The organism is Streptomyces sp. NBC_00637 (assembly GCF_045161545.1).
Classification (GTDB): Bacteria; Actinomycetota; Actinomycetes; order Streptomycetales; family Streptomycetaceae; genus Streptomyces.
In genome coordinates this window covers 1,085,753-1,201,095 of the sequence record NZ_CP109046.1, presented here as the reverse complement: position 1 = coordinate 1,201,095, position 115,343 = coordinate 1,085,753, and the positions used below count along the sequence as shown (strand labels likewise).

Genomic DNA, 115,343 nt, shown 5'->3' with positions numbered 1-115,343 from the left:
TCACCTCGGCGCTCACCGCGAGCATGCTCGCCTACCAGCTGAGCATGAACGTGTGGGTCGGCGTGATCGTCGCCCTGGCGGTGTCCCTGGGGATCGGGTTCCTCAACGGCTGGATGGTCGTGAAGACCGGGCTGCCGAGCTTCCTGATCACGCTGGGCACGTTCCTGATCCTCCAGGGCGTGAACCTCGCGGTGACCAAGCTGGTCACCACCAACGTGGCCACGGACGACATCAGTGACATGGACGGCTTCGGCCAGGCGAAGAAGATCTTCGCCTCGTCGTTCGACGTCGGCGGCGTCCAGGTGAAGATCACCATCGTGTACTGGCTGGTCTTCGCGGCCATCGCCACCTGGGTCCTGCTGCGTACCCGCTACGGCAACTGGATCTTCGCGGTCGGCGGGAACAAGGAGAGCGCGCGGGCGGTCGGCGTGCCCGTGACCTTCACGAAGATCTCGCTGTTCATGCTGGTCGGCTTCGGCGCATGGTTCGTCGGGATGCACCAGCTGTTCACCTTCAACACCGTGCAGTCCGGCGAGGGCGTCGGCCAGGAGCTGATCTACATCTCCGCGGCCGTCATCGGCGGCTGCCTGCTGACCGGCGGCGCCGGATCGGCGATCGGCCCGGTCTTCGGGGCGTTCATGTTCGGGATGGTGCAGCAGGGCATCGTCTACGCGGGCTGGAACCCCGACTGGTTCAAGGCCTTCCTCGGCGTCATGCTCCTGGGCGCCGTCCTGATCAATCTGTGGGTCCAGCGCACGGCCACCCGGAGGTGACCCGAATGACCACCAACGGAACCGGCACGCACGGCGCCGTCCTCGCGGACACCGTCCCCGAGAGCGGTGACAGTCCACTCGTCGAACTGCGCAATGCCGGCAAGTCCTACGGCAACATCCGTGCCCTGCACGGTGTCGACCTCGTCGTACGGCCCGGCCAGGTGACCTGTGTCCTGGGCGACAACGGCGCCGGCAAGTCGACGCTCATCAAGATCGTCTCGGGGCTGCACCAGCACACCGAGGGCGAGTTCCTCGTCGACGGCGCCCCGGTGCGCTTCTCCACCCCGCGCGAGGCCCTCGACAAGGGGATCGCCACCGTCTACCAGGACCTCGCCACCGTGCCCCTGATGCCGGTGTGGCGGAACTTCTTCCTCGGCTCCGAACTCACCAAGGGCCCCTGGCCCGTACGCCGTCTCGACATCGAGAAGATGAAGAAGACCGCCGACGAGGAACTGCGCAACATGGGCATCGTCCTCGACGACCTCGAACAGCCCATCGGCACCCTGTCGGGCGGCCAGCGCCAGTGCGTCGCCATCGCCCGCGCCGTCCACTTCGGTGCCCGCGTGCTCATCCTCGACGAGCCCACCGCCGCCCTCGGCGTCAAGCAGTCCGGCGTGGTGCTGAAGTACATCGCCGCCGCCCGTGACCGCGGCCTCGGCGTCATCTTCATCACCCACAACCCCCACCACGCCTACATGGTCGGCGACCACTTCAGCGTGCTGCGCCTGGGCACCATGGAACTCTCCGCGTCCCGCGACCAGGTCAGCCTCGAAGAGCTCACCAATCACATGGCCGGCGGCACCGAACTCGCGGCTCTCAAGCACGAGTTGGCCCAGGTGCGGGGTGTCGACGTCGAGGAGCTCCCGGAGGAGAAGGACCTCACCGCGCCCGTGGCGAGCCCCGGGGACAGGACGCCCTGACATGGTCGGCGCCCTCGACCGCATTCGGATCGGTTCGGCCCCCGACTCCTGGGGCGTCCGGTTCCCGGACGACCCCCGGCAAGTGCCCTGGGAACGGTTCCTGGACGAGGTCGCCGAGGCCGGCTACTCCTGGATCGAACTCGGCCCCTACGGGTATCTGCCGACCGACCCGGCCCGGCTCACCGACGAGGTGAGCCGGCGGGGGCTGCGGGTCTCGGCCGGGACGGTCTTCACCGGCATGCACCGCGGGCCGTCCGTCTGGGAGTCCACCTGGGCGCACGTGAGCCGGGTGGCCGCCCTCACCCAGGCGATGGGCGCGAGACACCTCGTTTCCCGTCCTTCTGGCGGGACGACAGGACGGCCGAGATCCTGGAGCCGCCGGAGCTGACGGGGGAACAGTGGGCGCACCTCACCAAGGGCATGGAGCGGCTGGGCCACGAGGTGAAGGAGGCGTACGGCCTGGACCTCGTCGTCCATCCGCACGCCGACACGCACATCGACACCGAGGACCACGTCGAGCGCTTCCTGGACTCCACCGACGTCGAACTGGTCAACCTGTGCCTGGACACCGGTCACTACGCCTACTGCGGTGGTGACAGCGTCGAGCTGATCGAGAACTACGGCGAACGCATCGGCTACCTCCACCTCAAGCAGGTCGACCCGGCGGTCCTGGCCGACGCGGTCAGGGCCGAGGTGGCGTCCGGCCCGGCCGTACAGCGCGGGGTGATGTGGGAACCGCCCTCCGGCGTACCGGAGTTGGAACCCGTTATGATCGCGGCGCAACGGCTCGGCGTCGAGCTGTTCGCGATCGTGGAGCAGGACATGTACCCGTGCGAGCCGGACCGGCCGCTGCCCATCGCGGTGCGCACCCGCAAGTTCCTGCGCTCCTGCGGGGCCTGACCCCGCGGGCCGGGTCACGAGGTGCCCCGCGCCTTCGCCGACAGGCGGCGGCGCGCCCTCGCTCGTATGGTGGTGGTGATGGGCCGCATGCGGCCCGTGCCCCCTGGTGCGGCTGTGGCCTGCGGCGGAACCTCCTCGATCGGGAGCGAGCCCATGACACGACCGTGTATCCGACTGCGCAGGGCAATCGTCGTCGCCGCCACGGTGGGGGCGCTGGTGGTGCCGACCGCGGGCGGGGTGGCGACCGCGATGCCGTCCTCGGCCGTCACCGGCACCGAACCACCTTCGCCGTCCTCGTCCGGGGACGGCGTCGTCGACCTCACCCCGGCCGTACAGCAGCAGGTCGACGCCGCCGTGCAGCGGGTCATGAAGCAGGCCGGCATCCCCGGCGTGTCCGTCGGCATCTGGACGCCCGGGGGCGAGTACGTGAAGTCCTTCGGCGTCGCCGACAAGAGCACCGGCAAGAAGATGGACCCCGGTCTCTACATGCGCATCGGCAGCGAGACCAAGACGTTCACCGTCACCGCGCTCCTCCAGCTGGTCGACGAGGGCAAGGTCGGCCTCGACGACACCATCGGCCAGTACATCGACGGCGTACCGAACGGCGACAAGATCACCCTGCGTCAGCTGGCCGGCATGCGCAGCGGGCTGTTCAACTACTCGGCCGACGAGGACTTCTTCAAGGCGCTGACCTCGAACCCGCAACGGCCCTTCACCCCGCAGCAGTTGCTCGACTACTCGTTCAAGCATCCCGTGCTGTTCCCGCCGGGTGAGAAGTTCTACTACTGCAACACCAACCTCATCCTGCTCGGTCTGGTCGTCGAGCAGCTGAGCGGTCGGCATCTCAACGACTACATCCAGGACCACATCCTGGACCCGGCAGGACTGGACCACACCCTGTTCCCGACCGGCAACGAGTTCCCGACCCCGCATGCGCAGGGCTACACGGACCAGACCGCGACCGGCAAGGTCGAGGACTCCGCCGACTGGGATCCGTCGTGGGGCTGGGCGGCCGGCGCGATGATCTCCCGGCTGGAGGACCTGCGGGTCTGGGCGCGTACCGTGGCCACGGGCGTGCTGCCCGACGGCGGGCGGATGGTCAGCGCCGCCACCCAGAAGCAGCGCCTGATCACCCCGCCGACCCCCATTCCGGGCACCGGCTACGGTCTCGGCATCTTCGACGTGCAGGGCTGGATCGGCCACAACGGCTCGCTGCCCGGCTACGAGTCCCTGACCATCTATCTGCCGTCGGCGCGGGCGACCCTCGTGGTCGTGCTGAACACCGACATCAACTACAAGAACCAGGAACCCAGCACCCTGTTCGGCGACGCGATCACCACGATCATCTCCCCGGACCACGTCTTCAACCTGCCGGCGGAACCAGCGGCGAGGTGAGGACGTTCAGACAGGTACCAGGTGGGTGACGTCGTGGACGGGGAGGGTGAGATGCAGGAGGAAGAGCAGGCCGGCACCGCGGAGGTGGAGCGCAGGGCCCGGTTCGGCGCGCTGCCCGAGCGAGTGCTCCCGCAGGACATGGTCGAGGAGCGCCCGGCCACCCCAAGGGACCCGGCCCGGGACGCCTACGACCCGGACGAGTTCGCGGTCCGCTACGGCCTGTGAGCCGGCAAACCGGCGTATCCGTGGGCCGGTGACCTCGTGGGCCGGTCGAGCCCGTGAGGGCGGCCGGGGAGTGCCTCCCCCCGGCCGCCCTCACTCGTCGGCTCACCGGCCGCGGCCGGCCTCACCGGTTCAGGAGGCGCGGACCTCCGCGATCGTCACCGGCCGGTGCTCGTGCAGGGACAGCGTGCACGCCTCCGCGATCCAGCCCGCCTCCAGGGCGTCCTCGATCGTGCAGGGCGAGGTGCGGGTGCCGGCCACGACCTCGGTGAACGCGGTGAGTTCGGCGCGGTAGGCGGCGGTGAAGCGGTCCATGAAGAAGTCGTGCGGGGTGCCGGCCGGGAAGCTCACCCCGGGCTCCACCGACCGCAGCGGCAGCTTGTCCTCCAGGCCGACGGCGATGGAGTCCTTGAAGCCGTGGATCTCCATCCGGACGTCGTAACCCCGGGCGTTGTGACGGGAGTTGGAGACCACGGCGATCGTGCCGTCGTCGAGGGTGAGGATCGCGCCGGTGGTGTCGGCGTCGCCCGCCTCCCTGATGTAGTCGGCGCCCCGGTTGCCGCCGACCGCGTACACCTCCGTCACCTCGCGGCCCGTGACCCACCGGATGATGTCGAAGTCGTGCACGGAACAGTCCCGGAAGATGCCCCCGGACGCGGCGACGTACGCGGCCGGCGGCGGGGCCGGGTCCAGCGTGGTCGAGCGGACGGTGTGCAGCGTGCCCAGCTCGCCCGCCGTCACGGCCGCGCGCGCGGCGACGAAGCCCGCGTCGAAGCGGCGGTTGTAGCCGATCTGGATGGGGACGGCACTGTCCTGTACGGCCTCGAGGACTTCGACGCCCTCGCTCATCGTCCTGGCGACGGGCTTCTCGCAGAAGACCGGGATGCCCGCCTGGACCGCGGCCAGGATCAGGCCCGGATGGGCGTCGGTCGCCGCGGCGATCACGACCCCGTCCACCCCGGCGGCCAGCACGGCCTCGGGGGAGTCCGCCACCTCGGCGCCGAACCGCTCGGCGGCCTTCTTGGCGGCCTCCGCGAACGGGTCGGCCACGACGAGCGACCCGACGGCGTCGAGTGCGGAAAGGGTCTCGGCGTGGAAGGCGCCGATGCGGCCGAGGCCGAGGATTCCGATGCGCATGTGCTCCGCTGCTTTCCTGGTGTGTTGTGGTTGCTGTCTGTCGCCGGGGCGTCGCCCCGGACCCGCCGCCCTGCGGGCTCGTCCCCGATCGCCGGGCCGGCTCGATGCGCTGGTGCTCAGTCCAGGCCGCCCAGGACGTTCTGGTCCCAGTCGATCACCGATCCGGTGACCACGCCCGACCGCTCGGACAGCAGGAACACCACGAAGTCGGCGATCTCGTCCGGCCGGCCCAGCCTGCCCATCGGAAGGCGTGCGGCGGCCTGCTCGCGCCAGTCGTCCCCGGCGCCGTGGAAGGCCCTCTGGGTCGCGTCCTCGCCCTCGGTGGCCGTCCAGCCGATGTTGAGGCCGTTGATCCGGACCCGGTCGAAGCGGTGCGCGTGGGCCGCGTTGCGGGTCAGGCCGATCAGCCCGGCCTTCGCGGCGACGTACGGCGCGAGAAACGGCTGACCGCCGTGGGCCGAAGAGGTGATGATGTTGACCACCGTGCCGGAGGCGCCGCGAGCCAGCATGTCCGCGACGGCCGCCTGCATGGCGAAGAACGGCGCCCTGAGGTTGATCGCGATGTGCTGGTCGAACAGTTCGGGCGTGGTGTCGAGCAGGGTGCCCCGGGAGGTCAGCCCCGCCGAGTTCACCAGGCAGTCGACGCGGCCGTACGAGGCGACCGTCTCGGCCACCACCCCCTTCGCCTGCGCGGCGTCGGAGAGGTCCGCCCGGACGAAGAGCGCCTTGCCGCCCGCGGCGGTCAGCTCCGCCACCAGCGCCTCGCCCGGTTCCGGCCGCCGCCCGCTGACGGCCACCAGGGCGCCCTCGCGGACCGCGGCCCGGGCGACGGCCGCGCCGACGCCCTGGCTGCCGCCGTTGACGAGGACGACCTTGTCTTCGAGAAGTCCCATGGTCGGACAGGTCCTTTCAGCTCGTGCGGCGCGCGGCGCCGGCCCGTAGTTCGTCCCGGAGCGTCCGCGGGGTCCACTCCTCGCGCAACGCCCGCCGCAGGACGTCCGCCTGCGAGGGCGGGGCGAGGCCGTCGACGGGCGGGTCGCGGTCGAGGTTGGTGGGGAAGGGGTAGCCCTCGGCGCTCGCGGCGACGACCCGCTCCAGCCACTCCTCGCCCACGCCCCGGGCCCGGCGCTCCAGCAGCACGGGGTAGACCGCGTTCGCGACCGACTCCCGGTCCACGGTCTCCATCGCGCGCCCGAAGGCCGAGGACACCTGGAGCAGGTTGGCCGTCCGGCGCACGCCGGTGGTGCGGTTGGTGCCGGCGGCGTGGAAGACGGCCGGATTGAAGAACGCCGCGTCGCCCTTCGACAGCGGCAGCTGGACGTGATGCTTCCCGAAGTACTCCTGGAACTCGGGCCGCCGCCACGCCAGGTAGCCCGGCTCGTACGTCTGCGAGTACGGCAGGTACAGCGTGGGCCCGGACTCGACGGGCATGTCGCAGTGCGCGACCGCGCCCTGCAGCGTGAGCACGGGGGAGAGCAGGTGGACGTGCGCCGGATAGGCCGCGGCCCGCTCGTCGGAGAGGAATCCGAGGTGGTAGTCGCGGTGCGCGCTCTGCGCCGCGCCGCCCGGGTTGACCACGTTGACCTGGGACGTCATCTGGTAGGCCGGGCCGAGCCAGGCCCGCGAGACCAGCGCGAGGATGTCGTTGGCGTAGTAGTCGGCGAACACCTCCGGGTCCCGCAGGGCCACCTTCTCCAGGGCGTTCCAGACGCGGTCGTTGGCGCCGGGCCGGGCGAAGTGGTCACCGGCGGTCGCCCCCGAGGCGCGCTGCTCGGCGATGAGAGCGTCGAAGACGGCGGTGGCCCGGTCGACGACCGCCGGGTCGGGGAAGGCGTCCCGGAAGACGACGACCCCGGGCCCGTCGCTCAGGGCCCGCACCAGCTCGGCGCGGACCGCGCGGTCCGTTCCGGGGGCGCGCAGACGCTCACTGTCGTAGACGAGGACATTGCCCTGCACCGCCGAGGCGTGCGGGAAGTCGGCCAGGTCGGTGGTGCGCTCGACGAGCGGGCGGAAGGTGTCGAGGTCGCAGTCCTGCTCGGACAGCCAGGCGTGGCCCCGCACGGGGGTGAAGGACATCGTCGTCCCTTCCATGGCAATGGCGGCTCAGTGCTGCCATTCTTGTCATGACAAACCCGTCGAACAACCAGCAGGGGGCCATCAAAAACCCCTCAAGCGGATCCCTGGGAGCATTGCGTGGGCCACCCCTTCCCCATCCGGGAGATCGCACGTCAGGCGGGTCTGAGCGAGGCCACAGTGGACCGGGTGCTCAACGGCAGGGGAGGGGTGCGGGAGTCCACCGTGCGGGAGGTGCGGCGTGCCATCGCCGACCTGGACCGGCAGCGCACCCAGGTCAGGCTCGTCGGGCGCACCTTCATGGTCGACATCGTGATGCAGGCGCCGGAACGGTTCACCACCGCCGTGCGGGCCGCCCTGGAGGCCGAGCTGCCGTCCCTGCACCCGGCGGTGCTGCGCTCCCGCTTCCACTTCCGGGAGACCGGACCGGTCCAGGAACAGGTCGCCACCCTCGACCGGATAGCCCGGCGCGGCTCGCAGGGGGTCATCCTCAAGGCGCCGGACGTCCCCGAGACCAACGCCGCCGTCGGCCGGCTGGTCGCCGCCGGGATCCCGGTCGTCACCCTGGTCACGGATCTGCCGGTCAGCGCCCGCCTCGCCTACGTCGGTATCGACGACCGGGCCGCCGGTGCCACCGCCGCCTACCTCATGGCTCAGTGGCTCGGTGACCGCCCCGGCAATGTGCTCACCAGCCTGAGCAGCGGGTTCTTCCGCAACGAGGAGGAACGCGAGATGGGTTTCCGCAGTGTGATGCGGGCCCGGCATCCCGAACGCACGCTGGTGGAGATCGCCGAGGGGCAGGGGCTGGACGCCACGCAGTACGAGCTCGTCCGGGCCGCGCTGGAACGCGACCCGGACATCCACGCCGTCTACTCCATCGGCGGCGGCAACGACGCCACCCTGCGGGCCTTCGCCGACCTCGGCCGCGAGTGCGCCGTGTTCGTCGCGCACGACCTCGACCACGACAACACCCGGCTGCTGCGCGGGCACAGGCTGTCCGCCGTCCTCCACCACGATCTGCGCCAGGACGTGCGCGAGGCCTGCCACACCGTGATGCGGGCGCACGGCGCGCTGCCGCCCGCCGGTCCCACGCTGCCGTCGGCGATCCAGGTGGTCACCCCGTACAACATGCCGCCCGGGCCGGCGGCCGGCTGACACCGGCGGCCGGCCCGGGCCAAGGCCCGGTCTCAGTGCCGCACCGCCGGTGTCCCGCCCGCCGCCGGGACGAGGCGCGCCGCGCTGCGGTACGTGGACACGCCCAGGGCGAGCAGCCAGTAACTGAGGAGGGCCCCCATCAGGGCGGTCGTGCCCCAGCCGTTCGCCGCGTAGAAGAACGCGGGGTCGTTGCCGAAGAACAGGGACGGCACGAAGGCCAGGTTGAGCCCGGCCAGGACGTACGCCGAGCGGCCGGTCCAGCGCGGCAGCAGACGGCTGCGGGTGACGGCGTGACCGAGCGCGGTCAGGAAGAGCGCCAGCAGCAGACGGGAGATCGACCCGTAGAGGATGTAGGTGCCACTGACGTCGATGGTCGGGTCGATCGGGTGGTCGACGGCGATGACCGCGCCGGCCTCCAGCCCCATCGAGACCAGGGTGACCGTGGCGTAGACGAGGCCCGTGGCGAAGGCGATCGAGCCGACCCACCCGCTGTCCGGGTCGACCCGTCCGACCAGCTCCCGGAACGCCGTGACGAACACGACCAGGGCGGCGAGCGCGACGATCCCGACGAGCAGCCGGGACAGCACGTTGGCGTCCGGCGGCGGCCCGTCGTAGAGGAAGTACAGCGGTACCTGGACGATGAGGGCGACCGCGGCGACGAGGGCGGCGAGGCCGGTCAGCCGGCGGGCGATGACTTCGGACATGAGGGTCCCCCGAGTTCTCGGTGTGGCGGATTCGGTGCCGGCGTCCGCGGGTTCCGCCCGCGTTCACCGACCCCTGAAGCCTGCCGTTCCCGGGGCTCGTGGTCCCTGGGCCTGAGAGCCGGATCGGGGGTGGCCCTACCGCCACCTCTACGGGTGTACGTCCACCCAGGAGCCGCTCCGCGCGGACCGTGCCATCGCCTCCAGCACGGTCGCGCTGTGCACCGCGTCCGCGAGCGTCGCCCCGTGGGGGGCGTTCTCGGCGACCGAGCGCAGGAAGCGGTAGGCCTCCACCACCTTCAGGTCGTCGTAGCCCATGGCGTTGGCCGCACCCGGCTGGAAGGCGCCGAACTCGCCGTCGCCCGGGCCGACGTACACCGTGCTGACGGGCTGGTCCTGATAGGTGCCGCCCCGGCTGACGCCGAGCTCGTTCATCCGCCGGAAGTCCCAGAACACGGCGCCCTCGGTGCCGTGCACCTCGAAGCCGTAGTTGTTCTGCTCGCCGACCGAGACCCGGCAGGCCTCCAGCACGCCCCGGGCGCCGGAGGCGAAGCGCAGCAGGCAGTTGACGTAGTCCTCGTTCTCCACCGGGCCCAGCTCGCCGCCGACGGCGAGGCTGTGGCCCGCCGTCGCGCCCGTCGGGCGGGCCCGCTCGGGGACGAACACCGCGCTGTCGGCCGTCAGGGAGGTGATGTCGCCGAGCAGGAAACGGGCCAGATCGGCGCCGTGCGAGGCCAGGTCGCCCAGCACTCCGCTGCCGCCCCGCTCCCGCTCGTACCGCCAGGTCAGGGCGCCGTCGGGGTGGGCCGCGTAGTCGCTGAAGAGACGGATGCGGACGTGGGTGACGGTGCCGAGGTCACCGGCGGCGATCAGGTCGCGGGCGGTCTCCACGGCGGGCGCGTTGCGGTAGTTGAAGCCGACCGCGCCCTGCACGCCCGCCGCGGCCACCGCGTCCGCCACCGCGCGGGCGTCCGACGGGGTGAGACCCACCGGCTTCTCGATCCAGAGGTGCTTGCCGGCCTCGGCCATGGCGACACCGATCTCGCGGTGCAGGAAGTTCGGCGCGGTGATGCTGACGGCCGCCACGCGCGGGTCGGCGGCCACCTCGCGCCAGTCCCGCGTGGCGGAGGCGAAGCCGAACTGCCGCGCGGCCTCGTCGGCCCGGCCGGGCACCTCCTCCGCGACGGTCACCAGTTCGGGCCGCAGGGCCAGCCTCGGGTAGTGGTGCCGTACGCGCGCGTACGCCTGGGTGTGCACCCGGCCCATCCAGCCGAACCCGACGACGGCCACTCCCAGCGCGTCCACCATGACAGTCACCACAGCCCTTTCCTGGACCGTTCCAGCCGCTCTTCCCGCTCCGACCAGGCCACCCTGCGGGCCGATTCCTCAAGTTGTCAAGACATTCGGACACCTTGGGCGACCTGTGCCGCGCCGGGATCGGTCCTCTCGGGAGAGCCCGGCCATCCGTGACGCCGCCGGCCGGGCCGGCCGCATCCGGCCCCACCGGTTCCGGAGGCACGGGGGACGACGCCGCGCCCGCCCGCGGTCACAGTGTGATCGCGTAGGCCTTCCGCAGCGTCTCGTGGACCGTCCAGGTCGTCCGGTCGCCCTCGCGCAGCACCGCCATGTCGCCGGGGCCGACCGTCAGCGTGGGGCCGCCCTCGACCTCGATCGTCGCCGACCCGCTGATCACCACGAACAGCTCGTCCGCCTCGGTGTCGGTTACCGTTCCCGGGGTGATCTGCCAGATTCCCCTGACCTGCCGGCCGTCCGCCGACTCCCACACCACCTTGCCCGTCACCTCGGGGGACCCGGCGACGATCTGGTGCGGATCGAGCGGCTCGGGCTCGAGGTCGGCGTCGGGGATGTGGACGACGAAGCTGTGGGGCGGAGGGCCACCGGGGTTACCGCCGGGACTGCTGTCGGTGCTCATGCGGCGACCCTAGCGAGGCCGTACGTCCGCCGGGCGTGGACACTGTGTGGGCTGTCGGACCAGGTGGGAGGACACTTCGTCACGACTGGCGGCCCGTGCGGCCCGGGGTGATCGTGGAGCCCATGGCGGACGACACGGCGGCGGCGCGCGAGCCGCACCGGCACGACACGCGCGAAGCCCTGCTCTTCGGTGGTGTCTACGGCGCGGTCCTCGCCAGCTCGATGGTCGCCGCGCTCAGCCAGCACGGGCACACCTCCCAGGACAGCCGCCGCTACGACGCCGCCTGGCTGCTGGTGACCGCGTTCGCCTCGGCGCTCGCGCACGGCTACGCCCACTACATCGCCGAACGGGGCGCGCACCGCCGGGGGGACGCGCTGCGCACCCTCGTCGAGGAGTGGCCCCTGGTCGCGGCCGTGCTGCCCACCGTCGTCATCCTCGCGGGCGCCGGCTGGGGCTGGTGGCCGGCGGGCGGGGTGGAGTACGCCGCGTTCGCTCTGAACATCGCCCTGCTGTTCGTCCTCGGCCTGGTCACGGCCCGTCAGGCGCGCCGTCCGTGGGCGGTCGCGGTGCTCATCGGGGCGGTGGACGCGCTGCTCGGCGTGATCGTGGTCGTGGCGAACGCGTTGATCAAGTAGTACGCACCCCTCCTGACCCTGCCCGTCCAGTGGGACCATGGCGCGGCGGCAGTACGCGCGCAATACGGCGGACAAAATTGTTGACAATCTTGTTTCGCTAGATTTAGGTTCGACAGGCACTCACTCAGGGAGGGCAACCATGCCGAAAGAAGCCCGTCCGAGCACCGGAGAGCAGGCCAAGCAGCATGCGCTCGCGCAGCTGCGGCAGGCGATCCTGCACGGCGAGATGGCACCGGCCCAGCGGCTGGTGGAGAACGAGCTCGCCGAGCAGTTCGGTGTGACGCGGGCCAGCATCCGCGCGGCACTCATCGATCTGGAGTCCCAGGGACTCGTCGAACGGATCCGCAACCGCGGTTCGCGGGTGCGGGTGGTGACCGTGGACGAAGCGGTCGCCATCACCGAGTGCCGCATGGTCCTCGAAGGACTGTGCGCGGCGAAGGCGGCCGTCGCGGCCAGCGACGACCAGCTGATCGAGCTGACCGATCTCGGCACGGCCATGACCAAGGCCGTCGCCGACGGCGAGCCGGTCACCTACTCCGACCTGAACCACGAACTGCACGGCCGCATCCGGGAGTTCTCCGACCAGCGGACCGCGCAGGAGCTGCTGGAGCGGCTCAACGCCCAACTGGTGCGTCACCGCTTCCAGTTGGCGCTGAGGCCGGGGAGGCCGCAGCAATCCCTGAACGAGCACCTGACCATGATCGAAGCGATCCGGGCCAGGGACCCCCAGGCGGCCGAGACGGCCGTCCGCGCCCACCTCACCAGCGTGATCGAGGCGCTGCGCGACTGATCACGGCTGCGCGGGGCGGGCGCCCACCTGTCACCAAGGAGATCTGAGAATGACCCAGGCCAACGCGCCCGCCAGCCCACCACGATCGACCCTCGTCGTCACCGCACACGCCGGCGACTTCGTGTGGCGGGCAGGCGGCGCAATCGCCCTGGCCGCCTCCCGCGGGGAGAAGGTCACCATCGCGTGCCTGACCTTCGGCGAGCGCGGCGAGTCCGCCAAGGCGTGGCGCGAGGGCAGGAAGCTCGACGAGATCAAGGCGATACGCCGGGACGAGGCCGAGCGCGCCGCCGCCACCCTGGGCGCCGAGGTCCGTTTCTTCGACGCCGGCGACTACCCGCTCGTGGCCACCGCCGAGCTGACCGACCGGCTCGTCGCCGTCTACCGGGACACCCAGCCGGATGTGGTGCTGACCCACCCCACCGAGGACCCGTACAACGGCGACCACCCGGCCGCCAACCGCATGGCGCTGGAGGCCAGGGTCCTCGCCCAGGCCATCGGCTACCCGGGCGAGGGCGAGATCATCGGCGCGCCGCCGGTCTTCTACTTCGAGCCGCACCAGCCGGAGATGAGCGGCTTCAAGCCCGAGGTTCTGCTCGACATCACCGAGGTGTGGGAGACCAAGCGCCGGGCCATGGAGTGCCTCGGTGCCCAGCAGCATCTGTGGGACTACTACACCGACCTCGCGGTGCGCCGGGGCGTCCAGCTCAAGCGCAACGCCGGCCCGAACCTGGGCCTGGCGCACAAGACCATGGCCGAGGCGTTCATGCGTCCCTACCCGCAGATCGCGAAGGAGCTGGCGTGAGCGGCGTGATCGTCACCGACCCGCCGAAGGCGGAGCTGAAGGACGTCGACGCGCTGGCCGGCTTCGGCGTGGCCACGGTCGGCGAGGCGATGGGCCGCACCGGACTGCTGGGCCCGGACATCCGCCCGATCCAGCAGGGCGTACGGGTCGCCGGGACCGCCGTGACCGTGCTCAGCTGGCCCGGCGACAACCTCATGATCCACGCGGCGGTCGAGCAGTGCGGCGAGGGCGACATCCTGGTCGTCACCACCACCTCCCCGTCCACCGACGGCATGTTCGGCGAGCTCTTCGCGACCGCGCTCCAGCGGCGCGGAGTGCGGGGTGTGATCACCAACGCCGGCATCCGCGACACCCAGGAACTGCGGGACATGGGCTTCGCCGCCTGGTCGCGGGCCGTCTCCTCGCAGGGCACCGTGAAGGCCACCGGCGGCTCCGTCAACGTGCCGATCGCGATCGACGGCCAGGTGATCCGGCCGGGCGACGTGGTCCTCGCCGACGACGACGGTGTCGTGGTCGTCCCGCGCGAGCGTGCCCGCGCCACCGCGGAGGCGTCCGAGGCCCGCGAGGCCAAGGAGGCCCTCTCCCGTGCCGCCTTCCTCGAGGGTGAACTGGGCCTGGACCGCTATGGGTTGAGGGAGACCCTGAAGCGGCTCGGTGTCGAGTACAAGACGTACGACGCGTACGCGGGGGAGTCGTCGTGACCTCCGTGCCCGAGGAGCTGCCCTGCCTGCTGATGCGGGGCGGCACCTCCAAGGGCGCGTACTTCCTCGCCGACGACCTTCCGGCCGAACCGGCCCTGCGCGACGAGCTGTTGCTGCGGGTCATGGGTACTCCGGACGTCCGGCAGATCGACGGGCTGGGCGGCGCGCACCCGCTCACCAGCAAGGTGGCCGTGGTGTCGCCGTCGGCCGACCCGCACGCCGACGTCGACTATCTCTTCCTCCAAGTTGCCGTGGACCGGCCGGAGGTGAGTGACCGTCAGAACTGCGGCAACATCCTGGCCGGCGTCGGTCCGTTCGCCGTCGAGCGCGGGCTGGTCGCCGCGGGGGAGGAGGAGACCGCCGTCCGTATCCGCATGGTCAACTCCGACGACTACGCGACGGCGACCTTCCCGACGCCCGGCGGCCGGGTGGACTACACCGGTGCCGCCGAGATCTCCGGAGTGCCGGGGACGGCCGCGCCCGTGGTGATCGAGTTCCCGCCGGGCGCCGGCGCGCTGCTGCCCACGGGCAACGCCCGGGACGAGATCGACGGTGTGGCGGTGACCTGCGTGGACAACGGCATGCCCACGGTGCTCATCGCGGCCACCTCGCTCAAGGTGACCGGCTACGAACTGCCCAGGGACCTGGAGGAGGACGTCGCGCTCGCCGACCGCCTGCGCAGGATCCGCCTGGCGGCGGGCCGTCTGATGGGTCTCGGCGACGTCTCGGACACCACCGTGCCCAAGCTCACGCTGCTCGCCGCGCCCCGCGGCGACGGCGCGGTCGCCACCCGCACCTTCATTCCTGTGCGCTGCCACCCGTCGATCGGGGTACTCGGCGCGGCCAGTGTCGCGGCGGGCCTGCGGATCGAAGGCAGCGTGGGGGCGGAGCTGGCGCGGATCGACGCCGGAAGTGACCGGATTCGCATAGAACATCCCACGGGATTCCTCGATATCGAAAGTAGCCTCGGGTCGACCCCCGACGGTCTGCCCTCCGCCCGCCGCACCGCCGTGGTCCGCACGGCCCGCAAGATCTTCGACGGCACCGTCTTCCCCAGGTCCGCCGAGACGGCCCCCCTGCCCGCACGCTCCTTTGGAGGTCAACGATGACTCCGCCGCTCGGCGACATCGCCCACATCGGCCACGCCCAGCTCTTCACCCCGGACCTGGACGCCAGTGTCGGCTTCTTCACGGACTACCTGGGGCTCACCGTCAGCGGGCAGGACGGGGACACGGTCTACCTGCGGACCTTCGACGACTACGAGCACCACAGTCTGGTGCTCACCGCCCGCGAGCAGCCCGGTCTCGGCCGGCTGGCCCTGCGCACCTCCAGCGAGGAGGCCCTGCGGCGCCGGGTCGCGGCGGTCGAGGCGGCGGGCGGCACCGGCCACTGGGCCGAGGACGAACCCGGCCTCGGCAAGCTGTACGTCACCACCGACCCGGACGGTCACGAGCACGCCCTGTACTGGGAGAGCGAGTACTACCGGGCCCCCGACGAGCTGAAGCCGGCCCTGAAGAACCAGCCGCAGGCCAAGCCCAACCGGGGCGTGGGCGTACGGCGCCTGGACCACATCAACTTCCTCGCCGCCGACGTGCTCGCCAACTCCGAGTTCCAGCAGGACCTGCTGGGCGCCCGCCCCACCGAGCAGATCCGTCTCGACACGGGGAGGATCGCGGCGCGCTGGCTGACGTACACGAACAAGTCGTACGACGTCGTCTACACCTCGGACTGGACCGGCAGTTCCGGGCGGCTGCACCACATCGCGTTCGCGACGGACACCCGTGAGGACATCCTGCGCGCCGCCGATCTCGCGATCGACTCGGGCGTGTTCATCGAGACGGGCCCGCACAAGCACGCCATCCAGCAGACGTTCTTCCTGTACGTCTACGAGCCCGGCGGCAACCGGATCGAGCTGTGCAACCCGCTCACGCGCCTCGTCCTGGCCCCCGACTGGCCGCTCGTCACCTGGACCGAGGCGGAGCGCAAGAAGGGGCAGGCCTGGGGCCTGCAGACCATCGAGTCGTTCCACACGCACGGCACCCCGCCTGTGGGCTGAGCTCTGTTTTTCGGGTGCGCAGGGCGCCGGACCAGCGGATTCCTGGATTGTCGATGAGATTGTTGACAAAAGTGTTGACTCTCTCGGGACGGATCCTTAGCGTCTTGCGCACACCGGGTCAGCCGCACGAGCCGCGCCGGCCCTCTTCACTCGTCCCCTCCAGGGATCGCCTCCTGGACGAGAGGAAAACAACGATGTCCTCCTCCCCCGCTCTGTCCGCCCGCGGCAGCAGACTGGCCCTCCTGGTCGTCGGTCTGTGCTGGCTGGCCGTGCTCTTCGACGGCCTCGACATGTTCATCTACGGCTCGGTGCTGCCGCACCTGCTGGAGACGAAGACCTTCGGCCTCACCCCGGACAAGGCCGGCGACCTCGGCAGCTACGCCACCTTCGGCATGCTGATCGGCGCCCTCACGGCGGGCACCGTCGCCGACCGGGTCGGGCGCAAGAAGCTGATGGTCGGCTGCGTGATCCTCTTCTCGCTGGCCTCCGGCCTCTGCGCGATGGCGGGCAGCATCGAGGTCTTCGGCCTCGGCCGGACCCTGGCGGGCGTCGGCCTCGGCGGCCTGCTGCCGACCGCGATCAGCATGGTCAGCGACTACGCCCCGCGCGGCCGCGGCGCCATCGTCATCGGCCTGCTGATGACCGCCCACCACGCCGGCGGCATCCTCTCCGCCTACGTCGCCAAGTGGCTCATCGACCCGGTCGGCTGGCGTGCCGCGTTCTGGGTGTGCGTGCTCCCGCTGCTCTTCGCCCCGGTGCTCGCCAAGCTGCTGCCCGAGTCGCTGAGCTTCCTCGTCGCCAAGGGCCGCGCCGACGAGGCCCGCGAGCTGGCCACCCGCTACGACGTCGAACTGCCCGCCGCCAAGTCCGGCAAGCAGGGCGCGGCCGACCGCTGGAACGCGCTGCAGAACCTCTTCCGCGGCGGTGAGTGGACCCAGACGCTGCTCTACTGGCTGGCCTCCTTCGGCGGTCTCCTCCTCGTCTACGGCGTCGCCACCTGGCTGCCGACCCTGATGCGTGCCGAGGGCTACGAGCTGGGCTCGGCCCTGTCCTTCGTGGTCGTCTTCAACCTCGGCGGCATCGTGGGCATGCTGCTCGCCGGGCGCGCCGCCGACCGGTTCGGGGCCCCGCGCATCTCCGCGATCTGGTTCGCGCTGACCGCCGCCGGCGTGTTCCTGCTCAGCGTCCACATGCCGATGAGCGTGACGATGATCGTCGTCTTCTTCACCGGCGTCTTCCTCAACAGCGCCCAGACGATGATCTACGCGACGGTGTCCATCCGCTCCCACGCGGACAACCGGGCCACGGCCGTCGGCTGGACCTCGGGCATGGGCCGCTTCGGCGCCGTCTTCGGCCCGTGGCTGGGAGGCCAGCTGCTGGCCTCGAACCACGGCGACTGGGGCTTCACCTCGTTCGCGATCGCCGGCCTGTCGTCCATGGTCTTCATCGGCATCGCCGCGCTGCGCAGCTCGAAGGAGACCCCGCGCGGCGCCGACCAGGAGCTGGTGGGCGCCCACTGAGCGAGCGCGCGGGCGCACGGCAGACACCGGGGGCATGACGGACGCCGGCCACCGCACGAGGTGCGGGGGCCGGCGTCCGGCCGCACGCTCGACGTATGGGCGAGCGGTGGGAGATCCGCCGGGCGGGCGCGTCGGACGCCCCGCACCGAGTGCTGCTGATCCCGGGCGGACTGTGCACGACCGAGTTCTACGCGGACGTGATGGCGGAGCCGGCGGTCGCGGGGCTGGGCCTGGTCGCGGCGACCCAGCCGGGCTTCGGCCGCACCGAGGCGCCCGAGGACGTGTCGATGGAGCACTACGCCCGGCTGATGGCCGGCCTCGCCGCCGACGAGGGGTGCGACGTGGTCGTCGGGCACAGTCTCGGCGCGAACGTGGCACTGGAGATGGCCGCACAAGGCCTGTTCAAGGGCCCGCTGGTGCTGCTGTCGCCGACCTTCTCGCGGGGCGACGAGGCGACGTTCCTGACGGTGCTGAACGCCCTGGGCCGGGTGCCCGGGCTCGGCGCCGCCGCCTGGGCGGCCATGATCGCGCTGCTGCCGCGGTCCGTGAAACGCGAAATGCCGCCGCACCGCGCCGAAGCGCTGGCGGCGGTCATGGGCGGCAACGATCCCGCGTTCTGTCGCCGGATCGTCCGGGACTACTACGTCTACCTGGACCGCTATCCCTCGCTGGTACCGAGGCTCTGCGCGTCCGGTGTACCCGCCTGGGTGGTGCGCGGCGACCGCGACGCGATCGGGCTGACGGCACACGAGCGGCAGAGCCTGTCGGCCTGCCCGCGTGTGCGCGTGGTCACCGTGCCCGACGCGGGGCACCTGCTCCTCGTCGAGCAGCCGGCCGCGGTCGCCGAGGTCATCGCGCAGGCGGCCACGGCGTCGGTGCGCTGACGGCCGTCGGCGGCCGTCCCGCGTCGCCGTCGGCGGCCGTCACCGGCCGTCCTCAGTCGTCGGAGCCCATCCGGTCCTCCGCCGACAGGTGCTCCACCGTGCGGCCGGTCTCGGTGAACGTGCGTGTCACATGGCCCGAGGAGTACACCCACAGGATCCGCAGCGGACGGTCGCCGATGTTGCGGAACAGATGCGGGATCGGGGACGGCACGTACGTGGTGTCGAACTGCTCCAGCTTCGTCACCTCGCCGTCCACCCACACCTCCGCCTCGCCCTCGAGGACCGTCACGTGCTCGTCGCAGTTGTGCGAGTGCAGCGGGGCTCCGGAACCGACGGGATAGACGCTCATCCCGCTCGTGATCCGGTTCTCCCCGTGCGCGGACGCGGTGGTGACGAGCGGTGTTGTCACGACAGCCCCGCCCCGGTCGAGCGGGGGGACGGACGCGACTTTGATGATGGTGGTCATGTCGGACGACGTTAGGTCGCCGTCCGGCGAATGGGGGGCCTCCGGCGTGCAGGTTTACGTTGCAATCCGAGGTGGGTGAGCTTGTCGGACACGGCTGTACCTTCACCTGGCACCGCACGGATTCACGACCCGTGCCCGTAATGCGCCGGAAAGAAAAGGCAGGTATCGGCCGGATGAGGCTCCCCGTTCTCGACGAAGAGGAAATGGATGCGCGGCAGCAGGAGCTGGCCGCGCGGATCGCCGGACGCCGTGGCGCGGTGCGCGGTCCCTTCCGGGTCTGGCTGCACAGCCCGGAGATGTGCGAACGGGCCGAGTCGCTCGGGGCGTTCGCCCGCTTCGACTGCTCGCTGCCCAAGCACCTGCGCGAGCTGACCCTGCTGATGGCCGCGCGCAACTGGGACGCGCAGTACTCCTGGAACGCCCATGTGCACCAGGCCATCGAGGCCGGCGTCCCGGAGGCCGCCGTGAAGGCGATCGCCGAGAAGCGCGAGGCGGTCTTCGACAACGAGGTGGACCAGGCCTTCTACCGGTTCTGCCGGGAGATCCTCGACGACCACTTCGTCACCGACGCCACCTTCGCGGCGGCCCTGGAGCACTTCGGCTCCAAGGGCCTGGTGGACACCATCGGCGCGCTCGGCAACTTCACCATGCTCGGCATGTGCCTGAACACCTTCCAGGTGGACCTCCAGGCCGACAAGGAGCCCCCCTTCCCCGACATCCGCGGCTACGGACGTGTGGCCCCCGAGGGCGACCGGCCATGACCGCCGTACTGCGCGCCCGGGGCGTCACCAAGAGCTTCGGCGGGGCGGCCGCGCTGAAAGGCGTCGACCTCGACCTGTACCCCGGCGAGGTGCACGCCCTGATGGGCATGAACGGCGCCGGCAAGTCGACCCTCGTGCAGGTGCTGTCCGGCGTCCACCAGCCCGACGCCGGCACGATCGAGGTCGACGGGCAGGAGCAGCACGGGCTGAGCGTGCGCAGGGCGCGCAGGCTGGGCATCTCCTCGGTGCCGCAGCGCCGCGAGCTGGCGATGGGTCTGAGCGTGGCCGAGAACATCCTGCTCGGCGACCTGCCCACCCGGGGGCGCGCCGTGCGCTGGAAGACCGTCAGGGCGGAGGCCCGCGCGGCCCTCGCAGCCCTGGGGATCGCCATCGACGTGGAGCGCGCCGCCGGTTCGCTCACCGTCGCCGAGCAGACCATGGTCGAGGTGGCCCGCGAGGTCAGGCGTGGCGGCCGGGTGCTCATCCTGGACGAGCCGACCGCGTGTCTGAGCGCCAAGGACGCCCACCGGATCCGCGCCCTGGTGCGCACCCTGCGCGACGAGGGCGTGGCCGTCGTCTACATCTCGCACTACATCGACGAGGTCATGGCCGTCGCAGACCGCCTCACCGTGCTGCGGGACGGCGCGGTCGTGACGAGCGCGCCCGCCGCCGAACTGGACGACGCGGGACTGGTGCGCGCCATGGTCGGCCGGGACGTCGTCTCCACCCGCCCCGAACGTCCCATGCCCAAGGACGAAGTCGGCCTCTCGGTACGGGGGTTGAGCCAGGGCCGGGCCATCCGGGACTTCACCGTCGAGGTGCGCAGGGGCGAGATCGTCGCCGTCCTGGGGCCCGCCGGGGACGCCCAGTCCCGGTTGTTCGACCTGCTGTCCGGACGGCAGCGCCCGGAGAGCGGCGATCTGCACGTCGACGGCCGGCCGGTGCCGTTGGGGCGGGTCCCGGCCTCGCTCGCCAGCGGACTGCGCTGCGTCACCGGCGACCGCCGCGCCCTGGGACTGGTCCCGGGCATGTCGCTGGACGAGAACCTGATGCTCGCCGACGACCGGTTCGCGCGCCGCCGGCTGCACCGCCGCGGCCAACTGGCGCGGCGGGCTGCCCCGTTGCGCCACAGCTACGGAGTCAGGGCGCTGGCCGGGAACCCGCCGGTGAGCGCGTTGTCGGGCGGCAACCAGCAGAAGGTGCTGCTGGGCAAGTGGCTGGAGACCTCACCGGCCGCGTGCTTCCTGGAGGACCCCACCAACGGCGTGGACATCGCGGCCATGGCCGACATCCACACCCTCCTCGACGACCTCGCCTCCCGGGGAGTGGCCGTCCTGCTCGCCTCCTCCTCCGCCGAGGAGGTCATGCGGCTGGCCGACCGGGTCGTCGTCGTGAGCGCCGGCCGCACCGTCGCCGAACACGACATCACCGCCATCACCCGCGACGAACTCGTCGCCACGGCCCTCGGAGGACAAGCGCAGTGAGCGTCAAGACACTTTCCGATGCCCCCGGCGTGTCCGACCCGCCCGAGGCACCCACGTCCCGTTTCTCCCTGGGCAGGGTGCGCGATCTGCCGCACGCCGGCCTGATCGCCGTGCTCGTCCTCGTCGTGGTGTTCACCGCCGTGCAGAGCGAGACGTTCGCCACCGACCGCAACATCGTCAACATCCTCGGCCAGGTGAGTGTCAACGCCGTACTCGCCGCGGGGCTCACCCTGTTGATGACCGCGGGCGGCATGGACTTCTCCATGGGCAGCAACGTCGCCGTCACGGCGGCCGTCTCGGCGAAACTGCTCGCCGACGGCCAGTCCACCGGCTACGCCGTCGTCGTCGCGCTGCTGCTCGGCACCGCCATCGGTCTCGTCAACGGGCTGGTGGTGACCTTCACCAACGTGGCCCCGTTCGTCGCGACGCTGGCCTCGGCGACCCTGCTCGACGGCGTCGCGCTCCTGGTCCACGACGGCTCCACCATCTCCATCGGCACCCGGATGTTCGCCCTCGGCAACGACAAGGTGCTCGGAGTGCCGTATCTGCTGATCGTCGCCGTCCTGGTGCTGATCGTGACGGCGCTCGTCATGCGGTTCACGGTGTTCGGCCGGGACGCCTTCGCCATCGGCGGCAACGAGCACGTGGCCCGCCTCAGCGGCATCAACGTCACCGCCCGCAAGCTCACCCTGTACGGCCTCACCGGCACCCTCTCCGGACTCGCCGGCCTGATGCTGCTGTCGCGGCTCGGCTCCTCCAGCCCCGGCGGCACCGCCGGCCTCTCGCTCCAACTGGCCGTGGTCGCCGCGGTGGTCATCGGCGGCACCTCGCTGGCCGGCGGGCACGGCACCGTCATCGGCACCGCCCTCGGCCTGGTGCTGCTCGGTGTGGTGGCCAACGCCCTGAACCTCCTCGACTTCTCCAGCAACTACCAGCCGGTCTCCGTCGGCGCCGTGCTGCTCGTGGCGGCGATCGCCAACGAGATGCACAAGGCCCGCTCGGGCTCGGCACGCCACTGACCTCCCCTCTCGTCCATGCCTCCTGAAAGGCGTTTCACCATGAGACTCTCCGTCCGTTCGCGCAGGGCCCTGTTCGCCACCGTCGCCGGTTCCTCCCTGGTGCTGACCGGCTGCGGCAACGGCGACAGCGGGAGCGGGAGCGCCGACAGCGTCTCCCTCGGCTTCGTCAACGGTGGCGACACCAACTTCCACAGCTGTCTGCAGAAAGCCGTCGAGGGCCAGGCGAAGACCTCGGGTGCGAAGGTCTACACGGCCAACTCCCATCAGAACGCCGGGACCGAGCTGTCCAACATCGAGGACATGATCTCCCGCAACGTGAGCGCGCTGATCGTGCAGACGGTCAACGTCGACGCGCTCAAGGGCGACATCGCCAAGGCGAAGGCCTCGGGCATACCGATCTACCTGACCTCCGTGTCCACCAGCGACGCCGCCGACATCCTCGGCGCGGCGGTCGTCGACCTCAAGAAGGCCGGCAGCCTGGACGCGCAGTGGATCGCCCAGGACGCGGGCACCGAGCAGGTCCAGGTCGGCATCGTGGCCGGGGCCCCGGGCGCGGCCTCCGATTTGCTGGTGGGCGGCTTCAAGGGCGCCCTCCCGGCCACCGCCGAGGTCGTCGCCAACCAGCCGGGCATGTTCAACCCGGCGAAGGCCCAGGACGTCGCGGAGAACATGATCCAGGCCAACCCCGACCTCGACTACGCGTTCGTCGCCAACGAGGAGATGGGCTTCGCCGTGCGCAAGGCGTTCGACGCCGCCGGCGCGAAGGACGTCAAGATCGTCACCATGAACGGGACGGACGAGGGGCTCGCCGCCGTCAAGAGCGGGGTGTTCTCCGCCACGGTCGCGAACTCGGCGAAGACGATCGGCGAGACCGCCGTCAAGAACGCCGTCGGCCTCCTGGGCAAGGAAAAGGTTGACAAGATTGCCGACATTCCTCTTCTGTTGGTCACCAAGGACAACGTGGGCGAGGCGCCCCAGTACTGCCCCAAGTGAGGGCCCCACCGGGAAGCGGTGCCTGCCGACGCCCCGCTGTCCCGGGCCGCATGAATGCTCCCGTTCTCGACGCCGCGGGCGGGAGCCGCAATCGGAGGAAACATGGACCGCCTGCTGCTGATGCACAGCTTCGTCACTGTCGCTCAGGCCGGAAGCTTCAACGGAGCCGCCAAGAAACTGGGCTCCTCCGGGTCACTGGTGTCACGGCACGTGGCCGAACTGGAACGCCAGGTGGGGGTCCGCCTCGTCAACCGCACCGCCCGCTCGGTGAGCCTCACCGAGCCGGGGCTGAGGTACGCGGAATTCGCCTCCCGCATCCTCGACGAGATCGACGCCCAGGACGCGGCGCTCGCCGACTCGCACGACCGCGCCGAGGGCACCCTCAGCATCATCTGCCCGAAATGGATAGGCAGCCTGGACCTGGGCGACGCGATCGCCGCCTTTTCCGCGGCCCACCCGAAAATTCAGGTCCGTTTCGAACTCGGCGGTATGTCCGACCGCACCTACGATTTCCTGGACAGCGGATTCGACGTCGCTTTCCACACACGGGATCTGCGCGATTCCAGCGTCCGCCTGAAGAAGATCTCCTCCCTGCCGTTCGTGCTGTGCGGCTCGGCGGACTACATCAAGCGCCAGGGCGGCCTGGAGCATCCCAACGACATCGCCGGCCACGACTGCCTGGTGCACGTCAACGACCCGGTCTGGCGCATCGGCCACGGCCACGCGAGCACCCTGCACAAGATCCGCAACATCGCCTTCTCGTCCAACTCCTACCTGGCCCTCCAGAAGGCGGCCGTGCACGGACGGGGTATCGCCCTGCTCCCGCAGCGCCCGGCCTACGACGACCTCGTCTCCGGCGCCCTGCAGGTGCTGCTGCCCGACCTCGCCGTACCCGACCGTCCGCTGTACGCCATCTACGGCCCCGGACAGGACACCCCGCGCAAGATCAGCGTGTTCCTGGACTTTCTCTCCGAATGGTTCTCGCAGAACCCCATTCCCGCGATCCGGTAGCCCCGACGGCAGGCGCAACCAAGAGTTGCGCATCCGGTGGAGCCGGGGCCATTGAGGCCCCGGCCACCCTCTACCTACGCTCACCAGGCGACACGGAAACGAGGAGTCCATGGGAATCCAGAGAATCGAATCGGTCACCTACGGCATCGACGACCTCGACGAATGCGTCCGGTTCTTCGAGGACTTCGGTCTGTTCCTGGTGGAGCGGACCGGGGAACACGCCGTGTTCGAGACCCTCACCGGGCAGACCCTCCACCTCGACACCGACCCCGGTGCCCTTCTGCCCCCGCCGGTGGAGGACGGCCCCACCCTGCGCGAGGTCGTCTGGGGCGTCGACACCCCACAGGAGCTGACCCGCCTGGCCGAGGCCGCCGGCCGGCGGCGCGCGGTGCGCGAGAGCGCCGACGGCGTCTTCCACACCGCCGACCTCAGCGGCTTCGGTGTGGGCCTCACCCTCGCCCGGCCGAAGCCGGTCGTCGTCGCGTCCCGCCCGGCCAACGCGACGGGCGGCGTCAACCGCTGGAACACCGCCCTGGAACCGCTCACGCGCGCGTACCCGCTGCGCATGTGCCATGTGGCGCTGAACATCGCCAAGGCGGGCAAGGACGAGGCCGTCGCCTTCTACACCGACGTCCTCGGCTTCCGGCCGACCGACATCGTGGAGCCGATGGGCGTCTTCATGCAGGCCCCGGGCGACGACGACCAGCACACCATGCTGCTGTGCCACCGCCCGGACCGGGTGGGCGTCAACCACATCGCCTACGAGGTGCCCGGCTTCGACGACGTCATCGAGGGCGGCAACCACATGATCGAGAAGGGCTGGCGGGAGGCCCGCCGGCTCGGCCGCCACACCGTCGGCTCGAACGTCTTCCGCTTCCTGCACGCCCCGTGCGGGGGCCGGGTCGAGTACGCCGCCGACATGGACCGCGTCGACGACACCTACGAGACCCGCGTCCACGAGACCACCCCGCCGCACCACATCTGGGCGCTGCGCACCAACCGCGACCAGGACGCCCCCACCGCCTCCTGAGCCGACCCGGCCTCACCGACTCCTCAGCCTGAGAGGGCACCCACCCATGACCACCGACCACGGCTACCCCGCCGTCCGCCTCCACATCGCGGGCGAGTGGTGCCAGGGCGGCACCGGACGTACCGCCCCGATCGTGAACCCGGCCACCGAGGAGGTGCTCGGGGAAGTCCCCCTGGCCGCCCCCGCCGACCTGGACCGCGCGCTCGAAGGCGCCGCGGCGGGCTTCAGGACGTGGCGCGCGACGCCCGTCGCCGAGCGCACCGACATCCTGCACGCCGCCGCCGACCTGCTGACCGAGCGCGCCGCCGCCATCGGGCGGATCATGACCCTGGAGCAGGGCAAGCCGCTCGCCGAGGCGACCGGCGAGGCCCGCCGGGTGGCCGGCACCCTGCGCTGGCACGCCGACGACGCCCGCCGCGCCTACGGCCGGATCATCCCGGCCGAGCCCGGCACGGTACTGACCGTGCGCCGTGAGCCGATCGGACCGGTCGCCGCCTTCGTCCCGTGGAACTTCCCGGCGGGCGGCCCGATGCGCAAGATCTCCACCGCGCTCGCCGCCGGCTGCTCGATCGTCATCAAGGCCTCCGAGGAGACCCCGGCGACCGCCATGGAACTGGTGCGCTGCTTCATCGACGCGGGGCTCCCGGCGGGAGTGCTCAACCTCGTCTTCGGTGAGCCCGCCGAGGTCTCCGCCCAGCTGATCGCCTCCCCGGTGATCCGCCTGGTCGCCTTCACCGGCTCGGTGCCGGTCGGCAAGCTGCTGGCCGCGCAGGCGGGCCAGGTCATGAAGCCGTCGCTGATGGAACTCGGCGGCCACGCCCCGGTGATCGTCTGCGCGGACGCCGACCCGGTGAAGGCCGCCCGCAAGGCGGCCCGGGCGAAGTTCGTCAACGCCGGCCAGGTCTGCACCTCGCCGAGCCGCTTCCTCGTCCACGAGAGCCTCGTGGACGAGTTCACCGCCGCGTTCGTGAAGGCCGCCGAGACCGTGGTCGTAGGCGACGGCCTGGAGCCGGGCACCACCATGGGCCCGCTGGCCAACGAGCGCCGGCTGAAGTCCCTGGAGCGGCTCACCGCCGACGCCGTCGCGCGCGGCGCCAAGATCCTCACCGGCGGCGAGCGGCCGGACCGGCCCGGATACTTCTTCGCGCCGACCGTACTGACCGATGTCCCCGAGGACGCCGAGCTGCTGCACGAGGAGCCGTTCGGGCCGATCGCACCGATCGTGCCGTTCAGCGACCTCGACGAGGCACTCGCGACGGCGAACGCGCTGCCCTACGGCCTCGCCGCCTACGGTTTCACCGACTCCGCCGCGACCGCCGAGAAGCTGTCCGCCGAGCTGGAGGCCGGGATCCTCTCCCTCAACCACTGCGGCGGCTCCGTCCACGAGGCGCCCTCCGGCGGCGTCAAGGACAGCGGCTACGGCCGCGAGGGCGGGCCCGAGGCGCTGGACGCCTACCTGGTCACCAAGCGCGTCTCCCACCAGCTGGCGCCGTGAGGTACGCGCGACTCTCGGTCGACGGACGGGCCCGGTGGGGCCGGGTGGGGGAGAGGGACGTCGAGCTGCTGTCCGGCTCCCCGCTGGAGGGTGACCCCGAGGTCGTCGGGACCGTCCGGCGCGACACGGCCGACTGGCTGCCGCCCGTCATCCCGCCCGTGTTCTACGCGGTGGGCCTGAACTACCCACGGCACATCGAGCACGCGGCCCGGCTCGGTAATCCCGCCGCCGTCCTGCCGGACCGACCCGAGGTCGGCTACCGCGCCAACAACGCGCTCACCGGCCACCGTTCACCGATCGTGAAGCCGGCCGAGGTCGAGGGGCGGTTCGAGGCCGAGCCCGAACTCGTCGCCGTCATCGGCCGGACGATCCGGCACGCCTCCTACGCCGAGGCCCGCACGTCGGTCTTCGGCTGGACCATCGGCAACGACGTCAGCGCCCGCGCCTGGCAGCACCAGGACCGCACCTTCTGGCGCAGCAAGAACAGCGACACCTTCAAGCCGATGGGGCCGTGGATCGAGACCGACGTCGACGCCCTGGCCCAGACGACCACCCTGCGGGTCAACGGCGCCGAACAGGCCTCGTTCCCCACCGGCGACATGGTCTTCGACCCGTTCGACTTCATCGTCGAGATCACCAAGCACATCACCCTGCGGCCCGGCGACGTGCTGTGGATGGGCGCCGAGTCGACCTGCCGGATCGAGCCCGGGGACACCGTCGAGATCGAGATCAGCGGCATCGGTGTGCTGTCCAACCCCGTTCACCTCGAAGGGAACCACCAGTCATGAGCGCGGAACCCCGCTACATCCACCACGTCAACTTCCCCACCACCGACTCCGACCGCACCGCCGAGTGGTACACGAAGGTCTTCGGCATGAAGCGGATCATGCCCAAGTCCAACACCCGGGTCGTCCTCATGACCCGCGGCAACTTCGACCTGCACTTCACCCCGGTCGAGGAGATGGAGCGCATGGCGCCCTATCACTTCGCCGTCGAGGTCGACGACTGGGACGACTTCATGGCGCACCTCGACGAGCTGGGCATCCGGCACACGCGGACCATCGAACGCCCCGAGAACCAGTCGAAGTTCTGCTACATCCACGACCCCGACCACACCATGATCGAGCTCGTCCACCACGCCAAGCGCCGCGACTGAGCTTCCCCGCTGAGGAGTTACTCCCATGCCTTTCGCCGACTCCGACGGCACCTCCCTCTACTACGAGCGCCATGGCAGCGGTCCGGCGATCCTGTTCGTGCACGGCAGCGGCGGCCATCACGCCGCCTGGTGGCAGCAGGTCGCCGCGCTGCGCGACGAGTTCACCGTGGTCACCGTCGACCTGCGCGGCTTCGGCAAGTCCGACTCGTCGATGGCGCAGTTCGACGGCCAGGACTTCCCCGGTGACGTCGTCGCCGTCCTCGACCAGGAGGACCTGACCGACGTCATGCTGGTCGGCCAGTCCATCGGCTCGGTCGCCGCCCTGCGCGCCGGCCTGCTGCGCCCCGAACGCGTCTCCTGCGTGGTCCTCGGCCACTCGCTGGGCGGCATCAGCCATCCCGAGCTCAAGGAGCTGGCCGCGGCCGACCGCGCGGAGGCCGTCAAACTCCCGGTCGTCGACCGCCTGCTGACCAAGCCCTTCCAGCGGGAGCGCGCCGACCTCACCTTCCTGTTCCAGCAGATGGGCACCTTCAACGTGGCCAGGATGCAGGACCTGCGCAACCTCGACACCGACGGCCCCTCCCTGGAGGAGATCGAGGCCTCGGGCGTCAGGGTCGCGTTCCTCGCGGGCGAGAAGGACGCCGTACTGAGCGTCAAGACGGTGACCCGCGCCCACGAACTGCTGGCCGGCTCCCATCTGGAGATCGTCCCGGGCGCCCCGCACTCCATGTACTGGGAGACCCCCCAGGCCTACAACGAGGCCGTCGCCCGTCTGCGCCGCACCCTCACCGCACCGAAGGAAGCAGCATGAGCAGCCTGACCCTGGCCGCCGCCGAGGAGATCATCGAGGCCGCCACCGAGCGGGCCCGGGCCGTGGGCAAGGCGGTGAGCGTCGCCGTCGTGGACGCCGGCGGCTTCCCCATCGCCATCCGCCGCCCGGACGGGGCCCGCCCCCTCACCCCGGACATCGCCCGCGCCAAGGCGTACACCGCGGCCGTCATGCAGCGGCCCGGCAAGATGCTGAAGAAGTGGCAGGAGAGCCAGCCCGTCTTCTTCGCACAGCTCTCCCAGCTCCCGGGCGCGGCCATGCCGATCATGGCGACCGAGGGCAGCGTCACCATCAAGAAGGACGGCGAGATCATCGGCGGCCTCGGCATCGCCGGCGGCACCGCGGACGAGGACCAGATCATCGCCGACGAGGTGCTGGCCGCCCTCGGCTACGAGCTGGAGTTCGCCGCCTGGGGCGTCGCCGGCGGCCCGGCCGGGCCCGGAAAGGAGGCGTGACCCATGGCGGACACGTTCAACTACCGCATCGACCACCACGGCAGCCTGGTGCGTCCCGGTGAGCTGGTCGCCGCCCGCGCGGCCGGTGAACCGGAGGCACGGGCGGCCGCCGAACGCAAGGCCGTCGAGGAAGCGGTCGTCTTCCAGCGCAGGCTCCGCTCGACCGTCGTCACCGACGGCGACTTCCCCCGTGAGGACTTCCGCAGCGCCGTCCTCGACGCCGTGACGGGTTTCCGCCGTACCGACGAGGTCGGCGCGGACGGCCTGGCCGGCTGGGTCGCCGAGTCCCTGCCCAAGGCGAACGGTCCGCTGGTCGCCGACTGGGCCGCCCGGCTCACCGAACTCACGGTGATCGCGCCGAAGGTCTCGCTGCCCTCCCCGGCGTACCTCGCCGCGACGACCTACCGGCCCGGCCTCGGCGTGTCCTCGGCGCGGGAACTGGGCGAGGCCCTCGCGGAGATCATCCAGGCGGAGATCGAGCTGCTGGTGTCGAAGGGCGTACGCCTGATCCAGCTCAACAACCCGCTGCTGCTGGGCCAGTTGGCGACCGACCCGGCCGACCCGGGCGCCCTGTCCTTCGAGGACGCCCTCGCCGTCGAGGCGCTCGCCGTACGGCTGGACACGCGTCCCGAGGGCGTACGGATCGGGGTCGCCCCCGGTGGGGCCGCCCCGGAGGACGTGGACCGGGCACGCGCCGAACGGCTGTACGGCGCGGTACCGGCCGACCGGTGGATCCTGCCCTTCGACCAGGGCACCGACGCCGAGCTGGACCTGGTCAGGGCGCTGCCGGAGGACCGGGACGTCTGCCTGGGCGTGGTCGACGCGAGCGTGGCCGCGCTCGAGGACATCGACACGGTGATGACCCGCATCGACGCCGTCGGCGCGTTCAAGGACCTTGAGGACGCGGCCGTTTCGCCGTCCCGCGGCTTCGCCGACGTGGCGAGCCGGCCGCTGCTGACCACGGAGGAGCAGCGCAGGAAGATCGAGCTGGTGGAGACGGTAGCCCGGTACGTGTGGGGCAACGAGTTCTGACAGCAGCGGACAAGGGCCGGGCGACTCGCGAGAGTCGCCCGGCCCACGCCGTACGGCCACGACGTACAGCCCACGCGCCAAGCACCACGCCCTACGGCTCCTTGCCGCTCGGCGTCCGCCCTACGGCACCTTGCCCCTGAGCAGTGCTCCGCCCTACAGCGTCTCGGCGAAGGTGACCGTCCGGTCCGTCAGCAGCGGCCACACGGTCGCCACGATCAGCTTCTGGAAGTGCTCGGCCGCCTTGTGCGCCTCGAACCCGGCCCGGTCGGTGTACCGCTCGTACAGCAGGAAGCCGCCGGGCCGGTCCTCGACCGCGTGCACCTCGTACTCCTCGTTCGCCGGTTCGGCACGGGTGTGTTCGCGCGCCTGGACCAGCGCGGCGCGGACGGCGCTCTCGTCGGCGGGGGCGCAGCGGTACTGGGCGACGACGGCGTAGGACATGTCCGGTTCTCCTCGGCGGGTCGGCGGAGACCGCGGTCAGGCCTCCGGCCTGCCGATTCCAGCATGGATCAGACCCGCGCCCACCCGCGCGCGGCGCAATCAATGCCTGCTGCCGCAGAGCTGGCGGCACCGCCCTGACGTGGTGTGTTGTCACAGTCCGCACCCTTGCCGACAAAGGAAGTGACCCGAGATGCGTAACTTGGAAACCCTCGTGGGCGGGGAGTGGGTGGCGAGCGCCGAGTGGATCGACGTCCTCGACCCCGCCGACGTCCGCACCCCCGTCGCCCGCGTCCCGGCTCTCACGGCCAAGGACGTCACGCGTGCCTTCGACCACGCGGAGCGGGGGTTCGCCGTCTGGAAGCGCACCAGCCCCTTCGAGCGGGCCCGGGTCTTCACCGACGCGGCCCGGCTGATCCGCGAACGGGTCGAGGAGATCGCCGCCGACGTGACGGCGGAGAACGGCAAGACGCTGACCGAGGCGACCGGGGAGACCCTCAAGGCCGCCGACTTCCTGGAGTACTACGCCGGTCTCGCCCGGCAGGGCTACGGCACCCTCCTGCACGACGTACGGCCCCACCACCGCACCCACACCCAGCGCGAGCCGATCGGCGTGATCCTGGTGATCAGCCCGTGGAACGACCCACTGATCACGCCCGCCCGCAAACTCGCCCCGCTGCTCGCGACCGGCAACGCGGCCGTGTTCAAGCCGGCCACCGAGACCCCGGTCTCCGGTCTGCACTTCGCCCGCGCCCTGCACGACGCCGGACTGCCCGCCGGGGCGCTCAACGTGGTGACCGGCCGGACCGCCGAGATAGAGGAGGCCCTCCTCGACGACCCGCGGATCGTCGGCATCACCTTCACCGGCTCCAACGCCGTCGGCAACCGCATCCGTCGCCGTCTCGCCGACCGCAACGTGCGTTTCCAGGGCGAGCTGGGCGGCAAGAACGCCTCGGTGGTGCTGAAGGACGCCGATCTGCCGGCCGCCGCGAAGGCTGTCGTGGCGGCGTCGTTCGGGCAGGCGGGCCAGCGCTGCACCGCCACCAGCCGCGTCGTCGTCGAGCAACCGGTGTACGGGGAGTTCACCCGGCTGCTGGTCGCCGAGGTCGAGCGGCTGAAGGTCGGCCCGGGCGGCGACCCGGCCACCACGCTGTGCCCGCTGTCCAGCGCCAGGCAGCGCGACAGCGTCCTCGCCGACCTGGCCGGCGCCCTCGACCAGGGCGCCACGGTCCTGACCGGCGGCCACGCCGACACGGAGGGCGAGCGCGTCCACGGCTGCTACGTCCAGCCGACCGTGCTCGGCGATGTCACCCCCGAGATGGCCATCTGGCGCGAGGAGGTCTTCGGGCCGGTCCTCGTCCTGCGCGCGGTCGACGGCTTCGACGCGGCCGTCGCGGCGGTCAACGACTCCGGCTTCGGCCTCGCCGCCGCCGTCTTCACCCGCGACCTGGCCTACGCCCACCGCTTCACCGACGAGGCCGAGTGCGGACAGGTCGCGGTCAATTCCACCACCACCGGCTGGGACGTCCACCTGCCCTTCGGCGGGTTCCACGACTCCGGCACGGCCTACAAGGAGCAGGGCGAGGAAGTCCTGCGCTTCTCCACGCGCGTCAAGACGGTCGCCGTGCACTTCGGCGGCTGACGATCGGGAGCAGCGACACAAGAGAGAGGAGGCGTTCGATGGCTGACGAGACGGTCGGCATCGTCGGCGCCGGCATCGTGGGGCTGGCCACGGCCCGCGAGATCGCCCTGAGCAGGCCCGGTACCCGGGTTGTGGTCTTCGAGAAGGAGCGGGAGGTCTCGCTCCACCAGACCGGCCACAACTCGGGCGTCGTGCACGCCGGCATCTATTACACGCCCGGCAGCCTCAAGGCCGAGCTGACGGTACGGGGTGTGGCCCTGCTGCGCGCGTACTGCGAGCAGCGCGAGCTGCCGTATCGGGAGATCGGCAAACTGGTCGTGGCGGTCCGCGAGGACGAGCTCGGCCGGATGAACGCCCTCTACGACCGGGCCAGGAACAACCACGTGCCCGATCTGCGGAAGGTCTCCCGCGAGGAGATCCGGGAGATCGAGCCGAACGCGGGCGGGATCGCGGCCCTGTACTCCCCGCGCACCGCGATCACCGACTATCCGGCGATCGCCCGCGCCTTCGCCGACGACGTCGTCGCCTCCGGCGGAGAGGTGCGGACGGGGTTCCCGGTCACCGGCATCACCGAGGTGCCCGGCGGCATCGAGGTGGCCTCCGGTGCGGAACGGGTGCGGGTGGACCGGCTGATCCTGTGCGCGGGCCTGCACTCCGACTCCGTGGCCGGCCTCGCGCGGGACCGGTCCGCGCCTCGGATCGTGCCGTTCCGGGGCGAGTACATGCTGCTCAGGCCGGAGAAGACGGACCTGGTGCGGGGCCTGGTCTACCCGGTGCCCGACCCCCGTTACCCGTTCCTCGGCGTCCACTTCACCCCCCGCGTCGACGGTTCGGTGGAGGTCGGCCCCAACGCGGTCCTGGCCCTGGCCAGGGAGGGGTACACCCGTACCCGGATCTCCCCCGGGGACCTGCTCGGCCTCGCCGCCTATCCCGGCGTCTGGAAGATGGCCGCCCAGCACTGGCGAACGGGCATCAGGGAGTACCGCGGGTCGTTCTCGGCGAAGGCCTTCATGAAGGACGCGGCGCTGTACGTCCCCGCGGTCGGCGTCCAGGACGTCGTACGCGGCGGGGCGGGCGTGCGTGCCCAGGCCCTGGATCCGGACGGCACCCTCGTGGACGACTTCCGTATCCACCGGGTGGGCCGGGTCACCGCCGTCCGCAACGCGCCCTCGCCGGCCGCCACGGCCTCCATGGCGATCGCCGAGCACATCGTCGAAGCCGCTTTCGAGCGCGTTTCCGGCAGCGGCTGAGAAACACGTGGCGAAACAGCTTGCGCAAGCAAGCTCGGAAACCGCTTTCGACGACCGCGTGCGCAACCTGAAAGTGCCCTGCGAACAGCGCACTTTCACGCAACAACAGCTTGCGCTCCCAGGGGCTCCGCAAGGCCTTCGCGGCCCCCTAGCGTTCCCTCCGCAACGCCTCACCACGTGCCCTACCGAGAGAAAGAAGTACGGGACATGTTCGTCGTCGACACGCAGATCCACATCTGGCTGGAAGAGACCCCGGACCGCCCCTGGGTCCCGGGCGCCCGGGAGCGGATCCGCCTCAACGGCCACCGCGAGGAGGCGTTCTCCTACGAGGAGGCCCTCGAGCTGATGGACGAGGCCGGCGTGAACCGCGCGCTGATCCTGCCGCCGTCCTGGGAGGGCGACCGCATCGACTACGCCCTGGAGGCCTGCGAGGCGCACCCGGACCGCTTCGGCATCATGGCGCGCATCCCGCAGAACAAGCCCGAAGAGGGCAAGGCCATGCTCAAGGACTTCGCGCAGAACCCGTACATCAAGGGCACGCGGCTGACCTTCCACCGGCCACAGGACCGCAACTGGATGATCGACGGCACCAACGACTGGTACTGGCCCGTCGCCGCCGAGCTCGGCATCCCCACCATGGTCCACGCCCCGATCTGGAAGCGTGAGCTCGGCGAGATCGCCGCCAAGCACCCCGAACTGAAGATCATCATCGACCACATGGGCATCATGGCCCGCTGCGTCGACGACGCGATCGGATACTGGGTCGCCGAGACCGCGGACCTCGCGGCCCACCCGAACATCTACGTCAAGGTGTCGGCGCTGCCCGGCTACTCGACGCAGCCGTTCCCGAACAACAACATCCAGAAGTACGTGCGCGAGATGGTCGACAAGATGGGCCCCCAGCGCTGCTTCTACGGCACCGACATCACCCGTCTGCTGGGCCACGGCATCACCTACACCGACACCATCGAGCAGTTCACCAAGCACTGGGACTTCACTCCCGAGGAACTGGAGTGGATCATGGGCCGCGGTATCTCCGAGGTCCTGAACTGGCCGATCGAGGGCTGAGGAGGAACGAGAGATGACCGACACCACCACCTCACCGGGCGCCGACGGCGGCGACGCTCTCGTCACCGCCTTCAACGCCGTCGGCGCCGACTACCTGTTCTGCTCGTCCGGGTCCGAGTGGGCCCCGGTCTGGGAGTCCCTGGCCCGGCGCCACCGGGACGGACTGCCCTGCCCGCAGTACCTGGACCTGACCCACGAGACCGTCGCCGTGGGCATGGCGACCGGCTACGGCCTGGTCAGCCGCCGTCCGCAGGGCGTGCTGCTGCACGCCGCCCCCGGCCTGCTCCAGGGCTCGATGGCCGTCCACGGGGCGCTGCTCGCCGGCGTCCCCATGGTGGTCAGCTCCTCGGAGTCGACCACCTACGGCGACGGCCCGGGGCAGGACCCGGGCGGCCAGTGGTACCGCAACCTGTCCATCGTGGGCGGCCCGCACGGCGTCGCGACCCCTTTCACCAAGTGGTCCACCGAGGCCGCCAGCGTGCACACGCTGCCCACCATGGTCACGCGGGCGGCCGAGCTGGCCTGGCGGGCCCCGGCGGGCCCGGCGTACCTCAACGTCCCGCTGGAGATCCTGCTGGAGGACTGGGACGGCCGCGAGGCCAAGCCCCTCGTGCCCCCGGGCTCCACGCACAGCTCGCCCGAGGAGGTCGACCCGGTCGCCCAGCTGATCCGCGAGGCGAGGAACCCGGTCATCGTCACCGAGACCGCGGGCCGTGAGGCCGGCGGCTTCGAGGCACTCGTCGCCTTCGCCGAGGCCTGGAACATCCCGGTCGTCGAGCCCGACTCGGCGGTGTGCGGCAACTTCCCGCGCACCCACCCGCTGCACGCCGGGAGCGACATCGGGCCGTGGATGGACGAGGCGGACCTCATCCTCCTCGTCAACTGCCGCGCCCCGTTCTACCCGCCGTCGCGCCGCCCCTCGAAGGCACAGATCGTCGTCATCGACGAGGTGCCGCAGCGCCCGCACGTCGTCTACCAAGTCCTGTTCGCCGACAGGTACCTGGAAGGCAACGTCGCCAACACCCTGCGCCAGCTCGCCAAGCGGGCCAAGGACCTCGACGAGGCCGCCGTCGCCGTACGGCGCGCCGCACAGGACGAGCGGCACGCCGCCGAGCAGGCCGCCGTCGCCGACGCCGAGAACCGGGCCCGGACACAGCGGCGGACCGAGGGCGTCGACCCGGTGCTGGTCGCCGCCACCCTGCGCGAGCTGCTCGACGGCGCGCACGGCGTCGTCGTCGACGAGACCATCACCCACAGCCGCGTCGTCAAGCGGCACCTGCGCACGGCCGATCCCGACTCGTACTTCTATGTGCAGGGCGGTCTCGGCCAGGGCATCGCGGTCGCGCTCGGCGTCAAACTCGCCGCGGGGGACCGGCCGGTGGTCCTCACCATCGGCGACGGCGCGTTCACCTACAACCCGGTCGTGCCGTCGTACGACGCGAGCAAGGCGTACCAACTGCCGCTGCTCATCGTGGTGTTCAACAACCGCGTCTACAAGTCGATGAACCTCAACCACCGCAGGTTCTATCCCGACGGAGCGGCCGCCGAGACCGGCGAGTGGCTCGGCACCGACCTGCACCGTCTGCCCCGACTGGCCCAGTTCGCCGAGCCGTTCGGCATGCACACCGAGACCGTCGACACCTCACAGGCGCTCGGGCCCGCCCTGGAGCGCGCCCTCAAGGCCGTGGCGGAGGGCACCACCGCCGTCGTCGACGTCCTCGTCACCCGCTGAACCAGGAGGCACCGCCACCATGTCCACCCCATCCACGAAGATCCTGGTGCCCGCAGAGGACCTGCGCACCTTCTCCGCGGCCCTCCTCGAGAAGGGCGGCCTGAGCGCCGAGCACGCCCGCACCACCGCCGACGTGTTCGTCTGGGCCGCGCTGCGCGGCGTCGACTCGCACGGCATCGCCCGGGTGCCCGCCTACCTGGACCTGCTCGACAAGGGCGTCGCCAACGCCGACGCCCGGATCACGCTCGAGTCCGGCGCCCCGGCCGCGGCCGTCCTGGACGCCGACCGCGCCCCCGGCCCGGTGGCCCTCAGCGCGGCCGCCGACGAGGCCGTGACCAGGGCGAGGACGACCGGCATCGCCGCGGTGGGGGTCCGCCGCACGGTGCACACCGGCGCGATCGGCTACTACGTGTCGAAGATCGCCGAACAGGGCCTGGTCGGCATCGGCTTCGTCGCCGGCATGCCGAACATGGGCTACACCGGTGTCAAGGGCGCGGCGGTCGCCACCAGCCCGCTCGCCATCGCCGTGCCGACCGACTCCTCGTCGCAGCACGCGCCGCTGCTCCTGGACATGGCCACCGCGACCATCGCCCTCGGCAAGATCCGGCAGGCGAAGGCGAGCGGCACCCCGCTGCCCGAGGGCGCGGCCGCCACCGAGGACGGCACCCCGACCACCGACCCGGAGAAGGCGGTCATGCCGCTGCCGCTCGGCGGGGCGAAGGGCTCCGGCATGTCCCTCGCCTTCGAGCTGCTGACCAGCGTGCTCGTGGGGGCGCCGATCTTCGCGTCGTTCCACTCGGACGACCCGGCCGGCCGCAAGCACCGTCAGAACGCCCTGCTCATCGCCGTCGACCCGGCCGCCTTCGGGGGCACGGAGGCCTTCACCGCGTCCGTGGACGCCACGCTGGACACGCTCAAGGGCCTGCCGGCCGCGGACGACGCGCAGGGCGTGTTCTACCCCGGCGAGCGCAGTGCCGCCGTCGCCGCCGGCCGGGGGGAGAACGGCGTCCCGGTGGCGCCCAAGGTGTGGCGCGACCTGACCGAGCGCGCCGAGAAGCTGGGCGTCGCCCTGCCGGCGGCCGCCGGATAGGGGACGGCGGCAGCCCGGGGCGACGACCGGGGGAGGGGAGGGTGACCGGGCACGCCGGTGCGGCGGACGACGCCGTCGGGTCACCCGGGCGGCGACCGGTGCGGCGGGCGCCGCCCTCCCGTCCCCTCTTCGCCCAAGAGGGTCACACCGTGCCGGCGTCGGTCGCCTGTCGGAGATGACGGGCGATCAGCGCGTAGGTGGTGCGGGCCCGTTCGTCGTCCTTGGTGTCGTAGCCGTGGTCGGCCCCGGCGATGTCGTGGTGCTCGACGAGCGCACCGGCCGCGCCCAGTCGCTCGGCGTAGCGCACCGCCTCGTTCCTGAGCAGGTCGTACTCGGCCGTGATGACCAGCGCCGGGGCGATGCCCTCGAGGTCGGCGGTGTCGCGGGAATGGGCGGGCGACACGAGCCGGTGGGCGCGCTCGCGGGGATCGGGGACGTACGACGCGTCGAAGATGTCCCCGAGCCACGGCCGCAGCACCGGCCTGGCGACGGCCGCCTTCTTGTCCTTGGCGCTGGTGGCCAGATCCAGCGGGGGATAGTGCAGCACCTGGAGCGCGATCGAGGGGCCGCCCTGTTCCAGGGACTGCCGGGCCACGGCCGCCGCGAGTCCGCCGCCCGCGCTCTGCCCGCCCACGGTCAGACGCCGGCCGTCCCAGCCGTGTTCGGCGCCGTGCTCGGCGACCCACCGGACGACGTCGTAGGCCTGGGTGGTCGCGGCGGGGAACGGGTGCTGCGGGGCCACCACGTACGTGACGTTGACGACGACCACTCCCGCCTCGGCGGCGAGGACGCGGCAGAGCCCGTCGTCGACCTCGGGCATCGACATGATGTAGCCGCCGCCGTGGAAGTTGACGTGCACGGGCGGACGGGTCGCCGTGCCGGCCGGGGGCGCGTACACCGTGACCGGAGCGGGGGCGACGGAGGTCGGCACCGTCGACCGCGTCACCTCCCGCGGATACTCGGGGAAGCGGGCCTGCCAGGCCGCGGCGGACCCGGCACCCGAGGCCCGGCGACTCGCCAGCCGGGTGACGCCCTGCATCGTCTTGGCGGCGAGGGCGGCCACCGCCGGTCTGGCCAGGATGGACATGCGCGTTCCGTTCGTCGAGCCGTGCCGTCGATCGTCAGGATTCCTGATGAAGAGAACGGGGCGAAGCTAGCACGGCGGGACCCGGGCGCGCACCGGTCCGTCAGTCGCGCCGGGCCACGATCCGGTACGCGTTCGACACGCCGAGCCGGTGCGAGAGCGGACGTACCGCGAACCGGTCGAGCAGGGTGCCCACGATCAGCGCCGGGACCCCGGCGACCAGCAGTGCCGCGCGCAGCGTGCGGCGCAGCGCGCCCGGCGACGCGGGCAGCCACGGAGCGTCGTCACGGGGCGCCGCGTGGTCCAGCGCCAGCCAGACGGCGGCCAGCAGGTCGACCGGGTCGTGCGGCTCGGCGTGCTGCTCCGCCACCACCGTGAAACCCAGCCGGGTGAGCCGTTCGCGCAGGTTGGCCACCGGTACGAAGTGCAGATGCTGCGGCTGGAGCCAGGGCAGCCACCAGCGGCCCAGCAGCCGCGCGTAGCGGCTCTCGGGGTCAGGCACCTCGACGAGGAGATGGCCGCCGGGACGCACCGTCTCGTGCGCGGCGCGCAGTTCACGGTCGGGGTCGGTGCTGTGCTCCAGGTAGTGGAACATGCTGACCACGTCGTACCGGGCGGCCAGCCGGGGCGCCAGTTCGGGGAACGAGCCCCGGTAGCCGTGTTCCACCCGGCCCTCCCGCTCGGCGAGTTCGACACCGTCGGTGAAGTCCAGCCCGTCGAACGTCGTCCCCGGCAGCACCTCCCGGGCCGCCGCGCAGAAGTGACCGTGTCCGGTGCCGACGTCCAGCCAGTTCTTCGGCGCGGGGTCGTGCGCGAGCATCGACCCGGCCCGTCCCCGGTACATCTTCGTGCGGCCCCCGAAGGTGTCGCCCAGCTTCTTCTCGCCCAGCCCGTCGTAGAAGTCCCGGTAGTAGAACTCCAGGCCCTCGGCGCTCAGCCGCGGGTTCTGGAAGGTGTGCCCGCAGCCCCCGCAGCGGTCCAGGACGAAGCGGCCCGGCTTGTGCTGGAGCAGGTCGGTGGTGCGCAGCCGGGTGGTCAGGGCCGCCGAGCCGCACCACGGGCAGCTGGTGCGGCGGGGCTCGAAGAAGCGGTCCAGCCCGGCGGCGATGTCCGCCTGGTAGGCGGGCCGCGCCTCGGCGATCCGCTCGGCGGGCCTGGTCTCGTCACTCATCTGAACTCCCCTGCGAGGTCTTCGAGATGGGCCGCGGCGGCGGACGGACCGCCCGCGGCGCGGAACGCCGTACGGATCCGGTCGGCGGCGGCGCGGTGTCCGGGTGCGCCGAGGGCGGAGTCGACCGCCGCGCCCAGTTGCCGCGCGGTGACCCGGCCGAACCGCACCCGCACGCCGGCTCCCGCGTCGGTGACCTGCCCGGCCACGACCGGCTGGTCGTCGCGGATGGGGGCCACGACCAGGGGAACCCCGTGCCACAACGCCTCGCACACGGTGTTGTGCCCGGCGTGGCAGACCACCGCGCCGGTGCCCCTCTCCATCCACTCCAGCAAGGCGAGTTGGGGCACGGACGGCAAGATCAGCAGGTCCTTGTCGTCGCCCCCGGGCTTCAGCGTGCCGCCCGGGTCGACGATCACGCCCTGCACCCGGTCGGCCCGTTCCCGCAGCGCCTCCCGGCAGACGTCGAGGAACCGTCCGCCGACGTCGGTGTTCGCGGTGCCGAGCGTGACGAGCACGGTGGCCCGGCCGCCGTCGAGCCACTCCCAGGGGAAGCCGGCGGCCGACGGCCGGGCCGTGATCGACGGACCCACCCAGCGGACACCTCCGGGCGCCCGTCCCGCCAACTCCGGTGTGCTGAAGGCCAGGACGAGATGGGGTGAGAAGCGGGGGTCGGCGTCGCCCGCCGGATCTCCGATCGCGGACCGCAGCCCGGCCAGCCGGCCGTCGAGCCACTCCCTGACCTTGGGCAGCCCGGCGAGGGGGTCGGTGAACTCGGCGGAGGTGGTCGCCGAGGTCGCCCACGGCAGGCCCAGCCGCTCCGCGACCAGCGCACCGGCGAAGGCCTGCTGGTCGGCGACGACGACGTCCGGCCGGAACGCCTCGACGGCCGCCCGCACACCCGGCGCCATCGCCTCGGCGAGCGGCAGCAGGTACCACTCCCACAGAAACTTCAGCGCCTCGGGACCGCGCAGGTCGGCGGGCCGCTCGCCGCGCGGCGCCGCGCCGCAGACGAAGACCGGGCCGGCCCCGGGGCCCGCGAGCCGGCCGACCAGATCCGGGTCGGCGCAGGCCCACGCCACCCGGTGGCCTCGTGCGGTGAGTTCGGCGGCGACGCCCACGGCCGGGTTGAGGTGACCCACCAGCGGCGGCACGACGAACAGGAACCGGCTCACCCGGTGACCTCCGCCGCCACGCGCCCGGCCTCGTCGACGAGGGACAGGATGTGCCCGCCGACCGTCCCGGAGGCCTCCACCAGGACCGAGTGCTCGTGCCCGGGGATGACCACGGTCCGGCAGTCCGGCAGCACCGCCCGGAGCCAGGGCGCGAGTTCGGCCAGATCGGAGTCGGCGCCGTACAGACCGAGCACCGGGCAACGTACCGCCGAGATCTGATCCTCCGTCAGCACACGGCTGGCCGGGATGTCCCGCCCGAGCGAGGTCTCCCGCGCGAGCCGGGCCGCGCCCCTGGCCAGGCGGGCGGTGTTGTGGCCGCGATGGGCGGTGATCCAGGCGATCGCGTCGGACTCGTTGTGGGCGAGCTGGGTCACGACCCGGTCCAGGATCCCGCCGAGCTTCACCGCCCAGGAGGCGGTTGCCGGTTCGGACTCGACGAGGGTGACGCTCGCCGCCCGCTCGGGGTGCCGGGCCGCGTAGCCGAACGCGATCGTGCCGCCGTAGGAGTTGCCGACCAGATGCACCGGACCGGTCACCGCCAGCCGGCCGAGCAGCGCCTCCAGGTCGTCGATGTTGTCGTCCAGCGTGTAGCCCCCGGCGGGGCGCCCGCTGCGGCCGTGGCCCCGCAGGTCGTACATGACGACGTCGAGGCCCGCCGCCGCGAACGCCGGGGCCACGGTGAAGTAGTAGCTGGCCAGGCTGTCGGTGAGCAGACCGTGCACCAGTACCACGGTGGCGGTGGCGGGCCGGCCGTGCCGGGGGCCGAGCCGCTGTACGTGCAACCGGACGGGGCCGGTGTCGACCATCGCCATGACTCAGCTCGCCTCCGCGGCCTTCAGACTCGTCACGACGTAACCGACGAGCCGTCCGACGGTCAGCTCGATGATCTCGTCGAACTCCATGCCGGCCAGGAACTCGGCGAAGTTGACCCGGTCGCCGTACCGCTCCTGGAGCAGGCCGGCCAGGGTGACCAGGTCGATGCTCTCCAGCTCCAGGTCGCGGTTGAAGGTGGTCTGCGGGCCGATCTCCACGTCGTCGAGGCCGTACTCGTCCTCGAGGAGCCGCGTGAGCATGCCGGTGAGATCGGCCAGCACGGACTTCTCGTCGGCGGTGACGGGGGTGCGGGGGGTGGGGGGTGTCATCGGGCGTCGTCCTCCTCTGCGGTCGGGGGCCCCGTCGTCCAGGCCACCACGTACGAACGGTCGGGCAGCCGGGACGGGTTGGCGGCCAGCGAACAGTGCACGGTGTAGGCGCGTTCCAGGCGGCCCGCGACGGTCAGCCGGTCGCCGGCCGGGGTCGCGTCGAGCACCGCGAAGTCCCGTGGCCTGCCGTCGAATCCGGTGCCCTCCGCCTTGGCGACGGCCTCCTTCGCCGTCCAGAAGCGGGTGAACCACAGGGCCTCGGAGTCGCCGGAGCCGGCCGACAGCTCGCGCAGCAGCCGTAGTTCGCCGTCGCCGAGGGCGGCGGCGAGGGTCTCCGGGGCGCGGTCGGCGACCTCCTCGATGTCGATCCCCGGACCGGGGCCCGGCGTGTGCGGGCGGACGATCGCGACGGCCGCCTCCGCGCAGTGGGCCAGCGAGACGTCCAGCGCGGGCAGGACCCGGCCGTGCACGCCGGTGACGTACGGCCGGCCGGCGTCGTCGTTGCGCACCCGCAGCTCGGCCGGGAAGACCGGGCCCTCGCCCTGGTCCCACAGCCACCGCCGTACCGCGTCCTTGACCGCGATCCGGCCCAGCAGCCACTGCCGGCGCCCGCGCGGCGCGTGCTGCGCGTATTGCGAACGCTCCACGCCGCCGAGGGAGTTGCGCATGATCAGCTCGCGGGACGCCAGGTCCGGCCACCGCTCGTGCAGCAACTGCCAGCCGCCCGGGCGGGTCTCGGACAGGGTGTGGTGCTCCGGGAACCGCTCGACGGGACGGGTCTTCGGGTCGTTGTCGAACCGGCGGTCCTGCCAGCCGTGTATCTGCGCCCACACCCTGCCCCGGACCGTCAGCTGGACCTCGGCCTCCAGGAAGGCGTCGGTGAGCGAGGTGATCCGCACCAGGCACCCCACCGCGGTCCCCGGCGACGGATGCGAACCGTGGAAGCGCATCTCCCGCATCCCGACCGGGAACACGACGGTCCGCTCGGTACGGGTCGCCATGATCCAGTAGCCGAGGATCTGGCCGACGTTGTCCAGCAGCGCGCCCGGTGCGGACGGGGTGGTGATCACCCCGCGTACGTGGCGGTCGCCGATCGCGGTGAGTTCGGTGACGCCCTGGAACGCCGGGCCGTGGAACATCCAGCGCTCGTCGTAGAGCTGGGCGGCGGTGTGGTCCGGGGTGCGCTCGGCGCCGGGATCGATGGGCCACGCGGCGGGCGGCTGCGGGTGGGCGGCGGCCAGTTCGACGGTCGCGCGGGCCCGGGGGCCGAAGGAGACGGCCAGCCGGCCGGGGGCTTCGGGGGTCACGGTCACCGGCACGTCGACGGCGGGGGTGGCCGTGAGCCACTCCTCGAACCGCGCGTCGTGCACGGCCACCGGGACCGTCCCGGGAGCGGATTCCCGGGCGGCGTCCACCGCCGCGTCCACGATGTGCCGCACGATGGTCGTCGCCGGGACGACCGGCCACCGGTCGGCGACCTCGGGCCAGCCCGGCCGCTGCGGGAAGAAGCAGTGGTCCAGCAGGTAGGGCATGGTGTCGGGGGAGACGCGGACGGTGGTGTGCCAGGGGCCGGTCCGGGCGGCCGGGGGAGCGGTGGCTCTCGCGGTCATGAGGGCGGCCGCCGTGTCCGCCGTCTCGTGGAGCAGGGCGGACAGTTCGGCGGCCATCGGCGAACCCTCCACGAGGGCGTCCAGCGACGACGGACCGGCGGCCCGCGTCGCACGGGCCGGGGCGCGCGGCTCGGACCGCAGTTCGGACCGCAGCGCGGTGAGCCGCTGCGGGGCGAGGGACACCAGGGCGCCGCCCAGGTCCAGCCGTACCGGCGTCCGTGCGGCCCGTGCGGCCGCGGCCGCGTCCGAGGAGGACGGAACGGTCGGGGCGAGGGTCGGGGCGAGGGAGGGAGCGACCGCCGCCCCCGCCGTCCACAGCGCGGTGGCCACCCGGCGCAGCTGCGCGAGCCCCGTGCGGTGCGGGGAGTTGGCGGCGACGACCAGGTGGTCCCGGTCGCCCAGGGTGTCCCCGACGAGGGAGCCGAGCTGACCCGGGCCGACCTGGACGAACACCCGGTGCCCCGCCGCGTGCAGCGCCTCGGTCAGCTGCCGGAAGCGCACGGGTTCCAGCAGATGGCGGACGAACAGGGACCGTATCCCCGCCTCGTCCCCGGGGAAGGGCGCGGCCGTCGTGCCCGACCAGACCGGGGTGTGCGGCGGATACAGCCGGAACCGGTCGGCCGCCTCCTTGATCGGGCCGAGATGCGGCTCCAGCATCGGCGTGTGGAAACCCGACCGGAAGGGCAGCACCTGGCCGAGGACTCCCTGGGCGCGGAAGGCCCGCACGAAGTCGTCCACCGCCGCTTGCGGTCCGCACACCATCGACTGGCCGGGCGCGTTGTCGTGGGAGAGCACGAGGCCCGCCGTGTCCGGGCCCCCGTCCCGCAGGGCGGCCAGGACCCGCTCGGCGGACGCCCCGATCGCGCCGAAGGCCAGCCCCGCGACCGCCACCGCGTCGGGGTCGAAGTCCGCCATGAACGCGTCGACCTCGTCCCCGGAGTACAGTCCGGCGGTCGCCATCGCCGTCCACTCGCCCACGCTGTGCCCGGCGACCGCGGCCGGCACGATCCCGCTGCGGCGCAGCGCGGCGTCGAGCAGCCGGCCGACGGCGACGACCCCGAAACCGTGGCGTCCCACGTCGTCGGTCCGGTCCCCGGCGACGGACGGGGCGGGCAGACCGAAGTGGGCGGCCACGTCGTCGACGCGCGGGGTGAAGTCGCCCTCCAGGCCCGGGAACAGGAACGCCGGCCCGAGTCGGCCGGTGCCCAGCAGGGGGCTCGGCCGGAACCAGACGTCGCTGCGGCCGTGCCAGGCGCGCCGCTTGCCGACCGTGCGGCGGGCCAGGGCGAGCCGCTTCGCGGTCGGGTCGACGATGCCGAGGCGGGCAGGTCCCGCGTCCGGATGCGGGGACGAGGGGTCGAGTCCGGCGGCCCGTACGGTGTCGTCGTCGGCGTCCAGCAGAGCGGCGAGGCGCTCGGGGGAGCCGGCGGCGAGCAGCAGGACCCGCTCGGGTTCGGCGACCGCCAGGACCGGACGGGCCGGCGCGGTCGCGCGCGAGCCGCGCCCACCCGGCGCCTCCTCCAGCACCACGTGCGCGTTGATCCCGCCGAACCCGAACGCGTTGACGGCGGCCCGGCGCACGCTCCGGCGCCCGGTGATCTCCCAGTCGGCCGCCTTCTCCAGGGTGCGGAACCGGGTGCGGGCCAGGGCGGGGTGCGGGTCGTCGCAGTGCAGCGTCGGGAGCAGGGTGCCGTGGTGCACGGCGAGTGCCGCCTTGACGAGACCGGCGATGCCCGCGGCCGGCATGGTGTGTCCGATCATCGACTTGACCGAACCCAGCACGGCCTCTCCGTCGCCCGGTCCGAACACCGCGGCCAGCGTGGCCAGTTCGGCCTCGTCGCCCGCCGGGGTCGCGGTGCCGTGGGCCTCCAGCAGACCGAGGGAACCGGGCTCGGCCGGGTCGAGTCCGGCGGCCCGCCACGCCTGCCGGACGGCCTGTGCCTGACCGCCCGGATCGGGGTTGACCAGCCCCGCGGCCCGGCCGTCACTGGCCACCCCGGTGCCCCGGATCACCGCGTAGATCCGGTCTCCGTCACGTTCGGCGTCGGCCAGCCGCTTGAGGACGACGACGCCCGTGCCCTCGCCGATCAGGATGCCGTCGGCGTCCCGGTGGAAGGGGCGGCTGCGCTGGCTGGGGGAGAGCGCGCGGAGCTGGGAGAAGACGCTCCACAGCGTGATGTCGTGGCAGTGGTGGACACCGCCCGCCAGCATCAGGTCGCAGCGCCCGGAGCCGAGTTCGCCCACCGCCTGGTCCACGGCGACCAGCGAGGACGCGCAGGCCGCGTCCACCGTGTACGCGGGACCGCGCAGGTCCAGCCGGTTGGCGATCCGGGAGGCGGCGAGATTGGGCACCAGGCCGATCGCCGCCTCGGGACTGTCCGGGCCGAGCCGCTCGGTGAACGCCTCCCGCACCCGGCCGAGTTGGCCGGACGTCAGGTCGGGCAGCAACTCGCCGAGCGTGCGGACGAGTTGGCCGGCCGTCCGGACCCGCTGGTCGAGCCGGACCAGGCCGGGACCGAGATAGCCGCCCCGGCCGAGGACGACGCCGACGCGCCCACGGTCCGCAAGCCGTTCCGTGCCGCCCGCGTCGTCGAGGGCGGCCGAGGCCACGTGCAGGGCGATCAGCTGGTCCGGCTCGGTCCCGGCCACCGAGTGGGGCATGATGCCGAACCGGGTGACCTCCACCTGCGCCAGCCCGTCGACGAACCCGCCGCGCCGCGCGTACACCCGGTCCGCCGCGGCCGGGTCGGAGGCGGTGCCGGGACGGTAGTACTCGGCGTCCCAGCGTCCCTCGGGCACCTCGCCGATCGCGTCCACACCGTCGCGCAGGTTCCGCCAGTACGCGTCCAGGTCGGCGGCGCCCGGCAGCAGCACCGCCATGCCGACGATGGCGACCGGCGTGTGACGTGCCGTCACGGCCGCCGTCACCAGCCCGACGCGGTGTGGACGACGGCCGTCGCGGACTCCTCGCCCCAGGCAAGCTCCCGCAGCAGCGCCGCGGTTCCCTCCTCGGGATCGATCAGCCGGATGCCGCGCCGGGCGTACTCCCGGGCCAGTTCCACACCCACCATGCCGGCGTGCCCGGCCGAGGGTGCCCAGGGCCCCCAGTGCACGGTCAGCGCGCGATGCCCGGTACGGGCGGCGAAGGCCGCGCCGAGGGTCTCCAGCGCGTCGTTGGCGGCCGCGTAGTCCACCTGGCCCCGGTTGCCCAGGACGGCCGAGAGAGAGCCGAACAGCACGGTGAACGCGGGTGCGGCGGGGAGTTCCTCCAGCGCGGTGAGCAGCGCGTCGGCGCCGGTCGCCTTGGTGCCGTACACGCGCTGGAAGGACTCGGCGGTCTTCTCCGCGACGAGCCGGTCGTCGATCACCCCGGCCGCGTGCACCACACCGTCCAGCCGGCCGTGCTCGGCGTGGATCTCCTTCACCGCCTGGAGTACCGCCCCGGGTTCGCGGAAGTCGACGGAACGGTAGCGGGCCCGGCCGCCGAGCGCCGTCAGTTCGGCGAGGGTGGCGGTGATCTCCCGCTGGGCCAGCAGGAGTTCGGTGGCGCGGTTGATCTCGGCCGGCTTCATGCCGCCGCGCGCGGCCAGCGCGGCCCGCAGTGCGGCCGGCGTGCGGGCGGCCGCGGTGTCCGCGTCCTCGGGACCGTCCGGCGCGGGGGTCCTGCCGAGCAGCTCCAGGCGGCAGCGGGCGGCACCGGCGAGCGCGGCGGCGAACTGCGCCGTGATGCCCCGCGCCCCGCCCGCGAGCAGGACCACCGAGTCCCGGTCCAGCCCGAGCGCCGCCGCCTCGGCGGCCCCGTCCCCGGCCGGTCCGGCGCCCGTGCTGCCGAGTGCGCCGAGCGGCGCCTCCACCAGTTCGAAACCGTGCCGGCCGGCCGCCGTCCGCCACACGACCGGGGTACGGTCCGGCGCGACGGCCTCCGCGACCACGGCGTCCGCGACGGCGGACGGCGAGCCGTCGGACAGGTCGACGACCCGGGCGACCAGCTCCGGGTACTCGCGCGCCACCGTCCGGAACAGGCCGCGCAGCCCGGCGGTCCGGGGGTCGGGTGTCGTGCCGTCGGCCCGCAGGGCCAGCAGCCAGCGGGGGTCGCGCGCCAGGGCCGCCTTCAGGACGGGAAACGCGTCGGGCAGGACGGGGCTGTCGTCGGCGCCGTCGAGGGCGCCGAGGTAGAGCACGCCGTCCACCGGCCCGTCGGCCTCGGTCAGGACGTGGTCCCGGGCTCTCATGACGGTCTCGGCGCCGTGGGACTCCAGGCGGGCCGCCACCTCGGGCGCCTCCCCGAGCAGGGCCCAGCGGGTGCCGGAGAGCGTGGCGGACGGGGCGGCGTCGGCGCCGGGGTGGGTGCCGGCGCCGGTGTCGAGCAGGACCGGCCGCAGCACGTGCCGCCTGGGCGGCTCCCCGGTCACCTCCCGCGTGACCTGCTCGGGCGTGCCGGGCTCCGTGGCTTTCGCTGCCGTGCCGGGCTCCGCGGCCGCCGCAGCGGCGGGCTCGGCGGCTGCCGCCGGGGCGGCCGGACTGCCCAGCCGCGCGGTCAGCCAGGCGGTCACCGCGGCGGCCGTGCGCGCCTTCGCCAGTTCCTCCAGCTCGTCGTCGTCCATCGAGGCGAGGTCCGCACCGGCCCCCGCGCCGAGGCGTCTGGCCAGCTCGCCCGCGATCTCGGCCCGTTTGATGGAGTCGATGCTGAGATCCGCCTCGAGGTCGAGGTCGGGCTCGATCATGTCGACGGGGTAGCCGGTCCGCTCGCTGATGATCTCCAGGACGACCTGCTGGACGTCGGCGGGACCGGCGTCCCGGGGCCCGCCCGGGTCCTGGACCGGTTCCGTCGCCGGGGCGGCCACCGTCGGGCGCTCCGACGGGAGTTGCGGACCTGCCTGGATCACCTGCGCCGCCGGTACGGGCGGTGCGCCCGCGGTGGCCCCGAAGTAGGTGAGCAGGACGTCCCGTTGGGCGGCGATCATCTCCCGGCTGGTGCGCAGGAATTCGGAGACGAGCGCGTCCCGGTCGGACGCGGCGCCGTGCGGGGGGTTCGTCGTCACAGGGGCCACAGTCCTCTCGAGGGGTTCCACGACGCGTCGGGCCGGTGCGAGCGCACCGGGAAGGAGGGCGCCGGCGGCGGTGCGGACGAGTTGTCCGTCGACCGTCCAGCCGGGCCGCTTCGGTACGGGTGTGCGCACCGCGTCGACCGCGTCCCGGCCGCGCAGCAGCCACCCGGCGCGTACCGGCAGGCCCGCGACGGCGAGCCGCGCCAGGGCGTCGAGCCAGTCGGGCAGACCGCCGTCGGGGCGGGGCTCGCAGGCCACCGCGCGGTGCGGACGGTCGCCTAGGATCTGTCCGACCAGCCGGGTCAGCACCGATCCGGGACCGGCTTCGACGAAGACCCGCGCGCCCGCCGCGTACATCGCCTCGATCTGCTCGGCGAAGGCGACCGGGGCCCCGATCTGGGCGGCGAGTCCGTCCCGTACGGCGTCCGGGTCGGCAGGATAGGGCGCCGCCGTGCGGTTGGACCACACGGGGAACTCGGGCGCGTGCACCGGCCGGGCCGCGAGCGCCTCGGCGAACCGGTCGGCGGCGCCGGCGACCAGCGGGCTGTGGAAGGCACAGGCCACGGGGATGCGCTTGGCACCGAGACCGGCCTCGCGCAGCAGGCGTACGGTCTCGGCGACCGCGTCGGAGGGGCCGGAGATCACCGTCTGCTCGGGCGAGTTGCGGTTGGCGACGACCACGGAGTCCGGCGCCCGCGCCGCCGCGAGCACCCGTGTCACCTCCTCGGCACCGGCCGCGACGGCGGCCATGGTCCCGGGATCGGATCCACCCGGTCCACCCGGTCCGGCTGATCCGGCCGGTCCCGCGGCCCCGGCGGCTTCGAGGATCGCCGTCGCCCGTTCCGCGCTCAGCTCCAGGAGGGTCTCGGGCCCGATCGCGCCGGCCGCGCAGAGGGCGACCAGCTCGCCGTAACTGTGCCCGGCGGCCATGTCCGGCCGTACCCCGGCCGCGGTGAGCACGGCGTGCGCGGCGAGCCCGGCGACGCCGAGGGCCGGCTGGGCCACCCGGGTGTCGGTGAGCGCGGCCCGCTGACGGTCGCGGACCGCGTCGTCGAAGGCGGCCGGCGGGTACAGGGTGTCGGCGTGGGCGCGTCCGAGCTCCAGATACGGACGCAGCTCGGGGAAGGTGACGAACAGGTCGGCGAGCATGCCGGGGCGCTGGCTGCCCTGACCGGGGAAGAGGAACGCGACCTTGGCGTCCCCGGGGTGGTCGTCCGGTCCGGCCCGGTGGATCCCCCGCGCCGGGTCGTGCGTGGCCGGATCGGCCGACAGGCGCAGCAACTTGCCGACCAGGTCGTCCACGTCCGTCGCCACGACCGCGACCTGCGCCGGTTCACCGCTCGCGTCCGACCGCCGCGCGGCGCCGAGCGCCAGGTCCCGCAGCCGCCACGGCCGGCCCTGCGCCTGTGCGGCCTTGAGGAGTTCGTCCACCGCACGGCCGGCCGCGGCGGCGTCGCGGCCGCGGAAGACGAACAGTTCGGCCGGCCAGGCGTCCGTGCCCCGCACCGGCGGCACGCCGTCGGCGTAGGCGCGCAGCACCACATGGAAGTTGGTGCCGCCGAAGCCGAACGCGCTGACCCCGGCGACCCGTTCCCCTGCGGGCGCCGCCCAGGGCCGGGCCCGGGTGTGGAAGGCGAACGGGCTGCTCTCCCGGTCCCAGGCGGCGTTGGGGGTCTCGACGTGCAGCGTGGGCGGCCTGACGCCGGTGTGCAGGGCCAGCAGGGTCTTGATCAGGCCGGCGAGTCCGGCCGCGCACTTGGTGTGCCCGATCTGGGACTTCACCGACCCGATCGCGCAGCCGCCCGGTTCGGCCCCGGCCTCCGCGAACACCTCGCTGAGGATGCGCAGTTCGGTGCGGTCGCCGACCACCGTCCCGGTGCCGTGCGCCTCGACGAGTCCGACGTCGGCCGGGGAGAGGCCCGCGTTGCGGTAGGCGCGTTCCAGGGCCGAGCGCTGCCCTTCCGGCCGGGGCGCGGTGAGCCCGAGCGAGCGGCCGTCGCTGGAGGAGCCGAGGCCCTTGATCACGCCGTAGATCCGGTCGCCGTCGCGCTCGGCGTCCGCGAGCCGCTTGAGGACGACGCAGGCCACGCCCTCGCCGAGCGCGATGCCGTCCGCCGAGTCGTCGAAGGCGCGGGAGCGGCCGGTCGGCGACAGGGCGTGCACGGAGGAGAAGAGGACATAGTCGTTGATGCCGTTGTGCAGGTCGGCGCCGCCGCAGAGCACCACGTCGGAGGTGCCCCCGACGAGTTCCTTGCACGCGACGTCCACCGCGGCCAGCGAGGAGGCGCAGGCGGCGTCGACGGTGTAGTTGGCGCCCCCCAGGTCGAGCCGGTTGGCGATCCGCCCCGAGATGACGTTGGCGAGCATGCCGGGGAAGGAGTCCTCGGTGAGCTGCGGCAGCTGCTCGTCGAGGGCGGCCGGGACGCTGCCGTAGTAGGACGGCAGCACCGCCCGCAGGGTGGCCGCGTTCGACAGGTCGCTGCCGGCCTCCGCGCCGAACACCACCGAGGTGCGGGAGCGGTCGAACTCCCGCTCCCCTTCGCCGTATCCGGCGTCCTCCAGGGCGCGCCGGGCCGCCTCCAGGGACAGCAGCTGGACCGGCTCGACGCTGCCGAGCGACGTGGGCGGGATGCCGTAGCGCAGGGGGTCGAAGGGGATGCGGGGCAGGAAACCGCCCCACTTGGACGGGGTCGAGCCGCCGTGGTGGACGGCCGGGTCCCAGCGGTCGGCCGGGACCTCGCCGACCGCGTCCACGCCCCCGACCACGTTGGCCCAGAACGCGGGCAGGTCGGGTGCCTGCGGGAACATGCACGCCATGCCGACGACGGCGATGTCGAGCGGAGCCGGGACGGCCGCCTCCCGGACGGTCCCCTCCGGCGCCAACTCGGCCCGGCGCAGCCCGAGATGCTCGATCGCGCCGGTCGTCACCGCCTCGTGCAGCGCCGCGATCGTGGTGGTCGCCGAGCGCAGCACGGCCACCTCCCCGGCCATGAACATCCCCTCGGTCAACTGGCGCCGCTCGTCGACGGGGGCGAGGGCGCCGTCGGCGTCCCGGGTCACGCCCTTGCTCGCGAGGCGCAGCCGGCCGACGTTGAGCCGCTCCAGTGCCTCCCAGATCTGCCGGTCTCCCACACCCTCGGCCCGCAGCCGCGCCTCCTCGTCGCGATAGCCGGCGGCGAACGGACTCGGCACACAGCGGGTGGCGTGTCCCGGCGCAGACTCCAGGAGTGTGGTCCGCTCGGCGGCCATGACCTGCCGCTGGAAGAGCGGCCGGATCGCGCCGTGGGACACCGCCTCGTCGGTGAACAGATACGCGGTGCCCATCAGCAGGCCGACGGCCGCTCCGCGCGCGGTCAGCGGCGCGGCGAGCGCGGCGACCATCGCCGCGGACCGTTCGTCGTGGACTCCGCCCGCGAAGAACACCTCGACGTCCTCGGCCCCGTGGTCGTGCGACCAGTCCTCCAGGACCGCCAGCTGGGCCTCCCAGAGCGGGAAGCTCGCGCGCGGTCCGACGTGTCCGCCGCACTCCGAGCCCTCGAACACGAACCGGCGCGCCCCGGCGTCCAGGAACTGCCGCAGCAGCCCCGGCGACGGCACGTGCAGGAAGGTCCGGATGCCGTCCCGCTCCAGCGCCTGCGCCTGCGAAGGGCGGCCGCCCGCGATGATCGCGTGCGTCGGCCGCAGCTCCCGCACGGCCTCCAGCTGTGCGGCGCGCACGTCCTCCGGCGCGAAGCCGAGCACACCCACGCCCCAGGGCCGGCCGCCCACCGCGTCCCGGGTCTCGGCGAGCATCGTCCGCGTCCGCGCGCCGTCCGCCAGCGCCAGCGCGAGGAAGGGCAGTGCCCCGTCGGCCGCCACCGCGGCGGCGAACGCGGGCCCGTCGCTCACCCTCGTCATCGGCCCCTGGGCGAGGGGGAGCCGCGTGCCGAGTGCCCGGCTCATCGGCGATCCGGCCCGCAGCGCCCCTGCGGCCGTGTCGTCGCGTACGGCGTCCAGGACCGCGTCCCGCAGCGCTCGCACCGTGCGCCGGACGTCACCCCAGCGCTCGGCGAACCGCGCGGCGAGGAAGCCGTCCTGGCCCACCGGGAGCAGCTGTCCGTGGGGATCCCGCGCGCCCAGCAGCGCCGCCACCGCCCGCGGTTCCGCGCCCTGCGGGAGCTGCGGGGCGGCCGGGCCGCGTCGCAGCAGGACCCGGTGTCCGGCCAGGACGACGGTCTCCGAGCCGTCCAGGGCGCGCAGCGTCGCGGCGGCGTGTTCGGGCAGCGCCGACTCGGCGAGCAGCGCGAGCTGGCTGTCCAGGACCACGCCCGCCGCACCGCCGGCCAGGGCGGCGGCGGCCGTGCGCGGGCCGATTCCGCCCCACGCCCACACCGGCGAGGTCACCTCGGGGGCGGCGAGGAGCTGCTGGAGCAGGACGAAGGTGCTCAGTTCGCCGATCCGGCCACCGCACTCGGCGCCGCGGGCGATCAGGCCGTGCGCCCCGGCGCGTGACGCGTCCAGCGCGCCCGCCAGGTCGGTGACCTCGACCAGCACGCGGTAGCGCGCCGAGAGGCCGGTGACCGCCCACGGTGCCTCGTCGGTCCCCGCGGGCATCTCGGCCCCCGCGAGGTACGCGGCCTCCGGCGTCCCCGCGATGTGTGCGGCCTCCGGGGTGAGGACCACCGTGTGCGGGCCGTGGGGCTCCAGGTCGGCGGGGGAGAGGCGGCAGTGGGCGCCGACCCGGACCCCGAACGCGCCGGGGGAGGCGCGGCGCAGGCGGGACAGTGCCTCGCGGGTTCTTCGGTCACCGGCTCCCAGGTCGAGTACGCCGAGCCCGCCGGCCCGGCCGATCGCCAGGGCGAGCCCGGCATCGGGTTCGCCGAAAGGAGTGATGCCGATGATCATGTCCTCGGAACGCACAGCAGACGTCATGATTCTCCGAATCAAGGGTGAGACTGCACGGTGGGGGGTTCGGGACAGCAATGGCGGCTCACCGGATTCCCGCGGGCAGAGATCCACCGCGGAACGCCGTTCTAAAGCGCGTGCTCGAAACGCGTTGAAAGGTAGTGCGCTTATTACTCACCGGTCAACGTTCGAACGATCGGCCGGTATCCAGCCGCAATGATTCGGTCAGACATGGGCGGAGGGCCAGGGCGTAGGAAATCGGATGAATTCCGTTCGGGCCCGGCCTCGTTCACGCTCCACTCACACCGTAGAAACATCAGGGAACGCAGGAAATGGGTTCCTCTGGACCGCTTGTCCGAATCGCCGCGCACATTCCCGGCGCCGGTCGGGTGGCGGGGAAAATACCGTGGGTCGGACCTGGAGTGACCGGGAAAGGTTTATGGGGAAGGTGATGCGCGAGTCGTGCCGTGAGACGGGCCTTGACGCGGGTCGGCCCGCCGCCAAGACTGCAATCACCGCGGAGTCGAGCCGGTCCTCGGGAGGTCGTCGACCGGCTTGACTGCGTGGTCACCCGATCGCCCGGTCACCCCACGCCCGGCGCGTTCGCGGCGGGTGCTTCACACGCTGTAGCCCCCGTCCACCCCCAGCGCCTGGCCCGTGATGAACCCGGCCCGGTCCGAGGCGAGGAAGGACACCGCCTCCGCGATGTCCGTCGCCTCGCCGAACCGGCGCAGCGGGATGTTGCGCCGGGTGACGGCGAGCGCCGCGTCGTCCAGTTCGCCCGACGCGATCAGCCGGCCGGCGATGCCGTCGGTGAGCATCCCGGGCGCCACGCAGTTGACCCGGACCCCGTAGCGCCCCTCCTCGGCGGCCAGGGCGCGGGCGACCGCCTCGACGGCGCCCTTCGCCCCCGAGGACAGCCCGTCGCGCACCGGGAAACGCCGGGTGGCGACGGTGGTGACCGCGACGATGCTGCCCCGGCTCCGGCGCAGCACCGGCAGCGCCGGATGTGCGAGATTGAAGAACGCCCCCGCGTCCGCGACGAGTTGGGCCCGGTACTCGCCCGGGGTCACCCGGCTCAGATGCCGCATCGGCACATGCGGACCGGCCGCGTACACGAGCGTGTGGATGCCGCCGAACTCCTCGGCGGTCGCGGTCACCGCCCGGGCCGTCGCCGTCTCGTCGGTCAGGTCCAGCGGGAGCGGCACGACTCCCCTGCTCTCGCCGGCCAGGGCCTCGGCCGCCTCACGCCGGGCCCGGTAGGTGAACACCACCGCGCTGCCGCGTGCCGCGAGCGTCCGCACGACCGCCGCGCCGATGCCGCCGGTGCCGCCCGCGACGAACGCCACCCCCGGCCGACCGGAGAAGTCCTCCATGCCCCATCGCCCTCTCTGTCTCCGCGTCCCGGTGGCCCGCCGTCCCCTGTCTCACGGTCCCAGGGGCCTGGCGACGACCACCTTCATGACCTCGCCCGTCCCGGCGTGGACGCGGGTGCCGCGCGCGTCCGCGTACAGCCGGGCGATCGGGTACTCCAGCATGTAGCCGTATCCGCCGAAGAGTTGAAGACACCGGGCGACGGCACGGGCCTGCGTCCCGGTGCAGAGAAGTTCGGCCTTCGCCGCGTCGGCGCCGCAGAGCCGGCCCGCCACGAGTTCGGCGACGGCACGATCGAGGTGCCCCGGGGGCGGGGGGAGGCGCGCCGGGCCGCCTCGGTCGCCGCGCGGGCGAACCCGCACACATGCCGGGCCGTGCCGGTGCGGTGGGCCACCGCACGGTGGTCCGCAGGAACCGTCCGATCGGAGGGCCGCGCGAAGACGTGCCGGGGCCGTACGGGTCCGGGGTGACGGTGTACGGAGTGTTGCCCCCGTGATCAGTGTGACAATCAGCCCATAGTGCGCGTATGACGCGTACCCGTACGGCGCTGCTGTGCGCCGCCGCCCTCCTCGCCTCCACCGTCCAGACGGCGGTCGCGGCCACCACCGACGCCCCCGGTCGCCACGACCGGGCCTGCGCCGCCACCCGGAACCCCCAGGGCAAGGCCCGCGAGGTCCTCGACCTCGTCCGCAAGGCACGCAAGGAGCTCGATCTCAAGGCCGCCCTGGTCAAGGTCACGATCGACGGGCGTGAACTCGTCACCGGCGCGGTCGGCGAGTCCATGACCGATGTGCCCGCCACGCCCGCCATGCACTTCCGGACCGGTTCGGTCGGCATCGCCTTCATGGGCACCGTGCTGCTCCAGCTCGTCGAGGAGCACAAGGCGAAGCTCGACGACCCGGTCTCCCGTTGGCTCCCCGACCTGCCGCACGGCGACAAGATCACCCTGCGCATGCTCGGCGACTCGACGTCCGGTCTGCACGACTACGTCACCGACCCGGTCTTCCTGAAGAAGCTCTACGCCGACCCCTGGCAGCACTGGACCCCCAAGGAGCTCGTCGGGATCTCCCTCAGCCACCCCCTGTGGTACGAGCCGGGCACCAACTGGAGCTACTCGCACGCCAACTTCGTGCTCCTCGGCCGCGCCCTGGAGAAGATCTCCGGCACCCCGCTCGACCACCTGCTGCGGCAGCGCGTCATGAAGCCCCTCGACCTGCGCAACACCCGCAGCAACGACACCGCGGTCATCCCGCGGCCGGTGCTGCACGCCTACGACGAGGAGCGCGGCACGTACGAGGAGTCCACGTACTTCAACCCCTCCTGGACCACCGCGCCCGGCGCCGTCCTGACCCAGGACATCTGCGACCTGGCCCGCTCCGGACAGGGGATCGGCTCGGGCGAACTGCTCTCCAAGGGTTCCTTCCGCACCCAGCTGAACCCGGGCACGGTCGGTCTCGGGCACCCCACGGACACCTGTCCCGCCACGGTCTGCCTGCCCATGACCGAGGACTTCCACTTCGGCGTCGGGGTCGTCGTCGTGAACGGCTGGGTGGTGCAGAACCCGTCCTTCTTCGGCTACGCGGCCGTGATGGCGTACGAGCCGCACAAGCGGCTGTCCATCGCGGTCTCCACCACGGTGGGCGAAGACGCACCCGCCGGCAACAACTCGCAGACGATCACCGAGCGGATCGCGAAGCTGCTCGACCCGGAGCACCCGCTGGCCCCCTGACCCGCCCGGTCAACGCCCGGCGCGTACCCCGTCCAGCGCGATGGCCAGGACGCGGTCGCGCTGGGCGTCGTCCACGAACGCTGTCGCGGTGACACCGGCCACCAGCCGCAGCAGATCACCGAAGTCCATGTCCGTGCGGGCCTCGCCCGCCTCCTGGGCCCGCTCGAACAGCGGGCCCCCGGCCGCGTACATCGAGTCGCGGCAGGCCTGGAAGATCTCCGACTCGCCCTCCAGTGCCTCGCGCACCGCCCGCTTGGTGACCATGTAGCCGGTGAACCGCTCCAGCCAGGCGGTGAGCGCCTCCCACGGCTTCAGGCCGGCCAACTCCCCGGCCGACCGGCACAGCGCGTTGACCTCGTCCGCGTACACGCTCTCGAACAGTGCCCGGCGCGTCGGGAAGTTCCGGTACAGCGTGCCGATGCCCACGCCCGCGCGCCGGGCGACGTCCTCCAGGGACGCCTCGGAGCCGTGCTCGGCGAACGCCTCGCGCGCGGCGGCGAGCAGCGCGTCGTAGTTGCGGGCCGCGTCCTTACGGACCGGCCGCTGGGCCGCGACGATCTCGCTGACGGGGAACTGCTGAGCCGGCACTGCTGCCTCCTGGGCGGGACTCGGTTGAAACGGAGGGGTGCCTCCGTTACAGTGGAGGGGTGCCTCCACTTTAGCAGTCCGAGGTCTCTTCTCCTCTTTCCGGATCCTTCCGAGAGGCTTGTCATGCCCCGCAAGTCCACCCGCCTCACCTTCGCGGTCCTCGCGACCGGTGCCGGCGTGTTCTCCATGCTCCAATCGCTCATAGCGCCGGCCCTGCCGACCGTGCAGCACGCGCTGCACACCTCGCAGTCCACCGCGACCTGGGTGATGACCGCGTATCTGCTGTCCGCGTCCGTCTTCACGCCGATCCTCGGCCGGGTCGGCGACCTGATCGGCAAGAAGCGCACCCTGGTCGGGGTTCTGCTCGCCGTCCTGGCCGGCTGCCTGCTCGCCGCCCTCGCGCCGAACATCGGCGTGCTGATCCTCGCCCGGGTCGTCCAGGGCATCGGCGGCGCCCTGTTCCCGCTCTCCTTCGGCATCATCAGGGACGAGTTCGCCCCCTCCCGCGTGCCCGGCACCATCAGCAACCTGTCCGCCGTCATCGCCGCCGGCGGTGGCGTCGGCATGGTCGCGGCCGGACCGATCGTCTCCGCACTCGACTACCGCTGGCTGTTCTGGATCCCCGTCGGCATCGTCGCGGCGGCCACGCTGATCGCCCTGCGATACGTGCCCGAGTCGCCCGACCGGGCGCAGGGGAAGGTCAGTTGGCTGGGCGCCGTACTGCTGTCGGGCTGGCTCGTCGCCCTGCTGCTGCCGCTCAGCCAGGCGGGCAACTGGGGCTGGGGCTCCGCCCGGGTGATCGGCCTGTTCGCCGTCGCCGTGGCGCTGTTCGCGCTCTGGCTGTTCACCGAGGCGCGCTCCCGCAGCCCGCTGATCGACCTGCGCATCATGCGGCTGCCGGCCGTGTGGACCACCAACCTCGCGGCCCTGCTGTTCGGCGCGGGCATGTACGCGATCTGGTCCTTCCTGCCCGGCTTCGTCCAGACCCCGAGCGTGGCCGGCTACGGCTTCGGCGCGAGCGTCACCGCCTCCGGCCTCCTCATGCTGCCGATGCTGCTCGCGATGTTCGTCTCCGGTGTGCTCAGCGGCCGTCTCGAGCCCCGCGTGGGTGCCAAGGCGCTGCTCACCACCGGCGCCGCACTCGGTGCGTTCGCCCTGGGCTTCCTCGCCCTCTGGCACGACGAGCAGTGGCAGGTCGCCTTCGTGGCAGGCGTGTTCGGCCTCGGTATCGGCCTGGCCTTCGCCTCGATGGCCAACCTGATCGTCGCCAGCGTGCCCGCCGGGCAGACCGGCGCCGCCACCGGTATGAACGCCAACATCCGCACCATCGGCGGGTCCATCGGAGCCGCCGTCACCAGCGTGCTGGTCACCGGCCGCCTCCAGCCGTCGGGTCTGCCCTACGGCTCCGGCTACACCCACGGGTTCACCCTGCTCGCGGTGCTCTGCCTGGGCGCCGCCCTCGCCGCCCTGCTCGTCCCGGTCCGCCGCGCGAGCCGCCTGCCGGAGCCGGTCGCCCACCAGACGCCGACCGCCGCGCCCACCCCCGTACGGTAGGCTCTCCCTGCGCGTTCCCGCAGCTCACCGCCGCGGCAACGCCTCGGGACGTGGCGCAGCTTGGTAGCGCACTTGACTGGGGGTCAAGGGGTCGCAGGTTCAAATCCTGTCGTCCCGACTTTTCGAAGTCGCGGAACAGGGGCCGTCGCAGAGCGATCTGCGGCGGCCCCTGATCTTTTGCGGGTGTCTCGTTTCAGGACTCGAGGATCCTGCGCTTCTGGTCCTCGAACTCCGCCTCGGTGAGGACGCCCTGGGCCTTGAGCTCCCCGAGTTGCTTCAGCTGGTCGATCTTGCTGCTCATGTCGGCCGGCGGGGCGGGCGGGGGAGCGGCGGGCGCCGCCGGCGGGGGCGCGGCCTGCTGATAGTCCTGCTGGGCCCAGCGCCCTTGCTGGCGGCGTGACACGCGGTTCGACACGGCGGTCGCGGTACCGGCCACTACGGCTGTACGGGCGACCCCGCGGAGGAGACCTGGCACGGCGGTTTCCTTTCTCGCCGGAGACCTGCGGAGGAGGGGACGGTCTCTGGTGACCGGCGCGCGACGGTCGGCGCACCGGACACCCCCATTGGACCACCGCTGGGTGGCCCTCGCACGTCGGCTGGGGCGCTGAACTGCGCGAATACCGGCGTTCTGCCGGGTGGTGGATCTCGTGGCAAGCTGATGAACGGGCGACCGAACGGCCACCTGCCAGTGGCGAGATGTGTGGGAGGAGCCTGAGATGACCGCGACCGGAATGCACCACGGACACAGGACGGCGAGCGGCGGCGGGGCATGGGTGTCCGGCTGGACCGGCTTCGCCGGGGTCATGATGATCTTCGGCGGACTGATGGCGATCTTCCAGGGAATCGCCGCCATCGCCGAGGACGACGTCTTCGTCGTCACCCGCAACTACGCCTACAACTTCAACCTGACGAGCTGGGGCTGGATCCACCTCGTGCTCGGCGTCCTGGTCGCGCTCGCGGGTGTCGCCCTGTTCCGTGGCGCGGTGTGGGCGCGCGTCGTCGGTGTCGCCGTGGCCGGCCTGTCGATGCTCGCCAATTTCATGTGGCTGCCGTACCAGCCCGTCTGGGCCATCGTGCTGATCGCCGTGGACGCCTTCGTCATCTGGGCGCTGTGCATCGGAACCGGCCGCGAATCCCGCACCGACTAGCCCGCACCGACGGTCCGCACCGACCGGCCCGCGCGCGCCGACTGTGCGCGCGGGCCGGTCGGTGCGGCCGTCCGACCAGCGGGTCCTGCCCGCGGGTACCGAGCCGTGCGGCGCGGACAGGCACCCCGGGTGGCCGACGGGAGACGCGCCACCGAGCCGCCCTCCCGGTGCCCCCGGGCCCCCATCCGGACGAGCCCCCGAGGACCATGTGACGAGCACGAGCGACAACTCCGCGGCGGTTCGCCCCGCGTCGGAGCGCCCGTGACCGGCGGCGGGGAGCCGGGACGCGGGGGTCCGGGGCGCGGTGAGCCGGGGCGCGAGGCCCGGCCGGGGGCGCCGATCGTGCTGGTCTTCGGCGTGTCCGGTTCCGGGAAGAGCACCGTCGGCAGGGCGGTCGCCGAGCGGCTCGGAGTGACCTTCGTCGAGGGCGACGGCTTCCACAGCGCCGCCAACATCGCCAAGATGACCGCCGGCCACGCCCTGAGCGACGCCGACCGCGAGCCCTGGCTGCGTGCCCTCGCCGACCGCGTCCGGCTCTCCGCCGAGGCCGGGGAGGGGCTGGTCGTCGCCTGCTCGGCGCTCAAGCGGGCCTACCGCGACGAGCTCCGGGCGGTCGCGGACGGACGGCTCTGGTGCCTGTGCCTCGCCCTGGACCGGGAGACCGCACGGGACCGTGTGTCCCGGCGCGCCGGGCACTTCATGCCCGCCCGGCTGGTCGACTCGCAGTTCGCGACGCTGGAGCCGCTGGAACCCGACGAGCCGGGTCTGACCCTGGACGCCACAGCCGGTCCGCCGGCCGCTGTGGCCCGGGTGCGGACCGCCCTCGACTCCTTCGGGCGAGCCACGGGCCGGTGACGGTCAGCCGCTCAGGAGTACGGCGACGTCTCCCGGCCGCGGTGTGGGGCCGCCGGTAGGGGTGGCGGGCAGCAGCCGGCCGTCGCCCCGCACCAGGAACAGCAGCCGGTCACCGGCCGGAAGGGTGCCGTCGAGGCGACGCGTCACGACCCGGGCGCCACGGGCGTGACGACGTGCCAGTTCGGGCCCGGTCAGGTCCGGATCGAAGAGCACCTCGCCGCCCCCGTAGGGCGTGACGACGCCCTGACTGTCCGCGGCCGGCCGCAGCCGGTGGACGCCGCCCTCGACGGCGCCCTCGAGACGCGTGGCGGCCAACGCGTTGAAGTCGTCCTCGCCGGTGAGGAGCAGGACCCCGGTGAGGCCCTCCAATTCCGCGCCCTCGCCGGTGGCCGCCGCGAACAGCTCCCCGGGGGCGAGCTCGATCCCGGCGGCCCTGATGCCGTCCCGCTCCGCCTCGCGCCCCGCCCACATCACCACGTCCAGCCCGGCCGACCGCAGGGCCCGTCCCAGATCGACCACCCAGGGGTCGCCGCCCACGAGCAACGGCCGGGAACGCGCCGGGCGCACCACGCCCAGTCGCCCGGCCACCGGCGCCGCGCTCAGCCCGTACAGGGTGACGGTGGCGACGATCACCACGAACGTGGCCGGCAGGATCTTCGCGGCGCCGCCGACACCCCGGTCGACCAGGGTCGCCGAGAACGTCGAGGCGGTGGCCGCGGCAACGATTCCGCGGGGCGCCATCCACCCGAGGAAGCCCCGCTCCCCGGCCGTCAGATCGGTTCTCCACGCCGACACCGCCGCGACCAGGGGGCGGACCACGAGAACCAGGACCACCACGAGCCCCAGCGTCGGCAGCACCACATGCCGTAGGGACCGGGGGCTGACCGTGGCCGAGATGGAGATGAACAGCAGTCCGATGACCAGTTCCACGAGGGTCTCGAAGAACGGCCTGCGGGCGGTGACGCCGGTGCCGGACAGGTTCGCCACCGCCAGCCCCATCAGGACGGCGGCGATGAGCCCCGTGTCGTCCCGGACGATGTCACAGGCCGCCGCCACGCCGACCACCGCTGCCAGCTGCACCGTGGTCGCGAGCACCTCGCCGAGGGGGAGCCCGCGCAGCGCCACCGTCAGGACGGCCGCGCCGACGACGCCCCCCGCCACCCCCACCGCCGTGCTGACGGCGAACGGGACGACCCGGCTGCCGAAGCCGCCGGGCCCGCCGGCCGTGACGGCGTGGAAGACCAGCGCGCCCAGGATGCCGCCCACGGGATCGATCAGCGACCCCTCCCAGACGAGGATCCGCCGCAGTCGCTCGGTGGGACGGACGAAGGCGAGCAGCGGGCCGACGACCGTCGGCCCGGACACGACGAGGATCGCTCCGAGCATCACCGCCGCGCCCCACGACATCCCGAGGAACGGCATGGCCACCAGCGCCGCCGAGGCACCGGTGACCAGCGCGCCGAACCAGATCAGCCGCACCACGACCCGCCGGGTGTGGGCCCGGAAATTCCGCAGGTCCAGGCCGAGTCCGGCGTCGTAGAGGATCACCGCGACGGCCAGCGAGACCAGTGGGGAGAAGGCGCTGCCCAGGAGCCGTTCGGGGTCGACGTCGTCGGTCAGCGCGCCCGCGGTGAATCCCACCGGCAGCAGAACGATCAGCGCGGGGACGCGCAGACGGCTCGCCAGCACCTGGGAGCCGACGGCCAGGACGACGATCAGGCCGAGGCCGAGGAATACCTGGTCCTCCGTCACGGCGACGGAGGACTACGTGCTCGGCGGGCGAGCGTCGTCCGTCTCGTCCAGCGCGGCCAGCAGGGCCGGCACCGGGATCCGCCCGGAGGCGACCAGCTGCGCGCCGCCGCGTCGCAGGGCCGTGGCGAAGGGCGCCGCCCACAGGTTCTCGTAGACCAGGATCGCCGCGGAGTTCCCGGCGCCCAGCGCCCCACCGGCCTCCTCGATGTCGTCCTGGCCCAGCAGGCCGGAGGACGCGCCCTCGAACACGGCCAGGTCCAGCGCTCCGTCGCCGGTGAGGTCGGCGATCTCCATGCCGACCACGGATCCGTCCTCGTCCTTGCGGACGAACAGCAGATCGAGGATCCGGATGAGGCCGCGGTCCACCAGATCGACCAGCAGCGGAAAGCCCTCACCGGTCATGCGGTTCCCGGGAAACTCCACGACGACGTAGTCGATCGGTCCCATTTCGACGAATTCATCGCTCACGGCTTCACCCCTGAAAGGTCACGACGTCCAGCGTCCCCCTGCCCTCGGACTTCATTGCAGCATCGGACGGAGGCGGCCGCACCTCGGTGCGCCGCCCACCCCGGCGCTGCCTCAAGTCGTCCGCCCGGCCGCGCGCCCGTGCCGGCGTTCGCTCACCCGCCGCCAGATGGCCCGCTGGCACTTGAGCGTGCCCGTCCCGACCACGATCAGGACGACGATGTTGAGCAGCAGCTGCACCAGCGAGCCCCGGGCCTCGTCCCAGCTGCCGAACGCCACGGACACCCCGATGTCGGCCCCCGCCGGAATCGTGGTCACCGAGATGAAGACGCCGAGCAGCGCGCTCGTCCGGGCCTCCGACAGCGAGACGATGCCGACCACCCCGGCCAGCACCGCCACCACGGCCGAGAAGAAGTTGGGCGTGTTGATCAGGTTCGAGACGGGCCGCACCCCCAACTCGAAGGCCTCCGGCTGGAGTCCGAAGCCGCGGACGAGGAGGGCGAAGAGGAAGGTCGCGGCGACGGCCAGCACGAAACCCACGAGCAGCGCGAGCAGCCCCTGTGTGATTCTCGGCCGGGAGCGGTTGTCGATGCCGAGGGCGACGCTGGTGATGGCCCCGTACTCGGGGCCGACCACCATGGCCGCGACGATGAGGATCTGCGAGTTGGTGATGATGCCCACCGCGCCGATGAGACCGGCGATGACCAGGAACAGATAGAAGCTCGGGGGGTAGCGGCCCTCGGCCCGGATCCGGGCCTCCACCTGTTCCCACACCGGCGCGCGCGGCCGTGCCCCGAGCTCCTTGGCCCAGGTCCGGGTGGCGCGGTCCGAGAACACCGTGTCCACCGGGTCGAGGACGATGGAACCACGCCGTTCGAGGCCGAGGTCCCGCAGCCCGCGCAGCACCTCGTTCGCGGCTCCGGTCAGGACGTCGCACTCGATGGCGTCACCGTCGGGGTTGCGGACGCGGCCCGGCTGGAGGTGCAGGTTCAGGACACACGGCTCGGCGCCGAGCAGGACCATGACGCGTTCCGTGAGGTCCGGCGGGCACACCGCCCGGATACGGATCATGTCCATCCGGACCTCCGCGGTTCGGTTCGCTCACCTATTAACGCGGCGGCCTCCGGCCCCGGCAACTCGACGCCGGAGATCCGCGATCCCGTGACACCGGCCGATCCGCGCGCGTACCCGTGCACGCACACGGACCGGGGAGCCCGGGGTCCCGGCGCCCCGGTTCACCCGGCCGGCCCAACTCGCCGCCGACATCGGCCGGAGCTACGTTGGTGGTCGGATCGGACGACCGCCCACCCGGCGGGACAGGCGCGTGCTCCGAGGACGGTGGCCGGCGTGACCGACGCGCGGCACCGCGACGTCGCCCCGTCCGACGGCAGCGGCCGTAGCCGCCTGAGGAGAACGCCATGGACCGCTACCCGCCCATCGCCGACCACGGACTCGTCGGCGACCTCCAGACCGCCGCGCTGGTCTCGTCGCAAGGCGTCATCGACTGGTTCGCCGCACCGCGCTTCGACTCGCCGAGCGTCTTCGCCGCGTTGCTCGACCACGACGGCGGCGGGCACTTCCTCCTCGCGCCCGACCACCCGGACGGCACCTGGAAGCAGCTCTACTACCCGGACACCGCCGTGGTGGTGACCCGGTTCATGTCCCCCGACGGGGTCGGCGAGATCATCGACCACATGCCGGTCCAGCCGGGCCCGGCGGCCACCGACCGGCACCGGCTGGTGCGCGTCGTACGGACCGTGCGCGGCACCGTGCGCTTCCGGCTCGAATGCCGTCCGCGGTTCGACTACGCGCGGGCATCGCACGAACTCGACCTGACCCACGACGTGGCGACGTTCCGCGCTCCGGGGGCGACGGCCCACCTCCAGGGCACCATCCCGCTCGAACGGGACGGGAACGACGTCCGGGGCGCGATCACCCTCCAGGCCGGGGAGACGGCCGTCGCCGTGTTCACCATGTGCGCGCCGGGCGGGGAGGCGCCCCCGCTCCCGACCAACGAGAGCGTCACCGAGGGGCTCTGGGAGAACGTCGACTTCTGGCAGAAGTGGGTGCGCACCTCGCGCTACCACGGCCGTTGGACGGAGATGGTGCACCGCTCGGCCATCACGCTCAAGCTCCTCACGTACGCGCCCTCGGGCGCGCCGGTCGCCGCCGCGACGATGGGCCTGCCCGAACAGGTCGGCGGGGAACGCAACTGGGACTACCGGTACACCTGGGTGCGGGACGGCTCCCTGTCGGTGCGGGCCCTGCTCGACCTCGGTTTCGTGGAAGAGGCCACCCGCTTCACCCACTGGCTCGGCGACCGCCTGGCCGCCCGCGAAGGACCGGACGACGAACCCCTCCAGATCATGTACCGCGTCGACGGCGACCCCCATCTGACCGAGGAGATCCTGGAGCACTTCGAGGGCTACCGCGGCTCCTACCCCGTCCGGGCGGGCAACGCCGCCTCCGACCAGTTGCAGCTCGACATCTACGGCGAGGCCCTCTACGCCCTGGCCGAGGGCCGTCAGGTCGGTGAACAGGCGGGTTACCACGGCTGGAAGGGTCTGTCCCGCACGCTGGACTGGCTCGCCGACTCCTGGGACCGGCCCGACGAGGGGATCTGGGAGACCCGGGGCGGCCGCAAGGACTTCACCTACAGCCGCGTGATGTGCTGGGCCGCCTTCGACCGCGGACTGCGCCTGGCCGCCGAGTTCAGCAGGCCCGCGGACACCGTGCGCTGGACCCGGGCCCGGGACGCGATCCTCGAACAGGTCATGGAACACGGCTGGGACGCCAAGCAGCAGGCTCTCGTGCAGCACTACGGCGGAGACGTCCTGGACGCCTCGCTGCTGCTCGCCCCCCGGGTCGGCTTCGTGTCACCGCGCAGCCCCGGCTGGCTCAACACCCTCGACGCGATGGAACGCGTCCTCGTCTCCGACAGCCTGGTCTACCGTTACGACCCCACGGCGTCCCCCGACGGACTGCGCGGCTCGGAAGGCACGTTCAGCCTCTGCACGTTCCTCTACGTGGACGCCCTGGCCCGCGCCGGGCGCCTGCCCCAGGCCCGCTACACCTTCGAGAAGATGCAGACCTACGCCAACCATGTCGGCCTGTTCGCCGAGGAGATCGGCCCCAGCGGGGAGCAACTCGGCAACTTCCCGCAGGCGTTCACCCATCTCTCCCTCATCATGGCCGCGACGACGCTGAACGAGGCCCTCGACGCGATCCCGCGCTGAGGCGGGGATCCCCCGGCCCCGCCCCCGGTCCCTCCGGTGGGGGAGCGGAGGCGGGGATCCCCGGCCCCGCCCCCGGTCCCTCCGGTGGGGGAGCCGGCCTCCGTGCCGCCCCTCGCCCTGGCGGGCGGTGTGCTGGGCCGTGGGTCACGAGAACGCGTGCACCACCTCGATCTCGCCCACGATGTGCGCGTTGAACTCCTCCAGCTCCTCGGCCGGGACCCACAGTTCGAGGATCGTCCGCCCGCCCGCCTGCCGCACCGGATACCTGCGCAGGAACTCGGAGTCGACCTCGAACCGGGTGACATAGCCGGCGCCGTCGTGCTTGACGTTCCAGTCCCGCGCGATCCTGACGGCGTAGTCCTCGTCGAGGACCGGGTAGAAGATCGGCTGCTCGGGGAGCCGGGGTGGCCAGGCCCGCCCGCCGAGCTCACGCACCAGCTCCAGCTCCTTGGGACCGGTGGGACGCCAGAGGGTCGTGGTGGCTCGGGGGTGCTGGTCGCTCATGGGATGCGCTCTCCGGGTGCGGCGACCGCCGGGGCGGCCGGTCTGCGGCCCCCGAGGCTACCGACCGGTCCGCACCGGCGGCCACGGACTTTCGGCTACCGCCGCCCGCGCCGCGCGACGACCTCGGCGAGATAGCAGCGCAGCATCGCCTTCGCCTCGTCGAGGAGCTCCCCGTCACCCTCGGGGGCCCGGCGGAAGGCCTCCTGGGCCAGGGCGTCGGCGGCGAGGATCGCGGCGTGGCAGGCCCTGGCGAGCGCCTCGTCGTCGCGGGCGACGCCCAGCGCGAGCAGCACCCGGCGGATCCCGTCGGCCATCCGCCGTTTGTGCTCACGGTCGGCGGCCCGCGTCCGCTCGGTCAGGCCGCTGCCGAACCACAGGGCGCGGAAACCGTGTTCGGTGCGGTAGACGCGGGCGAACGTGTCGAGGAGCACGCCCACGGGATCCTCCCACCGCTCCCGCGCCGCCGTCCGCACCAGATCGTCCATGACGTCCTCCAGGCGGGCGAAGTAGCGCGCGGCGAGGGCGTCGATGATCGCGTCGCGGTCGGGAAGGTACTGGTACAGCGAGCCGACCGACACCTTCGCCTCGGCCGCGACCCGCGTCGTGGTGAGCGCCTCGACGCCGTCGCCGACCAGGATGCGCTCGGCGGCCTCCAGCAGCAGGGCCAGACGTGCCCTGCTGCGCGCCTGTCGCGGCGTGCGGCGCAGCGGAGTGCCGCCGTCGGGACCCGTGGTCGGCTGGGCCAAGGAACTGCCTCCAAACGTGAACGTGACTTTGTTTCAGGTTTACGCTACCTTCGCGCCCATGACCGCCTCAAGCTCGGCGCTGGGTCAGGAGCGGGCCGCCGTCGCGGACGTCTGCCGGCGCCTGGGGGCCGAAGGCCTCCTCATCGGTACGGCAGGCAACGTGAGCGTACGCGTCGAGGACCGGGTCGCGATCACCGCGACCGGAACGGTCCTCGCCGAACTCACCCCGGACCAGGTGACCGTGGTCGACCTCCGCGGCGAGATCGTGGCCGGAAGCCTGCGGCCGACCTCGGAACTGGATCTGCACCTCGGGATCTACCGCCGCTACGGAACCGGCGCGGTCGTCCACACCCACGCTCCGATGGCCACCGCGGTCTCCTGTGTCCTCGACGAACTGCCGTGCATCCACTACCAGTTGCTCGCCCTCGGCGGCACGGTGCGGGTCGCGCCGTACGCCACCTTCGGCACGCCCGAACTGGCCGAGTCGGTGATCACCGCGCTCGACGGCCGCAGCGCCGCCCTGCTGGCGAACCATGGCGCGGTCACCCACGGGACGACGCTCGACAAGGCGGTCGAGAACGCGCTGCTGCTCGAATGGGCCTGCGGCGTCTACCAGCGCGCGGCCGCCATGGGCCGGCCCCGCTTCCTCGACGAGCAGCAGCAACTCGCCGTGATCGAGGCCGCGATCGCCCGCGACTACGGCACCACGCACCCCGTACCACCCGTGCAGGAACAGAGCCGATAAAGCCGACGAGGCCGACGAGGCCGATGAAGGGGGAAAGCCGATGAAGGTCTTCACCATGGGCGTGCACGTGCTGGACGTACTGGTACGGCCGGTGCAGGAGATACCCGAAGGCCAGGGCGCGACGCTGGTCGACGACATCCGGATGACCGCCGCCGGGACCGCGGGCGGCACCGCTCTCACCCTCGCCAAGCTGGGTGCGCGGGTGCGCAGCGCCGGTGCCATCGGCTCGGACCCGACCGGCGACATGCTGGTGCGGTTGCTGGCCCGAGCCGGCGTCGACACCGAATTCCTCGTCCGCCGCACCGACACCGCCACCTCCGCGAGCGTGCTGCCGATCCGCCCCAACGGCGACCGTCCCTCACTGCACCTGCTCGGCGCCAACATCACCTACGGCCTCGACGACGTCCCCTGGGACGCCCTGGCCGAGGCCGACCATCTGCACCTGGGCGGACCGGAGTTGATCGGCGTGGAGGTCGCGACGCGCATCCTGTCGTACGCCAGGGAACACGGCGTCGTCACCTCCGTGGACCTGCTCGCCCCCGGTGTCCTCGGCAGCTTCGAGCAGATCGAGGCGGCGCTGCCCTACATCGACCATCTGCTGCCCAACGAGGACCAGGTCCTCGGCTTCACCGGCGAGAGCGACCTGCTGACGGGAGCGCGCAAGCTGCTCGGCGCCGGTGCGGGTGTCGTCGCCGTCACGCGCGGTGGCGAGGGCGCGCTCGTGGTGACCGCGGACGGCGCGGAACCGGTCCCCGCCTTCGTCGTCGACGTCGTCGACACCACCGGATGCGGCGACGCGTTCTCGGCCGGCTATCTGCGGGGCGTGAGCCTGGGCCGCACGCCGAGCGACGCCGCCGTCCTCGGCAGCGCGGCCGCGGCCCTCGTCGCGCAGGGGCTCGGCAGCGACCACGGCGACTTCGACCTCACCGCCGCCGACGCCTTCGCCGCGACCACCAAGTCCCGCACCTGAGGAAACTCCGGGGCACCCCGGGGTGTTCCGGCGAACTCGGCCGTCGTGGTCTCGGCGGACACCCTCGCCGACCCGCCGGGGACACCGGTCCGGATCGAGGCGGTCGGTACCCGGGTCGTCGATCGCCCCGAGAGGGGTTCGCCCGGCTCTCGGCTTCCATGTTCACCGGAGCCCCGCGGGTGGTACGCCACGAGCAGGCGGGCGCGGGTCACCACACCGGCGTCGGCCCTACCGCTCTCGCCTGCCACCGGCACGTGCTCGCCTTCGGCGAGGAGTGCGCGCCGGGTGTGCGGGCGCCGCCGACGGAGAAGGGGACATGGCGATGAGTCAGGCTTCGGACACCGCACTGCTGCTCGTACGGGTCGTGCTCGGCGGGGTGATGGTGGCGCACGGCTGGAACCACTGGCGCGGCTCGGGCGGCATATCCGGCACCGCCGGCTGGTTCGGCGGCCTCGGACTCACCCGGCCGAGACTCCAGGCATGGCTCAGTGTGCTGACCGAACTCGGCGCAGGCGTGCTGCTGTTGGCGGGCTTCCTCACCTCGCTGGCCTGCGCGGCGGTGCTGTCCGTGATGCTGGTGGCGGGCCTGCTCGCGCACCGGCGCAACGGCTTCTTCGTGTTCAAGGAGGGCTACGAGTACGTCCTCGTCCTGGGCGTCCTCGCGCTGGCGCTGGGGGCGTGGGGGCCCGGGAAGTACGCGCTGGACGAGGCCGCGGACACCGCGGTGACCGGATGGACGGGCGCCGGTGTGGTGCTCGGGGTGGGTGTCGTCGCGACGGCCGGTCTGCTGGCCGTCTTCTGGCGTCCCCGGAAGGAGAGTTGAGGAGGGGCCCCTGTGCGCCGCGCTGTCCCGGACTGGGCAGCCAGCGAGCGCCGAGGGCCCGGCGGACCGTCCAGGCGGCTTCGGGTCCACGCTGTGGACCAGGCGGCCCGCCGCCCTCGACCCCTTCGCCGACACCGCAGCGAAGACCGCCGGCCCGTCGGCCGAACCGGCCGCCGTCGGCGACCTGGTGCGCCGGTGCGTGGTCGCCGACGCGGATGCGGAAGAGGTCGCCTCCGGCGTACTGGAGTGACTGCGGCCCGGCGCGGTGATCACCGTGCGCCACCGGGCACCCCGACGCGTGCCACCGTCTTGCCGAACGGGCCGCGGAGTGGTTCCCGGAGCGGCACCGGTACTCACCTGGTGGACGCCCCCTTGACGGAGGCTCGAGGCGGATCGACACTCGACACGGGAATCCTAGTGAACGGGTAGGGAAACGATGGGGCGACGGAAGCCGACCACCGGCCGAGCGGGCCGCACGGCATGCTCGTCACCCCTGCTCACCTCCCGCCGTCACATCGACCTGAAGCGCGTGTGCAGCGCCATCGGGTTCCAGGACTGAGCCGGGCCCGTTCCCGCGCCGCACCCGCACCGGCGGTGTCCCACGGACACGGCCGCACCCGGCACGCGCGGACGAGGTCCGTACCTCCCTCTTCGACGTCGCATCCGCCGCGCGTACGTCCCGTGCGCGTCCCGCCTCCGGGGAGAGTCATGTCCGTCACACCACTGGCCGCCCACCTGTCCACCCGGCCCGCCGCCGCCTTCCGGGGCCGGATCGGCCGCGACGCACGCAGCGGCCACTACGCCGTGCCGGGCCGCTACCGCCTCCATCTGACGGCCGGCGACCCCGACTGTCTGCGGATCGCCGTCACCCACAGCCTCCTCCGCCTGGACAAGGCCTGCCCGATCACCTGGCTCCCCGCCGTCCCGGACCGCCCCGACGGAGGCCACTCCGCGCTGCGTCCGCTGTACGACGCCAGCGCGCACCGGTACACCGGACCGGCCCTCGCGCCGGTGCTCAGCGACGACTGGTCGGGGCGCATCGTCAGCAGCCACGGCCCCGACATCGCCCGCGACCTGGCCGCACACGGCGAGATGGGGGCCCCTGCGGACGAAGACCGGGGGAGGCCCGGGGGTGGCCGGCCCACCCTGTACCCGTGCGGCGCGCAGTCGCAGATCGAGGCCGTCGAGCGGATGTGCGCCCAGGGCATCGAGGAGGCGGCCCAGCGTGCCGGAGCGGCCGGCACCGAGGAGGGGGAGCGCGCCGCCGCCCTCGACACGCTGCTCACCACGCTCGCGGTGCTGGAGCGCGGGCTCGGTGCCCACGCCTACCTGATCAGCAATCAGATCACCGCCGCCGACATCGAGTTGTGGGTCGCCCTGGTCCAGCTCGACACCGTGCACCGCCACCACCTGGACGCCGCCACCGTGCACCGCGTCGCCGACCACCCCGCCCTGTGGGCCTACGCCCGCCGGCTGGCCGCTCACACGGCCTTCGGCGCCCACCTCGACCTGGACGCCATCGCCCGTCGCCATCACGCCCGTTGCCAGGGCCTGGAGGCCGCCGGCGCGGCCGTCCAGATCCTGGACTGGGAGACCCACGCGGCAGCGGGATCGATGGTCCACCCGCAGGTCAAGCCGTTCTGAACCAGTCCATCCACTGGACCGCCGTTGACATCCGTCGGGTCGACTGTCTTAACTTACGGCCCAGAACGGTCATGAGTGTCGGCGACAAGCCCTGGCTGGCCGACCGGCAACCCTCGCTCCGCGGTGGGGTGCCCCAGGTGACGACCGGACCGACGTTTCGACAATGACGTATCGGTAAGCGCGAAGGCCCCTCAGGGGCAGGAACAGTGACGGTGACGGACATGTACGAAGCTCATCGGACGGCGCCCCGCCGCTCCCGGGGCTGCGTACGGCCGTACCTCGACATCCTCGTCGCCAACCGCGCCGTCGACCTCCTGCGCGTGAACAGCGCACTGTGTACCGCACCGGGCCGTGCCCGCTGTCGGGGCTGACCGAACCCCCGCACCACAGCCCCGCCTCCGCGTTCCCGACGAACACCGCCCGAGCGGTGTGCCGTTGTCCGCCCCACCCCGGTCTCCCGTACGCATCCGTGCGCCATGCCCTGTTCGCGCCCGCCGAGCGGTCCCCGCCGCCCCGCCGAAGCGCGTCCGGCCGCGCGCGTCCGCCGTGACCCGGGGTGTCCGACTCCCGCCGGAGCCCCTCATGACCGAACCCCCAGGTGCCGTGACCCTTGTCGACGCCGCACCCGCCGTCGACGTCACGCCGCAGAAGCCCACCGCCCAGCGCGTCCAGCCGCTGCGCAGGCCCGGACGCTGGATCGCCACCGCCCTGGCCCTGGTCCTGGTCGCGCAGTTCACCCACGGACTGATCTCCAACCCCTTCTACCAGTGGGACCGCTTCGGCTACTGGTTCCTGCGTCCCGTCATCCTCGACGGACTGCTGATCACCCTCGAAGTGGCCGCCTACAGCGCGGTGCTGGGCCTCCTCGGCGGCATCCTGCTCGCCCTCGCCAGGCTCTCCCGCAGCCCGGTGCTGCGCGCCGTCAGCTGGACGTACGTATGGGCCCTGCGCTCCATCCCGCTGATCGTGGTGCTGCTCTTCCTCTACAACTTCAGCGCCCTGTACCAGACCCTGAGCGTGGGGGTTCCCTTCGGTCCGGCGTTCTTCCGCTTCGACGAGTCCCGGCTGGCCACCGACATGGTCATCGCCGTCGTCGGCCTCAGCCTCAACGAGGCGGCCTACGCCGCCGAGGTGGTCCGCGGCGGCATCCTCTCCGTCGACCAGGGCCAGCACGAGGCGGCCGCCGCGCTCGGCCTGCCCAAGCGCTACCAGTTCTGGAGGATCGTCTTCCCGCAGGCCCTGCGGTCGATCACGCCGAACTACGTCAACCAGCTGATCGGCCTGGTCAAGTCCACCTCCCTGGTCTTCTACGTGTCCCTGCTCGACCTGTTCGGCACCGCGCAGACCATGGGGGCCACCTACCCCGGCGACATCGTGCCGCTGCTGCTGGTCGTCACCGTCTGGTACCTGCTCCTGACCAGCCTCGTCTCCGTCGTCCAGTTCTACGTCGAGCGGTACTACGCCCGGGGCGCCACGCGTTCCCTGCCGCCGACGCCGCTTCAGACACTGCGGTCCGGTCTCACCGACCTGCGGGCCCGCATCCGCCGGGAGGCCGCCGTATGACCACCGAGACCGTGCGCAGCGCCGGCGCCGCCGCGATCGTGCCCGCCGCCGTGGAGGTGCACGACGTGCACAAGTGGTACGGCACGCACCGGGTGCTGGACGGGGTGAGCCTGACCGTGCGGCCCGGCGAGGTGACCGTGATCCTGGGTCCGTCCGGCTCCGGCAAGTCCACCCTGCTGCGGGTCGTCAACCACCTCGAGAAGCCCGAGATCGGCCATGTCAGCGTCAACGGCGAGCCGATCGGTGTCCGCCGGCACGGCGGCCGGCTGCGCGAGCTGAGCGAACGGGCCATCCTGGCCCAGCGCGGCCGGATCGGCTTCGTGTTCCAGAACTTCAACCTCTTCCCGCACCTGACCGTGCTGGACAACGTCGCCGCCGCGCCCGTCGCCACCGGGCGCCTGGCCAAGCCCGCCGCCCTGGAGCTGGCCCGCGAACTCCTCGACCGGGTGGGCCTCGCCGACAAGGCCGGCGCCTATCCCCGGCAGTTGTCCGGCGGCCAGCAGCAGCGCGTCGCCATCGCCCGCGCCCTCGCACAGCGCCCCGGCGTCATCCTCTTCGACGAACCCACCTCCGCCCTCGACCCCGAGCTCGTCGGCGAGGTCCTCGCCGTCATCAAGGACCTGGCGACCAGCGGCACCACGCTCGTCATCGTCACCCACGAGGTCGGCTTCGCCCGCGAGGTCGCCGACCGGGTGGTCTTCATCGACGGCGGGAAGATCGTCGAGCAGGGCCCGCCCGGCGAGGTCCTCGACCGACCGCGGCACGAGCGGACGCGGGACTTCCTCAGCAAGGTGCTCTGACACCTCGACGCCCCCACGCCCGACGCCTCTCACCCGCCCCACGACCCCCACGGGTCCCACACACCCCACAGCCCCCACGCGCCCCACGTCACTCCTCTCCACCCTCCGAGTCCCAAAGGACGGCCATGTCTGCCCACTTCACCCGACGCAGCCTGATCCGCGGCATCACCGCGGCGACCGCGGTCGCCACCCTCGCCACCGGGCTCGCCGCCTGCGGTGGGGACAGCGAGGCCGCCACCACGACCGACAGCGCCGCGGGCAGCGTGACGATCGGCCGGGTGTCCAACGGCGCCGCCGAGGAGACCGCCCTGAAGGTCTCCGAGGTCAAGTCCATCAGCGCCGAACTGCCCGACGCCGTGAGGAACCGCGGCACGCTGAACATCGGCATCGGCGCCCTGCCCTCCGGCTTCGCCCCGCTGGCCTACGTCGGCGACGACCAGAAGACCCTCACCGGGGCCGAGCCCGACCTCGGCCGCCTGGTCGCCGCCGTCCTCGGCCTGAAGCCCGAGACGAAGAACTTCACCTGGGAGAACCTCTTCGTCGGCATCGACAGCGGCAAGGTCGACGTCGCCTTCTCGAACGTCACCGACACCGAGGAGCGCAAGAAGAAGTACGAGTTCGCCTCCTACCGCCAGGACAACCTCGGCTGGGAGGTCAAGAAGTCCAACAAGTGGAACTTCGACGGCGACTACGAGAACCTCGCCGGCCTGACCGTCACCGTCGGCTCCGGCACCAACCAGGAGAAGATCCTCCTGGAGTGGAAGAAGAAGCTGGAGTCGGAGGGCAAGAAGCTCACCGTCAAGTACTACCCGGACCGCAACGGCATCTACCTGGCGCTCGCCAGCGGCAAGATCGACGCGTACTTCGGGCCCAACCCCAGCATCGCGTACAACATCTCCCAGACCGCGGGCACGGCCAACGCCACCCGCAACGCGGGCACCGTCTCCGGCGCGGGCGAGACGCTCCAGGGCCTGATCGCCGCCACCGCGAAGAAGGGCAGCGGCCTCGCCAAGCCGCTCGCGGACGCCATCAACCACCTGATCGAGAACGGGCAGTACGCCAAGTGGCTGGCGGCCTACAACCTCTCCAACGAGGCCGTCGCCACGTCCGCGGTCAACCCGCCCGGACTGCCGCTGGACAACTCCTGAGTCGCGGGAACACCCCGCCGGGCGGCGGCGTTTGGCATCACACCGAGAGGAACGAGGCGCCGCCCGGCGCCGGGGAGGAGGGAGACCGGCCGTGACCCGCATACGCCACGCCGTACACCTCCACTCCCGGCTGCACATCGACCTGCTGCGCGTGACCGGCACGCTCTGTCGCCCCTGACCTCCCCCCCCCCCGGCCCCCGGCCGGGCGGACCCCCTCGCCGCGCTTACCCGGCAGGTGCCCGCGCCCTTCCCGCGCGCGGGCCGGCGCTCTCGTACGGACCTCCAGGAAGGCACCCTCGTGTCCTCGACCTCCTCCTCCCCGCTGCATCTCGCCGTCGCTCTGGACGGCACCGGCTGGCACCCCGCCTCCTGGCGCGAGCCGGTCGCCCGACCGCGTGAACTGTTCACCGCCGGATACTGGGCCGACCTGGTCGCCGAGGCCGAGCGCGGACTGCTCGACTTCGTGACGATCGAGGACGGCCTCGGCCCGCAGTCCTCCCACTTCCTCGACCCGGACGACCGCACCGACCAGGTACGCGGCCGGCTCGACGCCGTCCTCGTCGCCTCCCGGGTCGCCCCGCTCACCCACCACATAGGCCTGGTGCCGACCGTGGTGGCCACGCACACCGAGCCGTTCCACCTCTCCAAGGCGATCGCCACCCTCGACTACGTGAGCACCGGCCGCGCCGGTCTGCGCGTCCAGATCACCGCCCGCCCCACCGAGGCCGCCCACTTCGGCCGTCGCACGATCCCCCGGATCGAGGCCTACGACGACCCGGCCGCCCAGGAGCTGGTGACCGGCCTGTTCGACGAGGCCGCCGACTACGTCGAGGTCGTGCGCCGCCTCTGGGACAGCTGGGAGGACGACGCGGAGATCCGGGACGTGGCGACGGGCCGGTTCATCGACCGCGACAAACTCCACTACATCGACTTCGAAGGCCGCCACTTCAGCGTCAAGGGGCCCTCCATCACCCCCCGCCCGCCGCAGGGCCAGCCCCTGGTCACCGCCCTCGCGCACGACACGATCCCCTACCGACTGGTGGCCCGCGCCACCGACGTCGGGTACGTCACCCCGCACGACACCCACCAGGCCCGCGCGATCGTCGCCGAGATCCGCGCCGAACAGGAGCGGGCAGGGCGGGCCGCCGAACCGCTGCACGTCTTCGCCGACCTGGTGGTCTTCCTCGACGACGCCCCGGCCGAGGCGGCCGCCCGCCGCGACCGCCTCGACGCCCTGGCCGGCGAGGAGTACCGCGGCGACGCCCGCGTCTTCGCCGGCTCGCCCGCCCAACTCGCCGACCTGCTCCAGGACTTCCAGGCCGCCGGGCTGACCGGATTCCGGCTGCGCCCCGCGGTCGCCGGTCACGACCTCCCGGCCATCACCCGCGGTCTCGTCCCCGAACTCCAGCGCCGCGGCGCCTTCCGTCACGCGTACGAGGCCGACACCCTGCGCGGGCTGCTGGGCCTGTCCCGCCCCGCCAACCGCTACGCCGCCGTCTGAGCGGGAGGGAGACCCCACCATGAGCAAGCCCCAGAAGCAGATCCACCTCGCCGCACACTTCCCCGGCGTCAACAACACCACCGTGTGGAGCGACCCGCGGGCCGGCAGCCATATCGAGTTCGGCTCCTTCGCCCACTTCGCGCGGACCGCCGAACGCGCCAAGTTCGACTTCCTCTTCCTCGCCGAGGGGCTGCGCCTGCGCGAACAGGGCGGCAGGATCTACGACCTGGACGTGGTCGGCCGCCCCGACACCTTCACGATCCTCGCCGCGCTCGCCGCCGTCACCGAGCGCCTCGGCCTGACCGGCACGATCAACTCCACCTTCAACGAGCCCTACGAGGTGGCGCGCCAGTTCGCCAGCCTCGACCACCTCTCCGACGGCCGCTCCGCGTGGAACGTCGTCACCTCCTGGGACGCCTTCACCGGCGAGAACTTCCGCCGGGGCGGCTACCTCCCGCAGGACGAGCGCTACGCCCGCGCCAAGGAGTTCCTCGCCGCCACGGGCGAGCTCTTCGACTCCTGGCGGGCCGACGAGATCGTCGCCGACCCGAGCACCGGCACCTTCCTCCAGGACGCCAAGGCCGGTGCCTTCGTCCACGAGGGCCGGCAGTTCGACATCCACGGCCGGTTCAACGTGCCGCGCAGCCCCCAGGGCCGCCCGGTGATCTTCCAGGCCGGGGACTCCGACGAGGGCCGCGAGTTCGCCGCCGAGTCCGCCGACGCGATCTTCAGCCGGTACGCGGAGCTCGAGGCCGGCCAGGCCTTCTACACCGACGTCAAGTCACGCCTCGCCAAGTACGGCCGGCGCGCCGACCAGCTGCTGATCCTGCCCGCCGCGAGCTTCGTCCTGGGCGACACCGACGCCGAGGCCGAGGAGATCGCCCGGGACGTGCGCCGCAGCCAGGTCAGCGGCGCCACCGCCCTCAAGCACCTGGAGTTCGTCTGGAACAGGGACCTGTCCGGCTACGACCCGGACGGCCCCCTGCCCGACATCGACCCGGATCCCGGCGAGCACCACATCGCGCGCGGCCGCGCCCAGGTCCGGATGTACCGCGACCCGCTGGCCACGGCCCGCGAGTGGCGCGAGCTCGCGGAGGCCAACGGCTGGTCGATCCGCGACCTGGTCATCGCGACCGGCAACCGGCAGAACTTCGTCGGCTCCCCGGCGACCGTCGCCAGGACGATCAACGAGTACGTGCAGGCCGACGCCGCGGACGGCTTCATCCTCGTCCCGCACATCACCCCGGGCGGCCTCGACGCGTTCGCCGACCAGGTCGTCCCGCTCCTCCAGGAACAGGGCGTCTTCCGCACCGAGTACGAGGGCACCACGCTCCGGGACCACCTCGGCCTCGCGCACCCGGACGAGGCGTACGGCACCACGCGGGCGGCCTCGTGAAGTCCCTCGCACCCACCGGGCGCGCGCACCGTCACGACCCGCGTCCGTAGCCCGTGAGGCCTCCGGCACCACGGCTCACGGGTCGGGCACGGACCGGTGTGGCCGGGGACGCGTCTCCCTCCCCCGAAGGCGACGCGTCCCCGGCGCTTCCCCCGGCGCCGGACTGTGGTTCAAGGGTGGCCTGACAGCTCACCAGCACATGACCGCCGTCTCGCCCGCGCCCCAGCCGGAGTACAGGCGTACGCGGACGAAGTAGCGCCGGCCCCTGACGAGCCGGATCCTGATCGTGGCGTTGTGCGGGGCGCCGCCGTCGTCGTGTCCCGCGACGAAGCGGGGCTCGCCGTCCCGCTCCTCGAAGACCACGACCATGGAGTCGCTCTCCCCGAAGGTCGCGAAGGTGTACTCGCGGGTCTCGCGCGGCTCGACGGTGAAGTCGACCTGCTCGCCCGGCCCCAGCGACAGCGGCACCGAACGGAACGGCACCAGCGCGGGCGGCCGTCCCCCGTCGGGCGGCGGATACCAGCCGAGGACGAACTCCTTGTCCAGCGGCGACAGTCCGCCCGGCGGATGCACACCCCCGCGGAATTGCTCCGGCTCCAGGATCAGCCCCGCCGCGAAGGGGTATTCCATGACGGACTGCGAGTCCCACACCGACCCGTTCACCTCGGCCGGGTCCAGCTTGCGCAGGATGTTGAACCAGGTCCGGTCCCGGCTCCAGTGGTTCGGCGGACCCGCGAGATCGGCGTACACGGCCTCGTCGTCCCAGTGGAGGCCGGCGAAGGGGCTCTGGTGCTCGTGCTGCATGCCGAGCGCGTGGCCGATCTCGTGCAGGGCCGTCGCGCGCTCCCCGGGCGCGGTCAGATCCCAGCCGAAGTTCATCGTGCGCTCGCCCCGGCCGGCCGACAGCGCGTCCCGGCCCACCGCCGACCAGGAGCCGCCGCCCGGCTGGAACCCGATGCGCAGCTCCGCCTCCGAGCGGTCGGCGACCTCGGCGAACCGCACCCCGATACCCAGCTCCCGCCACTCGCGGAAGCAGTCCCGCACGACCTCCCGCTGCGCCTCGCCGCCGGCCCACGACACCCAGCGGGTCACCCCGGAGCCCGGCAGGGCGATGACCGAACCGTCGCTCTCACCGTCGAGGAAGCAGTAGTGCAGCACCGTGCCGTTGACCCACATCCGCCGTCCGCTCACCAGCGCGGCGAGCCGCTCCACGGCCAGCCCCGGCGCGAACGCGGGGGCCGACTGCCGGGCGAGCGAGCAGTAACGGGCGGTCATGGGCTCCAGGTTGCCGTGCCGGACCGCCGCACCGCCTGAGTCGGGGGCTACTCAAGTCACCCTGTATCAGGCGTGAGTATGCCGACTCCAGTTCACGTGACGTCCTTCGAACCCCGAGACAGCACCCTGCGACCGCCATGGCCGTTCACGGGCCGGGACGAGGAACTGGAGCTCGTCCGCCGCTCGTCGGCGCCGGGCCGGCCCGGCCTGGTCATCACCGGACCGGCGGGCTGCGGCCGCACCCGGCTGGCCCTGGAGGCGATCCGCGGCACCGACTTCACCCGGGTGGCCGGCATCCCCGGGACGCGTGAGCTGCCGTTCGCCGCCTTCGCCCCGCTGCTGCCCGAGGGGGTCACGCTGCACAGGGCGGTCCACCTCCTGTCCGGCGTACGGCAGCTGCTGGTCGACGACGCGCAGCTGCTGGACGACGCCTCCGCCGCCCTGCTCCACCAGCTGGCCGACCAGGGCCGCACCCGGCTGCTGGTCCTCGTCACGAACGGGGGCCGCCCGCCCGGCGCCGTCACCCGGCTGTGGACCGGCGAACTGCTGCCCCGCCTCGCCCTGGAGCCGCTGCCCCGCGAGGAGACGGCCCGGCTCCTCGACGCCGGCGCCGGCGGCCCGCTGGAGCCCCTCACCGCCCACCGTCTGCACCGCCTGTGCGGCGGCGACCTGCGTCTCCTGCGCGACCTGCTGGACGCGCTGCGCGAGCGGAGTCTGCTGACCAGGGACGCGGACACCGGGGAGCGGACCTGGCGCGGCCGGGTGCCGGTGACCCCGGCCCTGCGGGAACGCGCCGCCCCCGTGCTCGCCCGCACCTGCCCCGACGAACGCGAGATCCTCGACCGGCTCGCCTTCGCCGAACCGCTGCCCCTGCCGGCGGAGACCCTGGACCTGCGGATCCTCGAACGCCTGGAGGCGGACGGCCTCCTCGACGTCGACGACGACACCGGCGTCCGCCTGGCCCACCCCCTGCACGGCCCGGTGCTGCGCGCCGAGGCCGGCCGGCTGCGCGCCAGGCGGCTCGGCGGCCGACGACGCTCCGCCGCGTCCGCCCTCGACGCCGAGGCGGCCGGGCTGACCCGCCGCATCGAGCGGGCCGACGTCCGTGCGACGCCGACGCCCGTGGGGGAGTGGTGCGTCGCGGAGGGGGAACCGGTACCCGCGAGGTACGCCGCCGTCCGCCGCGCTTCTCACGGCTGCGGGGAGAACTGCGCGAGGCGGCGGCCTGGGCGAGGGAGGGCCTGGCCGCCACCCCGCAGGACCGCGCCTGCCGCGCCGAACTGGCCCTGGCCGCCGCCCAGTCGGGCGAGACGGGACCATCGATCGACGTCCTCGCCGAGCACCCCGGCACCGCCGCATGGCCACCGGCCGTCCGCGGGGACCTCGACACGGCCCTGAAGACACTCGGGACGACCGAGACCGGCTGCGGTCCGGGCACCGGCACCGGTGACCCCCGCGAAACCCGCGACCCCTACCTCGTCCACGACGCCGTACGCCTGGGCGCCCCCCGGCACGCCGTCCGGCTTCTCCCCTTCGACGGCTGCCTCGCCCGGCATGCCCGGGCCCTCGCCCGGGGCGACGGCCCCGCGCTGGACCTGGTGGCCGCCGAACTGGAGGAGCGCGGGTTCCTGCTCTTCGCGGCCGAGGCGTACGCGCAGGCGGTGGGCGCCCACCGGGACGCCGGCGCGGCCCGCACCGCGCGAACGCGCGCCGTCGCCCTGGCCCGGCGCTGTCAGGGCGCCCGTACCCCTGCCCTGTCGGGTCTGGTCCTGGGCGAACTCACCGCCCGGCAACGGCAGATCGTCACCCTCGCCGCGGCCGGCCTCAGCAACCGGCAGATAGCCGAACGCCTCACCCTGTCCGTCCGGACCGTCGGCAACCACCTCCACGGCGCCTACAGCCGTCTCGGCGCCGGCGACCGCGGCGCCCTTCCATGGCTGGTGGAGCAGCCGGCCTGAACCGGCCGGGCCGAGAGCCGGACTCAGGCCGCCCCGAACGCCGTGAACGCCCAGCCCGTCGCCTGGTGCAGCGCGTCGTCCGGCAGCGCGGCGCGGGCGTCCCGCAGCGCCTCCGCCAGGGAGAGGCCCGCGCTGATGCCCTTGTGCAGGGCCAGCATCAGCGGGACGACCGCCGCGTCGTTGACGGGCGCGCTGCTCGCCACCACACCAGCCGTGCCGAGCGGCAGCAACGCCGTGACCAGGCCCAGGAGTTCGTCCGCGCCGACCGACGCGAGCCGGGCGGTGTCGCAGCTGGAGAGGATGATCCGGTACGGACTGCGGGCCAGCCGCTCGAAGTCGTGGACGATCAGCGGCCCGTCCGCCATCCGCAGGGACGAGAACATCGGGCTGTCCCCGCGGAACGTACCGTGCGCGGCGATGTGTGCCAGCGCGGCCCCGTCCAACTCCCGCAGCACGCGCGACACATGGGCATCCTCCTGCTCCAGCACGATCGGCCTGCCGTACCGCCCGGCCACCTCTGGCACCTCCGCCCCGCAGGACGCCAGCCCCGGGCCCCGCACCAGGACCTGGCGGCCGCCCGGGGGCGGTTCGGTCTCCCGCGCGCGCAGCCAGCCACTGGCCGACGGCGACACACTGACCACCCGCTCCCGCAACGACGGCAGCAGCGCCCACGGCACCCGGTGCAGCCGGGCCGGCGGCACCACCACCAACGGCCCCGGACCCAGCTGCCCCGCCGCCTCGCCGAGCAGCAGTTCCTCCAGCTTCCGCCCCGCCGCCTCCACCACCGGCAGCCGGCCCTCCGCGCCGGGGTGGGCCAGCCGCCGCAGCCCGGCCTGTACGTGTTCGGCCTCCCGCTCCGCCTCGGCCAGCAGCCCGCCCGGGAACCGGCGCACCCGCCCGCCCCCGCACAGCAGCACCTGAACCCGCCCGTCCAGCACGGCCAGTTCGACCAGCCGCCCCTTGCCGAGCCGGTCGAGGAGCCGCCCCGCGTCGAAGCGGTCACCGCCGAACCGGTCACCGCCCCAGGGCGTGACCCCGCGGATGTGCAGGGTCCGGGAGCGGATCTCCCGTTCCAGACGCCGCTGTTCACGCTCCAGCGTCGGCACCGGCCGGCCGTCCATCCGGGCGGCCTCCGCACGGGCGGCGATCACCCGGAAGGCGGTCAGCCCGCTCAGCAGCGCCGGGTCGGCCGGCGGCCGGGTGGGCGGCGTCGACAGCGCCGTGGCCCGCCACCGTTCGCTCCACACCAGCAACTGCCGTGGCCCGCCCCGCTCCAGACTGACCTCCTGGGCCAGCGCGGCGAGTTCGGCGCCCTGCGCTGTGGCCCGGGCCCGCAGCTCCGAGGCGCCCAGCGTCGTGCGGTGGTCGTCGAGGACGTCGAGCCCGCGCCGGCAGGCCTCCAGCACGCCACGGCCCGAGCCGGTCGCCCGCGCCCACAGCGCTTGCGCCGCCCAGCCCGTCATCCGTGCCAGCGGCGGTCCGCTGCGCCTGCTGCGGGCCGCGATCTGCAGGTACCGTTCGGCGTCCGTGGTCCAGTTCAGGTCCAGTGCGATCCGGCCCGCCAGCAGCCAGGCCTGCGGCGCGGCCGGCGCCTGGAAGGCCGCCAGCCGCTCGGCGAGCCTCGCCGCGTCCGCGACCAGCCGCCCGGAGCCGCGTCCGGTGGCCACCCGTGCCTCGATCAGCACCAGCCGGGCGTGCGTCTCCCACCAGGTGCGCCGCTGTCCCGCGAAGAGCCGCTCGGCCACCGCCGCGCGCGCGATGGCCGTCCCCGGATCGCCCGCCAGCCGTGCCGCCCGCGCGGCCGTCAGCAACAGCTCCGCCTTACGGGTGGACTGCCCGCCGATGCCGTCCAGCACCCCGATCGCCGCGTCCGCCTCGGCCAGTGCCTCCGGTGCGAGACCGGCCGCCATCAGGACCTCGCAGCGCCGGATGTTGAGCATGAACGTCGGCGTGCCGAGCTTGGCGTACCGCTCCTCCGCCTCGTCGAGGAGCCGCAGCGCGGCGGGGACGTCCCCGGAACGGAAGGCTGCCAGCCCGCGGCTCTCCACCGCGTCGGCCTTGTCGTGCTCCTGCCCGGTGGTGTCCCACAGTGCCTCGGCCGCCGTGAAGTCCGCCTCGGCCCGGTCGACCGCCCCGAGGGCCAGATGCACGGTGGCGCGCAGGGTGAGGGCGCGCGCCGTCCAGATGACGTCGTCGGCCTGGCGCAGCACGGGGATCGCCCGGCGTACGTCCTCCAGCGCCTCGCGATGATGGCCGAGGACCCACAGGGAGTACGCCCGCCGGTACATGACCCGCGCGCGGGTGTGGCCGCTCCCGCGCTCGACCCCCCGCTCGAAGGCGGCGAGCCCCTGCCGGGTGCGGCCCGCGTGCACCAGCGCCACGCCGAGCGTGCCGAGGACGTCCGCCTCCCGCTCGGCAGAGTCCGCGCGGGCCGCGAGGTCCCGGGCGCGCCGCAGATGGTCCAGGGCCAGGCGCATGTCGCCCCAGTCCCGCTGCCAGATGCCGATCACCTGGTGGGCGACCGAAGCGTGCAACGGCGTCGGATCGGTGTCCAGCACTCCTTCCGCCTGCGACAACGCGTCGCCCGGGGCGGCGAACACCATCGGCAGCAGTTCGAGAACCGAGTCGTTTACCGCTGTCACTCCACGGATGGTAGTGCTCCGGCCTGCACGCCACACCGGTTCGGCACCGTATCCACCAGTAACAATTGGACGTCGTGTCAACGGAGTCGGCAGACCGAGGGGCGCGCGACCGCAACCGCACCACCCCCATCCGCCGTCGCACCACCTGTATCAGACGGCCGTCCCGCGGGTCTTGCTGTCGACCACCGGCTGTAGGGGAGGACACGCCATGGCACCACAGCGATTCCACGAGCAGTTCGACCACCTCCAACGTTCGCTGCCCGACGTCCCGTTGGCGATGGGACCGGACGACTCCGCCGAGTTCATCTACGAGAAGGGAGTCGTCCTCGCGCGCGACGGCGAGGAGGCCCGGGTCGTCGAGGACGCCGTCCGCGCGCACTTCACCGCGACCGAGGGCCTGGTCCCGGACCACGTGCGCCGCGCGGGCCCGCAGACCAACCGCTCGGGCATCACCCGGATCCGGGTCGGCGACCCGGGCGAGGGCGGCCGCGCAGCCGACCCCACCGTCGCGGGCGCCCTGCGCGCGCTGCGGGAGACGGAGGGCCGCGCCGGCCGCCGCATGATCAGCCGCAACCACCTGGTGTCGATCGCCGTCAACGCCTGCCCCGGCGACGAACCGGTGCCCGCCCCGCGCAGCGCCCGGCCCAACCCGGCGGCGGCCCCGGCGGACGACGCCGCGGAAGGCACGGACGCCGTCGGCGTGCTCGTCGTCGACACCGGTCTGACCCACGACTACCGCTCCTACCCGCTGCTGGCCCGCACCGAGGGCGACGCCCAGGTCAGGGAGACCGACGAGGAGGGGATCCTCCAACAGTACGTCGGACACGGCACGTTCATCGCCGGGCTGGTCGCGGCCGTCGCGCCGCACACCGACGTCACCGTGCGGGGCACCCTCAACGACGCCGGCGCGATCCTGGAGTCCGAGTTCGGCGAGCGGCTCTTCGACGCCGTCCAGAGCGGCTGGCCCGACATCCTCAGCCTCTCCGCCGGCACGTCCAACGGCCGGGTCGACGGCCTGCTCGGCGTGGCCGCGTTCATGGAGGAACTCCAGGCGCAGAAGACCCTGCTGGTCGCGGCCGCCGGCAACAACGGCAGCGCCGCGCCCTTCTGGCCGGCCGCCTACGCCTCGCTGCCCGAGTACGCCGACGCGGTGCTGTCGGTGGGCGCGCTGCGCGGCGACGGCGAGTTCGGCGCCTGCTTCAGCAACCACGGCCCCTGGGTCCGGGTCTACGCGCCCGGCGAGCGTCTCACCAGCGCCCTCACCGGCTTCGACACCCCCGTCCCGTACGTCTACCAGCACTCCACCTACGACGCCTGCCGCTACGGCTTCACCTACTCCTGCACCTGTCGCTCCCCGCGTCACACCGGCGTGCTGAGCGAGGCGCAGCAGGCCGCCCCGGGCAAGCCGGACCAGGTGATGTTCGAGGGGATGGCGTCCTGGAGCGGCACGTCCTTCGCCACACCCCTGGTGGCCGGGCTGGTCGCGGCCCACATGACCGCGCACGGGCTCACCGACCCGCGGGCCGCCGCCCGCCGGCTCCTCGCCACCGGCTCCGAGTTCGCGGAGGTGCGCGGTGCGCACGTCCCGGCACTGCTTCCGCCCACCTGGCAACCGGTCCCGGCAGGTCCGGCGTGAGGGCGGCATGACGTCCGAGAGGGGCCCCGCCACGGCGTACGATGACAGGCCGTACACGAGGGGTGGGGCCGTGGACCGTACTGATGTCGGCGCGCTCGTCCAGTCCGCCGTCGACGGTGACACGGCGGCCTGGAAGGCGCTGGTGGACGGGCTGAGCCCACTGGTGTGGTCGGTCGTGCGCGCGCATCGGCTCTCCGACGCCGACGGGCACGAGGTGTACCAGACCGTGTGGTTCCGCTTCGCCCAGCATCTCGGGCGGATCCGCGAGCCGCACAAGGCCGGTTCGTGGCTCGCGAGCACCGCGCGCAACGAGTGCCTGAAAGTGATCAAGAGCTTGAGGCGGCTGACCCCGACCGACGATCCGCTGCTGCTCGACCGGGCCAGCGAGGACCGCACGCCGGAACAGTCGGTGCTGGACTCGGAGGAGGCGGCCGCGCAGAGCGAGCGGGTCCGGTTCCTGTGGCAGGAGTTCGAGGCGCTCGGCGAGCGCTGCCGGCAGCTGCTGCGGGCGCTGATCGCCTCGCCGCCGCCCAGTTATCAGGAGGTGTCGGCCGCCCTGGGCATCGCCGTCGGCAGCATCGGACCGATGCGCCAGCGATGTCTGCGCCGCCTGCGCGCCCGACTCGACGCACGGGGAGCCCTGTGAACGGCATGAACGGTATGAACGACGACGGGCAGGACGACATCTTCGGCGAAGTCCCCTTCGTCGACGAGGAGTTCGACCACGACCGGCTGGAGGAGGAACTCCGCCAGGCCGCCGCCATCCTCGACCCGGTGCCGGCCGAGCTGCGGCGGGCCGCCATCGAGGCCTACGCCCTGCACGACCTGGACGCGCGGATCGCCGAGTTGACGTTCGACTCGCTGGTCGACGCCATCCCGGTGCGCGGAGCGGTGGACGTGCCGCGGATGCTGACCTTCCACACGGGTGGGCTGACGGTCGACGTCGAGGTGACCGACGAGGGGCTGATGGGTCAGCTGCTGCCGCCCCAGTCGGCCTCGATCGAGGTACTGCACGGCCCCCGGGCCGGCGCCTCGCTCACCGCCGACGACATGGGCCGCTTCGCCTGCGACGCACCCCCGGGCGGCCCGTTCGCCCTGCGGCTGCGGACCGGCGCGGAGGTGGTCGTGACGGAGTGGCTGCGCGCCTGAGACCACGGGCGACGGGCGCTCACGCGGCTCGATCCGGCGGGATCCGCCGGCGCGCCCGGGCGCGTCACGGCCGTCGGACGGCCGACTTCCGCCGGGCGACGGACTTCTCGCCGGACGACGGACCTACCGTTGGACGGCTGCCTTCCGGCGCGAGGCGACCCGGTCGGCCGGGACCGCGAGCCGCCGTCCCGGCGACGGGCCGTCACCGGGCCCCGGCCGCCCGTCCGGTGCGGGTGCGCGAACCGCGGGTCAGCCGGTGACGGCGTCGACGAGAGCGGCGAGCGCCGAGGCGAGCCGGGTGAGTCCCGGCCCGGCCGGTCCGCCCGGCTCGGTCATGTACGTGTCCCGCCGGATCTCCACCATCAGCGCGCTCACCCGGGGCTCCTTCCCGTAGTACTCCAGGGGCACGTAGGTGCCGGCGAACGGGCTGTCGAGCCCGGTTTCCCCCACCGCGTCCCCGAACGCCCGCCGCGCGACGGCGAGCAGGTCGGCCGGGGTGTGGAAGGCGTCGGTGCCGAGGCATACCGGCGGTCGCGGTCCCTCCCCGTGCAGCTCGTAGGGCAGCGGCTCGGCGGGGTAGGAGTGGACATCGACGACCACGGCCCGTCCGACGGCCGCCAGCCGCTCGGCGACGGCGTCGGTCATCGCCTGCGCGTACGGCCGGAAGTACCGGGCGACGAGCGGCTCGGGGTCGGTCTCCTGCGGCCGCAGCACCTCGCCGTGCGTGGTCCGCGTGTAGACGGCGCCCATGCCGACGGCCCGCATCTCCTCGCGCTCGTCCGGGAACCGCTCCGGATCGACGACGAGCCGCGACAGCCGGTTCACGAACCGCCAGGGCGTCACGCCGGCCAGCCGCGTCGCCGCCTCGGCGATCTCCGCGGTGTGCGAGTCGGTGATGTGGTCCATCTCCCGCTCCAGCGCCGCGTCGTCCAGCACGATGCCCGCGCGCACCCCGGCCGGTATCTCCCGGGCCGAGTGCGGCACATGGAGGATCACCGGCGAGTCGGCGGCGCCGGGCAGGACGCGGAAGGACGGCACGGCAGGGGTCATGAGGCTGCTCCGGGGTGGTGTCGGTGGCATGGCGCGTGATCAAGATGCCACGGCGGCGGGTCGGGGGCGGGCGCACGACCGCCCCGGCCGGGAGAGACCCGGCCGGGGCGGAGGTGGGTGGTGCTCAGGGGTGCGGCGGTGCGTCAGTTCAGGGACGCGAGGGCCTCGTTCCAGGTGGCCGACGGACGCATGAACGCCGCAGCCTTCGCCGGGTCGGGCTGGTAGTAGCCGCCGATGTCGGCGGGCCGGCCCTGAACGGCGTTGAGCTCGTCGACGATGGTCTGCTCGTTCGCCGCGAGGGTCTCGGCGAGCGGGGCGAAGGCCTTCGCCAGGTCAGCGTCGTCGGTCTGCGCGGCCAGCTCCTGCGCCCAGTACAGGGACAGGAAGAAGTGGCTGCCGCGGTTGTCGATGCCGCCGACACGACGGGTCGGGGACTTGTCCTCGTTCAGGAAGGTCGCCGTGGCGCGGTCGAGCGTGTCGGCGAGGACCTTGGCGCGGGTGTTGCCCGTGAACTCGGCGTACTGCTCGAAGGAGGGCACGAGCGCGAAGAACTCGCCGAGCGAGTCCCAGCGCAGGTAGTTCTCCTTGACCAGCTGCTGGACGTGCTTCGGCGCGGAACCGCCGGCACCCGTCTCGAACAGACCGCCGCCCGCCATCAGCGGGACGACCGACAGCATCTTGGCGCTGGTGCCCAGCTCCAGGATCGGGAACAGGTCGGTCAGGTAGTCACGCAGCACGTTGCCGGTCACCGAGATGGTGTTCTCACCGCGGCGGATGCGCTCCACCGACAGCTTGGTGGCCTCGACCGGGGCGAGGACACGGATGTCCAGACCCTCGGTGTCGTGCTCCGCCAGGTACGCCTCGACCTTGGCGATCAGGTTCGCGTCGTGCGCGCGGGTCGCGTCCAGCCAGAAGACGGCCGGGTCGCCGGTGGCGCGGGCGCGGGTGACGGCCAGCTTCACCCAGTCCCTGATCGGCGCGTCCTTGGTCTGGCAGGCGCGGAAGATGTCGCCGGCGGAGACCGCCTGCTCGATCACCGCGTTGCCGGCCTGGTCGACGAGGCGGACCGTGCCGGTGGTCGGGATCTCGAAGGTCTTGTCGTGGCTGCCGTACTCCTCGGCCTTCTGCGCCATGAGGCCGACGTTCGGGACGGAGCCCATGGTCGACGGGTCGTAGGCGCCGTTGGCGCGGCAGTCGTCGAGCACGGCCTGGTAGACGCCGGAGTACGAGGAGTCCGGCAGCACCGCGAGGGTGTCGGCCTCCTGGCCGTCCGGGCCCCACATGTGGCCGGAGGTGCGGATCATGGCCGGCATCGAGGCGTCGACGATCACGTCGGACGGCACGTGCAGGTTGGTGATGCCCTTGTCGGAGTCGACCATGGCCAGCTTCGGGCCCTCGGCGAGCTCGGCGTCGAAGGAGGCCTTGATCTCGGCGCCCTCGGGCAGGGACTCCAGGCCCTTGTGGATACCGCCCAGACCGTCGTTCGGGGTCAGGCCGGCCGCGGCGAGCGTCTGGCCGTACCGAGCGAACGTCTTCGGGAAGAAGGCGCGCACCACGTGACCGAAGATGATCGGGTCGGAGACCTTCATCATCGTGGCCTTGAGGTGCACGGAGAACAGCACGTCCTCGGCCTTGGCCCGGGCGATCTGCGCGGTGAGGAACTCGCGCAGCGGCGCGACGTGCAGGACGGAGGCGTCGACGACCTCGCCCTCCAGGACGGGTACGGACTCGCGCAGCACCTTGGTGGAGCCGTCGTCGCCGACCAGCTCGATCCGCAGGGAGCCGGCCTCGGAGATCACGACCGACTTCTCGGTGGAGCGGAAGTCGTTCTCGCCCATGGTCGCGACGTTGGTCTTCGACTCCGACGACCAGGCGCCCATGCGGTGCGGGTGGGTCTTCGCGTAGTTCTTGACCGACGCGGGGGCACGGCGGTCGGAGTTGCCCTCGCGCAGGACCGGGTTCACGGCGGAACCCTTGACCTTGTCGTAGCGGGCCTGGATCTCCCGCTCCTCGTCGGTCTTCGGGTCGTCCGGGTAGGCCGGCAGCGCGTAACCCTGCGCCTGGAGCTCGGCGACCGCGGCCTTGAGCTGCGGGATCGACGCCGAGATGTTCGGCAGCTTGATGATGTTGGCCTCGGGCGTCTTGGCCAGCTCACCGAGCTCGCTCAGCGCGTCCGGGATCCGCTGGTCCTCGGTCAGGTACTCCGGGAACACGGCGATGATCCGCCCGGCCAGCGAGATGTCCCGCGTCTGGACGGCGACACCCGCCTGCGAGGCGTACGCCTGGACCACCGGCAGGAAGGAATACGTCGCCAGGGCCGGGGCCTCGTCAGTGTGCGTATAGATGATGGTCGAGTCAGTCACCGGGTGCTCCGCTCCACGTCTGCAACATTGCTCGACATCAAGATATCTCGTGACCGGCGCCGGCTCGACAGGGGTCTCCTCACACCCCGGTCGCACCCCGGGACGGCCGGATGTGCTTCCGGTGCAACCGAAGCGGCCGTTTTCGTGGTCATGGAGGTAGATCTCGACCTCATCCGACGGCCGGACCGACCACCCGGCCGCCCCAGCGAAAGCGGACCATGAGATATCGCAGCAGAGTGACGGCCCCGGCGGCCGCGCTGATCGGCACGGCGGCAGCAGTCCTGGCCGGGGGAAGCGCGGCGTACGCGGACACGGACAGCAAGCCCGCCGACGCACCGGGCCCCGAGACCCTCGGTGACCCCGTCTTCCCGGCCCTCGGCAACGACGGCTACCGCGTGGGCGCCTACCACCTCGACTTCTCCTACGACCCCACGACCACCCTGGTCGACGCCACGGCCACCTTGGAACTGCGCACCACCCAGGCCCTCACCCGGCTCTCGCTGGACGCCCTGGGCCTGGACATACGCACGGTCCACGTCGACGGCCGCGCGGCCACCTTCGAACAGGTGGACGAAAAGCTGCGCATCACGCCCGCCCGGCCCCTGGCCACCCGGGCCCGGGTCACCGTGTGCGTGACCTACACCGCGGACCCGCGCCGCGCGCTCGCGCACACCGCGTGGGTCCCGACGGCGGACGGCTTCGCGATCTGTCCCCAGCCGGACTCGGCGCACACCGTGTTCCCCTGCAACGACCATCCGTCGGACAAGGCGGACTTCACCTTCCGCATCACCGTCCCCGCCGCCCTGCGGGCCGTCGCGAGCGGCTCGCTCGTGTGCACCGAGAACCTGGCGGGCGACCGGACCGCGTACACCTACCGCTCCCGCTCGCCGATCGCCACCGAACTGGTGCAGATCACCGTCGGCGACTACATCGTCAAGAAGCGGAGCGGCCCGCACGGACTGCCGCTGCGCGACGTCGTCCCGGCCGCCCGCGCCGAGGCCCTGGAGCCCGCCCTCGCGCTCACCCCCGGCCTGGTCGAATGGCTCGAGGCCCGGCTCGGCGCCTACCCGTTCGAGACGTACGGGCTGCTGCCCTGCAACACCGACGACCCGAACGCCTTCGACTTCACGGGACTGGAGACCCAGACCCTCACCCTCTACAAGCCGAACTACCTGCTCCAGGCGGAGCCGAAGATCGGCTCGCACATGATGCACGAGCTGGTCCACTCCTACTTCGGCAACAGCGTCAGCCCCGCCACCTGGGCCGACCTGTGGCTCAACGAGGGCCACGCCGACTTCTACGGGCTGCTGTACCGCTACGAGCGGGGCTGGGCGGACTCGCTGGGTCTGACCACCTTCGAGGCCCGGATGAAGGACACCTACGCGCGCGGCGACCAGTGGCGCAGCACCTCCGGCCCGGTCGCCGCGCCGAACGCGGCCAACCTCTTCGACAGCCAGCGCTATCTGGGCGGCGTCCTCGTCCTGTACGCACTGCGTCAGCTCATCGGCGAGGACGCCTTCCATACGGTCGAGCGGACCTTCCTGGCCCGCCACCGCGACGGGTCTGCGTCGACCGAGGACTACATCGCCGTCGCCTCGCGGACGAGCGGGCAGGACGTGTCCGGCTTCCTGCGGGACTGGCTGTACGGCACGACGACCCCGAGGATGCCCGGCCATCCGGACTGGACGGTCACCCCGGTGACGCCGTCCCTCACGGCGCCGCGCCGGCAGGCGGGCGTGCGCTGGCACGAGAACTCGGCCACGCTCTGACCCGGCGGCCGACGCCGTCGGCCGCCGTCAGTCGTGCAGGGCGGTCACCCCGCCCTGCACGAAGTCGTCGACGCTCCGCTGCTGCGGGATGACGACCGTGCCGGACTGCAGGGCCACCGTGCGGGCCGGCGCCGGGATCCGGATGCCCTCCTCCCGGTAGCGGCGGTGCAGCCGCTTGATGAACTCGTGCTTGATCCGGTACTGGTCGCTGAACTCGCCGACACCCAGGATCACCGTGAAGCCGATCCGCGAGTCGCCGAAGGTGTGGAAGCGGATGGCGGGTTCGTGGTCCGGGAGGGCGCCGTCGACACCCGTCATGACCTCCGCGATGACCTCCGAGGTCACCCGCTCCACCTGCTCCAGGTCACTGTCGTAGGCCACGCCCACCTGCACCAGGATCGTCAACTGCTGCTCGGGGCGCATGTAGTTGGTCATGTTCGTCTTGGCGAGCTGCCCGTTGGGGATCACGACGAGATTGTTGGAGAGGGCGCGCACGGTCGTCTGCCGCCAGTTGATGTCCTCGACATAGCCCTCCTCGCCGCTGCTCAGCTTGATGTAGTCACCGGGCTGGACGGTCTTGGAGGCCAGGATGTGGATGCCCGCGAACAGGTTCGCGAGGGTGTCCTGCAGGGCCAGTGCGACGGCGAGACCGCCGACGCCCAGGGCGGTGAGCAGCGGAGCTATCGAGATGCCCAGGGTCTGGAGCACCACCAGGAAGCCGATCGCGAGCACCAGGATCCGGGTGATGTTCACGAAGATGGTGGCCGACCCGGCGACACCGGAGCGGGAGGAGGTCACCGACTGCACGAGCCCGGCGACGACCCGCGCCGCCGACACGGTGACCACGAAGATCAGCAGCACCGTCAGACACTGGTTCACCGTGTGCTGGACGGCCTTCGTCAGCGGCAGCACCGCGGCCGCGGCCGCCGCGCCGGCGGCGGTCATCGACCAGGGCACCACGGTGCGCAGCGCGTCCACGACGACGTCGTCGCCGCTCCACCTCGTGCGCTTGGCGTGCTTCGCCAGCCAGCGCAGCAGCGTGCGGGACAGGAAGGCCGCCAACAGTCCGGTGGCCAGGGCGATTCCGGCGACGACTGCGTCGTCCAGGGTCAGGGCGCGGTTCACCGGTCACCTCCGGGAAGTCGACCCGCGGCACGCGGGGCCGTCGACGGCCGGATGTGAAGTCTCGTCACGATGTCACCTGTTCGGTTCCGGGATGTGCGGTGGCGCCCGCCGTTCGCGCTGCGGGCACGACCGCTCATCCTGCCGTATCCGGCACGGGAGTTCGTACCCGAGGATCCGGACGCGGTGGCGGGATCCCGCAGTCCGGACGATGCCCTCGCCCGGTTCGGCCCGCTCGCGGTCCGATCCGTGGGCCGGTGTGATCCGTGGGTCACGGGGGTGGGCGTCGCGTACGGACGGCGGGCCACCGTGAGGCGCCCGAGGCCCCGCGGTGCCTCAGATGACCTTCATCCGGACCAGCGCGCCGAGCGTCAGCGCGCCCGGCAGCAGCGGCAGCCACACCGTGATGATCCGATAGCCGACCACCACCGCCGTGGCCACCGCCACCGGGCCGCCCGCCGCGACCAGCGCCACGATCAGCGCCGCCTCCACCGAGCCGATCCCGCCCGGGGTGGGGACCAGCGCGACCGCCACCGTCGCCGCCAGGTACGCGACCGCCATGTGCGCCATCGGCACCGGCAGCCCCAACGCCCGCCCCACCGAGGCCAGACCGGCCGCCTGAAGCACCGGGAAGGCCAGCGAGCCGCCCCACAGGGCCAGCGCCCGGGCCGGACGGGAGTGCACCGAGCGCGCCTCGCCGAGCGCGGTGCGCAGGAAGGAGCACACCGCCGACCGCAGACGCCGTACGAAGGTGAGCGCGCCCGCCACCACCAGCACGGCCGCGCCGAGGACGCCCAGCAGCGGGCCGAGCGCCCCGTCGGGCAGCAGGGAACCGAGCCGCAGCGCGTCGGGGAAGACGAGCAGCAGCACGGTGAGCAGGCCCACCCGGGCCACGCCCTCCGCCAGCAGATACAGCGCGAGGGCCGCGGAGGAGCGGGCCAGGGGCACCCCGCACACGGTCATGAACCGCAGGTTGACCGCGCTCGCGCCCAGCCCCGTCGGCAGCAGGTGGTTGGCGGCGCCGGCCGCGAACTGCGCGGCCAGCAGCCGTCGTCCGGGCAGCCGCTCCACCACCGCGCCCTGCCGGGTGACGGCCGCCGCCACCCACGTCAGACAGGTCGCTCCGAGCGCGGCCAGCAGCCAGGGCCACTGCGCGCTCCGCAACTGCGCGAAGCCCTCGACGAGAACGGACCGGTGCCGCACCGCGACCACGGTGACGAGCAGGAGCGGAAGCAGGCACAGGATCTGGCGCACCGGAACGCGCCGGGCCGGTCTGCCCGGGGGAAGGGGGGCGGGACGAGGGGCGGGAAGGGGAACGGGAACCGCTGTCACACTCGGAGAGGTTCTCCGCGCGGTGCCAACTGAGGGTTGCCGGAGCGGGGACGGAACATTGCGTACGGTCATCGGGTCCTTCGTCTGATCCTTCGGCGTCGAAGATGTCGACGATGTCGAAGATGCGCGGAGAAGGTTGACCTCAAGGTTGCTTGAGGTCTTACGGTCACTTCCATGAGCATGGAGAGCACCGCCTGGACGCAGCTTTACAGCGTCATGAACGCCCAACAGGAACGCCGCCCCTTCGACCGGGTGACCTTGCGCCGCATCGGCGCGTTCGCCCGCCCGCACCGCCGCCGGATGGCGCTGTTCGTCCTGCTGGGGGTGCTGACCGCGCTGCTGGCGGTCGCCACCCCCGTACTCGCCGGACGGGTCGTCGACGCGATCGTGTCGCACGGCGACGCGGACGCCGTCGTCCGGCTGTCGCTGTTCATCGCGGTCATCGCGGTGCTGGAGGCGGCGCTCGGCGTCCTGGGCAGGAAGCTCTCGGCGACGCTGGGGGAGGGGCTCATCCTGGATCTGCGCACGGCCGTGTTCGATCATGTGCAGCGGATGCCGGTCGCGTTCTTCACACGTACCCGTACGGGAGCGCTCGTCTCCCGACTCAACAACGACGTGATCGGCGCCCAGCGGGCTTTCAGCAACACCCTCTCCGGAGTGGTCTCCAACGTGGTCACCCTGGTACTCACCCTCGCCGTCATGCTCACCCTGTCCTGGCAGGTCACCCTGCTCGCGCTGGCCCTGCTGCCGGTCTTCGTCATCCCGGCCCGGCGGATGGGCAGCCGGATGGCGGGCATGCAGCGCGAGGCGGCCACGCTCAACGCGGCGATGGGCACCCGGATGACCGAGCGCTTCTCGGCGCCCGGCGCCACCCTGGTCAAGCTGTTCGGCCGGCCCGAGGAGGAGTCGGCGGAGTTCGCGGCCCGGGCCGCCCACGTCCGGGACATCGGCGTCCGTACGGCCACCGCCCAGTCGGTGTTCATCACCGCCCTGACCCTCGTCTCCGCCCTCGCCCTCGCCCTCGTCTACGGCCTCGGCGGCCGTCTCGCGCTGAACGGCACCCTCGAACCGGGCGCCGTCGTCGCCCTCGCCCTGCTCCTGACCCGCCTGTACGCGCCGCTGACCACCCTCGCCGGGGCCCGGGTGGAGGTGATGAGCGCGCTGGTCAGCTTCGAGCGGGTCTTCGAGGTGCTCGACCTGAAGCCGCTCATCGAGGAGAAGCCGGACGCCCGCGAGGTGCCGCCCGGTCCGGTCTCCGTCGAGTTCGACGACGTCCGCTTCGGCTACCCGTCCGCCGACAAGGTCTCCCTTGCCTCCCTGGAGGAGGTCGCCTCACTCGACTCCCGCGGCGGCGCCGAGGTCCTGCACGGGGTCTCCTTCCGCGCCGCTCCCGGCCAGACGGTCGCCCTCGTCGGCTCCTCGGGCGCCGGCAAGTCGACCATCGCCCAGCTGCTGCCGCGCCTGTACGACGTCGACTCGGGCGCCGTCCGGATCGGCGGGGTCGACGTCCGTGACCTGAGCGCCGGCTCCCTGCGGGCCACCCTCGGCATGGTCACCCAGGACGGCCACCTCTTCCACGACAGCGTGCGCGCGAACCTCCTGCTGGCCCGGCCCGAGGCCACCGAGGACGAACTGTGGGACGCGCTGCGCCGCTCCCGCCTCGACGACCTCGTCCGCTCGCTTCCCGACGGTCTCGACACGGTCGTGGGGGAACGCGGCTACCGTCTCTCCGGCGGTGAGCGTCAGCGTATGACCATCGCCCGGCTGCTGCTGGCCCGCCAGCGCGTCGTCATCCTGGACGAGGCCACCGCGCACCTCGACAACACGTCCGAGGCGGCCGTCCAGGAAGCCCTCGCCGAGGCCCTCGCGGACCGTACGGCGGTCGTCATCGCCCACCGCCTGTCGACCGTGCGCGCCGCCGACCTGATCCTCGTCGTCGAGTCCGGCCGGATCGTGGAACGCGGCACCCACGAGGAGCTCCTGGCGACCGGCGGGCGCTACGCCGAACTGCACCGGACGCAGTTCGACCAGCCGGGCATGACGGAGGCGGCCGCGCACTGAGGCGGGGGCGGGGGCGCCGACGGGGGCGGGGCGGGGCGGCAGCGGGCGGCGGGGGCGGTGCGGTGGCCCCACGGGCCGCCGGCTCTCCGGCTCCCGATTCTCCGGCCCCTGCCCCTCCCGCCCGCGGCTCTCCGGCTCCCGTCTCCGCGCCTCGTGCCGAGTACCGCCTGCTTGCTGATTGCTGCTTCCCGCCTCGACCTTCGTGCGGAAGGTCAGCGCTTGGGCGTGGGGAGCAGATCCGCCGGGAAGGCGCCGGCGGCGAGCACGGTGCGCACGAAGACCGCGCCGAGCTCGGTCAGCCGGGCCACGCCGTCCGCGCCCAGGTGTTCGTACGGGGCGCGGTCCAGCCGGTCCGTCTCCCGCTCGATCTCCTGACGCAGCGCGCGGCCCTGCTCGGTCAGCTCCCCGTCGGCGTCCAGCAGGCCGCGCTCGCGCAGCCGGCCGACCGCCGCGTCCCAGTCCTCCCGGCTCCAGCCGCGGGTGGTGTGCACCCACTTCGGCGGCATGCCCTTGCCGGTCGCCGTGTGGGTCACCATCGCCTCCAGGCCGTCGAGCCCCGCGGCCAGCAGCACGGCGAGGTGTCCGTCGCCCCGGTGCTCGCGCAGCAGCGTCGCGGCGTGCCAGTACGCGAGGTGCGGCTCCTCGGGGACCGGCAGGTCGGCGTGGGCCGAGTACAGCGGCCGGGCGCTGCGCGAGCAGGCCTCGGTGGCGCGCAGGGCGAGCCGTGCCGCCTCCGCCATCTCCGCGGATTCGACCACGTCCGTGCCCAGCTGGCGCCTCAGCGTCGCGTCGACGGCACGCGTGCGCGCCGTGAGGACCTGGGCGGGCGTGGCCGACTCCCACACCGCGGGCACGTGCCGGGCGACGAGCGTGTGCTTGTAGTTGTAGAACGTCGCCGTCACCGCACCGGCCCCGACCGGCCCGAGCGCGGCCGCCCGCACCGCGAAGTTGACGGCATGCGGGTGGGTGACGCCGAGCGCGCCCAGCTCGCGGCCCACGTCGGGGGAGAAGTAGTGCGTCGCGTGCAGCGAGTTGAGGGTGCTGTGACAGTGGCGGCCCGCGCGCGGGTCCGGAGCGACGGTGGTCATGACGGGCACGATACCGACCGGTCGGTAACTTATCCAGGTCGACGGACGAGGGTCACACCGCCCGGCGGCCGAGTGACGGACTCGGCACGCGCGCTCGGTACTCCTGCCTCAGGCGGGAGCGGTGCCCCGATCGCGCGGCCCGGAGAGTTCCGCGGCGAACTGTGCCCCGGTCAGCAGGGCGAGGTTGGACAACCACAGCCAGACGAGGAAGACGACGACGCCCGCGAGCGAGCCGTACAGCCTGCTGTACGCGCTCAGCCCGGAGGCGTACCAGGCGAAACCCGCGGAGACGACGAGCCACAGCCCGGCGGCCAGAACCCCGCCGGGCAGACTGCTCCCGCGCAGGCGGGCCGGTTCCGGACCGGTGTGGAACACGACCACCACCAGGAGGGCGACCAGGCACAGCAACAGCGGCCAGCGCAGCACGCTCCAGGCCCAGGTCACGGTGGAGTCCACGCCCATGACCCGGCCCGCCGCCTCGGCCAGCGGACCCGTCAGCAACAGGATGAGGGAACCGGCGAGCAGCAGTCCCAGCAGAGCGAGGGCGGTCAGCAGGATGCGATGCGCCTTGCGCCAGGTGGAGCGCTGGTCCTCGACCCGGTGCATGTGGTGCAGGGCGCGGCGGAAGACGGCGAGATAACTGGAGGCCGACCAGAGCGCACTCGTCGTTCCGGCCACCAGCAGCGGCCAGGCCCCACGGTCGGCGCCCAGCGCACGGGACAGCACGGCGTGCAGGTCGGCGCCGGACTCGGCCGGCGCGTAGGCGGTGACGTGGGTGACGAACTCCTCGGCCGTGTCCGGGCTGATCAGCCCGAAAGCAAGGACGGTGACCAGCATCGCGGGGAGCACGGCCAGGATCGCGTAGTACGTCAGCGCCGCCGCGTAGTCCGTGATGTCGTCGTTCCACAGCGACACCGGCGTACGCCGCAGCGCCGGCCACCAGGCGGCGGTCGGTCGGGGCCGCAGGGCGCGGTGTGCGTCGCCGGTGGCGTACGGGTCAGCGGACACGGCACCTCCGGCGGGCCCGGGTCGCGAGGCGTGGGCGGATGCACGCGGCGTACGGCACAGCCGTGCCAACGGCGGCGCGGTCGTCGCACGCGATCGGTCCTGCGAACGGTGTGCTCATGTCCCTGCACATCTCCCCCGGATCCCGTCCCGCACACCGGGGCCGGGCCCGCTAAGTGGTCTCCACGCGCCACCACACTCCCGTGCGCCTGCCCGTGACCACGCCCGACCCCGATTCCCGGAACCGCGACGGGAACCGGGAGTCGGGGACGGTGATCAGAGATCGGGAACCGGGAACCGGGGACGGTGATCAGAGACCGGGAGCCGGGGGCATGCCGTCAGGCTGTGGCTCAGGCGTCGATGATGACCGGGATGATGAGCGGCTTGCGGCGGTGGGTGCGGAACGCCCAGTTCGCCACGGCGCGGGCGAGGAGCTGTTCGAGTTGCCGCGCGTCCCCGACACCTTCCGAGGCCGCGGTGGCCAGGGTCTTCTCGATGACGGGGATGACCGGCTCGAAGGTGGTGTCGTCGTGGACGAAGCCACGGGCCAGGAAGTCGGGGGCCTCCGCGAGGGCACCGGTGTCCGCGTCGACGATCGCCACCACGGTGACCACGCCTTCGGAGGCGAGGGTGAGGCGGTCCTTGAGGGACGCCTCGGTGGCGCCGCCGACCTCCATGCCGTCCACGTAGACGTTGCCGGCGGGGACCTTGCCGGTGATGGACGCGCGCCCGTCGACGAGGTCGACGACGACGCCGTCCTCGGCGATGACGACCCGGTCCGGGTCGACGCCGGTGCGGATGGCGAGGTCGCCGTTGGCCCGCAGGTGGCGCCACTCGCCGTGCACGGGCATGACGTTGCGGGGCTTGACGATGTTGTAGCAGTAGACGAGTTCGCCGGCACTCGCGTGCCCGGAGACGTGCACCTTGGCGTTGCCCTTGTGGACCACGTGGGCGCCCCACCGGGTGAGTCCGTTGATCACCCGGTAGATGGCGTTCTCGTTGCCGGGGATGAGGGAGCTGGCGAGCAGGACGGTGTCGCCCTTGCCGATGCGGATCACGTGGTCGCGGTTGGCCATCCGTGACAGCGCGGCCATCGGCTCGCCCTGGGAGCCGGTGCAGACCAGAGTGATCTTGTGGTCCGGGAGCTTCTCCAGCTCCTTCGTGCTGACGACCAGACCGGACGGGACCTTCAGATACCCCAGGTCACGCGCGATGCCCATGTTGCGGACCATCGACCGGCCGACGAAGGCGACCTTGCGGCCGTGCTGGTGGGCGGCGTCCAGGACCTGCTGGATGCGGTGCACATGGCTGGCGAAGCTGGAGACGATGACCCGGCGCGGCGCGGTGCGCATCACCTGCTCGATCGCCGGGTTCAGCTCACGCTCGGAGGTGGTGAAGCCGGGTACCTCGGCATTGGTGGAGTCGGTGAGGAACAGGTCCACGCCCTCCTCGCCGAGGCGGGCGAAGGCGCGCAGGTCGGTGATGCGCTCGTCGAGAGGGAACTGGTCCATCTTGAAGTCACCGGTGTGCAGCACCATCCCGGCCTTGGTGCGGATCGCGACCGCGAGGCCGTCCGGGATGGAGTGGTTGACCGCCACGAACTCGCAGTTGAAGGGCCCGAAGCCCCGCCGGTCGCCCTCCCGCACCCGCACCGTGCGCGGCCGGATGCCGTGCTCCTTGAGCTTGGCCTCCAGGAACGCCAGCGTCAGCTTGGAGCCGACGACGGGAATGTCGGACCGCTCGCGCAGCAGATACGGCACACCGCCGATGTGGTCCTCGTGGCCGTGGGTGAGCACGACGGCCACGATGTCCTCCAGCCGGTCCCGGATCGAGGTGAAGTCCGGCAGGATCACGTCCACGCCGGGCTGGTTCTCCTCGGGGAACAGCACGCCGCAGTCGACGATGAGCAGCTTGCCTGCGTGCTCGAAGACGGTCATGTTGCGGCCGATCTCACCCAGGCCGCCCAGGGCGATGACCCGCAGCCCTCCTTCGGGAAGGGGCGGGGCGGCTTTCAGCTCGGGATGCGGATGACTCATACCCTGACGTTACCCGGAGACGGGGACACTGTGATCCATTGCCCCCGCGATCTCTCTTCGACGAGGTGGTGGCGGCGACGTCTGTCGGGTGCACGAGGCAGATCCACTCGCGCACGCATGAGCCGGCGAAGCTGGGACATCGCGCGGCGGGGGAGCTCCACGAGGTACCTCTGCCACGCTCTGTGCGGGACCTCATCGGTCCACGGCCCGGCCCGGTCGTTCCGGTGGGGTATCAGCCGGGGCCGCCCAGGACGATCTTCCACACTCGGTTCGCCACCTGGAGATTGAGCCGGTCCTCGACGTCGGCCAGGTCGTTGCCGCTGATGTCGCGGATGCGCTGGAGCCGATAGCGCAGCGTGCTGCGGTGGACCGCGAGGGAGTCGGCCGTCTCGTCGTAGTTGCCGCCGCAGTCGAAGTACCGGGACAGGGTCTCCACCATGGTTGCCTGGTGACGGGAGTCGTAGTCGATGAGCCGCCCGAGCCACTCGTCGACGAACGCCTCCAGTTCCCGGTAATCGTTGCCAGGCCCCAGGATGCGGTAGAGGCCGAGCTCGTCGAAGAACATCGTGCCGTAGCGCTCGCGGGAGTGGCGGCGTACATCCAGGGCCCGCTGGGCCTCCTGGTAGCGATGAGGGATGTTCTCCAGGGCGTCGGAAGGGGCGCTCACCCCGATCGTTCCGGCCCGTGTCCCGGTCTCCTGGACGAGCGCCTCGTACAGCGCGCCGGCGTGCGGCCTGTCGTCGGCGACCAAGACCACGTGGTCGGAACGTCGGGTCAGCAGCGCGTGCATGCCCACGGGAGAGGCCGCCCGGCCCACGGTCCGCGCGAAGGGATCGTCCACGGTCCGGTTCGACCACTGCACGACCACGACATAGTGGCTGCGGCGCAGATCGTGTCCGACGGCCTCGGACCGGGCGTAGGCGCTCGCCTCGTCCGTCCCCGCCAGGAGGTCGTCGACCAGCTCGCGGTTCAGTCTCAGCTCCACTTCGGCCAGGTTGCGCAGGTGAGCCAGCTCCAGGGCGAGCGCCGCGGCGGCGTATTCCAGCGCGAGCACGGTGTGCTCGTCGGCCTCGTCCCGGACGTCGACCAGGGCGAGCACACCCAGGATCTCGCCGCGCCGACGGACCAGGGTGATCAGCCGGTCCTTTATCCGCACCGGTCCGACCTCCCGGGCGACGGCGTTCAGCATTTCGTCCTGTCGCACGGGGTCCGGTTCCGGATAGGGGTCGGGGCGGCTGACACCGGTCCAGGACCTCAGCCGACCGAAGCGGTCCTCGACGAGCGCGGGGAATCCGGTGAGCGCGTGCAGAGCCCGGGTGACGGCCTGCTCGCCGCCGCCCGAGGCGGCGACATCGGCCATGACAGTGTGAACGCCACGCTGGTATCCCCACTCGGCCACGACGGAGATCAGTTGCCGCTGGAGGGTTGAGCGTTCCTCCTTCAGGCGGCGCAGCTCCAGCGCGTCCTCACGTCGGCGGCGGTGTGCGAAGGCGACCGACAGAGCGGCAGCGGTGTGCCGGACGAGCGTGGCGAGCAGCGATCGCTCGGCCTCGGTGGGCCGGGAGCGGGACGTCACGACGAGGTAGCCGTGGAGTCCCTCGCGCCCGCGTAGCCCCAGGGCCCGGCCCCACTGCCTCCCGGGCACCGTCACGGGACCGTCCCTCCCGGCCAGCTCCCGCACCTTCCGGTCCACGGCCACGGCAGGGCCCGGGCCGTTCCTCGGGCTGGGGACCAGGTCGCCGCCCACCTCGAGGTATCCGGCCTCGGCGCTGTAAGGCCTCGCGGCGGCTATGTGGTCCATGGCCAGGCGCAGGATCTCGCCTTCGTCCGGACTGTCGAACAGGGCGTGGGAGAGCGCCATGAGTTCGTGGAGGGCGTGGTCGGCCGGAGCGGGTGGGCGGGGCTCTTCCCACGCGGCCCTGGTGGGCCCCCCGCCGGCGCCCCGCGGAAGGCCGCCCTCCCGGTCGTGCGCACGGCTGTCGCCCATGGGATCGCTCCGTTCCCCGCGATGTCGTCAGGGAGGCGAGTGATGTTTCGCGTACCCGCTCGTGGTCCGGTTCATCCAGAAGATTCGCATCAATCCTCTCGTACTCGTGGGGTGACCAGACCCGTACATGTCCGACCCGCCAGGCGCAGGCGTCGGGGGACCCGGCTCGCCACCCTGGACTGGAGATTCTCTGTGCGCGCAGGCAGAAGGCTGGGCGGCCGAGCGGCAGCGCGGGCCGGTCGCCTCGCGCAAGGCGCACCAGGAAGCGCACCCGCCGTTGATCATCCCTCTGACCATGGGTCTCCCCTTGAGAGGACGGCGATCACCGGGCGGGACGTCCGCTCGGGCGGGCGGGTGACCGACCGGATGCGCCACGGCAGGGCCGCCCGTCACGGCGAGCGCTGCGTACCCCGGGGTCCCGGTCGGCCGGCTGTCCGGCCTCGTGATCCGGCCCGACCCGGAGATTCCGCTCATACCCGAAAAACCTGATCCGGACGGGACACGGAGGCGGAGGCACTGCTGCGTCGGTTCGCCATCCGTCCCGAGGAGACTCCGGTGGTCGTCTGGAAGGGCGAGCGGGTGCTGCGCAATCCGAGCAACGCCGAACTCGCCCGGCTCATCGGGCTGCCCGCCCCGTCGCCGGAGGCCGGGCGATGCGACGTGATGGTGGTGGGCGCGGGTCCCGCGGGACTCGCGGCCGCCGTGTACGGCGCCTCCGACGGCCTCGCCACGATCACCGTCGACGCCGTGGCCACCGGAGGCCAGGCCGGCACCTCGTCCCGGATCGAGAACTACCTCGGCTTCCCATCGGGCATCTCCGGGGGCGAGCTCATCGAACGCGCGGTGCTCCAGGCCCACAAGTTCGGTGCTCGCCTCATGGTGCCGGCCCAGGTCAACGGGCTCACCCCGCAGGACGACGAGTACGTCGTCACCTTCACAGACGGGTCCCGGAGCCGGGCGGACGCCGTGGTCCTCGCCTCGGGAGTGTCGTACCGCAGGCTCGAAGTGCCCGGCATCGACCGTCTGGAGGGCATCAGCGTGTACTACGCCGCGACCGTCCACGAGGCCAGTCTCTGCCAGGCGGATCCGGTCGCCGTGGTCGGCGGCGGGAACTCCGCGGGGCAGGCGGCACTGTTCCTCGCGCACCACGCGTCCAGGGTCCACCTCCTCGTCCGGGGCGGTGACCTCGACGCGGACATGTCGCGCTACCTGGTGGACCAGGTGGAACGGCACCCGAAGATCGGGGTGCTGCTCCATACCGAGGTCCGGGGCGTCTGCGGGGAGGAGAAGCTGGAGTCGCTGATCGTGGAGGACAACGCGAGCGGTGAGCGCCGGGAGGTGCGGGCCGCGGCGCTGTTCGTGTTCATCGGAGCCCGGCCGCGCACGGACTGGCTCAGGGGTGTGCTGGCCTTGGACGAGAAGGGCTTCGTCCTCACCGGCGCCGACGCCCGGGCGGCGGCGGACGCGGCCCGTTGGGACCCGCTCGGCCGGGGCCCGTTGCTTCTGGAGACCACCCTTCCGGGGGTCTTCGCCGTCGGCGACGTCAGGAGCGGCTCGGTCAAACGGGTGGCCTCGGCGGCCGGTGAGGGCGCCATGGCGATCCGCCTCGTGCACGAGCACCGGGACCAGACGGGCAACCTGGTCCGCACCGCGGGTCCCGAGGGGCCTCGGCCGGTGGCGGGCAAGCCCGTGTCCTGGCGCTGACGCTTTCCCCGGCCGAATCCGTGGACGGCCCGATCCGCCACACGGCCGTCCTCCCCGGCGGCCGCCGTCCAGCGCACCGCCGGGGGCCAGCGTGTCACGCGGCGTCGATGATGCCTTCGGGACATCCTGTGGGCACATGTGATCGCGGGATCAGCCGATGAGAAGGGTCCAGTCATGCGCATGTCGCCCCAGGGCGTGACGGTCGTAGCCCTCCTGGCGGATCCGGACGCGCCCACGGAGATCGCGCACCGCATGGCCCGCACGCTTTCCGCGCGGCTCGCCGACAAGTCGGGTCCGGGGCGACGGTTCGACGTCGAGGTGGTCAGTGAGCCCTTCACCGCCGGGACCGAGGACCTGCCCACCCTGATGCGCCGGATCATGGACCGCGCAGAGGCGGAGAACTGGGACGTCCTCGTGGCCCTCACCGACCTTCCGCTGCACTCGCACGGGCATAAGCTCGTCGTGGATCTGAGTCACGAACACGGCTTGGCGCTGCTGTCCTTCCTACGCTGGGGGCCCTGCGGCTGCAGACGAGGGCCCGGCGGGCCGTGGAAGAGGCCGTGCTCGGCCTGTCGGGTGCGCCGGCCGTCGGCGCCGGAGGGCCGCCGCAGGGGCAGCCGCCCCTGGGACGCTTCGTCGGTCGTCTCGCACCGGTTCACCCGGGCACGGTCGGTGAGGAGGAGACCGCTGATCTTCGGTACGTCCGCAGCGGGCCGCGCGGATATCTGAGGGTGCTGGTCGGCATGGTCCGCGCCAACCGGCCGTGGCGCCTGGTGCCGGGCTTGTCGAAAGCCCTGGCGGCCGCCCTCGCCACGGGAGCGGTCGCCACCGTGAACTCCACCGTATGGAGCCTGGCCGAGGCCCTGAGCGCGCCGCGCCTGGTGATCGCCATGGTCGGATCCGTCGCGCTCATGATCGGTTGGCTGATCGTGGACGCGCAGCTCTGGCATCGATCGGAGGACGTCTCGCGGGAGGCGAGGCAGAGAGCGAGGCTCTACAACGCCTCGACCGTCCTGACCGTGGGCATCGGCGTGATCGTGTGCTACGCGGGTCTGATGGTCGTCAACCTGGTCTGGGCGCTGTTCATCCTCAACGACCGAGTGTTCGCTTCCATGACACGGACTCCGCTGGACTCGACGGATTACTGGACGTTGTCCTGGTTCGTCGCTTCGGTCGCGACGGTGGGGGGCGCGCTCGGATCAGGTCTGGAGAGCGACGAGGCGATCCGGGCAGCCGCCTACTCCAAGCGCGAACAGGAGCGTCGCCACATGCTCCAAGACGACGAGGACGATCATGTGGAGACCTGAGAGCCGGACATTCGCCGGTGGTCGATGTTCCTACCGTCCGACGATTCCGCTGATCGATCAGTGTGGTTGTTGCGCGCCGGAAGCGAAGCGGGCCCTGGACGCGTCTCCCCGAGAGCGGCCTCGGCCCCGCCCGGCGGGGCGATCCGCGCGGCCCGCGCTTCGAGCGCCTGGACTGCGAGGGTTTCCGCGCCGAGACGTCATCCCGCTCGTGTGAGCGGGCTCGGTGACGGGGCCTGCCGCGCGGTTCCCGGCGCGATCAGGTAATCAGGAAGGGTGAACGAGGACGCGACCGACGCCTTCGTGCATGTCCGGGGCGCCGGTGAGAACAACCTGCGGAACATCGATGTCGACGTTCCGCGGGACGCGATGGTCGCCTTCACCGGCGTCTCCGGTTCGGGCAAGTCCTCGCTCGCGTTCGGCACGCTCTACGCGGAGGCCCAGCGGCGCTACTTCGAGTCCGTGGCACCGTACGCCCGAAGGCTGTTGCAACAGGTCGGCGCACCGCACGTGCAGGAAATCACCGGACTGCCACCGGCCGTTTCCCTGCAGCAGCGACGTGGGTCGCCCAGCTCGCGCTCGACGGTCGGCACCCTCACCACGCTGTCCAATCTGCTGCGCATGCTGTACTCCCGCGCCGGCACCTATCCGCCCGGGGCCACACGGCTGGAAGCCGAGTCGTTCTCACCCAACACCGCGGCCGGCGCCTGTCCGGAGTGCCACGGACTGGGCGTCACGCACGACGTCGCCGAGGACCTGCTCGTCCCGGACCCCTCGCTGAGCATCCGCGAGGGGGCGATCGCCGCCTGGCCGGGCGCCTGGCAGGGCGCCAACCTGCGCAGTGTCGTGAGCGGCCTGGGGATCGACATCGACCGACCGTGGCGCAGGCTCAGGAAGAAGGACCGGGACTGGCTGCTGTATACGGACGAGCAGCCCTCCGTGTACGTCGAGCCGGAGGAGGGCCGCGTCGACTACGGCTACCAGGGCAAGTTCTGGAGCGCCCGCGAACACGTCATGCACGTCCTCGCCGACTCCAAGAGCGAGAAGATGCGCGAACGGGCGCTCCGGTTCGTCAGGAGTGTGCCCTGCCCCGAGTGTCACGGCAGCGGACTGCGGCCGGAGGCGCTCGCCGTGACCTTCGCCGGACGTTCCATCGCCGAGATCAACGCGATGCCGCTCGCCGAGGTCGAGGCGCTGCTGCGGCCCGTCGCGGGGCGGTCCGAGGCCGACGCCGCCACGTCGACCGCCCGCTCCGGGGAGACGACCGAGGTCGCGGTCCGGATCTGCGGCGATCTGGTCGCGCGCGTCGAGGTACTGCTCGACCTGGGCCTCGGATATCTCAGCCTCGGGCGCCGCTCGACGACCCTGTCGCCCGGCGAGGCGCAGCGCCTGCGGGTCGCCACCCAGCTGCGCTCGGGGCTGTTCGGCGTCGTCTACGTCCTCGACGAGCCCTCCGCGGGTCTGCACCCGGCCGACGCGGAACCGCTGCTGGACGTGCTGGACCGCCTCAAGGCGGCCGGCAACTCGCTGTTCGTCGTGGAGCACGACATGGACGTCGTACGGCGGGCGGACTGGGTGGTCGACATCGGCCCCGGCGCGGGCGAGGGCGGCGGACGCGTGCTGTACAGCGGCCCGGTCGCCGGTCTTGAGCGGGTCGGGGAGTCGGCCACGAGCCCGTACCTGTTCGGGCGCGCCCGGCCACTCGATCACCGCCCGCGCGCACCGCACGGCTGGCTGCGCCTGCGCGGCGTCTCCCGCCACAATCTGCACGGCGTGTCCGTCGACGTACCGCTCTGCGTACTGACGGCGGTGACGGGCGTGTCCGGTTCCGGAAAGTCGACTCTGGTGACGCAGGTGCTCGCCGAGGTCGTCCGCGGCCACCTCGGACTCGTACCCGAGGAGCCCGACGAGGCGCGGCTGGAGGTCGACGTCCAGGACGCGTCGGGGATCGAGTCGTTCGACCGGCTGGTCCGGGTCGACCAACGGCCCATCGGCCGGACTCCCCGGTCCAACCTGGCCACGTACACGGGGATGTTCGACGCGGTGCGCAAGCTGTACGCGGCGACGGACCAGGCGAGGGCGCGTGGCTACTCGGCCGGCCGGTTCTCCTTCAACGTGCCCGAAGGGCGGTGCGAGACCTGCCAGGGCGAAGGATTCGTCGCGGTGGAACTGCTGTTCCTGCCCGGCACCTACGCGCCGTGCCCGGCCTGCGAGGGCGCCCGGTACAACGCCGAGACACTGGAGGTCACCTACCGCGGCAAGAACATCGCGGACGTGCTGGCGCTGTCCGTCGACGCCGCCGCCGAGTTCCTGTCCGCCGTCCCGGCCGCCTCCCGCAGCCTGGAGACGTTGCGCGAGGTGGGACTGGGGTACCTGCGGCTGGGCCAGCCCGCGACGGAACTCAGCGGCGGTGAGGCGCAACGCATCAAACTGGCCACCGAAATGCAGCGAGCCCGCCGCGGGCACGCGCTCTATCTGCTCGACGAGCCGACGGCGGGGCTGCACCCCTCGGACATCGCGCTGCTGCTGCGACAGCTGCACCGGCTCGTCGACGCCGGCAACACGGTCGTTCTCGTCGAGCACGACCTGGACACGATCGCCACCGCCGACTGGGTCATCGACCTCGGGCCGGGCGGTGGCGACGCGGGTGGGCGGGTGGTCGTGGCGGGCCCGCCGGCCAAGGTGGCGAGGGCTCGCCCCAGCGCCACAGCGCCCTATCTCGCGGCGCGGCTCGCACGCTCCTGACGACGGCGCGAGGGGCTGAGCACCGGGCAGCCGGGTTCAGGGCGCAAGGCCGCGCGCGTCGACGCCTCCCTCGGACAGCAGCCCGGAGCCGGCTCCCGACAGGGTAGGTCGGCGGTCCACTCGGCATCAGTCCCGCACGGTGCGTCGCGCAGGAACCGAATCGATGGCCCACGGCAGCCTGGTTGGCGCAGCAATACGCAGGCGGAGTGCCTGGTCGCAGTGGCGCGCGATGTTCCTGGAGGCCTTCGACCCGAGGGCATGGCGATGTACAGTGTGAGACGCCCTTGACCTGCACAAAGCAGGCAGGGAGCCGTCCGTCAGGAGTCCAAAGTGCTGCGCACCATGTTCAAGTCCAAGATCCACCGTGCCACCGTCACCCAGGCCGACCTGCACTATGTGGGATCGGTGACCATCGACGCCGATCTGCTCGACGCCGCCGATCTGTTGCCGGGGGAGCTCGTGCACATCGTCGACATCACCAACGGGGCGCGGCTCGAGACATACGTCATCGAGGGGGAGCGCGGCTCGGGTGTCGTGGGGATCAACGGGGCCGCCGCCCATCTCGTCCACCCCGGCGATCTGGTGATCATCATCAGTTACGCTCAGGTGACCGACGCCGAGGCGCGGGCACTGGAGCCGCGGGTCGTGCACGTGGACCGTGACAATCGCATCGTGGCCCTCGGCGCGGACACCTCGGAGCCGGTACCGGGCTCCGACCAGGAGCGCAGCCCGCAGGCGGTGTCGGTCTGACCGAAGCAGCCAGCGCACGCATCGCACCGGGAGTGCCCATGAGCGACATCGAGATCCGCGACGACCGGGCGGCGGGCCGCCTCGAGGCCCTCGGCGACGGCGGTGAAGTGGTGGGCCGCATCGAGTACTTCGTCCTGGAGGCGCCCGCCCCCGCCCTGGTGCCGGTGCACACGATCGTCGAGCCGGCCCACGAGGGCAAGGGCATCGCCGGGGCGCTGGCGCGGGAGCTGTACGCCGCCTCCGGGCGCGAGGGCATTCCCGTGGCGCCGCTCTGCCCGTACGTCGTGAAGTGGGCCGAGCGGCACCCCGACGAGGCTCCGGTGGCCGACCCGGAGCTGCTGCGCGCCGCCAAGGACTGGCTGCGCGCGCACCCCGGTCGTTTCTGAGACTTCTGAGCGAGGGGCGCGAGTCCGCGGCACCCCGGCGCCGGGGACCGGCCGGTCGGGGCCACCCGGGTGACTGGCCGCGGCCGCCCCGGGTACGCGGGGGATGAGTCCAGAGCCCAGCCTCACCTCTGGCCGGAGGACACCATGACCAACCCGTACGCCGATCCTGTCCATCCCGACCCCGTCCAGCCCGACCCGGTGCAGCCCGGACCGCCGCCGGGGCCGGTCCCGGGCCCCCCGGAGCCGTTCCCCAGCCCGGTGCCCGCTCCCGAGCCGCCGCCGGGACCGGACCCGACGCCGCCGCCGCGGCCCGTCCCGGCCCCGGATCCCTCCCCGTCCCCGATCCCGCCGGGCCCGGAACCGGTCCCGAGCCCGGAACCGGGCCCACCCCTCACCTGACGGGACAGCGGTGGGCGACGGGCGACGGGTGAACCGCCGCCCACCGCGATGCCCCTTCCGCGAGAGGCGCACGCCCTCGACAGGCGGCGCCCTCGACTGGCAGATGGCCTCGACAGGCGGACCCCCCGGCAGGCGGACGCCCCCCGAGACGCCGACGCGCCCGAGAGGCGGGGGAGCGGGGGACTACGCCTGGGTCTCCGACCGGTCGCCGCCCCAGAGGGTGTGGAACGCGCCTTCGCGGTCCACCCTGCGGTAGGTGTGCGCTCCGAAGAAGTCGCGCTGCCCCTGCGTGAGCGCGGCCGGGAGCCGTTCCGCACGCAACGCGTCGTAGTACGCGAGCGCGGCCGCGAAGCCGGGCGTCGGCACACCCTGGAGCGTCGCGGACACCAGCACCTCGCGCCACGGGTCCTGCGCCGCCGCGATCTCCGAGGCGAACGTCTCGTCGGACAGCAGGCTCGGCAGGTCCGACCGGTTGTCGTAGGCGGCGCGGATCCGGTCGAGGAAGGCCGCGCGGATGATGCAGCCGCCGCGCCAGATCGAGGAGACGGCGCCGAGGTCGATGTCCCAGCCGTACTCCTCGCTGCCCGCCGCGATCTCGTGGAAGCCCTGCGTGTACGAGACGATCTTCGACGCGTACAGCGCCTGCTCCACCCGGTCGGCGAACGCCTGTGCCTCCGCCTTGCCCAGCGCGGCCGCCTTCGGTCCTGCCAGCCCGCGTGAGGCCTCGCGCAGCGCCGCGTGCCCCGACAGCGACCGCGCGAAGACGGCCTCCGCGATGCCCGACACCGGAACCCCCAGGTCGAGGGCGATCTGCACCGTCCAGCGGCCGGTGCCCTTCTGTTCCGCCTGGTCGACGACCACGTCCACGAAGGGCCGTCCCGTGGCCGCGTCCACGTGGGACAGCACCTCGGCGGTGATCTCGATCAGATAGGAGTCGAGGCGGCCGGTGTTCCAGGTGCGGAAGATGTCCGCGATCTGCGCCGGCTCGTACCCGGCGACGTCACGCAGCAACTGGTAGGCCTCGCCGATCAGTTGCATGTCGGCGTACTCGATGCCGTTGTGGACCATCTTCACGAAGTGACCGGCGCCGTCCGGGCCGATGTGCGTGACGCAGGGCGCCCCGTCCGCCGCCTTCGCCGAGATCTTCTCCAGCATCGGGCCCAGCGACTCGTACGACTGAGGCGAGCCGCCCGGCATGATGCTCGGGCCGTGCAGCGCGCCCTCCTCGCCGCCGGAGATGCCCGTGCCGACGAAGTGGATGTCCTGCTCGCGCAGTTCACGCTCGCGGCGGCGGGTGTCGGCGAAGTGCGCGTTGCCACCGTCGATGATCATGTCGCCGGGTTCGAGCAGCGGGGCGAACTCCCGGATCACCGCGTCGGTCGGCTCACCGGCCTTCACCATGATCACCAGGCGGCGGGGCCGCTCCAGTGCCGCCACGAACTCCTTGGCGGTCTCGGCGGCGACGAACTCGCCCTCGTGGCCGAACTCCTCGACCAGGGCGTGCGTCCGGGCCGCCGTGCGGTTGTGCAGCGCGACCGTGTAGCCGTTGCGTGCGAAGTTGCGGGCGAGATTGCGGCCCATGACCGCGAGTCCCGTGACGCCGATCTGAGCTGAAGTGCTCATACGGTTGGCTCCTCCAGGGGTGTGCCCGTGCATTCGGTCAGTGTCGTCCTGCGGACCATCTTGACGGGTTTCGCCGCCGGTTTCCCGCCCGGGCCGTCCCGAGTCCCCCGCGCGTCGGTGCGGCCGGTTGTCGTCTTGTCATGGCCTGTTCGCCGCCCTTACTTTTGCCCCTCCTGACGCAATGTCGAGGGGGATCTCCATGGCCGTACGCGGCCGGCACCGCCGGTATCAGCCGAACAGGATCAACCGCGCCTCACTCACCGTCACGGCGGGTGGTGCCGGTATGGCGCTGCCGCTGATCGGCACCGGGGTGGCTCAGGCGGCCGCCGTGGACACCTGGAACGAGGTCGCCGCGTGCGAGTCGACCAACGACTGGAACATCAACACGGGCAACGGTTACTACGGCGGGCTCCAGTTCACCCAGTCCACCTGGGAGGCGTACGGCGGTACGCGGTACGCGCCCCGTGCGGATCTGGCCACCAAGGACCAGCAGATCGCCGTGGCCGAGAAGGTGCTGGACGGGCAGGGGCCCGGCGCGTGGCCCGTCTGCTCGGTGCGGGCCGGACTGAGCCGGGGCGGCGACGCCCCCGACGTCCACCCGAACGGCACCTCGACGAAGTCCTCGAAGCCGTCCACGGCGTCCAAGTCGTCGAAGTCCTCGAAGCCCTCCACTTCCTCCAAGACGTCCCTGGACGACGTGCGGCCCCAGAGCACGCCTCAGTCGCGGGCGGGCACCGCGGAGATGTACACCGTGGTCCGCGGCGACACCCTCTCGGGCATCGCGGACGCCGAGGAGGTCAAGGGCGGCTGGCGGGGGCTCTACACGGCCAACCGGACGACCATCGGTGACGATCCCGACCTGATCCTGCCCGGTCAGCGGCTCAGCCTGGACGGACGGGCGAGCGGCACGGCCCAGGCGCCGAGCGGCACCAAGCCCCGGACGGCGAAGCCGAAGACCTCCTCGGGCACCAAGCAGAGCAAGCCGGCCAAGAGCACCAAGGCCAAGGACACCGACCACAAGGCGACGACCGGCCATTCCCTCGTCTCACCCGTCAGCGCCTCCACCGGAACGCCGTACCACGCGACGGGCTCGTCCTGGTCCAAGGGCTACCACACCGGCGTCGACTTCCCCGTGCCCACCGGCACCTCCGTGAAGGCGGTCAAGGCGGGCGAGGTGGTGAGCGCGGGCTGGGCCGGCTCCTTCGGCTACCAGGTGGTCATCCGGCACGCCGACGGCCGCTACTCCCAGTACGCCCACCTTTCGGCGATCTCCGTACGGGACGGGCAGTCGGTGAGCGGCGGGCAGCGCATCGGCCGGTCCGGCTCCACCGGCAACAGCACGGGCCCGCATCTGCACTTCGAGGTGCGGACCGGGCCCGGTTTCGGGACGGACGTCGACCCGGTGGCGTACCTCCGGGCCGGCGGCGTCAAGATTTGACGCGCTCCCGGTGCCGGTCCACGACCGGCATCGGGATGTACAGACCTCCGTACAGCGGGGTGTAGAACGACGGAGGCACGTCCCCGCCGGGCGGGTCCTCCTCGTGGCCGTCCTCGGCGTCGACCGTGGTCGACGCCAGGACGAGCCGTTCGTCGTGTACCTCGGCGTTCCGCGCCTCGGCCTTTCGTACGTCAGCGTCGCGTGCCTCGGCTTCCCGGGCTTCCGCCGGCCGCGCATCGTCGAGCGCCGCGCCGGCGAGCCGCAGGTTCATCAGCGCCGCTTCCGCCGACCGCAGGTCTTCCGGTGCCGCGCCGGCGAGGCGCAGCTCGTCCAGTGCCGCTTCCGTGGACCGCATGCCCGGCGGCAGGGGGGCGCCCGCCTGCCCGGGGAACCGCATCACGCCCGTGGCGCCGCCGGTCTGCCCGGCCGCCGGGGCCGGGTCGGTGGTCCGCTCCTCTTGCGCGACGGTGTCCGCCGTGGTCCGCGCGGCCGGGAGAGCGGTCGTCGCCGTCTCCGACCGGGCGCCCTGGAGGCGCTCCGTCGTGAGCAGGATGAGTCCGCCCGCCGCCACCACACCGCAGCCCAGGGCCAGCACGGTGCCCGTGGTGCCGTAGCGGAACGTCTCGCCGAACATGGTGATGCCGACCGCGGCCGCCACCACCGGGTTGACCACCGTCAGCGTGGCCAGCGGGGCCGCGAGGCCCGCGCCGCGGTACGAGGCCTGCGAGAGCAGCATGCCGGTCGTGGCGAGCACGCCGATCACGGCCAGGGACGGGACGTCGGCCGTCGAGACGCCGCCGGTCCAGTCGACCGCGACGGTCTTGGTGAACACCGACGACATGCCGAACGCGATGCCCGAGGCGGTCGCCAGCAGCATGCTGCGGACCGCCGGGTGCCGGTGGGCGGCCCGCCCGGCCACCATCAGGGCCACGACCGCGCCCGCGGTGACCACGGCCACGCTGACCCGCTGCGGGGTGCTCAGCGACTGCGCGTCGGACGCTCCGACCAGGGACAGCAGACCGGCGAGACCGACCGTCGCCATGATCGCGCCCCGCCAGGCCGTCGCCCCGGCCCTGCGGCCGACGAACAGCGCGGCCATGGGCAGTGCGAACACGATGGTCAGCGCGCCCAGCGGCTGAACCAGACTGAGAGGACCGTAGGCGAGCGCCACCACGTGCAGGAGTCCGCCGAGACCGTTCAGCGCCACCGCCGCCCACCAGCCCGGACGGCGCAGCGGGGCGTACTCCTCGGCGGGCGAGGACAGCGCGACCTGCTCCTGCACGATCGCCCCGGCCGCGTACGCGACAGCGGAGACGAGCGACAGGACCACGGACAACGCGAGGGCGCTCATGAGCTGCTCCTCTGCGTGAGGCGGGGGCGCTGGGCCCGGCGCGGCGAACGGTCGGCTCTCATAACCAACACGATGCCCTGTCGATGTGTTCCCGTCGTCGTACCTAAGCACGCAATAAGTCCTACTACCGATGGAGTACGGGAAGCCCGCTGTCCTCCCTCAGGCGGGTGACGGGCCAGGGATGCCCCTGAGCACGACCCCTACCGTCCTTGGTACTACTGCACTTCGTGGACCTCGACCCCGATCTCGCCGCGCTCCGCCCGCTCGGCCCCTTCTTCGCCCTGCGCACACCACCGGGCCAGCCCGGAGAGCCGGCCCCGGTGCTGCCGACCCTCGCCTCGGCGTACCGGGTGACCCCCGGGAACGAGGCACCGGACATCCACGGGGATCCGCTGGGCTTCCGGGTCCGCAAGGTGACCGCGTCCCTCCGGGCCCCGGAGGACCGGATCGGTGCCTCGGTGGCGCAGCTGGGCCTCGCCGCCCGGCTCTGGGCGGTGACGCTGGGCTGCGCCGTCCTGTACGGGAGCGTGCCCGATCTGGCGCCGGCGCTGCTGCGCTGGGACCCGGACGCCACCGCCCCGGACGACCTGTGGCTGACCGCGGTGCGGGCGCGGCCCGGGGACGCGGCGACCGTGGCCGCGACGGTCCTCGACGGCCACCTCGAACCCCTCTGCGCCGCGCTGCGCGCCCGCCACCGGCTCGCGCCGGGCCTGCTGCGGGGCAACGCCGGATCGGCGCTGGCCGGGGCCGCCCGTCAGCTGGACGTGTGGGCCCATGCGCACGGCCGCGCCGACGTGGCCGCACGCGCGCGTGCCCTCACCGCCGAACTGTTCACCCACCCCTTCCTCGCGGACACCGGGACGCTCCTCGCCGGCACCCGGACCTCGGCCGGCACCGCCTTCCGCCGTCGCAGCTGCTGCCTGTACTACCGGGTGCCCGGCGGGGGCGTCTGCGGCGACTGTTGCTTCAC

93 protein-coding genes, 1 tRNA gene, 3 pseudogenes and 1 riboswitch (2 of these 98 running past the window's edge) are annotated in these 115,343 nt (G+C 72.5%); of the genes and pseudogenes, 61 read left to right on the top strand and 36 right to left on the bottom strand.

Annotation, left to right across the window (positions count from 1 at the left end; translation table 11 throughout):
• From OG440_RS05180 to OG440_RS05155, 6 genes are all read left to right on the top strand, one after another.
• Positions 1–773 carry the 3' portion of an ABC transporter permease gene (locus tag OG440_RS05180; RefSeq protein ID WP_406005638.1) on the top strand. It extends 304 nt beyond the left edge of the window, so the window shows 773 of its 1,077 coding nt (coding positions 305–1,077); its start codon lies off the left edge, out of view; its stop codon occupies positions 771–773.
• A 5-nt stretch (positions 774–778) separates the two neighbouring features.
• Complete coding sequence (locus tag OG440_RS05175; RefSeq protein ID WP_406005637.1) at positions 779–1,693, top strand: ATP-binding cassette domain-containing protein; 915 nt, start codon at positions 779–781, stop codon at positions 1,691–1,693.
• A 1-nt stretch (position 1,694) separates the two neighbouring features.
• Positions 1,695–2,081 (top strand): sugar phosphate isomerase/epimerase family protein, encoded by a 387-nt coding sequence (locus tag OG440_RS05170; RefSeq protein ID WP_406005636.1) that lies wholly within the window; start codon positions 1,695–1,697, stop codon positions 2,079–2,081.
• Positions 1,964–2,593: a sugar phosphate isomerase/epimerase family protein gene (locus tag OG440_RS05165; RefSeq protein WP_406011258.1), complete on the top strand. Its 630-nt coding sequence runs from the start codon at positions 1,964–1,966 to the stop codon at positions 2,591–2,593. The genes OG440_RS05170 and OG440_RS05165 overlap by 118 nt, the downstream gene beginning before the upstream one ends.
• Before the next feature lie 153 nt (positions 2,594–2,746).
• A complete protein-coding gene (locus OG440_RS05160; RefSeq protein WP_406005635.1) occupies positions 2,747–3,988 on the top strand; it encodes a serine hydrolase domain-containing protein in 1,242 nt (413 codons plus the stop codon).
• Between the two features lie 51 nt (positions 3,989–4,039).
• Entirely contained in the window at positions 4,040–4,213 is a 174-nt protein-coding gene (locus OG440_RS05155; protein ID WP_406005634.1) for a hypothetical protein, read from the top strand.
• Positions 4,214–4,342: 129 nt separating this feature from the next.
• On the opposite strand, the gene OG440_RS05150 is transcribed toward OG440_RS05155, so the two are convergent.
• The 3 genes from OG440_RS05150 to OG440_RS05140 all read right to left on the bottom strand — a co-directional run bounded on the left by OG440_RS05150 (position 4,343) and on the right by OG440_RS05140 (position 7,423).
• Positions 4,343–5,347, bottom strand: coding sequence for a Gfo/Idh/MocA family oxidoreductase (locus tag OG440_RS05150; RefSeq protein ID WP_406005633.1), 1,005 nt, complete (start codon positions 5,345–5,347; stop codon positions 4,343–4,345).
• Positions 5,348–5,463: 116 nt separating this feature from the next.
• Positions 5,464–6,240: an SDR family oxidoreductase gene (locus OG440_RS05145; RefSeq protein WP_406005632.1), complete on the bottom strand. Its 777-nt coding sequence runs from the start codon at positions 6,238–6,240 to the stop codon at positions 5,464–5,466.
• Positions 6,241–6,256: 16 nt separating this feature from the next.
• A complete protein-coding gene (locus OG440_RS05140; protein WP_406005631.1) occupies positions 6,257–7,423 on the bottom strand; it encodes a phytanoyl-CoA dioxygenase family protein in 1,167 nt (388 codons plus the stop codon).
• Positions 7,424–7,540: 117 nt separating this feature from the next.
• Between OG440_RS05140 and OG440_RS05135 the strand changes: the two genes are divergently transcribed.
• A complete protein-coding gene (locus OG440_RS05135) occupies positions 7,541–8,575 on the top strand; it encodes a LacI family DNA-binding transcriptional regulator (RefSeq protein ID WP_406005630.1) in 1,035 nt (344 codons plus the stop codon).
• A gap of 32 nt (positions 8,576–8,607) precedes the next feature.
• On the opposite strand, the gene OG440_RS05130 is transcribed toward OG440_RS05135, so the two are convergent.
• From OG440_RS05130 to OG440_RS05120, 3 genes are all read right to left on the bottom strand, one after another.
• The gene (locus OG440_RS05130) at positions 8,608–9,279 is read right to left on the bottom strand and encodes a hypothetical protein (RefSeq protein WP_406005629.1); all 672 of its coding nucleotides are present in this window, start codon (positions 9,277–9,279) and stop codon (positions 8,608–8,610) included.
• Between the two features lie 147 nt (positions 9,280–9,426).
• Entirely contained in the window at positions 9,427–10,584 is a 1,158-nt protein-coding gene (locus OG440_RS05125) for a Gfo/Idh/MocA family protein (RefSeq protein ID WP_406011257.1), read from the bottom strand.
• Positions 10,585–10,822: 238 nt separating this feature from the next.
• Positions 10,823–11,209, bottom strand: a complete 387-nt coding sequence (locus OG440_RS05120; RefSeq protein WP_406005628.1) for a cupin domain-containing protein — start codon at positions 11,207–11,209, stop codon at positions 10,823–10,825.
• Between the two features lie 122 nt (positions 11,210–11,331).
• On the opposite strand from OG440_RS05120, the gene OG440_RS05115 reads away from it, so the two are divergent.
• The 8 genes from OG440_RS05115 (at position 11,332) to OG440_RS05080 (ending at position 18,597) form a co-directional block, all read left to right on the top strand.
• Positions 11,332–11,844, top strand: a complete 513-nt coding sequence (locus OG440_RS05115) for a hypothetical protein (RefSeq protein WP_406005627.1) — start codon at positions 11,332–11,334, stop codon at positions 11,842–11,844.
• Positions 11,845–11,983: 139 nt separating this feature from the next.
• On the top strand, positions 11,984–12,634 hold the full coding sequence (locus tag OG440_RS05110; RefSeq protein ID WP_406005626.1) for a GntR family transcriptional regulator: 651 nt from the start codon (positions 11,984–11,986) through the stop codon (positions 12,632–12,634).
• A 49-nt stretch (positions 12,635–12,683) separates the two neighbouring features.
• Positions 12,684–13,436, top strand: a complete 753-nt coding sequence (locus OG440_RS05105; RefSeq protein WP_406005625.1) for a PIG-L deacetylase family protein — start codon at positions 12,684–12,686, stop codon at positions 13,434–13,436.
• A complete protein-coding gene (locus OG440_RS05100; protein ID WP_406005624.1) occupies positions 13,433–14,137 on the top strand; it encodes a 4-carboxy-4-hydroxy-2-oxoadipate aldolase/oxaloacetate decarboxylase in 705 nt (234 codons plus the stop codon). Before OG440_RS05105 ends, OG440_RS05100 begins: the two co-directional genes overlap by 4 nt.
• On the top strand, positions 14,134–15,246 hold the full coding sequence (locus OG440_RS05095; RefSeq protein ID WP_406005623.1) for a 4-oxalomesaconate tautomerase: 1,113 nt from the start codon (positions 14,134–14,136) through the stop codon (positions 15,244–15,246). The genes OG440_RS05100 and OG440_RS05095 overlap by 4 nt, the downstream gene beginning before the upstream one ends.
• On the top strand, positions 15,243–16,193 hold the full coding sequence (locus tag OG440_RS05090) for a catechol 2,3-dioxygenase (RefSeq protein WP_406005622.1): 951 nt from the start codon (positions 15,243–15,245) through the stop codon (positions 16,191–16,193). The genes OG440_RS05095 and OG440_RS05090 overlap by 4 nt, the downstream gene beginning before the upstream one ends.
• A gap of 194 nt (positions 16,194–16,387) precedes the next feature.
• A complete protein-coding gene (locus tag OG440_RS05085; RefSeq protein ID WP_406005621.1) occupies positions 16,388–17,713 on the top strand; it encodes an MFS transporter in 1,326 nt (441 codons plus the stop codon).
• A 95-nt stretch (positions 17,714–17,808) separates the two neighbouring features.
• A complete protein-coding gene (locus OG440_RS05080) occupies positions 17,809–18,597 on the top strand; it encodes an alpha/beta fold hydrolase (RefSeq protein ID WP_406005620.1) in 789 nt (262 codons plus the stop codon).
• Between the two features lie 52 nt (positions 18,598–18,649).
• On the opposite strand, the gene OG440_RS05075 is transcribed toward OG440_RS05080, so the two are convergent.
• The gene (locus tag OG440_RS05075; protein ID WP_406005619.1) at positions 18,650–19,063 is read right to left on the bottom strand and encodes a cupin domain-containing protein; all 414 of its coding nucleotides are present in this window, start codon (positions 19,061–19,063) and stop codon (positions 18,650–18,652) included.
• A gap of 203 nt (positions 19,064–19,266) precedes the next feature.
• Here OG440_RS05075 and OG440_RS05070 point away from each other — a divergent pair, with 203 nt between their 5' ends.
• From OG440_RS05070 to OG440_RS05015, 12 genes are all read left to right on the top strand, one after another.
• Entirely contained in the window at positions 19,267–19,824 is a 558-nt protein-coding gene (locus OG440_RS05070) for a carboxymuconolactone decarboxylase family protein (RefSeq protein ID WP_406011256.1), read from the top strand.
• A complete protein-coding gene (locus tag OG440_RS05065; RefSeq protein ID WP_406005618.1) occupies positions 19,821–21,308 on the top strand; it encodes a sugar ABC transporter ATP-binding protein in 1,488 nt (495 codons plus the stop codon). Before OG440_RS05070 ends, OG440_RS05065 begins: the two co-directional genes overlap by 4 nt.
• Entirely contained in the window at positions 21,305–22,327 is a 1,023-nt protein-coding gene (locus OG440_RS05060) for an ABC transporter permease (RefSeq protein WP_406005617.1), read from the top strand. The genes OG440_RS05065 and OG440_RS05060 overlap by 4 nt, the downstream gene beginning before the upstream one ends.
• Positions 22,328–22,366: 39 nt before the next feature.
• A complete protein-coding gene (locus OG440_RS05055; protein WP_406005616.1) occupies positions 22,367–23,320 on the top strand; it encodes a sugar ABC transporter substrate-binding protein in 954 nt (317 codons plus the stop codon).
• A 102-nt stretch (positions 23,321–23,422) separates the two neighbouring features.
• A complete protein-coding gene (locus OG440_RS05050; protein WP_406005615.1) occupies positions 23,423–24,331 on the top strand; it encodes a LysR family transcriptional regulator in 909 nt (302 codons plus the stop codon).
• A 109-nt stretch (positions 24,332–24,440) separates the two neighbouring features.
• Positions 24,441–25,361, top strand: a complete 921-nt coding sequence (locus OG440_RS05045) for a VOC family protein (protein ID WP_406005614.1) — start codon at positions 24,441–24,443, stop codon at positions 25,359–25,361.
• Between the two features lie 46 nt (positions 25,362–25,407).
• Positions 25,408–26,856 (top strand): NAD-dependent succinate-semialdehyde dehydrogenase, encoded by a 1,449-nt coding sequence (locus OG440_RS05040; protein WP_406005613.1) that lies wholly within the window; start codon positions 25,408–25,410, stop codon positions 26,854–26,856.
• Positions 26,853–27,644 (top strand): fumarylacetoacetate hydrolase family protein, encoded by a 792-nt coding sequence (locus tag OG440_RS05035; protein WP_406005612.1) that lies wholly within the window; start codon positions 26,853–26,855, stop codon positions 27,642–27,644. The genes OG440_RS05040 and OG440_RS05035 overlap by 4 nt, the downstream gene beginning before the upstream one ends.
• The gene (locus tag OG440_RS05030; protein WP_406005611.1) at positions 27,641–28,012 is read left to right on the top strand and encodes a VOC family protein; all 372 of its coding nucleotides are present in this window, start codon (positions 27,641–27,643) and stop codon (positions 28,010–28,012) included. The genes OG440_RS05035 and OG440_RS05030 overlap by 4 nt, the downstream gene beginning before the upstream one ends.
• Positions 28,013–28,037: 25 nt before the next feature.
• A complete protein-coding gene (locus OG440_RS05025; protein WP_406005610.1) occupies positions 28,038–28,823 on the top strand; it encodes an alpha/beta fold hydrolase in 786 nt (261 codons plus the stop codon).
• Positions 28,820–29,296 (top strand): heme-binding protein, encoded by a 477-nt coding sequence (locus OG440_RS05020; RefSeq protein ID WP_406005609.1) that lies wholly within the window; start codon positions 28,820–28,822, stop codon positions 29,294–29,296. Before OG440_RS05025 ends, OG440_RS05020 begins: the two co-directional genes overlap by 4 nt.
• Before the next feature lie 3 nt (positions 29,297–29,299).
• The gene (locus OG440_RS05015; protein WP_406005608.1) at positions 29,300–30,328 is read left to right on the top strand and encodes a methionine synthase II (cobalamin-independent)-like protein; all 1,029 of its coding nucleotides are present in this window, start codon (positions 29,300–29,302) and stop codon (positions 30,326–30,328) included.
• A 153-nt stretch (positions 30,329–30,481) separates the two neighbouring features.
• On the opposite strand, the gene OG440_RS05010 is transcribed toward OG440_RS05015, so the two are convergent.
• On the bottom strand, positions 30,482–30,769 hold the full coding sequence (locus OG440_RS05010) for a putative quinol monooxygenase (RefSeq protein WP_406005607.1): 288 nt from the start codon (positions 30,767–30,769) through the stop codon (positions 30,482–30,484).
• 190 nt (positions 30,770–30,959) lie between these two features.
• Between OG440_RS05010 and OG440_RS05005 the strand changes: the two genes are divergently transcribed.
• The 5 genes from OG440_RS05005 to OG440_RS04985 all read left to right on the top strand — a co-directional run bounded on the left by OG440_RS05005 (position 30,960) and on the right by OG440_RS04985 (position 37,548).
• Positions 30,960–32,408 carry an aldehyde dehydrogenase family protein gene (locus OG440_RS05005; protein ID WP_406005606.1) on the top strand — a complete coding sequence of 483 codons (1,449 nt, stop codon included), beginning with the start codon at positions 30,960–30,962 and terminating at the stop codon, positions 32,406–32,408.
• Between the two features lie 38 nt (positions 32,409–32,446).
• Entirely contained in the window at positions 32,447–33,658 is a 1,212-nt protein-coding gene (gene lhgO / locus OG440_RS05000; protein WP_406005605.1) for an L-2-hydroxyglutarate oxidase, read from the top strand.
• Positions 33,659–33,865: 207 nt separating this feature from the next.
• A complete protein-coding gene (locus tag OG440_RS04995; protein ID WP_406005604.1) occupies positions 33,866–34,726 on the top strand; it encodes an amidohydrolase family protein in 861 nt (286 codons plus the stop codon).
• A gap of 13 nt (positions 34,727–34,739) precedes the next feature.
• Positions 34,740–36,458 (top strand): thiamine pyrophosphate-dependent enzyme, encoded by a 1,719-nt coding sequence (locus OG440_RS04990; RefSeq protein ID WP_406005603.1) that lies wholly within the window; start codon positions 34,740–34,742, stop codon positions 36,456–36,458.
• A 19-nt stretch (positions 36,459–36,477) separates the two neighbouring features.
• Positions 36,478–37,548 carry an Ldh family oxidoreductase gene (locus OG440_RS04985; protein ID WP_406005602.1) on the top strand — a complete coding sequence of 357 codons (1,071 nt, stop codon included), beginning with the start codon at positions 36,478–36,480 and terminating at the stop codon, positions 37,546–37,548.
• A 142-nt stretch (positions 37,549–37,690) separates the two neighbouring features.
• Here OG440_RS04985 and OG440_RS04980 read toward each other — a convergent pair whose 3' ends face one another.
• From OG440_RS04980 to OG440_RS04940, 9 genes are all read right to left on the bottom strand, one after another.
• Positions 37,691–38,635, bottom strand: coding sequence for an alpha/beta hydrolase fold domain-containing protein (locus tag OG440_RS04980; RefSeq protein ID WP_406005601.1), 945 nt, complete (start codon positions 38,633–38,635; stop codon positions 37,691–37,693).
• 100 nt (positions 38,636–38,735) lie between these two features.
• The gene (locus OG440_RS04975; RefSeq protein ID WP_406005600.1) at positions 38,736–39,803 is read right to left on the bottom strand and encodes a class I SAM-dependent methyltransferase; all 1,068 of its coding nucleotides are present in this window, start codon (positions 39,801–39,803) and stop codon (positions 38,736–38,738) included.
• Entirely contained in the window at positions 39,800–40,975 is a 1,176-nt protein-coding gene (locus tag OG440_RS04970) for a glycosyltransferase (RefSeq protein ID WP_406005599.1), read from the bottom strand. Before OG440_RS04970 ends, OG440_RS04975 begins: the two co-directional genes overlap by 4 nt.
• Positions 40,972–41,787, bottom strand: coding sequence for an alpha/beta fold hydrolase (locus tag OG440_RS04965; protein WP_406005598.1), 816 nt, complete (start codon positions 41,785–41,787; stop codon positions 40,972–40,974). Before OG440_RS04965 ends, OG440_RS04970 begins: the two co-directional genes overlap by 4 nt.
• 3 nt (positions 41,788–41,790) lie before the next feature.
• On the bottom strand, positions 41,791–42,117 hold the full coding sequence (locus tag OG440_RS04960) for an acyl carrier protein (RefSeq protein ID WP_406005597.1): 327 nt from the start codon (positions 42,115–42,117) through the stop codon (positions 41,791–41,793).
• Entirely contained in the window at positions 42,114–46,607 is a 4,494-nt protein-coding gene (locus OG440_RS04955) for a beta-ketoacyl synthase N-terminal-like domain-containing protein (RefSeq protein WP_406011255.1), read from the bottom strand. The genes OG440_RS04960 and OG440_RS04955 overlap by 4 nt, the downstream gene beginning before the upstream one ends.
• 44 nt (positions 46,608–46,651) lie before the next feature.
• The gene (locus tag OG440_RS04950) at positions 46,652–53,686 is read right to left on the bottom strand and encodes an SDR family oxidoreductase (RefSeq protein ID WP_406005596.1); all 7,035 of its coding nucleotides are present in this window, start codon (positions 53,684–53,686) and stop codon (positions 46,652–46,654) included.
• A gap of 590 nt (positions 53,687–54,276) precedes the next feature.
• Positions 54,277–55,035, bottom strand: a complete 759-nt coding sequence (locus tag OG440_RS04945) for an SDR family NAD(P)-dependent oxidoreductase (RefSeq protein WP_406005595.1) — start codon at positions 55,033–55,035, stop codon at positions 54,277–54,279.
• 51 nt (positions 55,036–55,086) lie between these two features.
• Positions 55,087–55,395, bottom strand: a complete 309-nt coding sequence (locus tag OG440_RS04940) for an acyl-CoA dehydrogenase family protein (protein ID WP_406005594.1) — start codon at positions 55,393–55,395, stop codon at positions 55,087–55,089.
• Between the two features lie 164 nt (positions 55,396–55,559).
• On the opposite strand from OG440_RS04940, the gene OG440_RS04935 reads away from it, so the two are divergent.
• The gene (locus OG440_RS04935; protein WP_406005593.1) at positions 55,560–56,762 is read left to right on the top strand and encodes a serine hydrolase domain-containing protein; all 1,203 of its coding nucleotides are present in this window, start codon (positions 55,560–55,562) and stop codon (positions 56,760–56,762) included.
• 9 nt (positions 56,763–56,771) lie between these two features.
• On the opposite strand, the gene OG440_RS04930 is transcribed toward OG440_RS04935, so the two are convergent.
• Positions 56,772–57,350 (bottom strand): TetR/AcrR family transcriptional regulator, encoded by a 579-nt coding sequence (locus OG440_RS04930; protein ID WP_406005592.1) that lies wholly within the window; start codon positions 57,348–57,350, stop codon positions 56,772–56,774.
• Positions 57,351–57,473: 123 nt separating this feature from the next.
• Here OG440_RS04930 and OG440_RS04925 point away from each other — a divergent pair, with 123 nt between their 5' ends.
• Both OG440_RS04925 and OG440_RS04920 read left to right on the top strand, forming a co-directional pair.
• Positions 57,474–58,904, top strand: a complete 1,431-nt coding sequence (locus OG440_RS04925) for an MFS transporter (RefSeq protein ID WP_406005591.1) — start codon at positions 57,474–57,476, stop codon at positions 58,902–58,904.
• 44 nt (positions 58,905–58,948) lie between these two features.
• Positions 58,949–59,022: transfer RNA gene (locus tag OG440_RS04920), tRNA-Pro, on the top strand.
• A gap of 75 nt (positions 59,023–59,097) precedes the next feature.
• Here the strand turns inward: OG440_RS04920 and OG440_RS04915 are convergent.
• Positions 59,098–59,379, bottom strand: coding sequence for an SHOCT domain-containing protein (locus OG440_RS04915; protein WP_406005590.1), 282 nt, complete (start codon positions 59,377–59,379; stop codon positions 59,098–59,100).
• 241 nt (positions 59,380–59,620) lie between these two features.
• Here OG440_RS04915 and OG440_RS04910 point away from each other — a divergent pair, with 241 nt between their 5' ends.
• Both OG440_RS04910 and OG440_RS04905 read left to right on the top strand, forming a co-directional pair.
• The gene (locus OG440_RS04910; RefSeq protein WP_406005589.1) at positions 59,621–60,052 is read left to right on the top strand and encodes a hypothetical protein; all 432 of its coding nucleotides are present in this window, start codon (positions 59,621–59,623) and stop codon (positions 60,050–60,052) included.
• Positions 60,053–60,313: 261 nt separating this feature from the next.
• Positions 60,314–60,907 carry a gluconokinase gene (locus tag OG440_RS04905; RefSeq protein ID WP_406005588.1) on the top strand — a complete coding sequence of 198 codons (594 nt, stop codon included), beginning with the start codon at positions 60,314–60,316 and terminating at the stop codon, positions 60,905–60,907.
• A gap of 3 nt (positions 60,908–60,910) precedes the next feature.
• Here OG440_RS04905 and OG440_RS04900 read toward each other — a convergent pair whose 3' ends face one another.
• From OG440_RS04900 to OG440_RS04890, 3 genes are all read right to left on the bottom strand, one after another.
• Positions 60,911–62,659: a cation:proton antiporter gene (locus tag OG440_RS04900; protein WP_406005587.1), complete on the bottom strand. Its 1,749-nt coding sequence runs from the start codon at positions 62,657–62,659 to the stop codon at positions 60,911–60,913.
• Positions 62,660–62,671: 12 nt separating this feature from the next.
• The gene (locus tag OG440_RS04895) at positions 62,672–63,106 is read right to left on the bottom strand and encodes a DUF6325 family protein (RefSeq protein ID WP_406011254.1); all 435 of its coding nucleotides are present in this window, start codon (positions 63,104–63,106) and stop codon (positions 62,672–62,674) included.
• Between the two features lie 132 nt (positions 63,107–63,238).
• The gene (locus tag OG440_RS04890) at positions 63,239–64,201 is read right to left on the bottom strand and encodes a DUF389 domain-containing protein (protein WP_406005586.1); all 963 of its coding nucleotides are present in this window, start codon (positions 64,199–64,201) and stop codon (positions 63,239–63,241) included.
• Between the two features lie 341 nt (positions 64,202–64,542).
• Between OG440_RS04890 and OG440_RS04885 the strand changes: the two genes are divergently transcribed.
• Positions 64,543–66,360 (top strand): glycoside hydrolase family 15 protein, encoded by a 1,818-nt coding sequence (locus OG440_RS04885; protein ID WP_406005585.1) that lies wholly within the window; start codon positions 64,543–64,545, stop codon positions 66,358–66,360.
• A gap of 144 nt (positions 66,361–66,504) precedes the next feature.
• Here the strand turns inward: OG440_RS04885 and OG440_RS04880 are convergent, their stop codons facing one another.
• Positions 66,505–66,864: a hypothetical protein gene (locus OG440_RS04880; RefSeq protein WP_406005584.1), complete on the bottom strand. Its 360-nt coding sequence runs from the start codon at positions 66,862–66,864 to the stop codon at positions 66,505–66,507.
• A 95-nt stretch (positions 66,865–66,959) separates the two neighbouring features.
• A complete protein-coding gene (locus OG440_RS04875; RefSeq protein WP_406005583.1) occupies positions 66,960–67,610 on the bottom strand; it encodes a TetR family transcriptional regulator in 651 nt (216 codons plus the stop codon).
• 58 nt (positions 67,611–67,668) lie between these two features.
• On the opposite strand from OG440_RS04875, the gene OG440_RS04870 reads away from it, so the two are divergent.
• The 10 genes from OG440_RS04870 (at position 67,669) to OG440_RS04825 (ending at position 78,200) form a co-directional block, all read left to right on the top strand.
• Positions 67,669–68,355, top strand: a complete 687-nt coding sequence (locus OG440_RS04870; protein WP_406005582.1) for a class II aldolase/adducin family protein — start codon at positions 67,669–67,671, stop codon at positions 68,353–68,355.
• A 40-nt stretch (positions 68,356–68,395) separates the two neighbouring features.
• Complete coding sequence (locus tag OG440_RS04865; protein ID WP_406005581.1) at positions 68,396–69,325, top strand: carbohydrate kinase family protein; 930 nt, start codon at positions 68,396–68,398, stop codon at positions 69,323–69,325.
• Between the two features lie 322 nt (positions 69,326–69,647).
• Positions 69,648–70,148, top strand: a complete 501-nt coding sequence (locus tag OG440_RS04860) for a DoxX family protein (RefSeq protein ID WP_406005580.1) — start codon at positions 69,648–69,650, stop codon at positions 70,146–70,148.
• A 708-nt stretch (positions 70,149–70,856) separates the two neighbouring features.
• Entirely contained in the window at positions 70,857–71,792 is a 936-nt protein-coding gene (locus tag OG440_RS04855; protein ID WP_406005579.1) for a glutathione S-transferase C-terminal domain-containing protein, read from the top strand.
• A gap of 67 nt (positions 71,793–71,859) precedes the next feature.
• Positions 71,860–71,979, top strand: a riboswitch (SAM riboswitch).
• Between the two features lie 34 nt (positions 71,980–72,013).
• On the top strand, positions 72,014–72,163 hold the full coding sequence (locus tag OG440_RS04850) for a hypothetical protein (RefSeq protein ID WP_406005578.1): 150 nt from the start codon (positions 72,014–72,016) through the stop codon (positions 72,161–72,163).
• Between the two features lie 211 nt (positions 72,164–72,374).
• Positions 72,375–73,355 carry an amino acid ABC transporter permease gene (locus tag OG440_RS04845; protein ID WP_406005577.1) on the top strand — a complete coding sequence of 327 codons (981 nt, stop codon included), beginning with the start codon at positions 72,375–72,377 and terminating at the stop codon, positions 73,353–73,355.
• Positions 73,352–74,155, top strand: a complete 804-nt coding sequence (locus OG440_RS04840) for an amino acid ABC transporter ATP-binding protein (protein ID WP_406005576.1) — start codon at positions 73,352–73,354, stop codon at positions 74,153–74,155. The genes OG440_RS04845 and OG440_RS04840 overlap by 4 nt, the downstream gene beginning before the upstream one ends.
• A gap of 125 nt (positions 74,156–74,280) precedes the next feature.
• Positions 74,281–75,303 carry an ABC transporter substrate-binding protein gene (locus OG440_RS04835; protein WP_406005575.1) on the top strand — a complete coding sequence of 341 codons (1,023 nt, stop codon included), beginning with the start codon at positions 74,281–74,283 and terminating at the stop codon, positions 75,301–75,303.
• A 298-nt stretch (positions 75,304–75,601) separates the two neighbouring features.
• Positions 75,602–76,804, top strand: coding sequence for an LLM class flavin-dependent oxidoreductase (locus OG440_RS04830; RefSeq protein WP_406005574.1), 1,203 nt, complete (start codon positions 75,602–75,604; stop codon positions 76,802–76,804).
• Positions 76,805–76,823: 19 nt separating this feature from the next.
• Positions 76,824–78,200, top strand: coding sequence for an NtaA/DmoA family FMN-dependent monooxygenase (locus OG440_RS04825; RefSeq protein ID WP_406005573.1), 1,377 nt, complete (start codon positions 76,824–76,826; stop codon positions 78,198–78,200).
• Between the two features lie 189 nt (positions 78,201–78,389).
• Here OG440_RS04825 and OG440_RS04820 read toward each other — a convergent pair whose 3' ends face one another.
• Positions 78,390–79,475: a M12 family metallopeptidase gene (locus OG440_RS04820; RefSeq protein ID WP_406005572.1), complete on the bottom strand. Its 1,086-nt coding sequence runs from the start codon at positions 79,473–79,475 to the stop codon at positions 78,390–78,392.
• Positions 79,476–79,553: 78 nt separating this feature from the next.
• Between OG440_RS04820 and OG440_RS04815 the strand changes: the two are divergent.
• Positions 79,554–81,433: pseudogene (locus tag OG440_RS04815) on the top strand (LuxR C-terminal-related transcriptional regulator).
• A gap of 23 nt (positions 81,434–81,456) precedes the next feature.
• Here OG440_RS04815 and OG440_RS04810 read toward each other — a convergent pair.
• Positions 81,457–84,036, bottom strand: a complete 2,580-nt coding sequence (locus OG440_RS04810) for a CHAT domain-containing protein (protein WP_406011253.1) — start codon at positions 84,034–84,036, stop codon at positions 81,457–81,459.
• Between the two features lie 247 nt (positions 84,037–84,283).
• Here OG440_RS04810 and OG440_RS04805 point away from each other — a divergent pair, with 247 nt between their 5' ends.
• The 3 genes from OG440_RS04805 to OG440_RS04795 all read left to right on the top strand — a co-directional run bounded on the left by OG440_RS04805 (position 84,284) and on the right by OG440_RS04795 (position 86,860).
• Positions 84,284–85,711 (top strand): S8/S53 family peptidase, encoded by a 1,428-nt coding sequence (locus OG440_RS04805; protein ID WP_406005571.1) that lies wholly within the window; start codon positions 84,284–84,286, stop codon positions 85,709–85,711.
• 70 nt (positions 85,712–85,781) lie between these two features.
• Positions 85,782–86,357, top strand: a complete 576-nt coding sequence (locus OG440_RS04800) for an RNA polymerase sigma factor (RefSeq protein ID WP_406005570.1) — start codon at positions 85,782–85,784, stop codon at positions 86,355–86,357.
• A gap of 14 nt (positions 86,358–86,371) precedes the next feature.
• Entirely contained in the window at positions 86,372–86,860 is a 489-nt protein-coding gene (locus OG440_RS04795; protein WP_406011252.1) for a hypothetical protein, read from the top strand.
• Between the two features lie 249 nt (positions 86,861–87,109).
• On the opposite strand, the gene OG440_RS04790 is transcribed toward OG440_RS04795, so the two are convergent.
• Both OG440_RS04790 and OG440_RS04785 read right to left on the bottom strand, forming a co-directional pair.
• A complete protein-coding gene (locus tag OG440_RS04790) occupies positions 87,110–87,910 on the bottom strand; it encodes an N-formylglutamate amidohydrolase (RefSeq protein ID WP_406005569.1) in 801 nt (266 codons plus the stop codon).
• A gap of 143 nt (positions 87,911–88,053) precedes the next feature.
• Positions 88,054–90,273, bottom strand: coding sequence for an NADP-dependent isocitrate dehydrogenase (locus OG440_RS04785; RefSeq protein WP_406005568.1), 2,220 nt, complete (start codon positions 90,271–90,273; stop codon positions 88,054–88,056).
• Positions 90,274–90,491: 218 nt separating this feature from the next.
• Between OG440_RS04785 and OG440_RS04780 the strand changes: the two genes are divergently transcribed.
• Complete coding sequence (locus OG440_RS04780; protein WP_406005567.1) at positions 90,492–92,042, top strand: M1 family metallopeptidase; 1,551 nt, start codon at positions 90,492–90,494, stop codon at positions 92,040–92,042.
• Positions 92,043–92,069: 27 nt separating this feature from the next.
• On the opposite strand, the gene OG440_RS04775 is transcribed toward OG440_RS04780, so the two are convergent.
• Positions 92,070–93,167, bottom strand: a complete 1,098-nt coding sequence (locus tag OG440_RS04775; protein WP_406005566.1) for a mechanosensitive ion channel family protein — start codon at positions 93,165–93,167, stop codon at positions 92,070–92,072.
• Between the two features lie 333 nt (positions 93,168–93,500).
• Positions 93,501–94,568 (bottom strand): YbhN family protein, encoded by a 1,068-nt coding sequence (locus OG440_RS04770; protein WP_406005565.1) that lies wholly within the window; start codon positions 94,566–94,568, stop codon positions 93,501–93,503.
• A gap of 102 nt (positions 94,569–94,670) precedes the next feature.
• Here OG440_RS04770 and OG440_RS04765 point away from each other — a divergent pair, with 102 nt between their 5' ends.
• Entirely contained in the window at positions 94,671–96,557 is a 1,887-nt protein-coding gene (locus OG440_RS04765; RefSeq protein WP_406005564.1) for an ABC transporter ATP-binding protein, read from the top strand.
• Between the two features lie 212 nt (positions 96,558–96,769).
• On the opposite strand, the gene OG440_RS04760 is transcribed toward OG440_RS04765, so the two are convergent.
• From OG440_RS04760 to OG440_RS04745, 4 genes are all read right to left on the bottom strand, one after another.
• A complete protein-coding gene (locus OG440_RS04760) occupies positions 96,770–97,645 on the bottom strand; it encodes an SCO6745 family protein (RefSeq protein ID WP_406005563.1) in 876 nt (291 codons plus the stop codon).
• Between the two features lie 108 nt (positions 97,646–97,753).
• On the bottom strand, positions 97,754–98,653 hold the full coding sequence (locus OG440_RS04755) for a YihY/virulence factor BrkB family protein (protein ID WP_406005562.1): 900 nt from the start codon (positions 98,651–98,653) through the stop codon (positions 97,754–97,756).
• A gap of 347 nt (positions 98,654–99,000) precedes the next feature.
• Positions 99,001–100,686 (bottom strand): ribonuclease J, encoded by a 1,686-nt coding sequence (locus OG440_RS04750; protein ID WP_406005561.1) that lies wholly within the window; start codon positions 100,684–100,686, stop codon positions 99,001–99,003.
• Positions 100,687–100,918: 232 nt separating this feature from the next.
• On the bottom strand, positions 100,919–102,673 hold the full coding sequence (locus OG440_RS04745; RefSeq protein ID WP_406005560.1) for a PucR family transcriptional regulator: 1,755 nt from the start codon (positions 102,671–102,673) through the stop codon (positions 100,919–100,921).
• A 498-nt stretch (positions 102,674–103,171) separates the two neighbouring features.
• On the opposite strand from OG440_RS04745, the pseudogene OG440_RS04740 reads away from it, so the two are divergent.
• From OG440_RS04740 to OG440_RS04720, 5 genes and pseudogenes are all read left to right on the top strand, one after another.
• Positions 103,172–104,377, top strand: a pseudogene (locus OG440_RS04740) (NAD(P)/FAD-dependent oxidoreductase); the annotation flags it as partial.
• A 174-nt stretch (positions 104,378–104,551) separates the two neighbouring features.
• Positions 104,552–105,684: pseudogene (locus OG440_RS04735) on the top strand (hypothetical protein).
• Positions 105,685–105,957: 273 nt separating this feature from the next.
• The gene (uvrA, locus tag OG440_RS04730; protein ID WP_406005559.1) at positions 105,958–108,426 is read left to right on the top strand and encodes an excinuclease ABC subunit UvrA; all 2,469 of its coding nucleotides are present in this window, start codon (positions 105,958–105,960) and stop codon (positions 108,424–108,426) included.
• 330 nt (positions 108,427–108,756) lie between these two features.
• Complete coding sequence (gene panD / locus OG440_RS04725) at positions 108,757–109,176, top strand: aspartate 1-decarboxylase (protein WP_406005558.1); 420 nt, start codon at positions 108,757–108,759, stop codon at positions 109,174–109,176.
• Positions 109,177–109,214: 38 nt separating this feature from the next.
• Positions 109,215–109,562: a GNAT family N-acetyltransferase gene (locus OG440_RS04720; RefSeq protein ID WP_406005557.1), complete on the top strand. Its 348-nt coding sequence runs from the start codon at positions 109,215–109,217 to the stop codon at positions 109,560–109,562.
• A gap of 582 nt (positions 109,563–110,144) precedes the next feature.
• On the opposite strand, the gene gndA is transcribed toward OG440_RS04720, so the two are convergent.
• Positions 110,145–111,584 carry an NADP-dependent phosphogluconate dehydrogenase gene (gene gndA / locus OG440_RS04715; RefSeq protein WP_406005556.1) on the bottom strand — a complete coding sequence of 480 codons (1,440 nt, stop codon included), beginning with the start codon at positions 111,582–111,584 and terminating at the stop codon, positions 110,145–110,147.
• 199 nt (positions 111,585–111,783) lie between these two features.
• Between gndA and OG440_RS04710 the strand changes: the two genes are divergently transcribed.
• Entirely contained in the window at positions 111,784–113,022 is a 1,239-nt protein-coding gene (locus OG440_RS04710; RefSeq protein ID WP_406005555.1) for a transglycosylase family protein, read from the top strand.
• Here OG440_RS04710 and OG440_RS04705 read toward each other — a convergent pair.
• Positions 113,012–114,373 (bottom strand): DMT family transporter, encoded by a 1,362-nt coding sequence (locus OG440_RS04705; protein WP_406005554.1) that lies wholly within the window; start codon positions 114,371–114,373, stop codon positions 113,012–113,014. The genes OG440_RS04710 and OG440_RS04705 overlap by 11 nt on opposite strands.
• 227 nt (positions 114,374–114,600) lie before the next feature.
• Between OG440_RS04705 and OG440_RS04700 the strand changes: the two genes are divergently transcribed.
• A protein-coding gene (locus tag OG440_RS04700; protein WP_406005553.1) for a (2Fe-2S)-binding protein crosses the window boundary here: on the top strand, positions 114,601–115,343 show its 5' portion. 40 nt of this gene lie beyond the right edge of the window; 743 of the gene's 783 nt are visible here — the first part of the coding sequence; it begins with the start codon at positions 114,601–114,603; its stop codon lies off the right edge, out of view.

Coding starts and splice junctions, on each gene's coding strand:
- OG440_RS05175 (WP_406005637.1), top strand. CDS start 779: ATGACCACCAACGGAACCGGCACGCACGGCGCCGTCCTCGCGGACACC.
- OG440_RS05170 (WP_406005636.1), top strand. CDS start 1,695: ATGGTCGGCGCCCTCGACCGCATTCGGATCGGTTCGGCCCCCGACTCC.
- OG440_RS05160 (WP_406005635.1), top strand. CDS start 2,747: ATGACACGACCGTGTATCCGACTGCGCAGGGCAATCGTCGTCGCCGCC.
- OG440_RS05155 (WP_406005634.1), top strand. CDS start 4,040: ATGCAGGAGGAAGAGCAGGCCGGCACCGCGGAGGTGGAGCGCAGGGCC.
- OG440_RS05150 (WP_406005633.1), bottom strand. CDS start 5,347: ATGCGCATCGGAATCCTCGGCCTCGGCCGCATCGGCGCCTTCCACGCC.
- OG440_RS05145 (WP_406005632.1), bottom strand. CDS start 6,240: ATGGGACTTCTCGAAGACAAGGTCGTCCTCGTCAACGGCGGCAGCCAG.
- OG440_RS05140 (WP_406005631.1), bottom strand. CDS start 7,423: ATGTCCTTCACCCCCGTGCGGGGCCACGCCTGGCTGTCCGAGCAGGAC.
- OG440_RS05130 (WP_406005629.1), bottom strand. CDS start 9,279: ATGTCCGAAGTCATCGCCCGCCGGCTGACCGGCCTCGCCGCCCTCGTC.
- OG440_RS05125 (WP_406011257.1), bottom strand. CDS start 10,584: ATGGTGGACGCGCTGGGAGTGGCCGTCGTCGGGTTCGGCTGGATGGGC.
- OG440_RS05120 (WP_406005628.1), bottom strand. CDS start 11,209: ATGAGCACCGACAGCAGTCCCGGCGGTAACCCCGGTGGCCCTCCGCCC.
- OG440_RS05115 (WP_406005627.1), top strand. CDS start 11,332: ATGGCGGACGACACGGCGGCGGCGCGCGAGCCGCACCGGCACGACACG.
- OG440_RS05110 (WP_406005626.1), top strand. CDS start 11,984: ATGCCGAAAGAAGCCCGTCCGAGCACCGGAGAGCAGGCCAAGCAGCAT.
- OG440_RS05105 (WP_406005625.1), top strand. CDS start 12,684: ATGACCCAGGCCAACGCGCCCGCCAGCCCACCACGATCGACCCTCGTC.
- OG440_RS05090 (WP_406005622.1), top strand. CDS start 15,243: ATGACTCCGCCGCTCGGCGACATCGCCCACATCGGCCACGCCCAGCTC.
- OG440_RS05085 (WP_406005621.1), top strand. CDS start 16,388: ATGTCCTCCTCCCCCGCTCTGTCCGCCCGCGGCAGCAGACTGGCCCTC.
- OG440_RS05080 (WP_406005620.1), top strand. CDS start 17,809: ATGGGCGAGCGGTGGGAGATCCGCCGGGCGGGCGCGTCGGACGCCCCG.
- OG440_RS05075 (WP_406005619.1), bottom strand. CDS start 19,063: ATGACCACCATCATCAAAGTCGCGTCCGTCCCCCCGCTCGACCGGGGC.
- OG440_RS05070 (WP_406011256.1), top strand. CDS start 19,267: ATGGATGCGCGGCAGCAGGAGCTGGCCGCGCGGATCGCCGGACGCCGT.
- OG440_RS05065 (WP_406005618.1), top strand. CDS start 19,821: ATGACCGCCGTACTGCGCGCCCGGGGCGTCACCAAGAGCTTCGGCGGG.
- OG440_RS05055 (WP_406005616.1), top strand. CDS start 22,367: ATGAGACTCTCCGTCCGTTCGCGCAGGGCCCTGTTCGCCACCGTCGCC.
- OG440_RS05050 (WP_406005615.1), top strand. CDS start 23,423: ATGGACCGCCTGCTGCTGATGCACAGCTTCGTCACTGTCGCTCAGGCC.
- OG440_RS05045 (WP_406005614.1), top strand. CDS start 24,441: ATGGGAATCCAGAGAATCGAATCGGTCACCTACGGCATCGACGACCTC.
- OG440_RS05040 (WP_406005613.1), top strand. CDS start 25,408: ATGACCACCGACCACGGCTACCCCGCCGTCCGCCTCCACATCGCGGGC.
- OG440_RS05030 (WP_406005611.1), top strand. CDS start 27,641: ATGAGCGCGGAACCCCGCTACATCCACCACGTCAACTTCCCCACCACC.
- OG440_RS05025 (WP_406005610.1), top strand. CDS start 28,038: ATGCCTTTCGCCGACTCCGACGGCACCTCCCTCTACTACGAGCGCCAT.
- OG440_RS05020 (WP_406005609.1), top strand. CDS start 28,820: ATGAGCAGCCTGACCCTGGCCGCCGCCGAGGAGATCATCGAGGCCGCC.
- OG440_RS05015 (WP_406005608.1), top strand. CDS start 29,300: ATGGCGGACACGTTCAACTACCGCATCGACCACCACGGCAGCCTGGTG.
- OG440_RS05010 (WP_406005607.1), bottom strand. CDS start 30,769: ATGTCCTACGCCGTCGTCGCCCAGTACCGCTGCGCCCCCGCCGACGAG.
- OG440_RS05005 (WP_406005606.1), top strand. CDS start 30,960: ATGCGTAACTTGGAAACCCTCGTGGGCGGGGAGTGGGTGGCGAGCGCC.
- lhgO (WP_406005605.1), top strand. CDS start 32,447: ATGGCTGACGAGACGGTCGGCATCGTCGGCGCCGGCATCGTGGGGCTG.
- OG440_RS04995 (WP_406005604.1), top strand. CDS start 33,866: ATGTTCGTCGTCGACACGCAGATCCACATCTGGCTGGAAGAGACCCCG.
- OG440_RS04990 (WP_406005603.1), top strand. CDS start 34,740: ATGACCGACACCACCACCTCACCGGGCGCCGACGGCGGCGACGCTCTC.
- OG440_RS04985 (WP_406005602.1), top strand. CDS start 36,478: ATGTCCACCCCATCCACGAAGATCCTGGTGCCCGCAGAGGACCTGCGC.
- OG440_RS04980 (WP_406005601.1), bottom strand. CDS start 38,635: ATGTCCATCCTGGCCAGACCGGCGGTGGCCGCCCTCGCCGCCAAGACG.
- OG440_RS04975 (WP_406005600.1), bottom strand. CDS start 39,803: ATGAGTGACGAGACCAGGCCCGCCGAGCGGATCGCCGAGGCGCGGCCC.
- OG440_RS04965 (WP_406005598.1), bottom strand. CDS start 41,787: ATGGCGATGGTCGACACCGGCCCCGTCCGGTTGCACGTACAGCGGCTC.
- OG440_RS04960 (WP_406005597.1), bottom strand. CDS start 42,117: ATGACACCCCCCACCCCCCGCACCCCCGTCACCGCCGACGAGAAGTCC.
- OG440_RS04955 (WP_406011255.1), bottom strand. CDS start 46,607: ATGGCGGTGCTGCTGCCGGGCGCCGCCGACCTGGACGCGTACTGGCGG.
- OG440_RS04950 (WP_406005596.1), bottom strand. CDS start 53,686: ATGACGTCTGCTGTGCGTTCCGAGGACATGATCATCGGCATCACTCCT.
- OG440_RS04945 (WP_406005595.1), bottom strand. CDS start 55,035: ATGGAGGACTTCTCCGGTCGGCCGGGGGTGGCGTTCGTCGCGGGCGGC.
- OG440_RS04935 (WP_406005593.1), top strand. CDS start 55,560: ATGACGCGTACCCGTACGGCGCTGCTGTGCGCCGCCGCCCTCCTCGCC.
- OG440_RS04925 (WP_406005591.1), top strand. CDS start 57,474: ATGCCCCGCAAGTCCACCCGCCTCACCTTCGCGGTCCTCGCGACCGGT.
- OG440_RS04910 (WP_406005589.1), top strand. CDS start 59,621: ATGACCGCGACCGGAATGCACCACGGACACAGGACGGCGAGCGGCGGC.
- OG440_RS04895 (WP_406011254.1), bottom strand. CDS start 63,106: ATGGGACCGATCGACTACGTCGTCGTGGAGTTTCCCGGGAACCGCATG.
- OG440_RS04890 (WP_406005586.1), bottom strand. CDS start 64,201: ATGGACATGATCCGTATCCGGGCGGTGTGCCCGCCGGACCTCACGGAA.
- OG440_RS04885 (WP_406005585.1), top strand. CDS start 64,543: ATGGACCGCTACCCGCCCATCGCCGACCACGGACTCGTCGGCGACCTC.
- OG440_RS04880 (WP_406005584.1), bottom strand. CDS start 66,864: ATGAGCGACCAGCACCCCCGAGCCACCACGACCCTCTGGCGTCCCACC.
- OG440_RS04870 (WP_406005582.1), top strand. CDS start 67,669: ATGACCGCCTCAAGCTCGGCGCTGGGTCAGGAGCGGGCCGCCGTCGCG.
- OG440_RS04865 (WP_406005581.1), top strand. CDS start 68,396: ATGAAGGTCTTCACCATGGGCGTGCACGTGCTGGACGTACTGGTACGG.
- OG440_RS04860 (WP_406005580.1), top strand. CDS start 69,648: ATGAGTCAGGCTTCGGACACCGCACTGCTGCTCGTACGGGTCGTGCTC.
- OG440_RS04855 (WP_406005579.1), top strand. CDS start 70,857: ATGTCCGTCACACCACTGGCCGCCCACCTGTCCACCCGGCCCGCCGCC.
- OG440_RS04850 (WP_406005578.1), top strand. CDS start 72,014: ATGTACGAAGCTCATCGGACGGCGCCCCGCCGCTCCCGGGGCTGCGTA.
- OG440_RS04845 (WP_406005577.1), top strand. CDS start 72,375: ATGACCGAACCCCCAGGTGCCGTGACCCTTGTCGACGCCGCACCCGCC.
- OG440_RS04840 (WP_406005576.1), top strand. CDS start 73,352: ATGACCACCGAGACCGTGCGCAGCGCCGGCGCCGCCGCGATCGTGCCC.
- OG440_RS04835 (WP_406005575.1), top strand. CDS start 74,281: ATGTCTGCCCACTTCACCCGACGCAGCCTGATCCGCGGCATCACCGCG.
- OG440_RS04825 (WP_406005573.1), top strand. CDS start 76,824: ATGAGCAAGCCCCAGAAGCAGATCCACCTCGCCGCACACTTCCCCGGC.
- OG440_RS04820 (WP_406005572.1), bottom strand. CDS start 79,475: ATGACCGCCCGTTACTGCTCGCTCGCCCGGCAGTCGGCCCCCGCGTTC.
- OG440_RS04810 (WP_406011253.1), bottom strand. CDS start 84,036: ATGGTGTTCGCCGCCCCGGGCGACGCGTTGTCGCAGGCGGAAGGAGTG.
- OG440_RS04805 (WP_406005571.1), top strand. CDS start 84,284: ATGGCACCACAGCGATTCCACGAGCAGTTCGACCACCTCCAACGTTCG.
- OG440_RS04795 (WP_406011252.1), top strand. CDS start 86,372: ATGAACGACGACGGGCAGGACGACATCTTCGGCGAAGTCCCCTTCGTC.
- OG440_RS04790 (WP_406005569.1), bottom strand. CDS start 87,910: ATGACCCCTGCCGTGCCGTCCTTCCGCGTCCTGCCCGGCGCCGCCGAC.
- OG440_RS04780 (WP_406005567.1), top strand. CDS start 90,492: ATGAGATATCGCAGCAGAGTGACGGCCCCGGCGGCCGCGCTGATCGGC.
- OG440_RS04770 (WP_406005565.1), bottom strand. CDS start 94,568: ATGACCGTACGCAATGTTCCGTCCCCGCTCCGGCAACCCTCAGTTGGC.
- OG440_RS04765 (WP_406005564.1), top strand. CDS start 94,671: ATGAGCATGGAGAGCACCGCCTGGACGCAGCTTTACAGCGTCATGAAC.
- OG440_RS04760 (WP_406005563.1), bottom strand. CDS start 97,645: ATGACCACCGTCGCTCCGGACCCGCGCGCGGGCCGCCACTGTCACAGC.
- OG440_RS04750 (WP_406005561.1), bottom strand. CDS start 100,686: ATGAGTCATCCGCATCCCGAGCTGAAAGCCGCCCCGCCCCTTCCCGAA.
- OG440_RS04745 (WP_406005560.1), bottom strand. CDS start 102,673: ATGGGCGACAGCCGTGCGCACGACCGGGAGGGCGGCCTTCCGCGGGGC.
- OG440_RS04720 (WP_406005557.1), top strand. CDS start 109,215: ATGAGCGACATCGAGATCCGCGACGACCGGGCGGCGGGCCGCCTCGAG.
- gndA (WP_406005556.1), bottom strand. CDS start 111,584: ATGAGCACTTCAGCTCAGATCGGCGTCACGGGACTCGCGGTCATGGGC.
- OG440_RS04710 (WP_406005555.1), top strand. CDS start 111,784: ATGGCCGTACGCGGCCGGCACCGCCGGTATCAGCCGAACAGGATCAAC.
- OG440_RS04705 (WP_406005554.1), bottom strand. CDS start 114,373: ATGAGCGCCCTCGCGTTGTCCGTGGTCCTGTCGCTCGTCTCCGCTGTC.